General features: G+C 38.1%; 100 protein-coding genes and 1 riboswitch (2 of these 101 only partly in view). Of the genes, 88 read left to right on the top strand and 12 right to left on the bottom strand.

Features of this window, described 5'->3' with window-relative positions; all coding sequences use genetic code 11:
* The 4 genes from ptsP to BTR42_RS12955 all read left to right on the top strand — a co-directional run.
* Nucleotides 1–1,200: the 3' portion of a phosphoenolpyruvate--protein phosphotransferase gene (gene ptsP, locus BTR42_RS04400; protein WP_003064012.1), read on the top strand. It extends 534 nt beyond the left edge of the window; 1,200 of the gene's 1,734 nt are visible here — the last part of the coding sequence; its start codon lies beyond the left edge, outside the window; its stop codon occupies nucleotides 1,198–1,200.
* 403 nt (nucleotides 1,201–1,603) lie between these two features.
* Nucleotides 1,604–3,034, top strand: a complete 1,431-nt coding sequence (locus tag BTR42_RS04405) for an NADP-dependent glyceraldehyde-3-phosphate dehydrogenase (RefSeq protein WP_009853872.1) — start codon at nucleotides 1,604–1,606, stop codon at nucleotides 3,032–3,034.
* Between the two features lie 184 nt (nucleotides 3,035–3,218).
* On the top strand, nucleotides 3,219–4,862 hold the full coding sequence (locus tag BTR42_RS04410) for a phosphoenolpyruvate carboxykinase (ATP) (protein ID WP_077496581.1): 1,644 nt from the start codon (nucleotides 3,219–3,221) through the stop codon (nucleotides 4,860–4,862).
* Between the two features lie 304 nt (nucleotides 4,863–5,166).
* Entirely contained in the window at nucleotides 5,167–9,888 is a 4,722-nt protein-coding gene (locus tag BTR42_RS12955) for a S8 family serine peptidase (RefSeq protein WP_077496583.1), read from the top strand.
* Nucleotides 9,889–9,983: 95 nt separating this feature from the next.
* On the opposite strand, the gene BTR42_RS04420 is transcribed toward BTR42_RS12955, so the two are convergent.
* Entirely contained in the window at nucleotides 9,984–11,069 is a 1,086-nt protein-coding gene (locus BTR42_RS04420; protein WP_077496585.1) for a DEAD/DEAH box helicase, read from the bottom strand.
* A gap of 152 nt (nucleotides 11,070–11,221) precedes the next feature.
* On the opposite strand from BTR42_RS04420, the gene udk reads away from it, so the two are divergent.
* From udk to BTR42_RS04465, 9 genes are all read left to right on the top strand, one after another.
* Complete coding sequence (gene udk, locus BTR42_RS04425; RefSeq protein WP_003064019.1) at nucleotides 11,222–11,842, top strand: uridine kinase; 621 nt, start codon at nucleotides 11,222–11,224, stop codon at nucleotides 11,840–11,842.
* A 384-nt stretch (nucleotides 11,843–12,226) separates the two neighbouring features.
* Nucleotides 12,227–13,789 carry a 2-isopropylmalate synthase gene (locus BTR42_RS04430; protein ID WP_061459958.1) on the top strand — a complete coding sequence of 521 codons (1,563 nt, stop codon included), beginning with the start codon at nucleotides 12,227–12,229 and terminating at the stop codon, nucleotides 13,787–13,789.
* 50 nt (nucleotides 13,790–13,839) lie between these two features.
* Nucleotides 13,840–14,877 carry a 3-isopropylmalate dehydrogenase gene (leuB, locus tag BTR42_RS04435; protein ID WP_074656573.1) on the top strand — a complete coding sequence of 346 codons (1,038 nt, stop codon included), beginning with the start codon at nucleotides 13,840–13,842 and terminating at the stop codon, nucleotides 14,875–14,877.
* A complete protein-coding gene (locus tag BTR42_RS04440) occupies nucleotides 14,874–15,152 on the top strand; it encodes a DUF1294 domain-containing protein (protein ID WP_074656575.1) in 279 nt (92 codons plus the stop codon). The genes leuB and BTR42_RS04440 overlap by 4 nt, the downstream gene beginning before the upstream one ends.
* Before the next feature lie 45 nt (nucleotides 15,153–15,197).
* Nucleotides 15,198–16,586, top strand: a complete 1,389-nt coding sequence (gene leuC / locus BTR42_RS04445) for a 3-isopropylmalate dehydratase large subunit (protein WP_061458505.1) — start codon at nucleotides 15,198–15,200, stop codon at nucleotides 16,584–16,586.
* A 12-nt stretch (nucleotides 16,587–16,598) separates the two neighbouring features.
* Complete coding sequence (gene leuD / locus BTR42_RS04450; protein WP_012961743.1) at nucleotides 16,599–17,189, top strand: 3-isopropylmalate dehydratase small subunit; 591 nt, start codon at nucleotides 16,599–16,601, stop codon at nucleotides 17,187–17,189.
* Between the two features lie 151 nt (nucleotides 17,190–17,340).
* On the top strand, nucleotides 17,341–17,838 hold the full coding sequence (locus BTR42_RS04455) for a GAF domain-containing protein (RefSeq protein ID WP_043878647.1): 498 nt from the start codon (nucleotides 17,341–17,343) through the stop codon (nucleotides 17,836–17,838).
* Nucleotides 17,838–19,517, top strand: coding sequence for a DNA polymerase III subunit gamma/tau (dnaX, locus tag BTR42_RS04460; RefSeq protein WP_077496587.1), 1,680 nt, complete (start codon nucleotides 17,838–17,840; stop codon nucleotides 19,515–19,517). Before BTR42_RS04455 ends, dnaX begins: the two co-directional genes overlap by 1 nt.
* A 353-nt stretch (nucleotides 19,518–19,870) precedes the next feature.
* Nucleotides 19,871–20,065: a DUF3272 family protein gene (locus BTR42_RS04465; RefSeq protein ID WP_014294283.1), complete on the top strand. Its 195-nt coding sequence runs from the start codon at nucleotides 19,871–19,873 to the stop codon at nucleotides 20,063–20,065.
* On the opposite strand, the gene birA is transcribed toward BTR42_RS04465, so the two are convergent.
* On the bottom strand, nucleotides 20,046–20,978 hold the full coding sequence (gene birA / locus BTR42_RS04470; protein ID WP_012961747.1) for a bifunctional biotin--[acetyl-CoA-carboxylase] ligase/biotin operon repressor BirA: 933 nt from the start codon (nucleotides 20,976–20,978) through the stop codon (nucleotides 20,046–20,048). The genes BTR42_RS04465 and birA overlap by 20 nt on opposite strands.
* A 589-nt stretch (nucleotides 20,979–21,567) precedes the next feature.
* On the opposite strand from birA, the gene metK reads away from it, so the two are divergent.
* Entirely contained in the window at nucleotides 21,568–22,758 is a 1,191-nt protein-coding gene (gene metK, locus BTR42_RS04475; RefSeq protein ID WP_009853886.1) for a methionine adenosyltransferase, read from the top strand.
* Nucleotides 22,759–22,798: 40 nt separating this feature from the next.
* Here metK and BTR42_RS04480 read toward each other — a convergent pair whose 3' ends face one another.
* On the bottom strand, nucleotides 22,799–23,365 hold the full coding sequence (locus BTR42_RS04480) for a TetR/AcrR family transcriptional regulator (protein WP_077496589.1): 567 nt from the start codon (nucleotides 23,363–23,365) through the stop codon (nucleotides 22,799–22,801).
* A gap of 169 nt (nucleotides 23,366–23,534) precedes the next feature.
* On the opposite strand from BTR42_RS04480, the gene BTR42_RS04485 reads away from it, so the two are divergent.
* The 6 genes from BTR42_RS04485 to BTR42_RS04510 all read left to right on the top strand — a co-directional run bounded on the left by BTR42_RS04485 (nucleotide 23,535) and on the right by BTR42_RS04510 (nucleotide 29,975).
* A complete protein-coding gene (locus BTR42_RS04485; RefSeq protein WP_077496591.1) occupies nucleotides 23,535–24,659 on the top strand; it encodes an alpha/beta fold hydrolase in 1,125 nt (374 codons plus the stop codon).
* A 229-nt stretch (nucleotides 24,660–24,888) separates the two neighbouring features.
* Nucleotides 24,889–26,148 carry a UDP-N-acetylglucosamine 1-carboxyvinyltransferase gene (locus BTR42_RS04490; RefSeq protein WP_077496593.1) on the top strand — a complete coding sequence of 420 codons (1,260 nt, stop codon included), beginning with the start codon at nucleotides 24,889–24,891 and terminating at the stop codon, nucleotides 26,146–26,148.
* 84 nt (nucleotides 26,149–26,232) lie between these two features.
* Nucleotides 26,233–26,787, top strand: a complete 555-nt coding sequence (locus BTR42_RS04495) for a GNAT family N-acetyltransferase (protein WP_074595178.1) — start codon at nucleotides 26,233–26,235, stop codon at nucleotides 26,785–26,787.
* Entirely contained in the window at nucleotides 26,780–28,063 is a 1,284-nt protein-coding gene (spxR, locus tag BTR42_RS04500; RefSeq protein WP_009853891.1) for a CBS-HotDog domain-containing transcription factor SpxR, read from the top strand. Before BTR42_RS04495 ends, spxR begins: the two co-directional genes overlap by 8 nt.
* A 117-nt stretch (nucleotides 28,064–28,180) precedes the next feature.
* Complete coding sequence (locus tag BTR42_RS04505; RefSeq protein WP_009853892.1) at nucleotides 28,181–29,041, top strand: methionyl aminopeptidase; 861 nt, start codon at nucleotides 28,181–28,183, stop codon at nucleotides 29,039–29,041.
* A 1-nt stretch (nucleotide 29,042) separates the two neighbouring features.
* Nucleotides 29,043–29,975, top strand: coding sequence for a YihY/virulence factor BrkB family protein (locus BTR42_RS04510; RefSeq protein WP_009853893.1), 933 nt, complete (start codon nucleotides 29,043–29,045; stop codon nucleotides 29,973–29,975).
* A gap of 14 nt (nucleotides 29,976–29,989) precedes the next feature.
* Here the strand turns inward: BTR42_RS04510 and BTR42_RS04515 are convergent, their stop codons facing one another.
* On the bottom strand, nucleotides 29,990–30,415 hold the full coding sequence (locus BTR42_RS04515) for a GtrA family protein (RefSeq protein ID WP_009853894.1): 426 nt from the start codon (nucleotides 30,413–30,415) through the stop codon (nucleotides 29,990–29,992).
* A 28-nt stretch (nucleotides 30,416–30,443) separates the two neighbouring features.
* Nucleotides 30,444–30,556, top strand: a riboswitch (PreQ1 riboswitch).
* Nucleotides 30,557–30,558: 2 nt separating this feature from the next.
* On the opposite strand from BTR42_RS04515, the gene BTR42_RS04520 reads away from it, so the two are divergent.
* From BTR42_RS04520 to addA, 29 genes are all read left to right on the top strand, one after another.
* A complete protein-coding gene (locus BTR42_RS04520) occupies nucleotides 30,559–31,068 on the top strand; it encodes a QueT transporter family protein (RefSeq protein ID WP_012961755.1) in 510 nt (169 codons plus the stop codon).
* A 104-nt stretch (nucleotides 31,069–31,172) separates the two neighbouring features.
* Nucleotides 31,173–33,131: an NAD-dependent DNA ligase LigA gene (ligA, locus tag BTR42_RS04525; protein WP_077496595.1), complete on the top strand. Its 1,959-nt coding sequence runs from the start codon at nucleotides 31,173–31,175 to the stop codon at nucleotides 33,129–33,131.
* A gap of 18 nt (nucleotides 33,132–33,149) precedes the next feature.
* Complete coding sequence (locus BTR42_RS04530; protein WP_012961757.1) at nucleotides 33,150–34,169, top strand: diacylglycerol kinase family lipid kinase; 1,020 nt, start codon at nucleotides 33,150–33,152, stop codon at nucleotides 34,167–34,169.
* A 17-nt stretch (nucleotides 34,170–34,186) separates the two neighbouring features.
* A complete protein-coding gene (gene pulA, locus BTR42_RS04535; protein ID WP_077496597.1) occupies nucleotides 34,187–36,499 on the top strand; it encodes a type I pullulanase in 2,313 nt (770 codons plus the stop codon).
* 69 nt (nucleotides 36,500–36,568) lie between these two features.
* Complete coding sequence (gene glgB / locus BTR42_RS04540) at nucleotides 36,569–38,470, top strand: 1,4-alpha-glucan branching protein GlgB (RefSeq protein ID WP_012961759.1); 1,902 nt, start codon at nucleotides 36,569–36,571, stop codon at nucleotides 38,468–38,470.
* 1 nt (nucleotide 38,471) lies between these two features.
* Nucleotides 38,472–39,614 (top strand): glucose-1-phosphate adenylyltransferase, encoded by a 1,143-nt coding sequence (locus BTR42_RS04545; RefSeq protein ID WP_009853900.1) that lies wholly within the window; start codon nucleotides 38,472–38,474, stop codon nucleotides 39,612–39,614.
* Nucleotides 39,604–40,740, top strand: coding sequence for a glucose-1-phosphate adenylyltransferase subunit GlgD (gene glgD / locus BTR42_RS04550; RefSeq protein WP_009853901.1), 1,137 nt, complete (start codon nucleotides 39,604–39,606; stop codon nucleotides 40,738–40,740). Before BTR42_RS04545 ends, glgD begins: the two co-directional genes overlap by 11 nt.
* On the top strand, nucleotides 40,737–42,167 hold the full coding sequence (gene glgA, locus BTR42_RS04555; protein ID WP_077496599.1) for a glycogen synthase GlgA: 1,431 nt from the start codon (nucleotides 40,737–40,739) through the stop codon (nucleotides 42,165–42,167). The genes glgD and glgA overlap by 4 nt, the downstream gene beginning before the upstream one ends.
* A 17-nt stretch (nucleotides 42,168–42,184) precedes the next feature.
* Nucleotides 42,185–44,581, top strand: a complete 2,397-nt coding sequence (locus BTR42_RS04560; RefSeq protein WP_009853903.1) for a glycogen/starch/alpha-glucan phosphorylase — start codon at nucleotides 42,185–42,187, stop codon at nucleotides 44,579–44,581.
* Nucleotides 44,582–44,883: 302 nt separating this feature from the next.
* Nucleotides 44,884–45,087: a F0F1 ATP synthase subunit C gene (locus BTR42_RS04565; protein WP_003064078.1), complete on the top strand. Its 204-nt coding sequence runs from the start codon at nucleotides 44,884–44,886 to the stop codon at nucleotides 45,085–45,087.
* Nucleotides 45,088–45,125: 38 nt separating this feature from the next.
* On the top strand, nucleotides 45,126–45,839 hold the full coding sequence (atpB, locus tag BTR42_RS04570; RefSeq protein ID WP_004231079.1) for a F0F1 ATP synthase subunit A: 714 nt from the start codon (nucleotides 45,126–45,128) through the stop codon (nucleotides 45,837–45,839).
* 21 nt (nucleotides 45,840–45,860) lie between these two features.
* Complete coding sequence (gene atpF / locus BTR42_RS04575; RefSeq protein ID WP_009853905.1) at nucleotides 45,861–46,358, top strand: F0F1 ATP synthase subunit B; 498 nt, start codon at nucleotides 45,861–45,863, stop codon at nucleotides 46,356–46,358.
* The gene (locus tag BTR42_RS04580) at nucleotides 46,358–46,894 is read left to right on the top strand and encodes a F0F1 ATP synthase subunit delta (RefSeq protein ID WP_009853906.1); all 537 of its coding nucleotides are present in this window, start codon (nucleotides 46,358–46,360) and stop codon (nucleotides 46,892–46,894) included. The genes atpF and BTR42_RS04580 overlap by 1 nt, the downstream gene beginning before the upstream one ends.
* A 15-nt stretch (nucleotides 46,895–46,909) precedes the next feature.
* On the top strand, nucleotides 46,910–48,415 hold the full coding sequence (atpA, locus tag BTR42_RS04585) for a F0F1 ATP synthase subunit alpha (protein WP_009853907.1): 1,506 nt from the start codon (nucleotides 46,910–46,912) through the stop codon (nucleotides 48,413–48,415).
* 14 nt (nucleotides 48,416–48,429) lie between these two features.
* Entirely contained in the window at nucleotides 48,430–49,308 is an 879-nt protein-coding gene (locus BTR42_RS04590) for a F0F1 ATP synthase subunit gamma (RefSeq protein ID WP_003064089.1), read from the top strand.
* A 66-nt stretch (nucleotides 49,309–49,374) separates the two neighbouring features.
* The gene (atpD, locus tag BTR42_RS04595) at nucleotides 49,375–50,781 is read left to right on the top strand and encodes a F0F1 ATP synthase subunit beta (RefSeq protein WP_077496601.1); all 1,407 of its coding nucleotides are present in this window, start codon (nucleotides 49,375–49,377) and stop codon (nucleotides 50,779–50,781) included.
* A gap of 12 nt (nucleotides 50,782–50,793) precedes the next feature.
* A complete protein-coding gene (locus BTR42_RS04600) occupies nucleotides 50,794–51,210 on the top strand; it encodes a F0F1 ATP synthase subunit epsilon (protein ID WP_077496603.1) in 417 nt (138 codons plus the stop codon).
* Between the two features lie 64 nt (nucleotides 51,211–51,274).
* A complete protein-coding gene (locus BTR42_RS04605; RefSeq protein ID WP_012961763.1) occupies nucleotides 51,275–51,511 on the top strand; it encodes a DUF1146 family protein in 237 nt (78 codons plus the stop codon).
* 62 nt (nucleotides 51,512–51,573) lie between these two features.
* Nucleotides 51,574–52,848, top strand: a complete 1,275-nt coding sequence (gene murA, locus BTR42_RS04610; RefSeq protein ID WP_061458497.1) for a UDP-N-acetylglucosamine 1-carboxyvinyltransferase — start codon at nucleotides 51,574–51,576, stop codon at nucleotides 52,846–52,848.
* A gap of 2 nt (nucleotides 52,849–52,850) precedes the next feature.
* The gene (locus tag BTR42_RS04615) at nucleotides 52,851–53,039 is read left to right on the top strand and encodes a DNA-directed RNA polymerase subunit beta (RefSeq protein ID WP_009853912.1); all 189 of its coding nucleotides are present in this window, start codon (nucleotides 52,851–52,853) and stop codon (nucleotides 53,037–53,039) included.
* A gap of 114 nt (nucleotides 53,040–53,153) precedes the next feature.
* On the top strand, nucleotides 53,154–54,020 hold the full coding sequence (locus tag BTR42_RS04620; RefSeq protein WP_009853913.1) for a DNA/RNA non-specific endonuclease: 867 nt from the start codon (nucleotides 53,154–53,156) through the stop codon (nucleotides 54,018–54,020).
* 135 nt (nucleotides 54,021–54,155) lie between these two features.
* A complete protein-coding gene (locus tag BTR42_RS04625; RefSeq protein ID WP_077496605.1) occupies nucleotides 54,156–55,178 on the top strand; it encodes an NAD-dependent epimerase/dehydratase family protein in 1,023 nt (340 codons plus the stop codon).
* A gap of 72 nt (nucleotides 55,179–55,250) precedes the next feature.
* On the top strand, nucleotides 55,251–56,000 hold the full coding sequence (locus tag BTR42_RS04630) for an SDR family oxidoreductase (RefSeq protein ID WP_077496607.1): 750 nt from the start codon (nucleotides 55,251–55,253) through the stop codon (nucleotides 55,998–56,000).
* Nucleotides 56,001–56,209: 209 nt separating this feature from the next.
* Complete coding sequence (locus BTR42_RS04635) at nucleotides 56,210–56,620, top strand: MerR family transcriptional regulator (protein WP_074656786.1); 411 nt, start codon at nucleotides 56,210–56,212, stop codon at nucleotides 56,618–56,620.
* Nucleotides 56,621–56,955: 335 nt separating this feature from the next.
* Nucleotides 56,956–57,999 carry a phenylalanine--tRNA ligase subunit alpha gene (gene pheS / locus BTR42_RS04640; RefSeq protein ID WP_013642932.1) on the top strand — a complete coding sequence of 348 codons (1,044 nt, stop codon included), beginning with the start codon at nucleotides 56,956–56,958 and terminating at the stop codon, nucleotides 57,997–57,999.
* A gap of 35 nt (nucleotides 58,000–58,034) precedes the next feature.
* Entirely contained in the window at nucleotides 58,035–58,559 is a 525-nt protein-coding gene (locus tag BTR42_RS04645; protein WP_077496609.1) for a GNAT family N-acetyltransferase, read from the top strand.
* Between the two features lie 70 nt (nucleotides 58,560–58,629).
* The gene (gene pheT / locus BTR42_RS04650; RefSeq protein ID WP_077496611.1) at nucleotides 58,630–61,035 is read left to right on the top strand and encodes a phenylalanine--tRNA ligase subunit beta; all 2,406 of its coding nucleotides are present in this window, start codon (nucleotides 58,630–58,632) and stop codon (nucleotides 61,033–61,035) included.
* Nucleotides 61,036–61,184: 149 nt separating this feature from the next.
* Nucleotides 61,185–64,427 carry an ATP-dependent nuclease subunit B gene (gene rexB, locus BTR42_RS04655; RefSeq protein ID WP_077496613.1) on the top strand — a complete coding sequence of 1,081 codons (3,243 nt, stop codon included), beginning with the start codon at nucleotides 61,185–61,187 and terminating at the stop codon, nucleotides 64,425–64,427.
* Nucleotides 64,417–68,049 carry a helicase-exonuclease AddAB subunit AddA gene (gene addA, locus BTR42_RS04660; protein WP_077496615.1) on the top strand — a complete coding sequence of 1,211 codons (3,633 nt, stop codon included), beginning with the start codon at nucleotides 64,417–64,419 and terminating at the stop codon, nucleotides 68,047–68,049. Before rexB ends, addA begins: the two co-directional genes overlap by 11 nt.
* 104 nt (nucleotides 68,050–68,153) lie before the next feature.
* Here addA and BTR42_RS04665 read toward each other — a convergent pair whose 3' ends face one another.
* Complete coding sequence (locus tag BTR42_RS04665) at nucleotides 68,154–69,299, bottom strand: cobalamin-independent methionine synthase II family protein (RefSeq protein WP_077496617.1); 1,146 nt, start codon at nucleotides 69,297–69,299, stop codon at nucleotides 68,154–68,156.
* A gap of 207 nt (nucleotides 69,300–69,506) precedes the next feature.
* Here BTR42_RS04665 and BTR42_RS04670 point away from each other — a divergent pair, with 207 nt between their 5' ends.
* The gene (locus BTR42_RS04670; protein ID WP_009853921.1) at nucleotides 69,507–70,241 is read left to right on the top strand and encodes a PHP domain-containing protein; all 735 of its coding nucleotides are present in this window, start codon (nucleotides 69,507–69,509) and stop codon (nucleotides 70,239–70,241) included.
* A gap of 62 nt (nucleotides 70,242–70,303) precedes the next feature.
* On the opposite strand, the gene BTR42_RS04675 is transcribed toward BTR42_RS04670, so the two are convergent.
* Entirely contained in the window at nucleotides 70,304–70,480 is a 177-nt protein-coding gene (locus BTR42_RS04675; protein WP_003064151.1) for a DUF3042 family protein, read from the bottom strand.
* A 187-nt stretch (nucleotides 70,481–70,667) separates the two neighbouring features.
* Between BTR42_RS04675 and miaA the strand changes: the two genes are divergently transcribed.
* The 8 genes from miaA to BTR42_RS04715 all read left to right on the top strand — a co-directional run bounded on the left by miaA (nucleotide 70,668) and on the right by BTR42_RS04715 (nucleotide 79,412).
* Nucleotides 70,668–71,555: a tRNA (adenosine(37)-N6)-dimethylallyltransferase MiaA gene (gene miaA / locus BTR42_RS04680; RefSeq protein WP_077496619.1), complete on the top strand. Its 888-nt coding sequence runs from the start codon at nucleotides 70,668–70,670 to the stop codon at nucleotides 71,553–71,555.
* A 138-nt stretch (nucleotides 71,556–71,693) separates the two neighbouring features.
* The gene (hflX, locus tag BTR42_RS04685) at nucleotides 71,694–72,932 is read left to right on the top strand and encodes a GTPase HflX (protein WP_003064155.1); all 1,239 of its coding nucleotides are present in this window, start codon (nucleotides 71,694–71,696) and stop codon (nucleotides 72,930–72,932) included.
* Nucleotides 72,925–73,563 carry a hypothetical protein gene (locus BTR42_RS04690; RefSeq protein ID WP_061458492.1) on the top strand — a complete coding sequence of 213 codons (639 nt, stop codon included), beginning with the start codon at nucleotides 72,925–72,927 and terminating at the stop codon, nucleotides 73,561–73,563. Before hflX ends, BTR42_RS04690 begins: the two co-directional genes overlap by 8 nt.
* 39 nt (nucleotides 73,564–73,602) lie before the next feature.
* On the top strand, nucleotides 73,603–74,532 hold the full coding sequence (gene rnz, locus BTR42_RS04695; RefSeq protein WP_009853926.1) for a ribonuclease Z: 930 nt from the start codon (nucleotides 73,603–73,605) through the stop codon (nucleotides 74,530–74,532).
* A complete protein-coding gene (locus BTR42_RS04700; protein WP_077496621.1) occupies nucleotides 74,529–75,287 on the top strand; it encodes an SDR family NAD(P)-dependent oxidoreductase in 759 nt (252 codons plus the stop codon). The genes rnz and BTR42_RS04700 overlap by 4 nt, the downstream gene beginning before the upstream one ends.
* Before the next feature lie 41 nt (nucleotides 75,288–75,328).
* Nucleotides 75,329–77,536, top strand: a complete 2,208-nt coding sequence (gene recJ, locus BTR42_RS04705; RefSeq protein WP_077496622.1) for a single-stranded-DNA-specific exonuclease RecJ — start codon at nucleotides 75,329–75,331, stop codon at nucleotides 77,534–77,536.
* A 166-nt stretch (nucleotides 77,537–77,702) separates the two neighbouring features.
* A complete protein-coding gene (locus BTR42_RS04710) occupies nucleotides 77,703–78,968 on the top strand; it encodes a DUF4352 domain-containing protein (protein WP_009853929.1) in 1,266 nt (421 codons plus the stop codon).
* A 198-nt stretch (nucleotides 78,969–79,166) separates the two neighbouring features.
* The gene (locus BTR42_RS04715) at nucleotides 79,167–79,412 is read left to right on the top strand and encodes a hypothetical protein (protein ID WP_009853930.1); all 246 of its coding nucleotides are present in this window, start codon (nucleotides 79,167–79,169) and stop codon (nucleotides 79,410–79,412) included.
* Nucleotides 79,413–79,502: 90 nt separating this feature from the next.
* On the opposite strand, the gene BTR42_RS04720 is transcribed toward BTR42_RS04715, so the two are convergent.
* Entirely contained in the window at nucleotides 79,503–80,852 is a 1,350-nt protein-coding gene (locus BTR42_RS04720) for a hypothetical protein (RefSeq protein WP_009853931.1), read from the bottom strand.
* A 94-nt stretch (nucleotides 80,853–80,946) separates the two neighbouring features.
* The gene (locus BTR42_RS04725; RefSeq protein ID WP_077496624.1) at nucleotides 80,947–81,729 is read right to left on the bottom strand and encodes a CPBP family intramembrane glutamic endopeptidase; all 783 of its coding nucleotides are present in this window, start codon (nucleotides 81,727–81,729) and stop codon (nucleotides 80,947–80,949) included.
* A gap of 312 nt (nucleotides 81,730–82,041) precedes the next feature.
* Here BTR42_RS04725 and bsh point away from each other — a divergent pair, with 312 nt between their 5' ends.
* From bsh to BTR42_RS04845, 24 genes are all read left to right on the top strand, one after another.
* The gene (gene bsh, locus BTR42_RS04730) at nucleotides 82,042–83,022 is read left to right on the top strand and encodes a choloylglycine hydrolase (RefSeq protein WP_009853933.1); all 981 of its coding nucleotides are present in this window, start codon (nucleotides 82,042–82,044) and stop codon (nucleotides 83,020–83,022) included.
* A 16-nt stretch (nucleotides 83,023–83,038) separates the two neighbouring features.
* Entirely contained in the window at nucleotides 83,039–83,566 is a 528-nt protein-coding gene (locus tag BTR42_RS04735; RefSeq protein ID WP_077496626.1) for a DinB family protein, read from the top strand.
* Nucleotides 83,567–83,738: 172 nt separating this feature from the next.
* The gene (locus BTR42_RS04740) at nucleotides 83,739–84,464 is read left to right on the top strand and encodes an ABC transporter ATP-binding protein (protein ID WP_012961781.1); all 726 of its coding nucleotides are present in this window, start codon (nucleotides 83,739–83,741) and stop codon (nucleotides 84,462–84,464) included.
* Between the two features lies 1 nt (nucleotide 84,465).
* Nucleotides 84,466–85,572, top strand: a complete 1,107-nt coding sequence (locus BTR42_RS04745) for an ABC transporter permease (protein WP_012961782.1) — start codon at nucleotides 84,466–84,468, stop codon at nucleotides 85,570–85,572.
* A gap of 41 nt (nucleotides 85,573–85,613) precedes the next feature.
* Nucleotides 85,614–86,228 carry a TetR/AcrR family transcriptional regulator gene (locus tag BTR42_RS04750; protein WP_012961783.1) on the top strand — a complete coding sequence of 205 codons (615 nt, stop codon included), beginning with the start codon at nucleotides 85,614–85,616 and terminating at the stop codon, nucleotides 86,226–86,228.
* A gap of 167 nt (nucleotides 86,229–86,395) precedes the next feature.
* Nucleotides 86,396–86,914 carry an adenine phosphoribosyltransferase gene (locus BTR42_RS04755; protein ID WP_009853938.1) on the top strand — a complete coding sequence of 173 codons (519 nt, stop codon included), beginning with the start codon at nucleotides 86,396–86,398 and terminating at the stop codon, nucleotides 86,912–86,914.
* A 106-nt stretch (nucleotides 86,915–87,020) separates the two neighbouring features.
* Entirely contained in the window at nucleotides 87,021–87,965 is a 945-nt protein-coding gene (gene metA / locus BTR42_RS04760; protein ID WP_009853939.1) for a homoserine O-acetyltransferase MetA, read from the top strand.
* A 90-nt stretch (nucleotides 87,966–88,055) separates the two neighbouring features.
* Nucleotides 88,056–88,730 (top strand): DnaD domain-containing protein, encoded by a 675-nt coding sequence (locus BTR42_RS04765; RefSeq protein WP_014294329.1) that lies wholly within the window; start codon nucleotides 88,056–88,058, stop codon nucleotides 88,728–88,730.
* Nucleotides 88,730–89,380: an endonuclease III gene (gene nth, locus BTR42_RS04770; RefSeq protein WP_077496628.1), complete on the top strand. Its 651-nt coding sequence runs from the start codon at nucleotides 88,730–88,732 to the stop codon at nucleotides 89,378–89,380. The genes BTR42_RS04765 and nth overlap by 1 nt, the downstream gene beginning before the upstream one ends.
* A gap of 63 nt (nucleotides 89,381–89,443) precedes the next feature.
* Nucleotides 89,444–90,130 carry a tRNA (adenine(22)-N(1))-methyltransferase gene (locus BTR42_RS04775; protein ID WP_077496630.1) on the top strand — a complete coding sequence of 229 codons (687 nt, stop codon included), beginning with the start codon at nucleotides 89,444–89,446 and terminating at the stop codon, nucleotides 90,128–90,130.
* On the top strand, nucleotides 90,117–90,905 hold the full coding sequence (locus BTR42_RS04780; RefSeq protein WP_077496632.1) for a Nif3-like dinuclear metal center hexameric protein: 789 nt from the start codon (nucleotides 90,117–90,119) through the stop codon (nucleotides 90,903–90,905). The genes BTR42_RS04775 and BTR42_RS04780 overlap by 14 nt, the downstream gene beginning before the upstream one ends.
* A 186-nt stretch (nucleotides 90,906–91,091) precedes the next feature.
* Entirely contained in the window at nucleotides 91,092–91,961 is an 870-nt protein-coding gene (gene rfbA, locus BTR42_RS04785; protein ID WP_009853944.1) for a glucose-1-phosphate thymidylyltransferase RfbA, read from the top strand.
* On the top strand, nucleotides 91,961–92,554 hold the full coding sequence (locus BTR42_RS04790; RefSeq protein ID WP_009853945.1) for a dTDP-4-dehydrorhamnose 3,5-epimerase family protein: 594 nt from the start codon (nucleotides 91,961–91,963) through the stop codon (nucleotides 92,552–92,554). The genes rfbA and BTR42_RS04790 overlap by 1 nt, the downstream gene beginning before the upstream one ends.
* 172 nt (nucleotides 92,555–92,726) lie before the next feature.
* Nucleotides 92,727–93,776 carry a dTDP-glucose 4,6-dehydratase gene (gene rfbB / locus BTR42_RS04795; RefSeq protein WP_074656827.1) on the top strand — a complete coding sequence of 350 codons (1,050 nt, stop codon included), beginning with the start codon at nucleotides 92,727–92,729 and terminating at the stop codon, nucleotides 93,774–93,776.
* A gap of 137 nt (nucleotides 93,777–93,913) precedes the next feature.
* The gene (locus BTR42_RS04800) at nucleotides 93,914–94,336 is read left to right on the top strand and encodes an HD domain-containing protein (RefSeq protein WP_014620008.1); all 423 of its coding nucleotides are present in this window, start codon (nucleotides 93,914–93,916) and stop codon (nucleotides 94,334–94,336) included.
* A gap of 119 nt (nucleotides 94,337–94,455) precedes the next feature.
* Entirely contained in the window at nucleotides 94,456–94,938 is a 483-nt protein-coding gene (locus tag BTR42_RS04805) for an NUDIX hydrolase (RefSeq protein WP_013642957.1), read from the top strand.
* A 92-nt stretch (nucleotides 94,939–95,030) separates the two neighbouring features.
* Nucleotides 95,031–96,218 carry an AI-2E family transporter gene (locus BTR42_RS04810; protein WP_009853948.1) on the top strand — a complete coding sequence of 396 codons (1,188 nt, stop codon included), beginning with the start codon at nucleotides 95,031–95,033 and terminating at the stop codon, nucleotides 96,216–96,218.
* Nucleotides 96,208–97,443 (top strand): tetratricopeptide repeat protein, encoded by a 1,236-nt coding sequence (locus BTR42_RS04815; RefSeq protein ID WP_077496634.1) that lies wholly within the window; start codon nucleotides 96,208–96,210, stop codon nucleotides 97,441–97,443. Before BTR42_RS04810 ends, BTR42_RS04815 begins: the two co-directional genes overlap by 11 nt.
* Entirely contained in the window at nucleotides 97,427–97,603 is a 177-nt protein-coding gene (locus BTR42_RS04820) for a hypothetical protein (RefSeq protein ID WP_009853950.1), read from the top strand. The genes BTR42_RS04815 and BTR42_RS04820 overlap by 17 nt, the downstream gene beginning before the upstream one ends.
* A gap of 121 nt (nucleotides 97,604–97,724) precedes the next feature.
* Nucleotides 97,725–98,027 (top strand): ArsR/SmtB family transcription factor, encoded by a 303-nt coding sequence (locus tag BTR42_RS04825; RefSeq protein WP_077496636.1) that lies wholly within the window; start codon nucleotides 97,725–97,727, stop codon nucleotides 98,025–98,027.
* 99 nt (nucleotides 98,028–98,126) lie between these two features.
* Complete coding sequence (locus BTR42_RS04830) at nucleotides 98,127–99,314, top strand: NADH-dependent flavin oxidoreductase (RefSeq protein ID WP_077496638.1); 1,188 nt, start codon at nucleotides 98,127–98,129, stop codon at nucleotides 99,312–99,314.
* Nucleotides 99,315–99,704: 390 nt separating this feature from the next.
* Nucleotides 99,705–101,381, top strand: coding sequence for an acetolactate synthase AlsS (gene alsS / locus BTR42_RS04835; RefSeq protein ID WP_077496640.1), 1,677 nt, complete (start codon nucleotides 99,705–99,707; stop codon nucleotides 101,379–101,381).
* A gap of 78 nt (nucleotides 101,382–101,459) precedes the next feature.
* Entirely contained in the window at nucleotides 101,460–102,179 is a 720-nt protein-coding gene (gene budA, locus BTR42_RS04840; protein WP_012961793.1) for an acetolactate decarboxylase, read from the top strand.
* A gap of 560 nt (nucleotides 102,180–102,739) precedes the next feature.
* Entirely contained in the window at nucleotides 102,740–104,143 is a 1,404-nt protein-coding gene (locus BTR42_RS04845; RefSeq protein ID WP_013642961.1) for an APC family permease, read from the top strand.
* Between the two features lie 50 nt (nucleotides 104,144–104,193).
* Here BTR42_RS04845 and BTR42_RS04850 read toward each other — a convergent pair whose 3' ends face one another.
* The 3 genes from BTR42_RS04850 to BTR42_RS12875 all read right to left on the bottom strand — a co-directional run bounded on the left by BTR42_RS04850 (nucleotide 104,194) and on the right by BTR42_RS12875 (nucleotide 106,849).
* On the bottom strand, nucleotides 104,194–105,849 hold the full coding sequence (locus BTR42_RS04850; RefSeq protein ID WP_077498005.1) for an Rqc2 family fibronectin-binding protein: 1,656 nt from the start codon (nucleotides 105,847–105,849) through the stop codon (nucleotides 104,194–104,196).
* Between the two features lie 143 nt (nucleotides 105,850–105,992).
* Nucleotides 105,993–106,529: a LysR substrate-binding domain-containing protein gene (locus BTR42_RS12870; RefSeq protein WP_231873071.1), complete on the bottom strand. Its 537-nt coding sequence runs from the start codon at nucleotides 106,527–106,529 to the stop codon at nucleotides 105,993–105,995.
* Nucleotides 106,530–106,669: 140 nt separating this feature from the next.
* Nucleotides 106,670–106,849: a helix-turn-helix domain-containing protein gene (locus BTR42_RS12875; RefSeq protein ID WP_231873072.1), complete on the bottom strand. Its 180-nt coding sequence runs from the start codon at nucleotides 106,847–106,849 to the stop codon at nucleotides 106,670–106,672.
* A gap of 182 nt (nucleotides 106,850–107,031) precedes the next feature.
* Here BTR42_RS12875 and BTR42_RS04860 point away from each other — a divergent pair, with 182 nt between their 5' ends.
* The 4 genes from BTR42_RS04860 (at nucleotide 107,032) to hisC (ending at nucleotide 111,379) form a co-directional block, all read left to right on the top strand.
* On the top strand, nucleotides 107,032–107,805 hold the full coding sequence (locus BTR42_RS04860; RefSeq protein ID WP_013642964.1) for an amino acid ABC transporter ATP-binding protein: 774 nt from the start codon (nucleotides 107,032–107,034) through the stop codon (nucleotides 107,803–107,805).
* 15 nt (nucleotides 107,806–107,820) lie between these two features.
* Entirely contained in the window at nucleotides 107,821–109,374 is a 1,554-nt protein-coding gene (locus BTR42_RS04865; RefSeq protein WP_043878548.1) for an ABC transporter permease subunit, read from the top strand.
* Nucleotides 109,375–109,388: 14 nt separating this feature from the next.
* Nucleotides 109,389–110,225, top strand: coding sequence for a dimethylarginine dimethylaminohydrolase family protein (locus BTR42_RS04870; RefSeq protein WP_077496642.1), 837 nt, complete (start codon nucleotides 109,389–109,391; stop codon nucleotides 110,223–110,225).
* A gap of 71 nt (nucleotides 110,226–110,296) precedes the next feature.
* The gene (gene hisC / locus BTR42_RS04875) at nucleotides 110,297–111,379 is read left to right on the top strand and encodes a histidinol-phosphate transaminase (RefSeq protein WP_077496644.1); all 1,083 of its coding nucleotides are present in this window, start codon (nucleotides 110,297–110,299) and stop codon (nucleotides 111,377–111,379) included.
* A 97-nt stretch (nucleotides 111,380–111,476) separates the two neighbouring features.
* Here the strand turns inward: hisC and BTR42_RS04880 are convergent, their stop codons facing one another.
* A complete protein-coding gene (locus BTR42_RS04880) occupies nucleotides 111,477–112,730 on the bottom strand; it encodes an IS110 family RNA-guided transposase (RefSeq protein WP_077496147.1) in 1,254 nt (417 codons plus the stop codon).
* Nucleotides 112,731–113,090: 360 nt separating this feature from the next.
* Between BTR42_RS04880 and BTR42_RS04890 the strand changes: the two genes are divergently transcribed.
* The gene (locus tag BTR42_RS04890; protein WP_009853962.1) at nucleotides 113,091–114,056 is read left to right on the top strand and encodes an NAD(P)-dependent oxidoreductase; all 966 of its coding nucleotides are present in this window, start codon (nucleotides 113,091–113,093) and stop codon (nucleotides 114,054–114,056) included.
* Nucleotides 114,046–115,343, top strand: the 5' portion of a protein-coding gene (locus BTR42_RS04895; RefSeq protein WP_012961800.1) for a zinc-binding metallopeptidase family protein. Its footprint extends 328 nt past the window's final position; the window shows 1,298 of its 1,626 coding nt (coding positions 1–1,298); its start codon is at nucleotides 114,046–114,048; its stop codon lies beyond the right edge, outside the window. The genes BTR42_RS04890 and BTR42_RS04895 overlap by 11 nt, the downstream gene beginning before the upstream one ends.

Consider the following 115,343-nt stretch of genomic DNA (forward strand, 5'->3'; position numbering starts at 1 on the left):
AAAGCCTTTGTTACTAACATTGGTGGACGTACAAGTCACTCAGCTATCATGGCGCGTACTCTTGAAATCGCGGCTGTTCTTGGAACAAACGATATCACAAGTCGTGTTAAAGATGGCGACATCGTAGCAGTAAATGGTATCACAGGTGACGTGATTATCAACCCAACAGAAGAAGAAATTGCTGAATTTAAAGCAGCTGGTGAAGCATACGCTAAACAAAAAGCTGAATGGGCTCTTCTTAAAGATGCTGAAACAGTAACAGCTGATGGTAAACACTTCGAATTGGCAGCTAACATCGGAACACCTAAAGACGTTGAAGGTGTTAATGCTAATGGTGCAGAAGCAGTTGGTCTTTATCGTACTGAATTCTTGTACATGGATTCACAAGATTTCCCAACTGAAGATGAACAATATGAGGCATACAAGGCTGTTCTTGAAGGCATGAATGGTAAACCAGTTGTGGTTCGTACTATGGATATCGGTGGGGATAAAGAACTTCCATACTTTGACCTTCCAAAAGAAATGAATCCATTCCTTGGATTCCGTGCACTTCGTATTTCTATCTCAGAAACAGGAAATGCAATGTTCCGTACACAAATTCGTGCACTTCTTCGTGCATCTGTTCACGGACAACTTCGCATTATGTTCCCAATGGTTGCGCTTCTTAAAGAATTCCGTGCTGCTAAAGCAATCTTTGATGAAGAAAAAGCTAACCTTAAAGCTGAAGGTGTTGCAGTGGCAGATGATATCCAAGTAGGTATCATGATTGAAATTCCAGCAGCAGCTATGCTTGCTGACCAATTTGCAAAAGAAGTTGACTTCTTCTCAATTGGTACAAACGACCTTATTCAATACACTATGGCCGCTGACCGTATGAACGAACAAGTTTCATACCTTTACCAACCATACAACCCATCTATCCTTCGTTTGATTAACAATGTTATCAAAGCAGCACACGCTGAAGGCAAATGGGCTGGTATGTGTGGTGAAATGGCTGGTGACCAAAAAGCTGTTCCGCTTCTTGTCGGAATGGGACTTGATGAGTTCTCTATGTCAGCTACATCAATTCTTCGTACACGTAGCCTTATGAAGAAACTTGATACAGCTAAAATGCAAGAATATGCAAATCGCGCTCTTACAGAATGCTCAACAATGGAAGAAGTTCTTGAGCTTAGCAAAGAATACGTTGATTTCGATTAATTGTGTTTAATATTATCAGAAAGAGTTTGGACTATTTTGTCCGAACTCTTTTTTTAATTTTACGGATAGATGTGTAGTGGTTTTCCTGTCACTTTAGCTTAGTTAATAGCTGAAAAATCAACTTTTGTCGGAACTACTGATTTTTAAAGGCTTATGAATAGAATCTTCACTGGAGAATTTATTTTTTAAAACAAAATCCTTGACTTGGAGTGTACTCTAAGTTGTACAATACAGATGAAATTCGTATTTTACCATAAAAAACTTTATTCAATAAATTTATTATTATGAAAATTTGATATTGCAAAGTTTTTGTCTTAATTTTCTGAATTTTTTCGTGTTAAAATATTGAAAAAAGCAGAAAAAGTGATAAAATGGAATTATCACATTTAAAAGGAGATATAGCTTGACTAAACAATATAAAAACTATGTCAATGGAGAGTGGAAACTTTCTAAAGAAGAAATTAAAATTTATGCTCCTGCCACAGGTGAAGAACTCGGTTCTGTACCTGCAATGAGCCAAGAAGAAGTTGACTACGTTTACGCTTCTGCAAAAGCCGCTCAAAAAGAATGGCGTGCGCTTTCATACGTAGAACGTGCAGCTTACCTTCATAAAGCAGCGGATATTTTAGTGCGTGATGCTGAAAAAATCGGTGCTGTACTTTCAAAAGAAATTGCTAAAGGTTACAAATCAGCAGTAGGTGAAGTTATCCGTACAGCTGAAATCATTAATTATGCCGCTGAAGAAGGTGTCCGTCTTGAAGGTGAAGTCCTTGAAGGTGGAAGCTTTGAAGCAGCAAGCAAGAAAAAAATCGCTATTGTTCGTCGCGAACCAGTAGGATTGGTACTTGCTATCTCACCATTTAACTATCCAATTAACCTCGCAGGTTCTAAGATTGCTCCTGCCCTTATTTCAGGGAATGTTGTTGCCCTTAAACCACCTACGCAAGGTTCTATTTCAGGTCTTCTTTTGGCTGAAGCATTTGCTGAAGCTGGACTTCCAGCTGGTGTATTCAACACAATTACAGGACGTGGTTCAGTAATCGGTGACTACATTGTTGAACACGAAGCTGTTAACTACATCAACTTCACAGGTTCTACACCAGTAGGTGAACACATCGGTAAATTGGCTGGTATGCGTCCAATTATGCTTGAACTTGGTGGTAAAGACTCAGCTATCGTTCTTGAAGATGCTGACCTTGACTTGGCTGCTAAAAACATCGTTGCAGGTGCTTACGGTTACTCAGGTCAACGTTGTACAGCCGTTAAACGTGTCCTTGTTATGGATAGCGTTGCAGATAAATTGGTTGCCAAAGTTTCAGAACTTGTTAAAGATTTGACTGTTGGTATGCCTGAAGATGATGCTGATATTACTCCGCTTATCGATACAAAAGCAGCTGACTATGTTGAAGGTCTTATCAAAGACGCTCAAGACAAAGGTGCTAAAGAAGTTATTTCATTCAAACGTGAAGGTAACCTTATTAGTCCAGTATTGTTTGACAATGTAACAACTGATATGCGTTTGGCTTGGGAAGAACCATTTGGTCCAGTCCTTCCAGTTATCCGTGTTAATTCAGTAGAAGAAGCTGTCGAAATTTCAAACAAATCTGAATACGGTCTTCAAGCAGCAGTATTTACAAACAACTTCCCATTGGCATTCAAGATTGCTGAACAACTTGAAGTGGGTACTGTTCACATCAACAACAAAACACAACGTGGTACAGATAACTTCCCATTCCTTGGTGCTAAGAAATCTGGTGCTGGAACACAAGGTGTGAAATACTCTATTGAAGCAATGACTACTGTTAAATCTACAGTATTTGATATTGCAAAATAATTTTTGATGAAGGTTAGAACGGTCCTGTTCTGACCTTTTTTAGTTTAGAAATATGGTTACAAATTGTGTTCTTCATGAAAATTTTTATAAATTTTTTCTTTTTTGCAATGGTTTTACACTTTTGGTTATGAAAGCGTATGCAATTGTGATAAAATAAGGGTAACCATACAATAGGAGGTAGAAAATGGTAACACGTAATCAATTTTCAACTTTGGAAATGCGCAAAGCAAGTCCATATTTTTCTGCATTAAAAACTATTGTCGAAACAGCATTTTATGAGAATCAGGTCATTTCAATTAAGACTTTAGAAGAGGCTTATCAATTGGCATCGAATGCTGCTGGTACAGTGATTCTGGACATGCCTGTCATTCATACGAAGGAACTTGGCTTGCCGTCCTATGCTCGAGTTTTATTGACAAATTCGGGAGCTGTGGTTGGTAGAACAGCTAAGGCACGTCGTATTTATGGCTTGGATTCAGATGAAGATGAGCGCTTGTTATCCATTGTGCGAAGTGCGGTTTATCAAGCCCATAGTCGCAAATTCTATAAAGCAGATGCTATTGTTGGTTTGGATGAAGAGTTTATGGTGCGTGCACATTTGATGGTGCCTGAGGAAGAAATCAACAATCTCTATTCATGGTTGCTTAATTTTCAGATTTTAGATGAAGAATTTAAAAATCGTTTAAAAGTTTCTAAACGGTATGATGAAGATGATATTTTTGTCTTTTTTGATCCTAAATGGTCTCATCCAGATTATCCAGATGGTTTAGCTTATTTTGACACGAATCACAATTGTGTGGCTATTTTAGGTTTGAATTATTTTGGAGAATTGAAAAAAGCGACATTAACGTTGGCTTGGGGAACAGCTGCGCGCAATGGCTATGTTTCTTGCCACGGTGGTTTGAAAATTTTCCAAGGAAAAGAGGAAAAAAATGATTATGTTGCCTCTTTCTTTGGCTTATCTGGTTCAGGAAAGTCAACGCTGACTCATGCTAAGCATAATGGAAAATACGATATCAAAGTGTTACATGATGATGCCTTTATTATTTCCGAAAAAGATGGCTCATCCATTGCGCTAGAACCGTCTTATTTTGATAAGACCAACGATTATCCAACTGGACACCCAGAGCAAGATTTTTTCGTGACTGTTCAAAATTGTGGTGTGACGTTAGATGATAATGGTCGTAAAAAATTGATGACCGAGGATATTCGTAATGGGAACGGACGTACCGTAAAATCACGTTTTGCAACGCCAAATCGTGTTGACCATATCGAGGAGCCAATTAATGCGATTTTTTGGATTATGAAAGACGATTCATTGCCACCTTTAATCAAAATTAATGATCCACTCATGGCAGCGACAATGGGTTGTACATTGATGACAAAACGTTCAAGCGCTGAAAATATTGAAGGTAGCAAGCAATCATTAGTTATTGAACCATTTGCAAATCCATTTAGGGTTTATCCTTTGGTCGAAGATTATCAAAAATTCCGTTCATTATTTGCTAGTGGTGTTGACTGTTATATCATTAATACGGGATTTTACATGGGAAATGGTATTCCAAAAGAAGTTTCTTTAGATATCATTGAAAAAATTGTTGACGGCAATGCTGATTTTAAGGCTTTTGGTCCAATTGAAGGCTTTGAATATCTGACATTAGAGGACTATCCTGTCCACCGCTTTGATGCGAAATACAAACAATTGATTCGTTCACGGATGCAAATTCGTTTGAATTTTCTATTGTCTTTCAATCAAAATAACCCTAAACTAGCTCTGCCTGTTGAAGCTATCTCACGTTTGGAACGAGTGATTAACAATCTAAAATAAGGTCATATTCTTACAAAACTATTTATTCGATGAAAAAGTACCCCTAGCGGGTACTTTTTTTGATGCTTTTTAATAAAAATACAATTTTTAACTAATAATTATAAACAAGGTAATTCCTAGTATTTATCACATTATTTGTCAATAAATCTGACTATAAATGTTTTATATATATACCTATAACTATAAAATATGGTAAAAATAAAAGAATTTTCAGAAAATGATTGATTTTTTAATAAACTTGTGTTTTAATGTTTTTTATATTGACGAGCCGTCAATATGAAATAACCATTTTGGGAGGTTTATTATGGATAAGAAAGAGAGATTCTCTTTTAGGAAGTACAAGGTCGGACTAGTTTCAGTCCTTGTGGGAGCTGTCTTTTTGGCAGCAGGTGCAGGTCGTGTTTCGGCTGATGAGTTGTCAAAAGCAGCAGGAGTAAGTCAAACAGACCCTGCTTCTAATATTGAGCAAGTGGTGCAGGCAACAGAAAGTTCAAGCACAGCTGATTTTGCTCAAGTGGCATCAGTAGAAACGACGATTGAAGCAAGTAGGGTTGAAAGCACGGCGACAGCTAGTACAACAGCAGATGAAGTGGCATTAGCTTCTAAAACGCAGGAGACAGTATCAGAAGAACTTTCTAGCCCAGCTGCTACATCAGAAGCGACTGCTGTTGGTAATGTGGCTAATGCGCAAGAGAGTAGTGCTTCGAGTGAAGTTGCTGAAGAAATAGCACAAGATGTTGAAGCATCTGCAGCAAGTGTTTCTAGTGAAGTGGTTACTGAAGTAACAGAAAAAGCTCAACCAGAAGAGCAAACACTTGATTCTGCAACACCTCAAAGTATTGATAGTGACGAGCTTATTACAGTTCCAGAGGCTTGGGAGAGCGGCTATAAAGGACAAGGAACAATCGTTGCTATTATCGATTCAGGTTTGGATGTTGACCATGATGTTTTACACATTTCAGACCTTTCTACCGCTAAATATGGTAGCGAAGAAGAAATTGAAGCAGCTAAAGCCGCAGCTGGTATTACCTATGGGAAATGGTTTAATGATAAAGTTGTCTTTGGATACAACTATGTTGACGGAAATACGATTTTAAAAGAAGGTGAAGAAGCTTCACACGGTATGCACGTTACGGGGATTGCAACAGGAAATCCTACCAAAGCTTTGGGTGATGAATACATTTATGGTGTGGCACCAGAAGCTCAAGTCATTTTCTTACGTGTTTTCTCAGATTTGAAATCATCGACTGGTCCAGCACTTTACGTTCGTGCAATTGAAGACGCTGTGAAATTGGGTGCGGACTCTATCAACCTTAGTCTTGGAAGTACAACAGGCTCTGAAGTTAATATTGAACAAACATTAATTGACGCTGTAAAGGCAGCTCAAAAGGCTGGTGTTAACGTCGTTTTCGCTGCTGGTAATGAAGGTGCTTTTGGGGACAGTATTAATCCGTCAGCAGAAAATCCTGATTATGGTCTTGTTGGCAATCCATCAACAACACAAGATGTTATCTCTGTTGCTTCTTACAACAATAGCATTACACGTAGCAATGTAGTGACATTTGTTGGAATGGAAGATAATGCTGAGCTTAACAATGGTAAGAGTTCATTTACCAATCCAGATAAAAGTGATAAGAAATTTGAAAATGGCAAAGCTTATGATTATGTCTATGTTGGAACAGGGACAGCAGAGGAACTTGAAGGTGTCGATTTAACAGGAAAACTTGCTCTTATCCAACGTGGTGGTTTAACATTTTCTGAAAAAATTGCGAATGCGACAGCACATGGTGCCGAAGGTGTTATCATCTTTAACAACGACCCAGATGGTTCAAATGTTAGCATGGCAATTGATGATACAGCGATTGCGATTCCGTCAGCATTTATCCCATATAAATTTGGTATCGAGCTAGCAAAAGGCGGCTATCAAATTAAATTTAGCGATGTTGCTGAAAAATTTGACAATCCAGGAGCAGGTAAATTTTCTAGCTTTAGTAGCTGGGGATTGACGACGGATGGTGCGCTAAAACCTGACGTTGCTGCACCAGGTGGCAGTATTTATTCATCTTACAATAATGATAAATACGGTTCGATGAGTGGTACAAGTATGGCATCACCTCATGTTGCAGGTGTAGTTGCTTTGGTGAAACAATACCTTAAAGAAAATTTCCACGAAAAATCAGATGAAGAAGTTGGTTACCTTGTCAAAGCCTTGATTATGAGTACAGCTAAGGCACATTATGATAAAGAAGCACAAGCTTACACATCACCACGTCAACAAGGTGCAGGGCTTGTTGATACGGCATCAGCAGTTAGCACAGGACTTTATGTGACTGGTGATGATGGTTATGGTAGTGTTACGCTCGGAAATGTTGGCGATACCTTTACATTTGATGTAACTATTCATAATATTGGTGACCAAGATAAAACCTTAACTTACGAAACTAATCTAGGTACGGATACGGTTGAAAATGGGGAAATTACGCTAGCACCACGTCAATTGTCAACGACAACAGGTCATACGATTACTGTTAAAGCTAATAGCTCAGAGACAATCACGATTACTGTGGATGCTAGTCAATTTGCGGAATTATTGAGCAAAGAAATGCCAAATGGTTATTACCTTGAAGGCTTTGTTCGCTTCTTAGACCCAACTGATCTAGCAGAAGTTGTCAGCATTCCATATGTTGGTTTCAGAGGTGATTTCCAAAATCTAGCTGTTGTTGAAACACCTGTCTATCAACTGGTATCTGATGGTAAAGACGGTTTCTACTTTGAAGTTAGTGATGACCATGTCGTTGAAAGTGGTGATGCAACGACTTCGCTTCTGACAAATAATGCTGGAAGTGGTTATTATAAAGTGCTTGGTACTTATTCTAATGATGATGGTGATTTTGTCCTACAATTAGATGAAAATGGTCAACCGTACTTAGCAATTTCACCAGACGGCGATGGTAATCAAGATTATGTCTTGTTTAAAGGTGTTTTCTTGAGAAATTATACAAATGCGACAGCAGCTGTTTATGCGGCAGATGATGTTAATTTTGAAAATCCATTGTGGGAAAGTGGCGATTCGTCAGGCATTAAAAATTATTATAAAAAAGCTAGTGTATTATATGCAACACGGTGGGATGGTAAAGACCAAGACGGTCACGACCTAGCTGACGGTAAGTATAAATATGTTTTGACTTATTATCCAGAAGTTATCGGCGCAGATGCACAGCATTTAGCCTTTGATGTGATTGTTGACCGCAAAGAACCGATTATCACAACGGCGACTTATGATGAAAATACATTGACCTTTACGCCACGTAAGGCTCTTGACCCAGATGGTTCGGGCGTCTTTAAAGATAGCATTTTTTACTACGCAGAAAATGAAAAAGGTGAAGTTGAACAAGTCTATCTCACACCGAATGCTGACGGCTCATTTACGTTGCCACTTGACTTGGCTGACATTGAAGATTTCTACTATGCTGTTGAGGATTACGCAGGAAATGTCGCTTATGCAAAAGTAGAAGATTTGATTAACGTTGGTAATGATAGCGGTCGTGTGACTGTTAACCTGTTGAATGATGAAACAAAAGGCAATAGTTATGTCGATTATACTTTCATTATCAAAGACGCTAAAGGCGATATTGTTACTGATTTGCATTTCTTTGGTGAAGATTTGACAACGGTTGATTTACCTTTTGGCGATTATACTGTTGAACTTGCGCTTTATGATGAAGAGTGGGCAGAGCTTGCTGGTCCAACTAGTCAAAAAGTAAGTATTTCAGAGACTGATAGTTATAAGACCGTTGATTTCTTTGTTCACACTTTCAGCAAAGCAGCATTGGTGCTTGATTTCGATAAAGATTTGCCTAAGGGAACTGACGTTACAATTGTTAATAAAGACGGAAAAGTAACTAGTGTTCCAGCAGCCCGTTATGTAAAAACGGATTATGGTAAAGATGTTTACGTTGGCGATTACACATTGGCATTGAATTTACCAGAGGGCTATGAAATTTATGAGGACCCTGACTTTACAGTCCTTTATGGCAAACAAAACCGTGTGAAATTCAGTGTGATTGATAAGACAGGTTTGATTTCAGAAACAAATGCAACAGCTGATTTAGAGAAAGAAGCACGTTATTATAACGCATCATTAGCTAAATTGTTGACTTATCGTGATGCGCTAACAAGTGCTCAAACAATCTTGTCGGAAAAACATACACAAGCAGAAATAGATGCCGCCTTGGCTAACTTGCAAGTGGCGACAGCAGCTCTTGACGGTGAAGAAACACAATACCAAGCCTTGACTGATGAAAGCGACCGTTATGTTGGTGTTCAAGCAGACCCTGCTTATTATAATGCTAGTGCGTCATCACGCATTACTTATGATACACTTTATCGTTCTGCTAAATTTATCTTGGCAAAAGCTCAAACAACTCAAGAAGAAGTCGATACAGCCTTGGCTGATTTGGTTGCTGCGCGTGAAGCCTTGGACGGACAAGCAACAGACTTTACAGCTTTGCGTGATTTGTCAGCTAAATCTGCAGTCCTTAAAGTGACAGCCGCTAAATACCAAAATGCCAGCGAAACTGTCAAAGACGCTTACGACCAAGCCCTTGAAGAAGCACTTGCTGTTTTAGCAAATGAAGGTGCAACTCAAGGAGAAGTAGATGCAGCCTTGGCTAATTTGAAAGCAGCTGAAAAAGCTCTAGACGGTCAAGAAATTATCGAGGACACTGATGTTCCGAAAGAAGAATCTCTCATTCCTGAAGAGGTCATCAAACCAGAAACACCACCGAAAGTGGAACCGCAGGTCAGTGAAAACGAGATAGGAGGAGAGGTAGCTGCCCTAGGGGTCGTAACCGTTCATAAAGAAGTTAAAGCTTCAACTCCTGCTAAACCTTTGGCAAGTTCAAAAGCAACCGACGAGCTCCCTCAAACATCAAGCGTTACACAAAATTATCTTCTTGCTCTCGGCTTTACTTTAGTGACACTAACAGCAGGCATCTGGAAACGAAGAAAAGTCTCTAAAGACTAATAAATTTAAGTTTAGTCATCCCTTCCTCTAACAAAAAAAGCACATCTGAAAGAGAAAATTCTCAATCGGGTGTGCTTTTTGAGTGTATTGAACGCTTATTTTTTCAAATGAAGTCCTTGATTTTTAAGATAAACTTCTGAGACTTGAGCGTATTTTTTTAGTTTTTTCAATTCTTCTTTGTGCGTAATGAAAGTAATGACAACGCCAGCTTTTCCCATACGTCCAGTTCTTCCTGCACGATGAGTATAGACTTCTTTATCACGAGCGAGGTCAAAATTGATAACGTATTCGAGATTTTCAATATCAATCCCACGGGCAACTAAATCAGTTGCCAACAGTAGTGAAATGTCATGATTTTTGAATTTTTCAAGAATGACTTTACGGAATTTGACATTAATATCAGAAGCCAAAGAAACAGCAGAAACACGATTAAATTGGAGACGTTCTTCAGTAGCTCCTAAATCTGAAAGACTGTTGAAAAAGACCAAGCCACGGAATTCTGGAATATTTGAAAATTTGCGGAGTAATTCAAGGCGGTCACGTTTATCAACGGTAATGTAATAATGAGCGATTTGTTCCAGCTTTTGGTCAGACAAATCAATCGTCAACGTATTTTCAGCGAGTGCGTCAGCGTCAACTTTATTGGTTGCACTCATGTAAACCATTTGGTGGTCACGTGGAACACGGTTGATGATATTTTCAACAAAATGATATTGAGAGTCACCTAGCAATTCATCAAATTCATCCAAAACGATTGTGTCAACGTTCATCATTTTGATTTTTTTGAGCTTGACTAACTCGAAAACACGCCCAGGTGTTCCGATAAGAATTTCTGGACCTTTTTTCAAACGTTCGATTTGACGTTTTTGACTAGAACCAGAAATGAATAGCTGTGCTGTAAGATTTAGAGGCTCAGCCCATGTTTTAGTTACCTCAAAAATTTGCCCTGCTAGTTCGGTATTTGGTGCTAAAATCAATAATTGTTGTGATTTTTTGGGTGTCACATTTAAAAGTGTTGGGAAAAGATAAGCTAGTGTCTTACCTGTACCAGTTGGGCTGACACCAAGGACATTATCACCTTGTGAAATAGGCTCGAAAATTTGTTTTTGAATAGCTGTTAGCTCGCTAAATTTCAGATTAGCTAACTGCTCTTGCCAGACTTGTGGAAATTGTGAAATCATAAGTTTCCTTTTCTATGTTTGTAATCTTCACCTATTATAACATAGAAAGGGAAACTTTTTTTATTTCGTGAATAAGTAAGAGTTTTCAGCATTTAAAAAATGGTAAAAATGTAGTAGAATAGATAGGAAATATTTTTGATTTGGAGTAATAAATGCGTAAAAAACCTATTATTATTGGTGTGACTGGTGGCTCTGGTGGTGGAAAAACCAGTGTTTCAAAGGCTATTTTGGCGAATTTTAAAGACCAAAAGATTGCGATGATTCAACATGATTCTTACTATAAAGACCAAAGTCATCTGACATTTGAAGAACGCGTGTCAACCAATTATGACCACCCACTTGCTTTTGATACGGATTTGATGATTGAGCACATCAATGAACTCATTGCAGGGCGTCCTGTTGATATTCCAATTTATGATTACACACAACATACGCGTAGCGAAAAAACATATCGCCAAGAACCACAAGATGTTTTTATTGTCGAAGGAATCTTGGTTCTTGAAGATAAACGTCTTCGTGATTTAATGGATATTAAATTATTTGTTGATACCGATGACGATATCCGTATTATTCGCCGTATCAAACGTGATATGGAAGAACGTGGACGTAGCCTTGACAGCGTTATTGACCAATACACATCAGTTGTTAAGCCAATGTACCACCAATTCATCGAACCAACAAAACGTTATGCAGACATTATCATCCCAGAAGGAGCATCAAACGTTGTCGCTATCGACCTTATCAACACTAAAATCGCAACTATTTTAGAATGATTTGTAGTGAATAGAGAATCTAGACACCGAGCTAAGTTTGGTGTCTTTTTATAACCAATCAACAGAAAAAAGTCTCTTTTTCAGCTAAGTTATCAACTATTTTGTAAAAATCTCAGAAAGTATTCAGAAAATTTATTTTATTTGGATTATTCTGTTGACTTTTATTCTAGAAAAGAGTATTATGTAAAAAAACGAAAAACATCGAAGGGAATTAAGTCAATGACATTCGCAAATATGACAGTCTTGCTATTGCGTAATGAGGGCTAGTGCATGAAAGCATTAGTCCTGTTTGGCTTACCAAGCGGGATAAAAAACATCTCGCTTGTCCGTGAGATGTTTTTATTTTTATCTTAATGCTTTTGTTAATATTAGAAAGAGGTTACTATGCGTAAAGTTGAATTCCTTGATACCACTCTTCGTGATGGTGAACAAACGCCAGGCGTTAATTTTTCAATCAAAGAAAAAGTAGCAATTGCCAAACAGCTTGAAAAATGGGGTATTGCTTCAATTGAAGCTGGTTTTCCAGCAGCTAGTCCTGATTCATTTGAAGCGGTTCGTCAAATTTCAGCAGCAATGACAACAACTGCGGTGTCAGGTTTAGCACGTTCTGTGAAATCAGATATTGATGCTTGTTATGAAGCATTGAAAGATGCTAAATACCCACAATGTCACGTGTTCATTGCAACAAGTCCTATTCATCGTGAATATAAATTGAAAAAAACAAAAGAAGAAATTCTTGATATTATCAAAGAACATGTGACTTATGCACGCAGTAAATTTGATGTGGTCGAATTTTCTCCAGAAGATGCAACCCGAACAGAACTTGATTATCTTCTCCAAGTTGTTCAGACAGCGGTTGATGCTGGCGCAACTTACATCAATATTCCTGATACGGTTGGTTTCACAACGCCAGAGGAATATGGTAACATCTTCAAATATTTGATTGAAAATACAAAATCAGACCGCGAGATTATCTTCAGTCCACATTGTCATGATGACCTTGGAATGGCGACAGCCAACACTTTAGCAGCTATCAAAAATGGTGCTGGACGCGTTGAAGGGACAGTTAATGGTATTGGTGAACGTGCTGGAAATGTGGCACTTGAAGAGATTGCAGTAGCTCTTAATATCCGTGAAGATTATTATCAAGCGACATCTGATATTGTCCTTAACGAAACGGTCAATACGTCTGAATTGATTTCACGCTTCTCAGGAATTTCAATTCCTAAGAATAAAGCTGTGGTTGGTGGAAATGCCTTCTCACACGAATCTGGTATTCACCAAGATGGTGTGCTTAAAAATCCACTCACTTATGAAATTATCACGCCAGAGCTTGTCGGTGTCAAACACAACTCGCTTCCGCTTGGTAAACTTTCAGGTCGTCATGCTTTCATTGAAAAATTGAAAGAACTCGAACTTGCTTTCGAAGAATCAGAAATTGCAACGCTATTTGGCAAATTTAAAAAATTGGCTGATAAGAAACATGAAATTACAGACGCTGATATCAGAGCTTTGGTTGCTGGAACAGAAATTGAAAATCCAGAAGGCTTCCACTTTGGCGATTTGAAATTAACATCAAATGCTGATGATACGGTGACAGCTGAAGTGCTTATGGTAAACGCTGACGGTGAAGAAGTTGAAGTTATCGCAAATGGAAAAGGTTCTGTTGAAGCTATCTATAACGCTGTCGATAAATTCTTCAATCAAACTGTCCGCCTTCTCAGCTACACAATGGATGCTGTAACAGACGGTATTGATTCACAAGCGCGTGTGTCTGTTTCAATTGAAAATGTTGATACAGGAACAATTTTCAACGCATCTGGTATTGATTTTGACGTGCTTAAAGCAGGTGCTATTGCTTATGTCAATGCGAATGCTTTTGTTCAAAAAGAAAATGCTGGTGAAATTGGCAAAGCCGTTTCATTCCGTGATGTGCCAACTAATTAATAAGAAAGGAATTTATAGAGAAGCAACGATGTTGCTTGCGGTATCTCATTATGACGAAAAAAATTGTTACACTTGCTGGTGATGGTATTGGTCCAGAAATTATGGCAGCAGGCTTAGAAGTCCTTGAAGCTGTGGCTTCAAAAATTAATTTTGATTATGACATTGATGCAAAACCTTTTGGTGGTGCAGGAATTGATGCCAGTGGTCATCCACTACCAAAAGAAACTTTGGATGCGGCAAAATCAGCTGATGCGATTTTATTAGCTGCCATTGGTGGTCCGAAATACGATAATGCTCCTGTTCGTCCAGAACAAGGCTTGCTTGCCATTCGTAAGGAATTAAATTTGTTTGCAAATATCAGACCTGTTCGTATCTTTGATGCGTTGAAACACTTGTCGCCTTTGAAACCTGAACGTATTGAAGGAGTTGACTTTGTTGTTGTCCGTGAGTTAACAGGTGGTATCTATTTTGGTGAACATCAATTACAAGATGAATCAGCACGTGATATCAATGACTATTCAGCGCAGGAAATCCGCCGTATTATTCGCAAGGCATTTGAATTGGCACGACTTCGCGGCAAAAAAGTGACAAGCATTGATAAACAAAATGTCTTGGCAACTTCAAAATTATGGCGTAAAGTTGCTGAAGAAGTAGCCTTAGATTTTCCAGATGTCACGTTGGAACATCAATTGGTGGATAGCGCAGCCATGATTATGATTACAAATCCATCACGCTTTGACGTTGTGGTTACGGAAAATCTTTTTGGTGATATTTTGTCTGATGAATCAAGCGTGCTTCCAGGCACACTTGGTGTTATGCCATCAGCTAGCCATTCAGAAAATGGACCAAGCCTTTATGAGCCGATTCACGGTTCAGCTCCAGATATTGCTGGACAAGGCATTGCTAATCCTGTCAGCATGATTTTATCTGTTGCCATGATGTTGCGTGAAAGTTTTGGTGAAGTAGCTGGTGCAGAACTCATTGAAAATGCGGTTGATAAGACATTCAATCAAGGCATTTTAACACGTGATTTAGGCGGTAAAGCTTCAACAGCTGAAATGACCGCAGCTATTATTGCAAATCTATGACTTTAAAAGAATTAGCGCTTCTCATTTTCGTTTTGTGGAATGTTTTGACCTTTCTGACTTATGGTATTGATAAAAAGAAAGCAGAGCATGGACGTTGGCGAATTTCAGAGAAAACATTGCTTTTAGAAAGTATCTTATTTGGTGGAATCGGTGCTTTTCTTGGTGGAAAAATCTTTCATCATAAAACTTTGAAATGGTACTTTAAAGCTTGTTGGTATTTGGGAATGGTGATTGATATTGCGGTTTTATACTGGTATATCGTCATTTGGAAATAGTAGCTAACTAGAAAATGAAATAGTGAGAAGAATTTGGAGGATGAAATGAGCGGAAAATCGATTTTTGATAAGCTTTGGGAACGCCATGTGGTTACTGGTGAAGAAGGCGAACCACAGCTTATGTATGTTGACCAGCACTATATTCATGAAGTAACAAGTCCGCAGGCATTCCAAGGACTTAGAGATGCAGGTCGTAAAGTACGTCGCCCAGATTTAACATTTGGAACGACTGACCACAATGTTCCAACGGTAGATATTTTCAATATTCGCGACTTGGTGTCAAAAAATCAAATTGATACCCTTGCTCGAAATGTTAAAGACTTTGGTATTGATGCGGCAACGCATGGAACAGAACGCCAAGGGATTGTTCATATGGTAGGTCCAGAAACAGGACGTAGTCAACCTGGTAAATTTGTTGTCTGCGGGGACAGCCATACAGCAACTCACGGTGCTTTTGGGGCAATTGCCTTTGGTATCGGAACATCTGAAGTGGAGCACGTTTTTGCAACACAGTGCATTTGGCAAGTAAAACCGAAGAAAATGAAAGTTGAATTTGTCGGTAAACCACAAAAAGGTGTTTATTCAAAAGACTTTATCCTTGCTTTGATTGCTCAATATGGTGTTGATGCTGGTGTAGGCTATGCGGTTGAGTATTGTGGTGAAGCCATTGATGCTCTTTCAATGGATGAACGCATGACCATTGCAAACATGTCGATTGAATTTGGAGCAAAAATGGGCTTGATGAATCCAGACCAAAAGACCTTTGATTACGTTAAAGGTCGTGAAGCGGCGCCTAAAGGTGATAAATTCGAGCAAGCGGTCGAAGATTGGAAAACATTGGTTTCTGACCCTGATGCCGAATATGATAAAGTTATTACCATTGATGTTTCAGGATTGGCACCAATGGTGACTTGGGGAACAAACCCTGAAATGGGTGTTGAATTTGGCAAACCGTTCCCAGAAATCAAAGACATGAATGATGAACGTGCTTATCATTATATGGACATTAAGCCTGGTGATAAAGCTGAAGATATTGATTTGGGTTATGTTTTCATTGGTTCTTGTACCAATGCGCGTCTATCAGACCTTGAATTAGCAGCTAAGATTGTTAAGGGCAAACATATTTCACCGAATCTGACAGCTATTGTTGTTCCTGGTTCTCGTCCTGTTAAGAAAGAAGCAGAGCGACTAGGGCTTGATAAAATTTTCATGGATGCTGGTTTTGAATGGCGTGAGCCTGGTTGTTCAATGTGTCTTGGAATGAACCCAGACCATGTGCCAGAAGGTGTTCATTGTGCCTCAACAAGTAATCGTAACTTTGAAGGGCGTCAAGGTTTTGGAGCGCGTACACATCTTTGTAGCCCAGCTATGGCGGCAGCGGCAGCAATTGCTGGTAAATTCATTGATGTTCGCCAACTGTCAGAAGTTCAGTAAAGGAGAGAGATAATGGAAAAATTTACTGTTTACACAGGGAAATCTGTCCCTTTGATGAATGATAATATTGATACTGACCAGCTTATTCCAAAACAGTTCTTGAAAGCTGTTGATAAAAAAGGTTTTGGTAAAAATTTGCTGTTTGAGTGGCGCTATCTCAATGATAATTACGATGAAAATCCAGATTTTATCTTTAACAAACCTGAATATCGCGATGCAACGATTCTGATTTCAGGGGATAACTTTGGTTCAGGGTCATCACGTGAACACGCTGCTTGGGCTTTGGAAGATTATGGTTTTCGTTGTGTAATTGCAGGCTCATTTTCTGATATTCACTACAATAATGAATTGAAAAATGGGATGCTTCCAATTGTTCAACCTTTGGAAGTCCGTCAGAAATTAGCTGCGCTACCAGCTGGTGAAGAAATTACGATTGATTTACCAAACCAAGTCATCAAGTCATCTGCGGGAGAATTTCCGTTTGAAATTGATGGCGAATGGAAGCGTAAACTTGTCCTTGGACTTGATGATATTGGCATCACGCTTCAATATGAAAATTTGATAGCAGCCTACGAAAAAAATCGTCCAAGTTATTGGCAATAATTTAAAAAAAGTAGTAGGCAAAATAACAGTTGTAGTCATTCAATAAAATATAGAAAAAGTCTGAAATATGATTATTTCAGACTTTTTTGTGGTGTTTGTTTACTCTAAGCAAAATATGACGGCAGGCTTATTTTTTGATATAATAAACCTTATGGAAAACACAAAGAAAATAGAGAATTATCAAATCATGTTAGCACAGGCGAAAGCGCTATTTGCTAACGAAAAAAATCTGCTATCAAATCTTTCAAATGCTAGCGCTCTCTTAAAGATGACTTTACCAAATTCTGTTTTTACAGGCTTTTATTTATTTGATGGTCAGGAATTGCTTTTGGGTCCTTTTCAAGGCGGGGTGTCGTGCGTTCATATTGCACTTGGAAAAGGTGTTTGTGGCGAAGCAGCAGCTAATCAAGAAACGATAATTGTGGCGGATGTGACAAAACATGCTAATTATATTTCTTGTGATTCAGCAGCCATGAGTGAAATCGTTGTCCCTATGGTCAAAAATAACCAATTAGTGGGGGTTCTGGATTTGGACTCACGTTTAACGGATGATTATGATGCGATTGACCAAGAGTATCTTGAAAAATTTGTTGCCGTACTTTTGGAAAAATCATATTGGAATTTGGATATGTTTGGAGTTGAAAAATAATGTATCAAGCACTTTATCGAAAATATCGTAGCCAAACTTTTGATGAAATGGTTGGGCAAACGGTCATTTCAACAACTTTAAAACAAGCAGTTTCTTCAGGAAAAATTAGCCATGCTTATCTATTTTCTGGTCCTCGTGGAACAGGGAAAACAAGTGCTGCTAAAATTTTTGCTAAGGCGATGAACTGCCCTAATCAAGTCAATGGCGAGCCATGTAATCATTGCGATATTTGTCGTGATATTACAAATGGCAGCCTTGAAGATGTCATTGAAATCGATGCTGCATCAAATAATGGTGTTGATGAAATTCGTGAAATTCGTGATAAATCAACCTATGCACCAAGCCGTGCAACTTATAAAGTTTACATCATTGATGAAGTGCATATGCTATCGACAGGTGCCTTTAATGCTCTTTTGAAAACGTTGGAAGAACCAACAGAAAATGTTGTTTTCATTTTAGCAACAACAGAATTGCATAAAATTCCAGCAACGATTTTATCACGTGTGCAACGATTTGAATTTAAAGCGATTAAATTAGCGGCTATTCGTGAACATTTGGCTAATATTCTTGATAAAGAAGAAATTAGCTATGAAGAAGATGCCTTGACCTTGATTGCGCGTTGTGCTGAGGGTGGAATGCGTGATGCGCTTTCGATTCTTGACCAAGCGCTTAGTTTAACGCCTGATAATCATGTGTCGCTTGCTATCGCAGAAGAAATCACAGGTAGCATTTCAATGACAGCCTTAGATGATTTTGTGGCAAATGTTTTGGCAAATCAAACCAGTCAAGCTTTGGCAAATTTGGAAACGATTTTTGATAGCGGAAAGAGCATGAGTCGCTTTGCGACGGATTTGTTAAATTACTTACGTGATTTATTGGTCGTTCAAACTGGTGGTGAAAATACACATACAAGCCAAACATTCCAAGAGAATTTAGCAACTGCTGAACAAAATCGTATTTTTACAATGATTGATTTGGTGACGAAAGCTTTGCCTGAAATCAAAAATGGTGTTCAGCCAAAAATTTATGCTGAAATGTTAACGATTCAATTATCAGAAGCAGGAAAAGAAATTTCGGCAGCACAAGTTCCAGACGGATTGTCAGATGAATTAGCAAAGCTCAAAAGTGAAATCAAAGACTTGAAAGAAGAACTTTCTAAGATTGATAGCTCAGCTATTTCTCAAAAAACGGTAAGCCGCAAAAAATCAACTACTGGCTTTAAGTTTAAAGTGGACCGCGTGAAGATTTTGACCATCATGGAAGAAACGATTGTTGATAGTCAAAAATCAAGGGAATACCTAGAAGCTCTTAAAGGAGCGTGGAATGAGATTTTGGACAGTATTTCTGCTCAAGACCGCGCGCTTTTGCTAGGTTCGGAGCCAGTTCTTGCCAATAGTGAAAATGCTATTTTAGCTTTTGATGCAGCTTTTAATGCGGAACAAGCCATGAAACGAACTGACCTTAACGATATGTTTGGCAACATCATGAGCAAGGCAGCAGGTTTTTCACCAAATATTTTGGCTGTTCCACGTAAAGACTTCAACAGTATCCGAACAGAATTTGCTCAAAATTTGAAAAAACAACGCAAAGAGCTAGCACAGGAAGAAGTGCAAGAAGAAAATTTCATTCCAGAAGGCTTTGATTTCCTAGCAGATAAAATTAATAAGATTGAGGATTAAAAAAGAACTTCAAAGAAGTTCTTTTTTATGTAGATAAACTTACTTTTAACTCAAACTAAGTTGCAAACAATTGTTGTTTCTCTGTTCGATTTTAGGATTATTCGCGAATGAAGTGAGCAACAAGACGATACTTTGTGCTGCTTAAGCAATCTGGGAGATTGTTTAAGGTTGCAGATAAGAGAAACGAAGTTTCTCCTACATCTCGGAAGTTTTGAGCATCCAGTAGATGCTTTGAGGTCTGAGCCTAGAAATAAAAAAGCAAGGAAACTAAGGGAAGTATCAAAAAAGACTTTTTCTAAACAACAGATTCTGTGAAATCTGTCAAAATAATGAAGGTATGTTATAATAGAAATATGACTAAAAGCCGTTTTATATTTGTGGCGCTGATGTGCGCTTTTGAAACATACTTTTTTAATGAATGTTTATTTGAAGGTGATTATTTATTTGCTTTCTTTTGGGGAATTTTGCTTTTTCGCGACCTCAAGCGTACCTATAAGGTTGACAAATTCATTCACACGTTGACATCAACTACCAAGAAGAAAGACTGATTTCACCACTACGTAATAATTTTTCTTGACCATTGTCAAGTTTAACAAGAAGATGTCCATGGTCTGTAATTTCTTCAGCTACACCTGAAAAGAGAATATCATTTTCGATAAAGGTCACTTGTTTGTTTAAAACAAGTGATTTTTCTTTATAAACTTTTACTAAATCTTTTTGAGGAATTGTGAAGAAAAGATTCCAAATTTCAGTGATTAATTGATTGCGTGTGATAGTTGGTTGCTCGCTAAAAAGAGTTCCAGCTTTTTGTGCAATATCGTCTGGAAAATCTGTGATATGAAAGTTAAGTCCGACACCAATAATTACATCGGTAATCAAGCCGGTTTCAACAGATGAAATCGCTTCGGTTAAAATGCCTGCGATTTTTTTGCCATTTAGGTAGATATCGTTGACCCATTTTATTTCGGTTTCAATACCTGTCAAACGAGAAATAGCCTTGACAATGCTAGATGCAACCATGAGCGTATAGGGTTTAACTTGTTCGAAAGGAACGTTTGGTTTTAGGTGAAGAGACATATAGATGCCACCTTGTTTTGAGGCAAAAAAACGTCTGCCAAATCTTCCTTTAGCCATTTCTTGACTTGGAGCTAGGTAAAGGTGCGGTTGCTTATCAGTATCGATATTATTTTTAGCATCTAACTGAGTTGATTCACTTTTTTCATTCAAAGTGACCGCAATATTAAGATTTGTCGCAATTTGCTGAGGGAGTAGTAGGTCGCCTGAGATAATTTTATAACCGCGTTTTTTAACCGAATGAATTTGAACACCCTTGTCTTCCAAGGTTTTTATCGCTTTCCAAATAGCTGTGCGAGATAGCTCAAATTCTTGCGCCAATTTTTCCCCGCTAACATAATCGTCTTGTGTCTTGAGATAATCATAAAGTTTTTCGTAGGTTTTCATATCTTTAGTATAATATATTTTTGCCAAATATTCCTAACAAAGCTTCAATATTGTTAAATTTATAAAGGAATTCTAGATGAAGTGACAAAGATGTCATCACGGTAAAACTAATATCACCTTTGTAAAGATAGGTAAAAGTTATCACCTGATAATAAATTTGTTATAGGCATTTACGGTAAAACGTGGTACAATAAGTGAGTTAATGAGTCCCGATAAGACAATCTGGCGGTTTAATAACGTGTTATTCTTCGTTAGCTCATCTTGATATACTTCAGTATTATCTGCGATTTCGCTGCCTTGACTAACCCGCCATTAACCGCGCCATCTCTTTTTAGAAGATGTAGATTGGTACTTTGTAACTCTCTTTGTTTTATGGTGAGTAAACTCACTCATAAAACAACGGAAAATCCTATGGGATTTTTCCTAAGAGACTTACTAGGCAAAAAGCATCATTATTATCGAATGCTGCTTTTTACCGTCGTAACTCGAACGGTAAGTTGATTTTGGAAGAAACCATGGAATTTTTAACAAGTGCTTTTTATGATAACGTATTAAGCAATTTTTAAAATTTTTAAGGGGGGACATTTTTATGTCAGAACGTAAACTTTTCACGTCTGAATCAGTTTCTGAGGGGCATCCAGATAAGATTGCAGACCAAATTTCAGATGCTATTTTAGATGCTGTGTTGGAACAAGATCCTGATGCGCACGTTGCGGCAGAAACAGCCGTATATACTGGCTCAGTTCATGTTTTTGGTGAAATTTCAACGACAGCTTATGTTGATATTAATCGTATTGTTCGTGATACCATTGCCGAAATTGGTTATACTAATGCTGAATATGGCTTCGCTGCTGAATCGGTTGGGGTTCACCCGTCATTGGTTGAACAATCACCTGATATTGCACAAGGGGTTAACGAAGCGCTTGAGGTTCGTGGAAATGCAGACCAAGACCCGCTTGATTTGATTGGTGCAGGTGACCAAGGGCTAATGTTTGGTTTTGCCATTGATGAAACACCTGAATTAATGCCATTGCCAATTTCACTTTCACATAAATTGGTGAAGAAATTGGCTGATTTGCGTAAATCTGGTGAGATTTCATACCTTCGTCCAGATGCTAAATCACAAGTAACTGTTGAATATGATGAAAATGACAAGCCAGTTCGTGTGGACACTGTTGTTATCTCTACACAGCATGACCCAGAAGCGACAAATGACCAAATTCGTCAAGATGTAATTGAAAAAGTTATCAAAGCGGTTATTCCAGAAAAATACCTTGATGATAAGACGAAATTCTTCATTAATCCAACTGGACGCTTTGTTATCGGAGGACCTCAAGGTGATTCTGGTTTGACTGGTCGTAAGATTATTGTTGATACTTATGGTGGCTATGCGCGTCATGGTGGCGGTGCTTTCTCTGGTAAAGATGCGACAAAAGTGGACCGTTCAGCCTCATATGCTGCGCGTTATATTGCTAAAAATATTGTTGCTGCTGGTTTTGCCACTAAAGCAGAAGTGCAATTGGCATATGCTATTGGTGTAGCGCAACCTGTCTCAGTTCGTGTGGATACATTTGGCACTAATACCGTTGCTGAAAGCAAATTGGAAGCTGCTGTTCGTGAAGTTTTTGACCTTCGCCCAGCAGGAATCATTCAAATGCTTGATTTGAAACGTCCAATTTACCGTCAAACGGCTGCATATGGACATATGGGACGTACAGATATTGACCTCCCATGGGAAAAACTTGATAAAGTAGAAGCTTTGAAAGAAGCGGTGAAATAAAAAATAATCGTTGTACCATTGGTGCAGCGATTTTTGATTGTTATAATTCTAGATTCCGTGAAACATTGATAAATATATTGTTAATGTGTTCTGCAATTTCTTGTGGATTACGCGGATTTTCTTCGGTTAACCAAGAAGAAATAATATTAGAATAACCACCGACAATAAAAAGTAAGCTGTCTGTGAGTTCTAATGGTGTTTTCGCTTTAATATGCCAAGGAGCATCAATAGATTGATAAATACGGACAGCTGCACGGTTGAATTTCTCAAGGAGCAAATAAAATTTTTGATTTTTGATAAGTAGGCGCAGGTAATGGCGATTTTGATAGAAATAATCAAGAGTGACGCCTAATATTCCGTTTAAACTTGATTGGTGTAAAATCTCACTTTCTAATGAGCGATAATTTGTAATAAAATCATCATAATAGTAATTTAAGATATCTTGTTTATTTGAAAAATAACGATAAAAGGTACGTTTTGAAATATTTGCTTCATCTAAAATTTCATTAAGCGTCAATTCATCAAAGGTATACAGTTTTAACAAACGGAAAGTGCCTTCGATAATTTTAGATTTAGAGACTAAGATTTGTTCTTTTTTACCGTTCATTTAAGCTCTCCTATTTGTCACAGTTCGTGACTTGTGTTCAATTATGTGCTACTTTATAACAAATTTATGGCACTTCTAGTTTCAAAGTTGTTTTTCATTAAAAAATTGTTATGCTAAAAATGTGCCTTCATTGTAGCATATTTTTGGTAAAAAGGGAGGAATAATTACAATGATTGAAACAATTACAGGGATTAAACAGTTTGATTTTCAAATCTTACGTTTTACAGGTGAATTGAGAAAAAGATACCCAGAAGTAAGCCAAGATTTAAAAGTAATGGGAGAAGCGATTAGTGATTTTGAAACATGGTATGCTTGGTGGTACAGTAGGGCAACATTTTATGAAGATAATCACTTAATTGAAGTGGCAATGACCTATTATAGAGCTTCTTTATTCTACCTTAGCTTCTTTGATTACAGGAAATACGAAGCTTATAAGTCATTTAGACGATGTTTTGAAATGCACTATCGGCCATATCATTTAAATTATTTTGCTATTCCTTATGGTAAGGGAAAGTTGCCTGCTATTTTTATGCCTAAAAAAGGAGCGGATAGAACTTTAATTGTTATAGGAGGTTTTGACTCTTTTGCAGAAGAATTGGTTGCGTGGTTTTTACCGTTACAAAATGAGATCAATGCTAATATTATTTTATTTGATGGTCCTGGGCAAGGCTCGGTACCATTTCAAAAGATATATTTTGAAGCAAACTATGAAAAAGTTGTTACGATAGTTCTTGATTATTTTAAATTAGAGACAGCTGATGCTATTGGTATCTCGTGGGGTGGCTATTTTGTTCTTAGAGCAGCAGCGTTTGAAAAACGTTTAGAGCGTTGTGTTTGCTTTGATATTTTTTATTCGGCTTTGGATACGCTGAAGTTACAAACCACGACATTAGAATATTTTTTCTTGAAACAAGCATTGTTTTTTAGACAGAAATATCTTATTAATTCAATTCTGAAATGGCGTGCTAATAACGATTTCTCATTAAAATGGATGCTTCAACACGGTACTGATATTACAGGCGAGAAAACTTATTTTGACTTTATTGAAAATATTTCCCAACATTCCTTGCAAGGATATGCCAATAAGGTGACACAAGATTGCTTATTATTGGCAGGGAGCGAGGATATGTATGTTCCTAAAGAACGTTTAGGAGAGTTAACAAAAGAATTGGTCAATGCTAAAAGCGTTACAAGTAAATTATTTGATAAAGAAACTGGTGGGGTATTACATTGTCAAATTGACAATATTTTGCCTGCCATCAAAGAAATTATTTCTTTTTTGCAACAAGATTGACAATTTTATAGCATTATCATTAGGAATAAATAGATATCAAAATTGTTTTGGGATTTAAAAACTTAACTTGACACATATAGGTGTGATGATACTGCTAAAATCTTGCGATTTTACTTAAATATTCGAATCTAAAAAATTTTACCACATACAATCTGCTCATTCAGTTTGTCAATTTGAATAATATGTGTTAAAATGAAAAGGTTGAATTCTAGCAGAAAGTTTTGAATGTATGCGTAAAATTGTAATTAATGGTGGCAAGCCTTTAAAAGGTGAGGTTGCTATTTCAGGTGCAAAGAATAGTGTAGTTGCTTTGATTCCTGCAGCTATTCTTGCAGATGATATTGTCATATTAGATGGCGTTCCTGCCATTTCCGATGTTGATAGTTTAATTGAAATCATGGAAATCATGGGCGCCAAAGTGAAAAGAGAAGAAGATACCCTTGAAATTGATCCACGTGGCATAAAAAATCAACCAATACCTTATGGTAAGATTAATAGTTTACGTGCCTCTTATTATTTCTATGGTAGTTTGTTAAGTCGTTTTGGTGAGGCTACAGTAGGTCTCCCAGGTGGTTGTGACCTTGGACCTCGTCCTATTGATTTGCACCTTAAAGCTTTTGAAGCCATGGGAGCTGCGATTTCGTATGAAGGCGAAGCGATGCGTTTGGCGACAAATGGTGAGTCTATTCATGGTGCACATATCTATATGGATACGGTTAGTGTTGGAGCAACGATTAATACGATGCTTGCAGCAACTAAGGCAAATGGTCGTACGATTATTGAAAATGCTGCACGTGAGCCAGAAATCATTGACGTAGCTACTTTGTTAAACAATATGGGAGCTCACATTCGTGGTGCTGGTACAGATGTGATTACAATTGAAGGTGTTGATTACCTTCATGGCACACGTCACCAAGTCATTCCTGACCGTATTGAAGCTGGTACTTATATTGCCATGGCAGCAGCAATGGGTGAGGGGGTTCGTATTACCAATGTCCTTTATGAACACTTAGAGAGTTACATTGCAAAACTCGAAGAAATGGGCGTTCGTATGACGGTTGAAGAGGATTCTATCTTTGTTGAAAAACAATCAGTATTGAAAGCCGTATCAGTGAAAACGTCACCATATCCAGGTTTTGCGACTGATTTGCAACAACCAATCACACCGTTGTTGTTAACAGCTGAGGGACGTGGTACTATTCTAGATACCATTTATGAAAAACGTACTAATCACGTTGCCGAATTGGTACGAATGGGTGCTGATATTTCTATTGTTGGTGGTCGTATTGCTTATCAGGGACCTAATAAATTAACAGGAGCTCCTGTTAAAGCGTCTGATTTGCGTGCAGGTGCAGCGCTTGTTATTGCAGGTCTAATGGCAGAAGGTCAAACAGAAATTACCAACGTTGAATTTATTTTGCGCGGTTATTCAAATATCATTGAAAAATTAACAGCCCTAGGCGCTGATATTAAATTAATTGAAGATTAAGAAGAAGCCTAAGGGCTTCTTTTTTGTCGCGCGTGGTCAGATAGCTAGAGACAAAATTAGAACCTCTTGTGATATAATAGAGCTATGGATATTTGGACACGTTTGGGACGTTATGCGTTTTTTGAGACAGAGCGCATGTATTTACGCCCTTTTGCCTATAAGGATAGTCAGGACTTTTTTGAGATTTGTAGCAATCCTGATAATCTTCGGTTTATTTTTCCAAGTCGAGCTAGTCACCATGAAAGTGATTATCTAATGGTTCATTATTTCATGAAAGAGCCACTTGGGGTTTGGGCAATTGAAGATAAAAAATCTCATAAAATGATTGGCTGTATTCGATTTGAGAAGATAGATTTGAATCGTTCATCTGCAGAAATTGGCTATTTTTTGAATCAACAGTTTTGGGGACAAGGCTTGATGACAGAATGCTTGAAAACCTTATGTTTTTTAAGTTTTCAGGAATTTGGCTTTAAAGAATTACATGTTATTGCCCATGAAGAAAATTTGGCTAGTCAACGTGTTGCGCAAAAATCAGGTTTCAAATTGAAACAACGCTTCAAAGGAAGTGACCGTTATACACGCAAAATGCGAGATTACGTTGATTATCAAATCAGTAAAGGTGATTATCGTTATGAGTAAACATCAGAAAATTTTAGAGTATTTGGAGAATCTTCCAGTTGGAAAGCGCGTGAGTGTGCGAAGCATTTCAAATCACTTAAAAGTGAGTGACGGTACGGCTTATCGTGCGATTAAGGAAGCCGAAAACCGTGGCATTGTTGAAACAAGACCGCGTAGTGGTACGGTTCGTATCGAGAAAAAGCCAGCTGTTCGAATTGAGCGTTTAACCTATTCAGAAATTGCTCGCATTAGTGACTCTGAGGTTCTGGCAGGTAAGGCTGGGCTTAGTCGTGAATTTAGCAAGTTTTCAATTGGTGCGATGACTCAAGAAAATATTTTACGTTACCTTGTCAAAGGCGGACTTTTGATTGTCGGCGACCGTGAAAATATTCAACTGTTGGCGCTTGAAAAACACAATGCCATTCTGGTAACGGGTGGATTTCCTGTTTCTGATGAGGTGATTCGTGTCGCTGACGAGCTTGGAATCCCTGTCATGGTCACGCACTATGACACCTTTACCGTGGCGACGATGATTAACCATGCCCTTTCAAATATTCGAATTAAAACGGATTTGACGACTGTTGAGCAAGTCTATCAGACTAAGGAAGACTATGGCTTTTTGCAGGAAGGCGATACGATTCGTGAATTTAATGCGATGATTAAACAAACGGCAAATGTGCGTTTCCCTGTTGTAAATAGTAAAAATGTGGTTATCGGCGTTGTTAGTATGCTAGACGTTGTTGGCAAGGAAAATCATCTTGATATCAAGAGTATCATGTCACGTAATCTGATTGTGGCAAAACCGCAAGCCAGTCTTGCTAATATCAGCCAGAAAATGATTTTTGAAGATTTGAATATGCTTCCTGTTGTAGCAGAGGATTTGACCTTGCTAGGGGTTATTACACGCCGCCAGGCGGTTGAAAATCTGCCAAATCTACAACATTCTAACCTTTATACATACAGCGACCAGATTTTATCAAATTTGCAATACGAAGATGGTGTTTACAAATTTGTGGTTGAACCTGCGATGATTGACAATGCTGGAAATTTTGCCCAAGGTGTCTTAACAGAATTTATCAAAGATATCAGTGTTCGTGTTTTGACCAAAAAACATCAAAAAAATATCATCATTGAACAACTGATGCTTTATTTTGTACAAGCAGTTCAGATTGATGATTGTTTGGTGATTCGCCCACGTGTCATTACTGAAAAACGTCGCAGTTCGGTGATTGACTTTGAAATTCTTTTAGAGGAACAAATCGTCGCCAAAGCCTTGGTAACAACGAAAATTAATTAATTAATGGTTACCTTAAGTGACAAAATCATTCCATTTTTGACAGTTTGGTGACTATCAGTGTATAATTAGTGTTATTGATGCATTTTTAGAGATTACTAATAGGAGTATATTATTGATATGATTACATTAAAATCAGCTCGTGAAATTGAAGCAATGGACCGCGCTGGAGATTTTCTAGCTTCAGTTCACATCGGTTTACGTGAATTGATTAAACCAGGTCTTGATATGTGGGAAGTCGAAGAATACGTTCGTCGTCGCTGTAAAGAAGCAAACGTTCTTCCACTCCAAATCGGGGTTGATGGTTCTATCATGGACTATCCTTATGCCACATGTTGCGGACTTAATGACGAAGTGGCACACGCTTTTCCTCGCCATTACATTTTAAAAGAAGGGGATTTGCTTAAAGTTGATATGGTTTTGAGCGAACCACTTGATAAATCAGTTGTTGACGTTTCAAAATTAAACTTTGACAATGTCGCACAAGTTAAAAAATACACTGAATCATACTCTGGTGGATTGGCAGACTCATGTTGGGCATATGCTGTTGGTGAGGTGTCTGACGAAGTCAAAAATCTGATGGATGTTACCAAAGAATGCCTTTATATCGGAATTGAAAAAGCTGTTGTTGGTAACCGTATCGGTGATATTGGCGCAGCTATTCAAGAATATGCTGAAAGCCGTGGATATGGTGTTGTTCGTGATTTAGTAGGACACGGTGTTGGTCCAACAATGCACGAAGAACCAATGGTACCACACTATGGTAAAGCAGGTCGTGGTCTCCGTTTGCGTGAAGGTATGGTGTTGACTATCGAGCCAATGATTAATACAGGAACTTGGGAAATTGATACGGACATGAAAACTGGGTGGGCTCATAAGACGCTTGACGGCGGTTTGTCATGCCAATACGAACATCAATTTGTTATCACCAAAGACGGACCTGTTATTTTAACAAGTCAAGGAGAAGAAAGAACTTACTAGGATGAATCGTAAGCAGCTTATAGACAAATTAGTGTCTAGATTAGAGTGGCAACCGCTACAGGTTTATTTAAAACATTACCGAAGTGCAGAGATTGATCTATCAGCGATTGCTGTCGCTTATTATTTATTGCTGACAGCATTCCCATTGATTGTGATTGCGGCAAATATCTTTCCTTATCTTAACATTGATATTTCAGTGTTATTGTCTTTCATGGAAAAAAATTTACCGACCAATCTTTACCCCTCTGTTTCGGCAATTACGACAGATATTTTTTCAAAACCTTCTGGTAGTATTTTGGGAGTTGCGACTTTAACGGCTTTCTGGACAATGTCTAAATCGCTGACCTCTCTACAAAAAGCCATTAACAAAGCTTATGGTGTTTCACAACACAGAGATTTTGTGATTGGGCGTTTGATTGGGGTTTTGGCAAGCTTGCTCATTCTTTTCCTATTGACGTTCGTGTTAATCTTTTCTACTTTTTCAAAGGCTGCTTTGCAAATCATCAGCGCTCACTATGATTTGAGTGATACGGTTGCAACAGTCGTTCTGAATTTGTCCCAACCGGTAACTGTTTTGACGATTGTATTTGGGTTGATGTTATTGTATTTCATTCTGCCAAATGTCAAAATCAGACGTTTTCGTTACATTTTACCAGGGACAATTTTCACCTCTTTCGTCATTGTGTTCTTGAATAATTTGTTTAGCAATTATATTTTGAGAACCTTTGAACGCATGGTTGACATTAAAACATTTGGTTCGGTTGTGATTTTTGTTTTAATGTTATGGTTTATTTTCCTCGCGCACATTTTGATTTTGGGGGCTATCTTTAATGCAACCTATCAAGAATTACGTCAAGGAAAAATGGAAAGCAGACGTGGTGACATTCTTTCCATTCTAACACACCGCAAACAAGATAAAGATACAAAAAAATAACACCTGTGGGGGTGTTATTTTTTATCTTTAAAAATTAATAATTTACTAAACACATAGTTTAAAACGATGATAAGGACTTGTGAGAAAACAGTCTCAATCATGTTGACTAATGAAATATTATCATTGACAAATTGTCCGATAATGTGAGGGAATTTTGTGACTAAAAGGTAAGCTAAAATCAAGTCTAGGGCAAGCGTTGATAGACGTGCGACAAAAAATTTGACAAAACGGTTAAACCAGCCTGTTCGAACTTGATTAAAGACGAAGTAGTCGTTTGTAAAGAAGGCAAACACGATAGCAATGACGTTAGCGATAACTGCGGAAGTCGTTGCCGATTGCGTTAGGGCAAAGATGACTAAGCGTGTTCCCATGTAAACGAGTGTGGCAAGAACACCGAAAAATAAGTATTTAAAAACTTCACTAGATAATAACTTTTTCATAGAACTACTATACCAAATTTTAACAATTTGTGCTATACTTTTAAGCGTTGTGCAAACAACCCTTGACGCTTAGTTCCCTTTCGTCAAGCATATTATAGACGTGAAGAGTTGTCGCTCTTTAACGTTAAAGGAGAAAAATTTTTATGAAACATTTTACTATTCGTGATTTTGCGCAAGTAGCGCTTGTTGCTGCACTTTATATTGTGTTGACAGTCACACCGCCTTTAAATGCCATTTCGTATGGTGCTTATCAGTTCCGTGTTTCGGAAATGTTAGCATTTATGGCATTTTACAATCGTAAGTATATTGTTGGGCTGACGCTTGGTTGTATGATTGCCAATTTGTACAGCTTTGGTTTAATTGATGTCTTTGTTGGTGGTAGCCAAACGTTTGTTTTTCTAACATTAGGTGTTATTTTATTTGACCGTTATAAGGAGCAATATTTATTTAACGGCTTATTTAACAAAGCATTCTTTTACTTTTCATTATTGTTTTCGGCTTCAATGTTTACTATTGCGCTAGAATTATATTATGTTGGTGGTTCACCATTTTTGATGACTTGGTTTACATCAGCAGTAGGCGAACTTGCTTCGCTATTGATTGGTGCTATTATCATGGACAGACTTGGAAAACGTATTGATTTAACCGTATGATAGATTAAAAACTTCCTTTTTAGGGAGTTTTTTATTTAGTAAAATTCTTAAAAAATAGTTAGCTTTTGGAGAGCATTTTTTACCAGATATGTTAAAATAGTAATATGAAAAAACGTATTCAAGAATTGGTTGATGAGCTCAACCAGTACCGAAAAGAGTATTACACAGAGGACCAACCAACGATCTCAGATAGCGAATATGACAAGCTTTATCGCGAGTTAGTCGAGCTTGAAAAAGCTCATCCAGAGTTGATTTTGCCAAATAGTCCAACGCAAGAAGTGGGTGGGCTTGTTTTAGATGGTTTTGAAAAATATCAGCATGAAACACCGCTTTATAGCTTGCAAGATGCTTTTTCACGTGAGGAATTAGAGGAGTTTGACCGTCGTGTGAAAGCTGAATTTCCCAATGCCTCTTACATGGCAGAGCTGAAAATTGATGGTTTGTCAATTTCACTAGTTTATGTTGATGGCGTGTTGCAAGTCGGTGCCACTCGTGGTGACGGCTCAGTTGGTGAAAATATCACTGAAAATGTCAAACGTATCAAGGACATTCCTCATAAATTGGCACAGCCACTTAACATTACAGTTCGTGGTGAAGCTTATTTGCCAAAGGCGTCATTTGATAAAATCAATGAGGAACGTCGTGATAGTGGTCAGACAGAATTTGCGAATCCGAGAAATGCGGCTGCAGGGACATTACGTCAGTTAAATACAGTAGTTGTTGCTAAGCGAAATTTGGCAACATTTCTTTATCAAGAAGTGGCATCAACTAGTATGACAACGCAAAATGATGTTTTAGAAGAATTGTCTCGCTATGGTTTTTCGGTTAATCCGCGACGTATCACGACATCTTCAATGGCAGACATCTGGAAATTTATCCAAGAAGTAGCCGCTGAGCGTGATAATTTACCATACGATATTGACGGTATTGTTATTAAGGTCAATAGTCTTGCTATGCAAGAAGAACTTGGCTTTACGGTCAAGGCGCCTCGTTGGGCAATTGCTTATAAATTCCCGGCTGAGGAAAAAGAAGCAGAAATTCTTTCGGTTGATTGGACTGTTGGACGTACTGGGGTGGTGACACCAACCGCTAATCTTAGCCCTGTTCAGTTAGCAGGAACAACGGTTAGCCGTGCGACTTTGCATAATGTGGATTACATTGCTGAAAAAGATATTCGCATTGGCGATACGGTTATCGTCTATAAGGCGGGAGATATTATTCCAGCGGTGCTGCATGTTGTTGATAGCAAACGTGATAAGCAAGTACCAATGCCGATCCCTGAAAGCTGTCCGTCTTGTGGTAGTGAGTTGATTCACTATGAAGATGAGGTGGCTTTACGTTGTATCAATCCGCTTTGTCCAAGTCAAATTCAAGAACGTTTAACGCATTTTGCCAGCCGTGATGCCATGAATATCACAGGTTTAGGACCTTCTATCGTTAAGAAACTTTTCAAAGCAGAATTGGTTCATGATGTCGCAGACATTTACCAATTAACGGTGGAAGATTTGCTAAGCTTGGATGGATTTAAGGAAAAATCTGCTGAAAAACTTTACAATGCCATTCAGGTTTCTAAGGAAAATTCAGCTGATAAATTGCTTTTTGGACTGGGAATTCGTCATGTCGGTGCCAAGGCTAGTCGTCAATTGTTGGAAGTTTTTGAAACGATTGATCAGTTGGTTGCTGCGGATGCTGACAGCATTGCTAGTATCGACGGTTTGGGAACAGTTATTGCTAACTCATTGCGCAGCTATTTTGCCAAAAAAGAAGCGACAGAGCTCTTGCATGAATTGAAAAATGCAGGTGTCAACTTTGCTTATCTTGGTAAAAAAGTTTCAAAAGATGCTCAATTAGCAGGTTTAACAGTTGTTTTGACTGGAAAATTGGAACGTTTAACACGAAACGAAGCAAAAGAAAAACTGCAAGATTTAGGAGCAAAAGTGACCAACAGCGTGTCCAAAAAGACGGACATTGTTGTCGCAGGTACAGATGCAGGTTCAAAATTGACCAAAGCCCAAGCTTTAGGAATTGATGTTCGCGATGAAGCTTGGTTAGAAAGTTTATAAACAAGTTGAGGTATTTTTATGGCTAAGAAACAAAAACGTGCACGTTTAATCTACAATCCGACTTCAGGTCAGGAAATCATGAAGAAAAACGTGGCAGAAGTGCTAGATGTTTTAGAAGGTTTTGGTTATGAAACATCAGCTTTTCAGACAACACCAGAGCCAAATTCTGCTCGTGATGAGGCTAAACGTGCCGCAGAAGCTGGATTTGATTTGGTGATTGCTGCTGGCGGTGACGGTACAATCAACGAAGTCGTCAACGGGATTGCTCCGCTTTCTAAACGCCCTCAAATGGCTATTATTCCGACGGGAACGACCAATGATTTCGCGCGCGCTCTAAAAATTCCACGTGGTAATCCAGTTGAAGCTGCTAAGATTATTGGTAAAAATCAAACCATTCAAATGGATATTGGACAAGCGCGTGAAGATACGTATTTCATCAATATTGCTGCCGCAGGCTCATTCACAGAATTAACATATAGTGTGCCAAGCCAATTAAAGACAATGTTTGGGTATTTGGCTTATTTGGCAAAAGGTGTTGAATTGCTACCAGGAATTCGTACGGTTCCCGTTCGTATTAAACACGAAAAAGGTACTTTTGAAGGCGACGTTTCAATGATTTTCGCTGCCATTACCAATTCAGTCGGTGGTTTTGAACAAATTGCGCCAGATGCTAAGCTAGACGACGGAAAATTCACCTTGATTTTGGTTAAGACAGCTAACTTGATTGAAATTTTACGTTTGATTCGTTTGGTATTAGACGGCGGAAAACACATTGGTGACAAACGTATCGAGTATATTAAGACTGATTTCTTGGAAATCGAACCGTTATCTGATAAGAAGATGATGATTAATTTGGACGGTGAGTACGGTGGTGACGCTCCAATTAAGCTCCGTAATCTCAAAAATCACATCACATTCTTTGCTAATACAGATGAAATTTCAGATGATGCGCTCGTTTGGAATCAAGAAGATTTAGCTTTGGAAGCTATTGCCCAAAAATTCACACAGGAAGTTGATGAGCTCAATTCAGAAGAATAGAAATTGAGGGCGAACCTATGAAAAATACAGTTATCGTTCATTATCATAGCCAGCATGGCAATTATTTTGACTATAGTTTGTGGAAATGGATTGACTTTCATGAAGGAACAGACAGTCAATTCTCAGGATTTGATAGTTTTGGCTTAGTAGGAAATCTAACGATAGATAGTCCATTCTTTTTGGAGCACATTTATGTGATTGTCAAAAATCATAATTGGTCCATCAAGACAAGAGATTTTAGAATTCAACGCAATAGTGGTGTCCCTAAGACAGAAGTATGGATTGTAGAGGGGGATGATACGCTTTATTATTCACATCAAGCGGCAATCACTAGTCATTATTATAGTCATCGTGATAGTCATGCCTTTGATATGGCAATGAATTATCAGTATTTTGATTATCAATGGGGATTTCAAGGGTGGCTTGGTTATCAGTACCAAAAAGAAAAAACCGAGTTTCGTCTCTGGGCGCCAACGGCAGCTAAGGTTGATTTGGTTTTCTATCAAACAACCGACGATAAATCAAGTATTGATTATATCGTCCCAATGGAACGCGGTGACATTATCAATCTGGATAATCACCTCTATAATACGCACGGTGTTTGGTTTGCGACCATTGAGCATGATTTGAATTACCAAGCTTATGCTTACCGTGTTTATTATCGTGATAAGACATTTCAAGATACACGTGACCCGTATTCTATTGCCACTACGGCAAACGGTAGACGTTCCGTTATTTTGGCCCCAGAACACCTAAATCCCAAAGGATTTTCTGTCAAACAGGGTAAGGAAGCTTACTGGCGACTAGATAATCCTAACCAAGCAGTGATTACTGAATTACATATTCGTGATTTTTCAAAATCATCAACTTCAGGAGTTGCTGAATCATATCGTGGTAAATTTTTAGGTGCGTGTCAATCTGGCACGCATAATTCATATGGTGATGAGACAGGTTTTGATTATTTGAAAAAATTAGGCATTAGCCATGTTCAATTACAGCCGATTTTTGACCATCATCAGATCTTCGATGCCGACGGAAATTATGCCTATAACTGGGGATATGACCCTGAAAATTTCAACGTTCCTGAAGCTAGCTTTTCAACGGCACCGCATAAACCAGAAAATAGGATTTTGGAATTAAAACAATTAATTCAAGCTTACCATGATGCGGGCATTGCAGTCATTATGGATGTGGTATATAATCACACCTATTCGTCCTATAATTCTGCTTTCCAATTAACGGTTCCAGATTATTTTTATCGAATGAATGCTGACGGTTCATTCCAAGACGGCTCGGGTTGTGGGAATGAAACAGCCAGCGAAAAAGAAATGTTTCGCAAGTACATGATTGATTCTGTCTTGTACTGGGTGAATGAGTACAATATTGACGGCTTTCGTTTTGATTTAATGGGCTTGCATGACATTGAAACAATGAATGCCATTCGTCAAGTGCTAGATGATATTGACCCACGTTTGATGATGTATGGCGAGGGCTGGGACATGGGAACAGGACTTTTGCCAGAACAAAAAGCCAAAAAAGACAATGCTTATCGAATGCCAAATATTGGATTTTTCAACGATAATGTTCGAGACGGCATAAAAGGAGCAGAAGTCTATGGGCAATTCAAGCATGGTTTTGTTTCAGGTGCCGCAACTGAAGGCATTATTGCCAAAGGTGTTTTAGGAAGTGATGAATTGTCATCATATTTGACACCGAATCAAGTCATTAATTATGTCGAAGCTCACGATAATTACAATTTAAATGACCTGATGTGGGAATTGCACCCTGATGATAGCCAAGAAACGCACACTAGACGAATTGAAATGGCTTCAGCGATGAATGTTTTGATGCAAGGTGTTGCTTTTATGCAAATCGGTCAAGAATTTCTACGCACAAAATTGTACCCAACAGGAAATAATGGACAATTAACCTCTTCAGACAAACAATTGGCGATGAATAGCTACAATGCCCCTGATCGTGTCAATCAGATTGATTGGGATAATGTGACAGAACACCATGCAACGATTGCTTTTATGAGAGGAATTATTCATTTAAAACGCACCAATCCCGCATTTTCTTATCAAAGTTATAAAGAAATAAGAGACCATGTTTATGTTCATGTAGCCAATGATTACGATGGTATCGTTGTTTTTGACATTTTAGGTGAAAAAAACTATCGTATTATTTTTAATGAAAATGAAAAAAATCTTGAAAACTACATGACAGACGTTTCTAAATATGCTATAATAATTACAAATATAAAGCGCTTACATTATAAAAATGATAAGCTTGAAGCTTTGTCTGTTTCGATCTTTGAAATCGAGAAATAGCCCTATTCTAGGGCTATTTTTGCTTTTCTGGAGCTTTATATTTAATAAATAAAAGGGAGGGGTGATATGATGGACACGAAAGAGGCACTGAGAACTTTTGGAACGGGTGAAAATTTTCATGCGCAACATTACTTTGGCTTTCATAAAGAAACTCGTAATGGTACCGAAGGTTACAGTTTTAGAGTCTGGGCACCCAACGCTCAATCTGTTCATCTGATTGGTGATTTCACTCAATGGAGAGAAAATCCGCTTGCTATGGAACGCAACGAAGCAGGTGTATGGGAAATTTTTACGGATTTACCTAAAGAAAATCAACTTTACAAGTATCTTGTAAAACGTTCGACTGGTCAAGAAGTTGAAAAATTAGACCCATTTGCTATTTATTTCGAAAAGCGACCAGGGACAGCAGCAGTTCTTACAGATTTTCCAGAAAAGAAGTGGAAAGATGCACTTTGGTTAGGGCGACGCAAACGTTTCGGTTTCCGTAATCGTCCTGTTAATATCTATGAAGTGCATGCAGGTTCATGGAAACAACATGATGATGGTCGTCCTTATCAATTTAAGGAATTAACAGAAGAATTGATTCCTTATTTGGTTAAGATGAATTACACGCACGTTGAATTCATGCCGTTAATGGCACATCCGCTTGGGATGAGTTGGGGTTACCAACTAATGGGGTACTTTGCTTTCGAGCATAGTTATGGAACGCCAGAGGATTTCCAAAATTTCGTTGAAACTTGTCATTTGAATAATATCGGTGTCATTGTGGATTGGGTTCCAGGACATTTTACGATTAATGATGATGCTTTGGCTTATTTTGATGGAACGCCAACGTTTGAGTACGAGGATGAAGACCGAGCTCATAACCGTGGTTGGGGCGCTCTAAATTTTGACCTTGGAAAAAATCAAGTTCAGTCTTTCTTAATTTCTAGTGCCAAGTTTTGGATAGATTATTATCACTTAGATGGTATTCGAGTGGATGCCGTAAGTAACATGCTGTATCGTGACTATGATATTGGACCTTGGACACCAAATAAAGATGGTGGTAACCGTAATTATGAGGGGTATTATTTCTTACAAAAACTAAATGCCGTTTTGAAAAGCTTTTATCCTGATATCATGATGATTGCTGAAGAAAGTACCAGTGACACTAAAATTACAGGTCCTATTGAATACGATGCACTCGGCTTTGATTATAAATGGAATATGGGATGGATGAATGATATTTTGAAATTCTATGAAGAAGATCCCATTTATCGTAAGTATGATTTTAATCTCGTCACATTTAGTTTTATGTATGCTTTTTCTGAAAACTTTATCCTACCATTCTCACACGATGAAGTGGTTCACGGTAAGAAAAGTTTAATGCATAAAATGTGGGGTGACCGTTACAATCAATTTGCTGGGCTTCGTAATCTTTATACCTATCAAATCTGTCATCCAGGCAAAAAATTGCTCTTTATGGGAAGCGAATTTGGTCAATTCCTTGAATGGAAATATGACTATCAGCTAGAATGGGTTAATTTGGAAGATGACTTAAACAAGAAAATGCAAGATTTCACAAGTCAACTGAATGCATTCTACAAAGAGCACAATGTTTTGTGGCAAATAGATGATAGCTATGACGGTATCGAAATCATTGATGCAGACAATACTGACCAGACCGTTCTATCCTTCATTCGTAAAAACAAAGATGGCGATATGTTAATTTGTGTGTTTAACATGGTGCCCGTTGAACGTAAAGACTTTACAATTGGAGTTCCAGTTGCAGGCATTTACGAAGAAGTTTGGAATACAGAAATGGAAGAATTTGGTGGTGTCTGGAAAGAACATAATCTCCAAGCTCGCACACAAGATAGACTTTGGAAGAATTACCATCATACGTTAAGTTTCACCTTACCTGCACTCGGTGCCAGTATATGGAAAATAAAACGACGTTTGGCAAAACAGATTCCTAAGAAAGGAAAATAGAATGAAAAATGAAATGTTAGCACTCATCCTCGCAGGGGGACAAGGAACACGTCTTGGAAAATTGACACAAAACATTGCAAAGCCAGCTGTTCAATTTGGTGGACGTTATCGTATTATTGACTTTGCACTTTCAAATTGTGCTAACTCAGGAGTCGATAATGTTGGTATCATTACACAATATCAACCGTTAGTATTAAATAGCCACGTTGGAAATGGTTCGAACTGGGGTATTGATGGGATTAACTCAGGAGCAACTATTCTTCAACCATACTCAGCAACTGAAGGTAATCGTTGGTTTGAAGGAACAAGTCATGCTATTTATCAAAACATTGATTATATTGATTCCATTGACCCAGAATATGTCCTTATTCTATCTGGTGACCATATTTACAAGATGGATTATGATGACATGCTTCGGACACATAAAGATAATTTAGCCAGTTTGACTGTTGCGGTTATTGATGTACCGCTTAAAGAAGCAAGTCGTTTTGGTATTATGAACACAGACTCAAACGATCGCATTGTTGAATTTGAAGAAAAACCAGAACATCCAAAATCTACTAAAGCATCTATGGGGATTTATATTTTCAATTGGCAACGTTTGCGTGAAGTGCTTGTAAATGCTGAAAAGAACAATGTTGACATGTCTGACTTTGGTAAAAATGTCATTCCTGCTTATCTCGAAGCTGGTGACCGTGTTTACACTTATAATTTTGATGGTTACTGGAAAGATGTTGGAACCATTGAATCACTTTGGGAAGCTAATATGGAATATATTGGCGAAGACAACGAATTGCACAGTCGTGACCGTTCTTGGAAAATTTACTCTAAAAACCTTATCGCACCACCAAACTTTATCACTGAAGAAGCCAGCGTGAAAAATTCTCTCGTTGTTGACGGCTGCTTTGTTTCAGGAAAAGTTAACCATTCTATTCTTTCAACGAATGTTCAGGTTAAGAAAGATGCTGAAATCACTGATTCTTTCATCATGAGTGGCGCAATTATTGGTGAAGGGGCTAAAATTAAACGTGCAATCGTTGGCGAAAATGCTGTCATTGGTGATGGTGTTGAAATTGACGGAACAGGCAAAGAAGTACAAGTTGTTGGTTATAATGAAGTAGTGGGGGTGCCAAATGAAGATTGATAAATATACTGCGATTTTGGGAAATGCAGTGGGCTATCACGATATGTCAACGTTAACTGAAAAGCGTCCTTTGGCAAATTTGCCATTTGACGGAAAATATCGCTTGATTGACTTCCAATTGTCAAATCTTGCTAATGCGGGCATCCGTAGCATTTATGCGATTTTCCGTGGTCAAAATATTCGTTCAGTTTTTGACCATGTCAGAAGCGGTCGTGAATGGGGACTTAATACCTTGTTAAGCCACTATTTCCTAGGATTTTACAATAATAGTAACGATAGTGAATTTGCAGACAAAGATTACTATGAACAAGTTTTGACTTACCTGAAACGCTCTGGTAGTGACCAAACGGTTTACATGAACTGTGATATTTTGTGTAATATCGACTTGGAACAAGTCATTCATCTGCACGACGTTAACAACGACGGACCAATCACTGTTGTTTATAAGAAAATGCCAAAAGAAAGCATTTCAGAAGCAAATGAAATTTTAGAAATTGACGAAACAGACCATGTTGTCGGAAGAGCAGATGTTAATGACAGTCTTGACTTGCAAAAAATGTCAGCTGACATTTATGTTATTGACACACCATGGCTCATCGCCAAAATGGAAGAAGAAGCTCAAAAAGACCAACCACGCAAGCTTCGTTATCTCTTACGTGAATTAATCGTTTCAAATAATGCTTTAGCATTTGAATATACTGGTTATCTTTCTAATATTTGCTCAGTCAAATCTTATTACGATGCCAATATGGATATGCTCAATACTCAAAAATTCTATTCACTTCTCTATTCTAACCAAAAGGTTTATACTAAAGTTAAAAATGAAGAGGCAACCTATTTTGCCGAAGAATCAAACATTAAGAATTCTCAATTTGCATCTGGTAGTATTATAAAAGGAGACGTCGAATACTCAATCGTTTCCAGAAATTGCCATGTTGCATCAGGTTCACGTGTTATCGGCAGTATCCTCTTTCCAAAAGTAACAATTGGCGAAGGGGCAGTCATTGAAAATGCTATTGTCGATAAAAATGTTGTCATTGCTCCAGGAGTTGTTATTCGTGGTAGCAAAGAAAATCCAATTGTTATTAAAAAAGGTTTAGAAGTAACTGAGGATGTAATTCAATGAAAATTTTGTTTGTAGCAGCGGAGGGAGCTCCATTTGCTAAAACAGGAGGATTAGGTGATGTCATTGGGGCATTGCCTAAATCTCTTGTTAAAAATGGCAATGAAGTTGCTGTTGTTCTCCCTTATTATGATATGATTGACGCCAAATTCGGCGATCAAATCGAAGATGTTTTGTATTATTACACAGAAGTAGGATGGCGTCATCAGTATGTTGGTGTTAAACGCATTGTTAAAGAAAATGTCACTTTCTACTTTTTAGATAACCAATATTATTTTTATCGTGGTCATATTTATGGTGATTGGGATGACGGAGAACGCTTTGCTTTCTTCCAATTAGCAGCTATTGAGTTAATGGAAAAAGTTGACTTTATCCCTGATGTTGTCCATGTTCATGATTACCATACTGCCATGATTCCGTTTTTACTAAAAGAAAAATATCACTGGATTAATGCCTATAAAGATATTAAAACCGTTTTGACCATTCATAATTTGGAATTCCAAGGTCAATACGACTCTGGCATGCTTGGCGATTTATTTGGTGTCGGTTATGAACGTTATGCTGACGGTACACTACGTTGGAATGACTGTCTTAATTGGCTAAAAGGGGGAATTTTATATTCAGACCGTGTGACGACTGTTTCACCGTCATATGCCCAAGAAATCATGACACCTGCTTTTGGTAAAGGTTTGGACCAAATTCTGCGCATGGAAAGTGGCAAATTGATTGGTATCACAAATGGTATTGATACCGATTTGTACAACCCAGAAACAGACCCACACATTCCTGAACATTTTTCTGTCAAGGATTTGTCTGGAAAAGCTAAAGATAAGAGAGCTCTTCAAGAACGTGTTGGTTTACCTGTTCGTGATGACGTTCCTTTGATTGGAATTGTATCTCGTCTAACAGACCAAAAAGGCTTTGATTTGGTGGTCAATGAGCTTAATAATATTTTGCATTTTGATCTACAAGTCGTGCTTTTAGGAACAGGTTATACTGAATTTGAAAATAGCTTTGCTTGGTTTGGCAGTGCTTTCCCAGATAAAATGTCAGCCAATATCACCTTTGATATTGAACTCGCCCAACAAATCTATGCAGCTAGCGATATTTTCCTTATGCCAAGTGCTTTTGAACCTTGCGGATTGTCACAAATGATGGCAATGCGTTATGGAACATTGCCGTTGGTACATGAAGTTGGTGGCTTACGTGACACCGTTAGCCCTTATAACCAATATGAAAAAACTGGAACAGGTTTCGGTTTCCAAGACTTTTCAGGTTACTGGTTAACGAGAACGGTAGAAAAAGCTGTTGACCTCTATTATAGCAATAAAGAAGATTGGTCAATGTTGCAAAAAAATGCGATGACAACTGATTTTTCGTGGGATACCGCAAGTAAAGCTTATGAAGATTTGTATGAACAATTAGATTAATCAAGAAAAGGATTAACATGAAGTTAACAAAAGAAGAATTTATTCGCGATTTTAAAGACACACTCCACGAAGAACAATTGATTAAAGTCCCCGATGCGACGCCTGCGGAACTTTTTACCTCACTCGCTCAAACGGTACGCAAATATTACACACCTCTCTGGCTAGAACGCAACCGAAAAATTTCTGAAAATCATGAAAAAGTTGCTTACTATTTTTCAATTGAATTTCTACCAGGACGCATGCTTGAAACTAATTTACTGAATCTTGGTATTTTAGATATTGTCAAAGAAGCTTTTGCTGAATTGAATGTTGATTTTGACGCTGTGAAAAATGCAGAGCATGATATGGCATTAGGAAATGGTGGCTTAGGACGTTTAGCGGCAGCATTCATGGATTCACTAGCAACGACAGGTTATCCAGGTTTTGGTAATGGCTTGCGTTACAAATACGGTTTATTTAAGCAACGCATTGTTGATGGTTACCAAGTTGAATTGCCAGATTCATGGTTTGGTTCTATCGGAAATGTTTGGGAAACCCGAAAAGACCATGATACCGTTGAAGTCAAGTTGTTTGGTGATGTGTATTTGCAGGCTGATAAGGACGGCAAACTTAGCCCAGTTTACAACAATGCTCAAATTTTGCGTGCGGTGCCATATGATGTTCCGCAACTCGGCTATCAAAATGATATTGTCAATAATCTACGCCTTTGGGATGTCGAAATTCCAGAAGAATACGAGCTCGATTACCCAACAATTGCTGACCGTCGAAGTGTTCAAGACATTACCTCTATCCTTTATCCAGACGATTCAAGCTACGAAGGGAAACAATTACGCTTGGTGCAAGAATACTTTATGACAAGCGCTGGATTGCAAACAATCATTAAATCATACCTCAAACAAGGGTTGCCATTGGAAAAAATTCATGAAAAAGTTTCTGTTCATATCAATGACACTCACCCTGCTGTCGCACCTGCCGAGTTCATGCGTCTGCTTGTTGATGAGTATCGCCTTGAATGGGATGTCGCTTGGGATGTTACAACAAAGACAATGAGTTACACCAACCATACCATTCTCGCAGAAGCTCTCGAAAAATGGGATGCCGAACTTTTCAAAAAAGTCTTACCACGTGTCTATCAAATTATTCTTGAAATCGATAACCGTTTTGTTTCAGACATGGCAAGCGATGGCGTTGCTCCTCAGATTATTGAAAATACACGTATTGTAAAAGACGGCTTGATTCACATGGCTAATCTAGCTATTATCGGTGGTTATTCTGTCAACGGTGTTGCTAAACTTCACACAGAACTCCTGAAGGAAGATACTTTACGTGATTTCTATAATCTCTATCCTGAAAAATTCAATAATAAAACCAATGGTATCGTTCAACGTCGTTGGACACAAATCGCAGATCAACCACTTTCTAAAACCATTGACAAATGGATTGGCAGTGGCTGGAGAAGTGATATCCATGAATTGCGTAAGCTTAATGACCTTGTTGACAATCCAGAAGTTTTAAATGATTTTTATCACGTTAAACAAGAAGCTAAAGCACGTTTGGCTGCTTATATTAAAGAAACAACAGGTATAGAAGTTTCAACAGACGCTATCTTTGATGTTCAAGTAAAACGCCTGCATGCCTATAAACGCCAACTGTTAAATGTTCTCAATATTATCAAACAATATTGGGATTTAAAAGACAATCCTGATAAAGATATCGTACCGCATGTTTACATTTTCGGTGCAAAAGCAGCACCAGGCTACCATTTTGCAAAATCAGTCATCAAAGTGATTAATGAATTAGCTAATTTAATCAATAACGATAGTAGCTTAAATGGCAAACTTAAAGTTGTTTTCCTTGAAAATTATAATGTCAGCCTTGCGGAATTAATTATACCAGCAGCAAATGTATCTGAACAAATTTCACTAGCTTCCAAAGAAGCATCTGGAACCTCTAACATGAAGTTTATGATGACAGGTGCCATTACCTTGGCAACACTGGACGGAGCTAATATTGAAATTAAAGATGAAGTTGGCAGCGATAATATTGTCATCTTTGGTATGGATAAAGATGATGTCTATCGTCATTATGAACGCCATGATTACTATTCACGTAGTATTTATGAAAATAATCCGATTATTCGACGTGTTGTTGACAGCTTTATCAATGGTACCATTCCAAATATTCAAGGTGAAGGAACAGAAATTTATGAATCTCTGATTACGCACAATGATGAGTATTTCTTGCTTGAAGATTTCACAGCCTATGTGGAAGCCCAAGAAAAGATTGACCAGCTCTACCGCAATCAAGAGCAATGGATGCGCATGAGCCTTATCAATATTGCAAATTCTGACAAGTTCACCTCAGATGATACCATTACTCAATACGCTAAAGAAATATGGCAATTGAAAAACTAAAAATGAGGTTCTTACCTACTTGATCTAGTAAAAATATGAAAACATTTCCATAGAGTTTTCACAAAGAAGTCCTTTTTAGGACATTGTTTGTATAGAAAAACTCCCATAAAATGTTATTTATAATAGGAAGAAAACCCTAATGAAGAAGCGATTTCGGTCGTTTCTTTATTTTTATTTGAAAAAACTAAACAAAGGTTAAGAATGAAATAGAAAAACGTTTCCAAAAATCGCGATTTCATTGACAATTTCCTAAAATAGGACTAAAATAACGAGGTAAAAAATTTTAAAAGGAGATTCATATCATGTTGAATTTAAAAATCTTAGCACTTGGTATCGCCGTACTAGGGGTTAGTCTTGGTGAAGGTATCCTCGTTGCCAACATCGCTAAATCTGCTGCACGTCAACCAGAAATGTACAGCAAATTGCAAACCCTTATGATCATGGGGGTAGCCTTTATTGAAGGTACTTTCTTCGTTCTTCTTGCATCAACATTCTTCGTTGGTTAAATCTAACAAAGAATCTATAAAAAGAAGGAGGGGTAGAGTTGGAAACATCTGTAAATCCAACAGCGCAATTCTTTGGTATTGAGTTCGACTTGACCATTCTCGCGATGTCTCTCTTGACGGTGCTAGTAGCCTTTGTTCTTATTTTTTGGTTCAGCCGCAATATGCAACTAAAACCAAAAGGAAAACAAAATGTTTTAGAGTGGGTATATGAGTTCGTTCAAGGAATCATTAGGCCTAATCTTGGACGTTATACTAGCAATTACAGTCTCCTCTTCTTTGGATTGTTCTTTTTCTTATTGATTGCCAATAACATAGGTTTACTTACAAAACTTGAAGTCGGTGATTATAACCTTTGGTCATCTCCAACTTCAAACGCTGCCTACAACTTTGGATTAGCATTGCTGATTGCTGTTGTTGTCCATGTTGAAGGTATTCGTAAGAATGGTATCAAAGAATACCTAAAAGAATATTTATCTCCAACACCAGTAATGTTGCCGATGAACATTCTCGAAGAATTTACCAATGTTATCTCATTAACATTACGTTTGTATGGTAATATTTTTGCGGGTGAAATTGTGTTGAGCTTGCTTGTGCAATTTGCACACTACAATATCGTAGCTGTACCATTTGCATTTATTTTAAATATGCTTTGGACAGGGTTCTCAATTTTCATCTCAGCAATCCAAGCTTACGTATTTGTAATGTTGTCATCAACTTATGTTGGTAAAAAAGTAAATCACGAAGAAGAATAATAAGAAAGGAGAAAGTATATTATGTCAACTCTTATCAATAGTACAAGTCTTGGTAACATTATTATCGTAACTGGCTCTTTTCTTCTCTTGCTTGTTCTCATTAAAATTTTTGCTTGGGAACAATTAACAGGAGTTTTCAAAGCTCGTGAAGAAAAAATCTCTAACGATATTGATGGCGCAGAAGCTGCTCGTGAAAAAGCAGAAGCATTAGCTGCTAAACGCCAAGAAGAGTTAGCTGGCGCTCGTACAGAGGCAACACAAATTATTGATGATGCCAAAGAAACAGGTAAAAATCAAGAGGCTAAAATCGTTGCAGAAGCACGCGAAGAAGCAAGCCGCTTGAAAGCTAAAGCTAATCAAGATATTGAACAAAGTAAAGCAGAAGCTCTTTCAAGTGTTAAGAGTGATGTTGCTGATTTGACTGTTCTTTTAGCAGAAAAAATCATGACAACTAACCTTGACAAAGAAGCTCAAAGCAATCTCATTGATAGCTATCTTGACAAGCTAGGAGATGCCTAATGGATAAAAAGACACAAGCTCTTGTTGAGCAATATGCGAAAAGTCTCGTAGAAATTGCTATTGAAAAAGACAGTTTAGCTGAACTCCAATCAGAAACAGAAGCTTTGTTGTCTGTTTTTGAAGAGACAAACTTAGCTAACTTTTTGTCAAGTTTAGTCGTTTCACGTGATGAAAAAGTAAAACTTGTTAGGTTACTTCAAGAGTCTAGTTCAGTATATATGAACAATTTTCTTGAGGTAATTTTACAAAACGAACGAGAAGCGTTCCTAAAAGACATTTTAGAAGGTGTTCAAAAAGATTTTGTTATTGCAACTAATCAACACGACATTGTTGTGACAACGGCAGTAGCTTTAACAGATGAACAAAAAGAACGTATTCTAGCTTTGGTTGCTGAAAAATTCGGTGTTAAAGCTGGAAAACTCGTTGAAAACATTGACGAATCAATCCTCGGTGGATTTATCATTAATGTTAACAATAAAGTAATCGACACAAGCATTCGTCGTCAATTACAAACATTTAAAATGAATTTGAAATAGAAAGTGGTGTGACTTTTGGCAATTAATGCACAAGAAATTAGCGCTTTAATTAAAAAGCAAATTGAAAACTTCCAGCCAAATTTTGACGTCACAGAAACTGGTGTAGTCACTTATATCGGTGATGGTATTGCCCGTGCTCGTGGACTTGATAATGCCATGAGTGGAGAACTTCTCGAATTTTCAAATGGTGCCTTCGGTATGGCTCAAAACCTTGAGTCTAATGACGTTGGTATCATTATTCTTGGAGATTTTTCTACAATTCGTGAAGGTGATGAAGTTAAACGTACTGGTAAAATCATGGAAGTGCCAGTAGGTGAAGCTCTTATTGGTCGTGTCGTAAACCCACTTGGTCAACCAGTGGATGGTCTTGGAGATATCAAGACAACTGCAACTCGTCCAGTTGAAACACCTGCACCAGGCGTTATGCAACGTAAATCAGTTTCTGAACCACTCCAAACTGGTCTTAAAGCGATTGATGCTTTGGTTCCAATTGGACGTGGTCAACGTGAGTTAATCATCGGTGACCGTCAAACAGGTAAAACATCTGTTGCGATTGATGCAATTTTGAACCAAAAAGGACAAGATATGATTTGTATCTATGTTGCTATTGGTCAAAAAGAATCAACTGTTCGTACACAAGTTGAAACACTTCGTAAGTACGGTGCTCTTGATTATACAATCGTTGTGACAGCCTCAGCTTCACAACCTTCTCCATTACTTTACATCGCTCCTTATGCTGGTGTAGCAATGGCAGAAGAATTTATGTATAACGGAAAACACGTTTTGATTGTTTATGATGATTTATCAAAACAAGCGGTAGCTTATCGTGAACTCTCACTTCTTCTTCGTCGTCCACCAGGACGTGAAGCTTACCCAGGTGATGTTTTCTATCTTCACAGCCGCTTACTTGAACGTTCAGCTAAAGTTTCTGATGCACTTGGCGGTGGTTCTATCACAGCCCTTCCATTTATTGAAACACAAGCTGGTGATATTTCAGCTTACATCGCAACAAACGTGATTTCTATCACTGACGGACAAATCTTCTTGCAAGAAAATCTTTTCAACTCAGGTATTCGTCCTGCGATTGATGCTGGTTCTTCAGTATCACGTGTTGGTGGTTCAGCACAAATCAAAGCAATGAAGAAAGTTGCTGGTACCCTTCGTCTTGACTTGGCTTCTTACCGTGAACTTGAAGCCTTTACACAATTCGGTTCTGATTTGGATGCAGCAACACAAGCTAAACTTAATCGTGGACGTCGTACAGTTGAAGTGCTTAAACAACCTGTTCACAAACCACTTCCTGTTGAAAAACAAGTTGTGATTCTTTATGCACTTACTCATGGTTTCTTGGATGATGTGCCAGTTAATGACATTTTAGCATTTGAAGAAGCTTTGTATGATTACTTTGATGCACATTACGAATCAATCTTTGAAACTATCCGTACAACCAAAGATTTACCAGAAGAATCTGTCTTAGATGCAGCTATTAAAGCCTTTAAAGATCAGTCAGAATTCAAATAAGAGGGAGGTAGCATATGGCAGGCTCTCTTAGTGAAATCAAAGGGAAAATTATTTCAACTCAGAAAACAAGTCATATCACTGGTGCCATGCAAATGGTATCAGCTGCAAAATTGACTAAATCTGAGCAAGCAGCACAAGATTTCCAAATCTATGCTTCAAAAATTCGCCAAATTACTACGGATTTATTGAAATCAGAACTTATTAATGGTTCAAAAAATCCAATGTTAGCCGCACGTCCAGTTAAAAAGACAGGTTACATTGTGATTACATCTGATAAAGGACTTGTTGGTGGGTATAATTCTAAAATCTTGAAAGCTATGATGGATCTTATTCAAGAATATCATGCTGAAGATGATAATTATGCTATTATTGCCATCGGTGGTATCGGAGCAGATTTCTTTAAAGCACGTGGTATGAATGTTGTATTTGAATTGCGTGGTTTGGAAGATCAGCCATCATTTGAACAAGTCGGCAATATCATTTCAAAATCTGTTGAAATGTATAAAAACGAATTGTTTGATGAATTATATGTATGTTACAATCACCATGTGAACAGCTTGACAAGTCAAGTTCGTGTCCAACAAATGCTTCCAATTGCAGAATTAGATGCTGATGAAGCGGCAGAAGAAGGGACAACTGGTTTTGAGTTAGAACCAAGTCGTGAATTGATTTTGGAACAACTCTTACCACAATATACTGAAAGTCTCATTTATGGTGCCATTGTTGATGCGAAAACCGCTGAACATGCAGCTGGTATGACAGCTATGCAGACAGCGACTGATAATGCTAAAAACATTATCGCTGACTTAACGACACAATATAACCGTGCTCGTCAAGCAACCATCACAAATGAAATTATTGAAATTGTAGCAGGTGCTAACGCACTAGAATAAAAGTGAGTATTTAATTCGCTCACGAAAACGGGATTGAATTCCTAAAAAATCTAAAAGGAGAAAAACATGAGCTCAGGCAAAATTGCTCAGGTTGTTGGTCCAGTTGTTGACGTTGCGTTTGCAGCTGGGGAAAAATTACCTGAGATTAATAATGCATTGATTGTTTATAAAGATGGCGATAAATTTCAAAAAATCGTTCTCGAAGTTGCTCTTGAACTTGGTGACGGTCTTGTACGTACTATCGCTATGGAATCAACTGATGGGCTTACACGTGGATTAGAAGTTTTTGATACTGGTCGTGCGATTAGTGTGCCAGTTGGTAAAGAAACTTTGGGTCGTGTGTTCAATGTTCTTGGGGATACTATTGACCTTGATGAACCATTTGCTGAAGACGCACCACGTGAACCAATCCACAAAAAAGCACCAGCTTTTGATGAATTATCAACATCATCAGAAATCCTTGAAACAGGTATCAAAGTTATTGACCTTCTTGCCCCTTACCTAAAAGGTGGTAAAGTTGGACTTTTCGGTGGTGCCGGTGTTGGTAAAACCGTTCTTATCCAAGAATTGATTCACAACATTGCCCAAGAACACGGTGGTATTTCAGTATTTACTGGTGTTGGGGAACGTACACGTGAAGGTAATGACCTTTACTGGGAAATGAAAGAATCTGGCGTTATCGAAAAAACAGCCATGGTCTTTGGTCAAATGAATGAACCACCTGGAGCACGTATGCGTGTTGCCCTTACTGGTTTGACTATCGCTGAATATTTCCGTGATGTTGAAGGACAAGACGTGCTTCTCTTCATCGATAACATCTTCCGTTTCACTCAAGCAGGTTCTGAAGTATCAGCCCTTCTTGGTCGTATGCCATCAGCCGTTGGTTACCAACCTACATTGGCAACTGAAATGGGTCAATTGCAAGAACGTATCACATCAACTAAAAAAGGTTCTGTTACATCAATCCAAGCCATCTATGTGCCAGCCGATGACTACACTGACCCAGCGCCAGCAACAGCATTCGCTCACTTGGATTCAACAACTAACCTTGAACGTAAGTTGACTCAAATGGGTATCTACCCAGCCGTTGACCCTCTTGCTTCAAGCTCACGTGCCCTTGCACCAGAAATTGTTGGTCAAGAACACTATGAAGTGGCAACAGAAGTACAACGTGTCCTTCAACGTTACCGTGAATTGCAAGATATCATTGCAATCCTTGGTATGGATGAATTGTCTGACGAAGAAAAAACATTGGTTGGACGTGCACGTCGTATCCAATTCTTCTTGTCACAAAACTTCAACGTTGCTGAACAATTTACAGGTATGCCTGGTTCATATGTACCAGTTGCTGAAACTGTTCGTGGCTTCAAAGAAATTTTGGAAGGTAAATACGATGATCTTCCAGAAGATGCTTTCCGTAACGTAGGTCCAATCGAGGATGTAGTTGAAAAAGCTAAGAAAATGAATTACTAATGAGGTGATACCATGATATATATGACTGTTCAGGTAGTAACACCAGATGGTATCCGCTATGATCACCATGCTAATTTTATTTCAGTAAAAACACCAGATGGTGAAATGGGGATTTTGCCAGAACACATTAACCTCATTGCTCCGCTTACTGTCCACGAAATGAAAATTCGTCGTATTGATGATGATAATCACGTGGATTGGGTGGCTATCAACGGTGGTATTATTGAAGTGAAAGACAATCTTGTGACAATTGTTGCAGACTCTGCAGAACGTGAACGCGATATTGATGTTAGCCGTGCAGAACGTGCTAAGATTCGCGCAGAACGCAAATTGGAACAAGCTCAAAGTACTCACGATATTGACGAAGTACGCCGTGCACAAGTTGCGCTTCGTCGTGCTTTGAACCGTATCAGTGTTGGTAATAAATAATCCTAAAAAGTCAGCTTTGCTGGCTTTTTTTGTTGTGAGAAGCAAATTTTGCTATAATAAGGTTATGGAAATTTTAAATAGTACTGTGACCATTTTGTGTCATTTGATGTTCATTGCGATGACACATCAATTGCTTCGTCAGTTGTTTGATTGGTCTAAAATCATTAAAAATTCAGCGGAAAACGTTGGACGACTAAAAGTATTTATCTTGTTTTTAAGCATTGCTATTGGTTATCTCGTCAGTCATTTTTTCCTAGAAATCATTACAATGAGTCAAACTCTTTTCTTGAGTTTTCAATAAAAGCAATAATTTGTAAACTATGATATAATTTTAGGTATTATAATATAAGAATGGAGTTCATTTTGGATAAAATTATTATTGAAGGTGGTAATACACGTTTGCAAGGAGAAGTAGTGATTGAAGGAGCTAAAAATGCTGTTCTTCCACTCTTGGCTGCAACAATTTTACCTGAGGAAGGAAAGACAATTTTAACCAATGTTCCAATCCTTTCAGATGTTTTTACGATGAATAATGTTGTCCGTGGGTTGAATATTCAAGTTGATTTTGATGAAGCTAACAATAAAATCGAAGTGGATGCTTCTGGTGATATTTTGGATATTGCTCCTTACGAGTATGTTAGTAAGATGCGTGCTTCAATCGTTGTTTTAGGACCAATTTTAGCACGTAATGGACACGCTAAGGTTTCAATGCCTGGTGGTTGCACGATTGGTAGCCGCCCAATTGACCTTCATCTTAAAGGTTTGGAGGCAATGGGAGCTAAGATTACGCAATCTGGTGGTGATATTACGGCAACTGTTGATGGTAAGCTCAAAGGGACAACTATTTACATGGATTTCCCATCTGTTGGGGCAACGCAAAACTTGATGATGGCGGCGACTTTAGCAGATGGTGTTACGATTATTGAAAATGTGGCACGTGAGCCAGAAATCGTTGATTTGGCAATGCTACTCAATAAAATGGGAGCTAATGTTAGAGGTGCTGGTACAGAAACTTTGACTATCACTGGTGTTGATAGCCTTCATGGGGCAGAACATGATGTGGTTCAAGACCGTATTGAGGCTGGTACTTTTATGGTGGCAGCAGCCATGACATCAGGAAATGTTCTTATCAAAGATGCTATCTGGGAACATAACCGTCCACTGATTTCAAAATTGATTGAAATGGGGGTTACTGTTGTTGATGAGGAAGATGGTATTCGTGTGATTGCTGATACGTCAACATTGCGACCTGTAACGGTTAAAACACTTCCACACCCTGGTTTTCCAACGGATATGCAAGCACAGTTTACAGCCTTGATGGCAGTCGTAGATGGCGAATCAACGATGATTGAAACTGTTTTTGAGAATCGTTTCCAACATTTGGAAGAAATGCGCCGTATGGGCTTGCAATCGGAAATTTTGCGAGATACGGCTATGATTCACGGTGGTAAAGAACTCCAAGGAGCACCTGTGATGTCAACGGACCTTCGTGCGAGTGCAGCTCTGATTTTGACAGGAATGGTTGCTAAAGGAACAACGACTGTCGGAAAATTGGTTCACCTTGACCGTGGGTATTATAAATTCCATGAAAAATTGGCTAAACTCGGTGCAAATATTAAACGCGTAAGTGAGGCTTAAAAATGACAAGTGGCTGGAAATATGTAACCAAACAACTCGTTTTAATTTTGGTAATTGCTCTTTTGTGTTGTTTATTTTTGGCAATTGGTTTGATGATTGGCTATGGCATCATTGGTGAAGGCAAAAATCCATTTGCAATTTTATCTTTGGATAAATGGCAATCGATTATTGGAAAATTTACTGGAAATTAATAAGGTTTATTTTAGTGATTGTCTTAGGAACAATTATTATTTAGAAGTGGGATAATCGGCTTTATGATTTGAAATAAAGTAACGGTTTTTCCGCTTTTTTGATGAAAGGAAATTATGGCAAAGAAATCAAAATTGTCTAAACAGACAAAATCCCTGCTGTCTTTGGTGATTTTGTTAGTTGGTATTGGTACTGGTTGGGTGACGATATCAGATTCGAACGATCCGCTCAATCAAGTCGTTTCGTTAATTACTGGTGACTCCTCTTCTGAAATAACGTCAAATCAATCGAGTTCTGATTCAGCAACGCCAACACAAGCTTTAGCAGAGACGGTATTAACAGATAGTGTCAAAGAGCAGTTGGGAGCAAATATAGAATGGAATGGTGCGGGAGCCTATATTATCAATGATAATCAAACATCCCTAAATGCAAAAGTTTCAAGTCAACCTTACGCCAACAACAAAACGAAAACGGTGCAAGGTCAGACTGTTCCAACGGTTGCTAATGCTTTGCTAAGTAAGTCAACTCGTCAATACAAAAGTCGTGAGGAGACTGGAAATGGCTCAACGTCTTGGACGCCAGCTGGTTGGCATCAAGTTCAAGACCTTTCAGGGACTTATAGCCATGCGGTAGATCGTGGTCATTTGCTTGGTTATGCTTTGGTCGGTGGTCTGAAAGGCTTTGATGCGTCAACGAGCAACCCTGACAATGTGGCAACACAGACTGCCTGGGCAAACGAGGCAAATTCGGAAAGTTCAACTGGTCAAAATTACTATGAATCCCTTGTCCGCAAAGCTCTTGACCAGAATAAACGAGTTCGTTACCGTGTTACCTTGATTTACGACGGTGATAATCTCTTAGCAAGCGGAACGCATTTGGAAGCCAAATCATCTGACGGTAGTTTAGAATTTAACGTCTTTGTTCCAAATGTGCAAAGCGGACTGACATTTGATTATTATTCAGGTCAAGTTAGTGTGAATTGAGCATTATTATGTCATAAACAAATGAAGCTGAGCATTTTTGTGCCAGCTTTTTTAATTTTTTTGAGGTAAAATCCTTGACTTAGAGTTGGTCTAAGGTTTTATAATGAAAGTAGCTTCAAAGAAAGGAATAAATTTATGAAAAAAGAGGATAAAATTGCTATTCTTGGGATAACGGGGTACATGGGAGCTTGGGTGGCTAAAAAACTAAGCGACCAAGGTTTTACTAATATTGTTGGGACGTATTATAATCAAGAGAAAATGGATGATTTACAGCAACGTCTCCCGCATATACGTGGGATTCGTGCTGATATTTTGAAAACTAGTGACCAAGAAAAATTGAACGAATTTTTAGCTGATGTTAAATGGATTTTTAATAACACGGCGCCTTTCACAGGAAAAGAGCAAAGTTTGGAAGACTTTGCGACTACGAAGATCTTAGCGATTAATCATCTTTTCAAAATCGTAAATCATATTCAATCTGTCGAAAAAATTGTTCACCTTGGTTCAGGTGGTTCGGTTGGCTTTGGCATTGTTGATGATGCAAAATTAATCTTAACCGAAGATGATTGGACGGATTTAAATTTACCCGATTATCCTTATGATAAATTCATGATGGCAAAGGTTGCTGAAGAAAAAAGAATTCTTGATTTAGCAGAAATTTGCAATGTTCCTGTTAGCATTGTTGACCCGATGAATGTTGTTGGACCAAGTTTTACGCCATGGCAACATGATATGGTATACGCCAATTTGGCTAACAGAGAAACGATTAACAATGGGCAAATGGATTGTGTGGATGTTCGAGATGTGGCGGACTTAGAAATTGCTTTAATGACGAATCCAGCAGCAAATGGTAAAAGGGTATTAGGACTTGGCTATACACTATCTTTTGCAGAATTATTGAAGGTAACGAAGCAAACATTGACTGACGAAGAAATTAAAGAGCTGTTTGGTGGTTTACCTCGCTTGATTTCACTTGAAGATATTTTGGCAAGTTGGCAACCTTTCCGTCAGACAAGTTATTACAAAGACCAAGTCAAACGCATGACAGGTGAGAGAATTTATAAAACGAAGTATCCAGAATTCTACCGTTATCAGTATGTGACTCCAGAAGAAAGTATCGTTGCAGGTTTAAAGAAAATGAGCGCAGATAAAAAATGACAATTTAAGCTTGACTTAGAGTTACTCTAGTTTGTTATACTGACAGTGTAAAGCAGAAAGGAGCTAATAAAAATGGAAAAAACAACCGAAAAAGTTATTGTGATTACTGGAGCTTCATCTGGAATTGGTGCAGCTGCGGCTAAAGTTTTGGCTAAGAGTGGACACAAGTTAATTCTTGTAGCGCGTCGTGAAAATAAACTTCAAGAATTGGTGACAAGTATTGAAGCCGAAGGTGGCGAAGCAAAATACATTTTGGCAGATGTTTCCCAATTGGACAAAAATCAAGAAATAGCGAAATTCGCTTTAGATTCTTATGGACGTATTGACGTTTGGATTAATAATGCAGGATTGATGCCATTGTCGGAATTCTCAAAAGGTTTGGTAGAAGAGTGGAATCAAATGATTGACGTCAACCTCAAAGGAACACTTTATGGCATTGACGCTGCTTTACCGATTATGCGTCAACAAAAATCAGGGCATTTTATCAATGTTGCCTCGCTTTCGGCACATCAATCAGGAGCAACAACTGGTGTTTACGCAGCGACTAAATTTGGGGTTTGGGCGGCAAGTGAGGCGCTTCGCCAAGAAGAAGCTGCTGCTAAATCAAATGTTAGAGTTACTGTTATTTCACCTGGGGCTGTGGACACAGAATTACCTCAACATGCTAGTGACCAAGCCGTCAAAGAAAATCTTGCTGGTTTCTACTCAGCACTTGCTATCCCAGCAGAAGAAGTTGCACGTTGTATTCAATTTGCGATAGACACACCTGCTAATACGTCAATTAATGAAATTGTCATCAGACCAACTGCACAAGTTTTGTAAGTTATCGTCTAAGGTTGGCAACTAATCTCGCGTAGAAAAGGAGATTGTCATGGAATATACTAATTTAGTAAATACTGGATTACGTATCAGTCGATTGTATTTAGGAACAATGAGTTTTGAAACACGGACAAACAAAGATGGTATTTTCCCACAGTTGGTGTAGGATCTGATTGTTATTCTTGGTAAACAGTTTAAGGGTGAGGTGATGCATGAAAAGCATAAAAGAAATTTCAGAAGAACTTGGCATGTCAGCTTATACCATTCGTTTTTATGAAAAGGAAGGCTTGGTTAGTATTCCACGTAATAAAAATGGTATTCGCGATTTTGATGAGGCTAGTATTGATACCCTAAAGGCAATTAATCATTATCGTAGAGTTGGAATGTCTCTTGATGATATTCGTACGGTTATGGCTAGTTTTAATGACCATGTGTTATCAACGAAGCTATTAGAAAAAACGAAGAAAGAATTAGATTTACAAATTTTAGAGCTTCAAGAAACACAGCACTATTTGAATGAAAAAATTGAAATTCATGGAAAATTAGCTGAATTGCAAAAGCAAGGTTATAATGAACAAGAAAGACTGGAAGCTTATTACAAGATGCGCCGAGGTCAACAATAACCAAGACTGTTATCGGTAATTGTGATTAATGCCAAGCTCAGCATAAATCAAGTGATTGTCTTGTCAAATGGCTAAAAATTTGCTAGAATGGGTTATAAATTGAATAGTGTCTTATGAGACTAGTAACCTTATGGCAGTTTAACAGGGACTGGAAGCCGTGACTGGAAGCTTCCTAGATGAAAGTTTGGCGAATTCACTCATGTTAAAGACGATAAATTAAGGTCTGCTAGTCAGATAAAAAACGGATGGTACCGCGTGTCAACGCTCCGCTATTGGAGTGTGGCACGCTTTTTTCGTTTAAAAACATTAGGGTCTTACCCAAGGAAGGAATTTTAATGGATTTACAAGCGCAGTTAGAGGAATTAAAATCATCTACGCAAGCTAAATTGGCTGAAATGCGTGGAAACAATGCAAAAGAACTTCAAGAATTACGTGTGCAAGTTCTTGGTAAAAAAGGATCATTGACAGAACTATTGAAAGGTTTGAAAGATCTTTCTAAAGAAATGCGTCCAGTTGTCGGAAAACAAGTCAATGAAGTCCGTGATGTTTTGACAAAAGCTTTCGAAGAACAAGCTAAAATTGTTGAAGCTGCTAAAATCCAAGCACAACTAGAATCAGAAAGTTTGGATGTGACACTTCCAGGACGTCAAGTTAACCTTGGTAACCGTCATGTCTTGACACAAACAAGTGAAGAAATCGAAGATATTTTCCTTGGTATGGGATTCCAAGTTGTTGATGGTTATGAAGTGGAATCTGACTATTATAACTTTGAACGTATGAATTTGCCAAAAGACCACCCAGCGCGTGATATGCAAGATACGTTCTACATTACTGAAGAAATCTTGCTTCGTACGCACACAAGTCCTGTGCAAGCACGTACACTTGATAAACACGACTTTTCTAAAGGTCCTTTGAAAATGATTTCACCAGGGCGTGTTTTCCGTCGTGACACAGATGATGCGACTCACAGCCACCAATTCCACCAAATCGAAGGTCTTGTTGTTGGGGAAAACATTTCTATGGGTGACCTAAAAGGAACGCTTGAAATGATTATCAAGAAAATGTTTGGTGAAGACCGTAAAATTCGTCTTCGTCCATCATACTTCCCATTTACTGAACCATCAGTAGAAGTTGACGTCTCATGCTTCAAATGTGGTGGTAAAGGATGTAACGTATGTAAGAAAACTGGTTGGATTGAAATCCTTGGTGCTGGTATGGTACACCCTCGCGTTTTGGAAATGTCTGGTGTTGATTCTGAAAAATATTCTGGCTTTGCTTTTGGTCTTGGTCAAGAACGTATCGCAATGCTTCGCTATGGTATCAATGATATCCGTGGTTTCTACCAAGGCGATGTCCGTTTCTCAGAACAATTTAAATAAAACGAGATAACAGAAAAACGATTGGAGGAAAAGATATGTCAGAAATAAAAGTTGAGAAAGTGACATTGGATAAATTAAGTATCTTGCAAGACCTTAGTATTCAGACTTTTCGTGAAACCTTTGCTTTTGATAATACCGAAGAAGAACTTCAACAGTTTTTCGATGATAGTTACACTTTAGAACAACTCGAAAAAGAGGTGACTGACCCAGAATCTGATGTTCGTTTTGTCTTGGTTGATGGGCGTGAGGTTGGCTTTATGAAAGTCAATTGGGGTGCTGCACAGACCGAACACGAACTAGAAAATGCCTTTGAAATTCAACGCATTTACATTCTTAACGAGTGTCAAGGATTAGGCTTAGGTAAGAAATTATTTGAGTTAGCGCTTGATATGGCAAAAGAAGGTGGCTTTGATTGGGCTTGGTTAGGTGTCTGGGAACATAATGTTAAGGCACAAGGGTTCTATCGAAAATATGGTTTTGAAAAATTTTCAGAACACTCTTTTAAAGTTGGCGATAAAGTAGATACAGATTGGCTTTTGAGAAAAGCCTTGAAAGAATAACAGTAGAAAGGGATAAAGAAGCTTGCCTGTCAAACGTATTTTGACTGCGAAAAGCTTTTAACACATTATTATGTTAGTAAGTTATAAATGGTTAAAAGAGCTTGTTGATGTTGATGTAACAACACATGAGCTTTCTGAAAAAATGTCAACAACAGGGATTGAAGTCGAAGGTGTTTCAACACCATCTGAAGGCTTGACAAAACTAGTTGTTGGTCACGTTGTATCTTGTGAAGATGTTCCAGAAACACATTTGCACCTTTGCCAAGTGGATACTGGTGATGAAGAGTTGCGTCAAATTGTCTGCGGTGCTCCAAATGTGACTGCTGGTATCAACGTCATCGTGGCTGTTCCAGGTGCACGTATTGCTGATAACTACAAAATCAAAAAAGGTAAAATCCGTGGCATGGAATCACTTGGGATGATTTGCTCACTCCAAGAACTTGGTTTGCCAGATTCTATCATTCCAAAAGAATTCTCAGACGGTATTCAAATTTTGCCAGAAGATGCTAAACCAGGTGATAGCATTTTCCCATATCTTGATTTAGACGATGAAATCGTTGAATTGTCAATCACGCCAAACCGTGCAGATGCTCTTTCTATGCGTGGTGTTGCTCACGAAGTGGCTGCCATTTATGGTAAAGAAGTTCATTTCCCAGAAAAAGAACTTAAAGAAGTTTCTAAAGCAGCAAAAGATGTTATCAACGTTGCTATTGAATCTGATAAAGTCTTGACTTACAAAGCGCGCGTGGTTGAAAATGTGACTGTTAAACCAAGTCCACAATGGTTGCAAAACCTTTTGATGAACGCTGGTATCCGTCCAATCAATAACGTTGTTGATGTGACAAACTATGTCTTGTTGTACTTTGGTCAACCAATGCATGCCTTTGATTTGAACAAATTTGAAGATAACAAAATCGTTGCCCGCAATGCGCGTGCTGGTGAGAAATTGGTTACTCTTGACGGCGAAGAACGTGAATTGATTGCTGAAGACCTTGTTATTACAGTTGCTGATAAACCAGTTGCACTTGCAGGTGTTATGGGTGGTCAGGCTACTGAAATTGATGACAATTCTAAAAACGTTGTGCTTGAAGCAGCAGTCTTTGACGGAACATCAATTCGTAAAACAAGCGGTCGTTTGAACCTCCGTTCTGAAAGTTCATCACGTTTTGAAAAAGGTATCAACTATGCAACTGTTGCCGAAGCTCTTGATTTTGCAGCTGCAATGCTTACAGAATTAGCTGACGGTGATGTTCTTGCTGGTCGTGTTGAAGCTGGTTCAGTTCCAACTGAAGATGTTGAAGTATCAACAACACTTGATTATGTTAACGTTCGTTTGGGAACAGAATTGACTTACGCTGACATTGAAGATGTCTTTGCCAAACTTGGCTTTGGTTTGTCAGGAAATGCAGATAAATTTACAGTTTCTGTGCCACGTCGTCGTTGGGATATTGCTATCCAAGCTGATTTGGTTGAAGAAATCGCACGTATTTATGGTTATGATAACCTCCCAACTACACTTCCAGAAGCTGCAGGTACAGCAGGTGAATTGACAGCGACACAAAAATTACGTCGTAAAATGCGTTCAATTGCTGAGGGTGCTGGTTTGACTGAAATCGTCTCATACGCTTTGACAACACCTGAAAAAGCAACTGAATTTACATTGCAACCAAGCAACTTGACAGAATTGATGTGGCCAATGTCAGTAGAACGCTCAGTTCTTCGCCAAAATGTTGTTTCTGGTATGCTTGATACTGTGGCTTACAACGTTGCTCGTAAAAATAGCAACTTGGCAATCTACGAAATCGGTAAAGTCTTTGAACAAAAAGGTAATCCAAAAGAAGAATTGCCAAACGAAGTCAGCACATTTGCCTTTGCGATTTCTGGATTGGTTGCTGAAAAAGATTTCCAAACAAAAGCAACGCCAGTTGATTTCTTCTATGCGAAAGGTATCGTTGAAGCTATCTTTGCCAAACTTGATTTGACAGTTGATTATGTAGCTGAAAAAGGTCTTGCTAGCATGCACCCAGGTCGTACAGCAAGCATTTACTTGGACGGTCAATTAGTTGGTTTTGTTGGACAAGTTCACCCACAAACTGCTAAAAACTATAACGTTCCAGAAACTTACGTGGCTGAATTGAATTTGGATATCATTGAAGCAGCGCTTCACGCTGACAAAGCGTTTGTTGAAATCACTAAATTCCCTGCTGTTTCTCGTGACATTGCTTTGCTATTACCAGCAGCAACAACCCATAAAAAAATCCTAGCAGCGATTGAATCAGCTAAAGTGAAACGTTTGACTGACATCAAACTCTTTGACGTTTATGCTGGAGCAAATATCGCTGAAGGCATGAAATCAATGGCTTACAGCCTCACATTCCAAAATCCAAATGACAACTTAACTGACGAAGAAGTTGCTAAATACATGGATAAAATCACTAAAGTCCTTGTTGACCAACTCGGCGCAGAAGTTCGTTAATTTCCAAACTCATTAGGCTATTTTGGGTAATATAGATGATTCCCACCATTACGAAAGTAGTGGTGGGATTTTTGATGATTGTTGAGAGCTTATAAACACTTTGAAATCTGGTATAATAGGAGTAACGATTTGCTTAATGAAGGTATGTTATGAAATTACTATACACAGATATTCAGTATGATATGACTGAGATTTTAGTTGGAGAGGCAGTAGCGCAGGCAGATGCTGGCAAGCGTGTTTTTTACATTGCTCCCAACTCTTTATCTTTTGAAAAAGAAAGAGCAGTTTTGGAGTTGTTACCAGACGAAGCTTCTTTTGCGATTACGGTAACACGTTTTGCTCAAATGGCTCGTTATTTTGTGTTAAATGAAGCGCAGGTCAAGGAAAGCATTGATGACAATGGCTTGGCTATGATTTTTTACCGTGCTTTGTCACATTTTTCAGATACGGATTTGAAAGTTTTTGGGCGTTTGAAGCAGGATACGAATTTTGTCAAGCAGTTGGTTGATTTGTACAAAGAATTAAAAACGGCTAACATGACTGTGCTTGATTTGACAGAATTGCATTCAGCGGAGAAGCAGGAAGATTTGGTGAAAATCTTTTTAGCGGTTAATGATATTTTGCTTGCCAATCAGTATGATAATCAGAGCAAGATTGCTTATTTTGCAAAGCAGGTTGAGGCAGGACATTTGGATGCTACGCTTGAAAATGTGAGCCTTGTCATTGACGGTTTTACACGCTTTTCAGCAGAAGAAGAGTATCTAGTAAGCTTGCTTGAAGAAAAATGTGCGCAAGTGATTATCGGAACTTACAGTAGTCAAAAGGCGTATAGAGCGGCATTTTCGACGGGAAATGTTTACCAAGCGAGTTTAGATTTCTTGCGTGGTTTAGCGGCTAAATTCCATGCGCAACCGCAGTGTGTTGAAAGTTCTCAGAAATCTCACGAGGCTTTTTCAAAATTATCAAAATTATTCGAAGCAAAGCACGACTTTACGAGTTCAGATGTGACGCTGACGGCTGATGATAAAAAACATTACGCTATTTGGGATGTCATTAATCAGAAAGAAGAGGTCGAGCATGTGGCGAAAGCTATTCGTCATAAGCTTTATCAAGGGTATCGTTACAAGGATATTTTAGTGCTCTTAGGTGATGTGGACAGCTATCGTTTGCAAATTGGCAAGATTTTTGACAAATATGACATTCCTTATTATTTCGGAAAAGCGGAGTCAATGAGTGACCACCCTTTGGTGCATTTTATTGATTCGTTGGAGCGTGTGAAGCGTTATCGTTTTCGTACCGAAGATGTCGTTAATCTGTTAAAAACAGGGCTTTATGGAAATTTCAAGCAAGAAGATTTAGACCTTTTTGAGCAATATTTGATTTATGCTGATATTAAGGGACAAAGCAAATTTGCTAAGGAATTCACGATTGTTTATAAAGGAAAAAAACATTTAGCCTTTGTTAATCGCATGCGCGAGCAAATCATGACGCCTTTACTTGCTTTATTTAAGGCGCAAAAGCAACGTGGCTCTAGTTTGCTTGAGAAATTAATGACATTTTTACACGCCATTCATTTGCCTGATAATCTAGAAGGCATGGTAGCGACTTTTTCAGAAAATGAACAAGAAAAGCATGAGCAAGTTTGGCGGACATTTACAGGGATTTTAACGCAATTTCAAACGATTTTTGGGCAAGAAAAGTTATCGTTGGATGACTGTTTGTCCTTGATTCGCAGCGGAATGTTAGCTGCGCAGTACCGTGTGGTGCCTGCAACGGTTGATGTTGTTTCGGTCAAATCTTATGATTTGGTGGAACCGCACACCAATAAATTTGTCTTTGCTTTGGGCATGACGCAGGCACATTTTCCAAAAATTGCGCAAAATAGTAGTCTGATTTCAGATGAAGAACGTGCCCAAATCAACGAATCAACTGATGATAATCAACGTTTTGATATTGTTAGTCGCGAAAATATCAAGAAAAATCATTTTGCTGCCCTATCATTATTTAACTCGGCGACAGAAGAATTGGTGCTTAGTCTGCCACAAATTGCCAACGAAGCCGAAGATACGGAATCTTCTTACTTAACCGAATTAGCTAGCTTTGGTGTGCCAGTTCTTGCTAAAGGTCGTAATCGTTTGTCAACGGGTGCTGAGGACATTGGCAATTATAAGGCTTTATTGTCGCGCGTGATTGAAGTCAATCGTTTGGCGATTGAAGAAGAGCGTGAACTTAGCAAGGAAGAGCAAACTTTCTGGTCAGTTGCTGTTCGTTATCTTCGAAAAAAATTGGCAGCAGAAGGTATTGAATTGCCACTGATTAAGGATAATATGCAAACTAAGACGGTCTCTGCCGACGTGATTGAGGCACGTTTTCCAAGTGATGAGCCGATTTCGTTATCATCATCTGCAGTCACTACCTTCTACAATAATCAGTATAAATATTTCTTGCAATATGTTCTTGGCTTGCAAGAGGTTGAGACGATTCACCCAGATGCCAGAAATCATGGTACCTACCTGCACCGTGTTTTTGAATTGGTCATGAAAGATGATTCAAACCATTCTTTTGATAGCAAACTTGATAAAGCTATTCAAACAACGAATTTGGAAGACGATTTCAAATTTGTTTACGAAGAAGATGAAGAAAGTCGTTATTCTTTGACTGTCTTGGAAGATATTGCTAGAAGTACAGCAACGATTTTACGTGATGATGCTCAGATTCAAGTTGAAAGTGAAGAAGAAACGTTTGAATTAATGATTGCAAATAGTGTTCGTATCAGAGGAATTATTGACCGTGTTGACCGCTTATCAGACGGCAGTCTTGGCATTGTGGATTATAAATCAAGTCGCAATACTTTTGATATTCAGAAGTTCTACAATGGTTTAAGTCCGCAATTGGTGACTTATGTGCAAGCTTTGCGTGATAAAAAAGGCTTGAGCGAGTCGGAGCATATTTTTGGTGCTATGTATTTGCATATGCAAGAGCCAAAAGTTGATTTGTCATCGGTGGCTACGACAGAGAAAATTTTAGAAAATTTGGCTAAAGAGTTGACTTATCGTGGTCTATTCTTGGAAGATGAAAAAGCGTATTTAGCCAATGGTCGCTATCATCTGAATGATTCGCTTTACAGTCAAGAAGAACTTGATATTTTGCTAGCTTATAATCAAAACTTATATCTGAAAGCAGCAGAGCAGATTAAGAAGGGGCATTTCTTGATTAATCCTTATAGTGAGGATGGCAAGTCAGTTCAAGGAGACCAATTGAAGGCAATCACACGATTTGAGGCTGACCGCCATATGCCTTATGCTCGCAAATGGTATAAATTACCAAGAAAAGATAGACGTCAAGGCTTTTTGAGCCTAATGCAAGAAGAGGAGGAAACAGATGATCTTTAAACCATTTCTAACGTCAGAAGACATTTCTTCTCTACAAATCCAAGAAGCGCAGTCATCCAAAAAACAAAAACGTACGCCAGAACAAATCGAAGCTATTTATAGTTATGGTAATAATATTTTGGTGTCTGCATCGGCTGGTTCTGGGAAAACCTTTGTCATGGTTGAACGCATTATTGATAAAATTTTGCGTGGTGTGACGATTGACCAGCTATTCATTTCAACCTTCACGGTCAAGGCTGCTGGGGAATTAAAAGAGCGTATTGAGAAGAAAATTAGCCAAGCTCTGCAAGAAACGACTGACAATGATTTGAAAAATTATCTCAATGAGCAGTTGCTGGGCTTACAGACAGCTGATATTGGAACCATGGATGCTTTTACGCAGAAATTGGTCAATCAATACGGCTACACGCTGGGAATTTCACCAACTTTTCGTATTATGACGGATAAGAGTGAGCAAGATATTTTGAAAAATGAAGTCTTTTTCGACCTTTTTTCTGATTATATGACAGGAAATGATGCTGAGCTTTTTCGTCAATTAGTGCGGAATTTTTCTGGCAATCGTAAGGATAGCACCGCTTTTAGGGGCATTGTCTATAAAATTTATGACTTTAGTCAAGCAACTGATAATCCACAGAAGTGGTTGGCAGAAGTATTTTTAAAAGGTGCTCAAACTTATACCGATTTTTCAGCAATTCCTGACCAAGAAGTCACGGATTTTCTGACTTGCTTGCATGATACGGCTGACCAGTTGCAAGATGTGACTGATTTAGAAGACTACAAGCAAAAAACAGCCAAAGGAACACCCACAGCCAATTATAAAAAGCATTTGAATATCATTGAGCAATTGCGTGAATGGGCACAGCATTTTGAAACTCTTTATGGTCGTGACGGTCTTGGACGTTTGGCGATAGATGTGGCGAAATTGCTTCCAGCTGGTCCTGCTGTGACAGTTGCAGGAACGAAATATCCCGTCTTTAAACCCTTACAGGGGCGTTTGACTGGTTTGAAACATTTGGAAACCATTTTTAAATACCAGCCAGAAAGCCTTCTGTTGCTAGAGCTATTGCAGGCATTTATGCAAGATTTTTCAGAGCAATATTTGCAAGCGAAAATCCAAGAAAATGCTTTTGAATTTTCGGATATTGCCCATTTTGCCATTCAGATTTTGGAAGAAAACGCTGATATTCGTGAGCTTTATCAGAATAAGTATCACGAAGTCATGGTCGATGAGTACCAAGATAATAACCACACGCAAGAACGCATGTTGGAGTTGTTGTCGAATGGTCATAATCGATTTATGGTGGGGGATATCAAGCAATCCATTTATCGCTTCCGTCAAGCCGACCCACAGATTTTTAACCAAAAATTTAAAGATTTTCAAGAACATCCTGAGCGTGGGAAATTAATTTTGTTAAAAGAGAATTTCCGTAGTCAGTCAGAAGTTTTAGATGCGACAAACAGTATTTTTACGCATTTAATGGACGAGGCTGTTGGTGAGATTTTGTACGATGACACACATCAATTGGTCGCTGGAAGCCCTGCTCAAAAGGAAAGTCACCCAGAAAATAAAACGCAAGTGCTTATCTACGACATTGATAACAATAGTGACTTGCCAAGTGATGCCGAAGAAGGACAAATCAACCCTAACGAAGTCAAGTTAGTGGCTAAAGAAATCATTCATTTGCACAATGAGGAACACGTTGCTTTCGAGGATATTACCTTGTTGGTCTCATCACGCACGCGTAATGACGGTATTTTACAAACCTTTGAACACTATGGTATTCCTTTGGTGACTGACGGTGGTGAGCAAAATTACCTTAAATCAGTCGAAGTCATGGTTATGCTTGACACGCTTCGCGCCCTTGATAATCCGCTCAATGACTATGCCTTAGTGGCACTCATGCGTTCACCGATGTTTTCATTCAATGAAGATGAGCTGGCACGCCTTGCGCTACAAACAACAGAAGATGACCATAGAGCTAATTTGTATCAAAAATTAGAGCATGCTTTAGCTGGCAAAGGAAGTCATAATGAATTGATAACAATTGCTTTACATGATAAATTGGCTGATTTTATGGCTTGTTTTGCTGCTTGGCGTGAATTTGCCAAATGGCATGCGCTTTATGACTTGATTTGGAAAATTTACAACGACAGATTTTACTATGATTACGTGGGCAATTTACCACGTGCTGAGCAACGTCAAGCGAATTTATATGCTTTAGCTCTTCGTGCCAATAATTTTGAACGAACTGGTTTTAAAGGACTCTCACGATTTATTCGCATGATTGATAAGGTGTTAGAAAGTGAGAATGACCTTGCGGACGTTGAGGTGGCTCTGCCTAAAAATGCGGTGAACTTGATGACTATTCATAAAAGTAAAGGTCTCGAGTTCGAGTATGTTTTCATTTTGAATATTGACAAGAAATTTAGTATTCAGGATTTGATGTCACCCTTGATTTTATCACGTCAAAATGGTGCAGGTATCAAGTACCTAGCTGATATGAAAGAAGAGTTGGAAACGGACGTTTTCCCAACAGTCAGGGTTAGCATGGATACCTTGCCTTACCAGCTCAATAAGCGTGAATTGCGCTTAGCTACGCTTTCAGAACAAATGCGATTGTTTTACGTTGCCATGACCCGCGCAGAAAAGAAATTGTATTTGGTCGGAAAAGCAAGCTCCGAAAAGTTAGTGGATAAATATAGCGGTAAATCAGAAAACAATCATTTGCCAGTGGCAGAACGTGAGAATTTCATGACCTTTCAAGATTGGGTGTTAGCCATTTATGAGGCTTATAGCAAGGAGAACTTGCCTTTTGCCGTTGATTTTGTCACGGATGAAGATTTGACAGATGATAAGATTGGTAAAATTGAAGTCACTTCTGTGATAACGCCAGATGATTTGACAGATAACCGCCAGTCTGAAAATATCACGGAAGCTTTGGATAGATTGGAAGCTGTCGAAAAGTTAAATGCGAAGTACCATGCAGCCATCAATTTGCCAAGTTTGAGAACGCCAAGTCAGGTCAAAAAACTCTATGAGCCAGTCATGGATACTGACGGTGTTGACGTGATGACAAAAGCCTATCAAGCACAACCAACATTTGAATTGCCAGATTTTTCGAAGAAAGCCAAAATTGAAGCGACAGCCATTGGTTCGGCAATGCATGAACTCATGCAACGTATTCCTCTATCAAAACAGGTGACGATAGCCGATATTACCGCGGCTTTAGCCCAAGTTTCGGCAGAAGATGAGGTGAAAGCACGTATTCGTTTAGAAAATGTCCTAGCCTTTTTTGAAAATTCAGAGCTCGGTCAGTTGATTCAGCAACATACGGACAAGGTTTATCGCGAAGCACCTTTTGCCATGTTAAAAGAGGACCCTGACAGTAAGGAAAAATTCGTTGTCCGTGGGATTGTCGATGGTTACCTTGTCTTAGATGACCGCATCGTACTCTTTGATTACAAGACTGATAAATACAAAAATAGCGAGGAAATCAAGGAACGCTATCAAGGACAAATGGCTTTATATGCAGAAGCTCTCAGCAAGTCTTATGATAGAAAAGACGTTGATAAATACCTCGTTTTGCTTGGTGGCGAACAGCTAGAAGTTGTTAAACTATAAAACATCATATTGTTTTATCACTTGAATAAAAATAACCCTCTGAGATGTCCTTGTCTCAGAGGGTTATTAGTTGTAAACAAAATTATTTTTGAATTCAGAGAATATTATTTCCAGAATTTAGCAGCAATTTCTTGCCCTTGTTTGATTTTAGCCCATTGTTGTGGAATAGCGAGTTCATTTCCAGAGTCACATGAGGCAAAACCACATTGGTGAGAAAGGAAAAGACGTTCTTTAGGGATGATGTTGCTTGCTTCTTCTAAAAGTTTTAGAGCGCGTTCTTCATCATCAAGGTCAGTTGTTTTACTTGAAAGTAGCCCAAGAACTACTTCAGCATCTTTATCTTTCAAACTTTCAAGAGCTTTCAGGTCACCAGAGACTTCGCTGTCCCATTCAAGGAAGAAGCGGTCGTAGTGTTGGTCTTTCAAGAATTTTGTGGCGATAGCTTCATAAGTGCCACCAGCAGCAGAACGACTTTCGTAATTTCCACGGCAGTTATGTGTCCAAACTTTTAGCCCAAGTTCATGTCCATAGTCAGCAACTTCGTTGTTAATAGCGATGAATTCATCTGCCAAGTCTGCTAAACCACCATTTCCTTCCGCAAAAAAACTAGCGGGATTAGATTCGTCAAAAAGTTCCCAGAGACAATCGTCAAATTGGATGATTTCTCCACCAGCTTCTTTGTATTCTGTTAAAAATTCCTTGTAAGCGTTGATAAGACCAGCTTTTAGTTCTTCATTTGTCTTGTAAACTTGATTTTCCCCAGCCAATCCGTCAAAAATCGCCAATTCAGTGTAAGCATGCGCAGGTCCCCAAATGGTTAATTTGGTAGCTGTATCGCCAGCTTCTTGTTTAACGAGTTTAAAAATATCAAGAAAATGATGATTTTTACCAGAAAGTGGTTCAGTGATACGAATGCCAATGTCTTTGCGTGTTTCAAATTGACCACCGTCATGGTCTTGGAAAGTGTAACCATGGTCAGCAATATAGCGTTCGATACCTTTTAGTCCCCAGACAAAATCAAGGTGCCACATTGATTTTGAATATTCACCGTCAGTGACAATATCAATACCGTTTGCCTTTTCTTCAGCAATTATTTTTTTAATGTCAGCTGTTTCGGTTTCTTGATAGCCGTCAAAAGCATCATAGAAAGGGTAAACAATATCATCACGATGTTCAATCGCTGTTTTATATTCACGTAAGTCTGCTGGTCGCAAAAGCGAACCAACGAGTTGAAATTTTGAATTAGCCATTTCAAATACCTCTTTATCTTTCTGTGTTCATTGTATAAAAGCTTTGCCATTTTGAAAAATAGTTATTTTTATGGGGTTATATATAGTTACAAACTATAACGAAAAAAGTATGTATTTGTCTGAAAATTTGGTAAAATAGGAAAAACTGACAAAAATTTTTGGTGGGGATTAAAGAACATCTAACATAAATACAGCGAGGTAAAACCAATGCGTGACAATCACTTACACACACATTTTTCTTATGATTCGGATGCTCGATTCGAGGATTACTTAGAGCATTATGACGGCGATATTGTGACAACAGAGCACTACGATTTATCAAATCCTTATACGAAACAGGATGACATTCCTGATTATGACGCTTATTCTAAGGAAATAGCTGAGCTGAATGCCAAATATGGTAATCGCATCAAGCGTGGCATTGAAATTGGTTATTATGAGCCACGCGAGGCAGATATTACAGCTTTCTTGGCAAATAAAGATTATGATTTGAAACTATTGTCAGTTCACCACAATGGTATTAATGATTATCTAGATGATGAAGTGGCTGACATGGATAAAAATGCCATTATTCAAGAATATCTCGACAAATTGGAACATGCTATTGGTCGTGTAGAGGCAGACGTTTTAGCTCATTTTGATTATGGTTTTCGACTTTTTGAGGTTTCTGTGGCAGAATTACAAGCCTATGAAGAACAGCTCCGCCGCATTTTCCAAAAAATGATTGATTTTGATTTGGCATTTGAGTTAAATAGTAAATCAATGTACCTCTATCATCACGAGGACCTTTATCGCTATGCCTTAGGCTTGGTAAGAGAATTAGGCGGACATAAGTATTCCATTGGTTCAGACGGGCACAAGTTGGAGCATTTCCGCTTAGCTTTTGACAAAATCCAAGCATTGCTAGACGAATGTGATATCAAAGAATGGGAGATTTTGTAAAGAATACAAAAAAACGCTATGAGCAATCTAACTCATAGCTTTTTTTATACTTTTTTCAGCAATTAGTGAGAAACACGTTTGCGGGCTGCTTTTTTACGGTTTTCTTGAATGAAAGCAGCTTTTTCTTCTTCAGGATCAATAATATTTTTCTTAATCGCAAAAACAGCGCCAGCAACAGTAGCGGCAGTAGCTACAACTCCAGTAGCAAGTCCTTTAGCAAATGCAAATTTTTTAGCCATAATAATTCTCCTCCTTACTGATAAGAACAGCGGGCAAAATCAATAATACCCATTATTAGCAACGGAACGCAAGCTTCTTGTCCAGTCGCCTTTATGTTATAATAATGGTAACGAAAAATGACTTAAAATTCAAGTGAAAACGTTATTTTTATTAAAAAATAGGGCTTAGGACGGATATAAAGACGAGATGTCAGAAAAAATAAAATTAATTGCAGTAGTTGGTCCGACGGCGGTTGGAAAAACAGCTTTGGGAATTGAGTTGGCACAACAATTTAACGGTGAAATCATCAGCGGCGATAGCCAACAAGTTTACCGCCATTTGGACATTGGAACGGCTAAGGCAACTCCTGAAGAACAGGCGGCAGCTCCGCATCATTTAATCGATGTGCGTGATGTTGATGCCAATTATTCTGTTTACGATTTTGTGGTGGAAGCCAGTCAAGCGATTACGGAGATTGCCAGTCGTGGCAAAGTGCCCATTATCGTTGGTGGCACAGGCTTGTATTTGCAGAGCTTGCTTGAAGGGTATCACCTAGGAGGCGAGGTTGACCAAGAAAAAGTCTTGGCTTATCGCAAAACCTTGGAACAATTGTCAGATGAGGTTTTATTTGGAAAAATAGCAGAGCTGGGAAAAGAGATTCCAGAGATAAACCGTCGCCGTGCCATTCGTGCCTTGGAACTAGCCAAATTTGGGCAAAATCTTGAAAACAAAGAAACGAATTACGAGGCGCTTCTCATTGGGTTAAATGATGACCGTCAGGTGCTTTATGACCGTATCAATCACCGTGTTGACCTGATGCTTGAAAAAGGCATTTTGGATGAAGCTAAATGGCTTTATGATAATCACCGTAATGCTCAAGCAGCGCGAGCAATTGGTTATAAAGAGCTTTTTCCATATTTTACAGGCGACGCTTCTTTGGAAGACTGTGTCGAAAAACTCAAGCAGAACACGCGCCGTTTCGCCAAGCGCCAATTGACGTGGTTCAGAAATCGCATGGCTGTCAATTTTTACACTGTTTCAGAAGTTGATTTTAAAGAAACTGTTATTCAAGACGTTAACGAATTTTTAAAGTAGTGTAACTCTATGTAAAGAGTTTCATTTGTCATAGAAATTATAATGAAATGTCAGAAGAGAGTAACAGGGTTTCTGCCACTTTTTGGAACTTTTTATGTTATAATGATAGTTACGGATTAAAGAGAAAGGGGTGAGCAGATGATTGAAACAAGCAAGCGTCAGGAGCGTGTTATTTTACTAGGTGTTGAGTTGCCAGAGACGGAAAATTTTGAGATGTCAATGGAAGAATTAGCTTCTCTAGCTAAGACGGCAGGGGCAGAAGTTGTCTCTTCTTATCGTCAAAAGCGTGAAAAATACGACAGTAAGTCTTTGATTGGTTCGGGCAAATTAGCCGAGATTAAAGCGATTGTGGAAGCTGATGAGATTGACACCGTTATTGTCAATGACCGCCTGACTCCTCGGCAAAATGTCAACTTGGAAGTTGAACTTGGTGTCAAAGTGATTGACCGTATGCAGTTAATTCTGGATATTTTTGCCATGCGGGCACGTAGTCATGAGGGGAAATTGCAAGTTCATCTCGCTCAGCTCAAATACATGTTGCCACGTCTTGTTGGACAAGGGGTTATGTTGAGCCGACAAGCTGGTGGTATCGGTAGCCGTGGTCCTGGTGAAAGTCAATTGGAACTTAATCGCCGCTCAATTCGTCATCAAATTTCAGATATTGAACGTCAACTAAAGGTTGTCGAAAAAAATCGTGAAACAGGTCGTGAAAAACGCACCGAATCACAAGTGTTTAAAATCGGTTTAATTGGTTACACCAATGCTGGTAAATCAACGATTATGAACGTTTTAACCAATGATAAACAGTATGAAGCCGATGAATTGTTTGCAACCTTGGATGCAACAACCAAACAAATTTATTTACAAAATCAATTTCAGGTGACGCTGACGGATACTGTTGGATTTATTCAAAATTTACCGACAGAGCTGGTTGCTGCGTTTAAGTCAACTTTGGAAGAAAGTCGTAACGTTGACCTTTTGTTGCACGTTATTGATGCCAGCGACCCAAATCATGCGGAGCATGAAAAAGTGGTTTTGAATTTGTTAAAAGAGCTGGACATGCTAGATATTCCGCGCTTAGCTGTTTATAACAAAATGGACGTTGCGGAGCATTTGGTGGCAACAGCTTTTCCAAATGTGCGTATTTCTGCGCGTGATAAGGACGCTCGCACACTCTTACGCCGTTTGATTATCAATGAAATTCGTGAGATTTTTGAGCCATTTAGCATTCGTGTTCACCAAAGTCAGGCTTACAAATTGTATGAGTTAAATAAAATTGCTTTGCTAGACCATTATGACTTTGCCCAAGAATACGAAACCATTACTGGCTACATCAATCCTAAAAATAAATGGAGACTAGAAGAATTTTATGACTGATTATATAAGCTTGGCTTTAAAATACGGTGGTTTTACATCACTCGATAAAGTTTATTTACAAAATACCTTGGAGCAGTTGACGGATGAGCAAAAACTCAGTTTTATCACACCGCCACCAAGTGTTATCAATGCTTATTTTGCGGAAATGTATCAAAAACAATCTCCAGAAGCCGCAACAGATTATTATTTTGAATTATCTAAAGAATTGCATTTGTTAAACGCTAACCCATCTTTTGATGAATACAAGCCCTTTATTCGCTTGAATTTATCAGGAAAATCATATGGTTTTACCTATGAAAATGACAAAGAAGTAGCGCGTGTTTTTTCTGAAAAGAATGAGGCGCTAGCTGCAGATGTTTTGTTTGAATTGGCGCAGGTTTTCCCACAATATAAGATTTACGTGGAAGAAGGACACATAAAAATGTCAAAAATGGATTTTGATGAAGAAGTCCTTGAGGACCTAACGCCACAAGAAAGTCTGCTCAGCCATGTTTCAAAATTAAAAGGAAATGTGGTTAAGCTACAAAGTTTTAATCGTGATGAATTAGTAGAATTACTAGCTCACTACAAAGGACAAGTTTATTATACCTTTGACCAACGTGAATTCATCGCTTATGTAAAAGTACAGTAGAGGAAAGGAGATAAAAACTTCGGTTTTTATCATTATAGAATGGAATTACAATTTTTGGGAACAGGAGCGGGTCAGCCATCAAAGTCACGTAATGTGTCAAGTTTGGTTTTGAAGCTACTTGATGAAATCAATGAGGTCTGGATGTTTGACTGTGGCGAAGGCACACAGCGTCAGATTTTAGAAACAACAATCAAACCGCGTAAAGTTAAGCGCATTTTTATCACGCATTTGCATGGAGACCATATTTTTGGTTTGCCTGGATTTTTGGCTAGCCGAGCTTTTCAAGCTAACGAGGAACAAACAGACCTTGATGTTTACGGTCCTATTGGTATTCGTTCGTATATTTTAAATAGCTTGCGCTTGTCAGGAGCACGCTTGCCATATCGCATTCATTTCCATGAATTTGACGAGAATAGCCTTGGTAAAGTTATGGAAACTGATAAATTTGTGGTTTACGCGGAAAAACTTGATCATACGATTTTCTGTATTGGTTATCGTGTGATGCAAAAAGATTTAGAAGGAACGCTTGATGCTGAGGCTTTGAAGGCTGCTGGTGTGCCTTTCGGACCGCTTTTTGGCAAAATCAAGAGTGGGCAAGATGTTATCTTAGAAGACGGAACAAAAATCATTGCCAAAGATTACATTTCAGCACCGAAAAAAGGAAAAATTATTACTATTTTAGGTGACACACGTAAGACAGATGCTAGTGTTCGTCTTGGTTTGGGAGCTGATATTTTAGTTCACGAATCAACTTACGGCAAAGGTGATGAAAAAATTGCGCGTAAACATGGTCATTCAACGAACATGCAAGCTGCGCAAATTGCCAAAGAGGCGTCAGCTAAAATGCTTTTGCTTAACCACATTAGTGCTCGTTTTCTCGGACGTGAGTGCAAACAAGTCGAAAATGACGCCAAAACAGTCTTTGAAAACACGCACCTTGTTAAAGATTTGGAAGAAATTAGCTTATGAGAATTATAGCCATTACAGGAGCAACAGGTGGTATTGCTCAAGAAATCATCAAACGTATCCCCAAAGACGATTATGTGATTGCCTTGGGACGTGATTTAAAGAAATTAAAACCACATTATGGCAATCGTCCAAACACAGCTTGCTTTGCCCTTGATATGTCAAGCGATGTAGCGATTGCTGAAACGGTTGAAAAAATCTATGCTATCCATGGACGCATTGATATTTTTATTAATAATGCTGGGTATGGAGGTTTTAGTGATTTCGACACTTATACCACGGCGCAAATTCGTGACATGTTTGATGTTAATACCTTTGCAACAATGACGTTTTCACGTTTAGTAGGACAAAAGATGAAAGAGGCAGGGAAAGGTCATATTATCAATATTGCTAGCATTGCAGGCTTGATTGCTTCTGCCAAATCTTCTGTTTATTCTGCAACAAAATTTGCTGTGATTGGTTTTTCAAATGCTTTGCGACTAGAATTAGCTGATAGCAATGTTTACGTGACGACTGTCAACCCTGGACCGATTGCAACGAAATTTTTTGATAAAGCAGACCCGTCAGGAGACTATCTTAAAAGTGTTGGGCGGTTTGTTTTACAGCCAGAATACGTTGCGAAACGCACCGTTGCCATTTTTGGCAAGAATAAGCGTGAGCTAAATATGCCTTGGTCGCTTGCGGCAGCTCACAAAGCTTACACACTTTTCCCAAGAATCGCAGATTTTCTAGCTCGAAAAGTATTTAATTACAAATAAAACAAGCGTCGTTTCAACTCTACATAAGAAGTGAGAAGTGAATGATAACAAGTAAATACAATTGGAAAAATATTGAAAAAGAGCCAGATAATGGCTTTTTTGAGCTGACAAAAAAAGAAAAACTAACAGAATTAGCTAGTCAGATTCTTTATAGCCGAGGTGTTGATACGGCAGAAAAATTGACTCAATTTTTATCAACGGATTTGTCACAATTGCATGCCCCTTACCTTTTACATGACATGGATAAAGCGGTTGAGCGTATTCGCCAAGCCATTGAGAACTACGAGCAAATTTTGGTTTATGGTGACTATGATGCTGACGGAATGACTAGTGCCAGTATTATGAAAGAAGCCCTTGAAATGTTAGGCGCTGAAGCTCAAGTTTATCTGCCAAATCGTTTCACAGACGGCTATGGTCCCAATGAATCGGTCTATAAATATTTCATTGAGCAGCAAAACGTTTCTTTGATTATCACGGTGGACAATGGCGTAGCAGGGCACGAAGCGATTGCCTACGCACAAAGTCAGGGGGTAGATGTCATTGTGACAGACCACCACGGCTTGCCAGCAGAGCTACCAGAAGCATTTGCGATTGTGCACCCAGAACACCCAGAAGCTGATTATCCGTTCAAATATCTGGCTGGCTGTGGCGTTGCTTTCAAAGTCGCTTGTGCTTTGCTAGAATCTATTCCGACAGAAATGCTTGATCTGGTGGCAATTGGAACAATTGCTGATATGGTGAGTTTGACTGATGAAAACCGTATTATGGTTAAAGTCGGACTTGAAATTCTGAAACAAACCGAACGCATTGGTCTGATTGAATTGATGAAAGTCTCAGACGTGGATATGGGAGATGTCAATGAAGAAACGGTTGGTTTCAAAATTGCTCCGCAGCTAAATGCACTTGGTCGCCTAGATGACCCAAATCCTGCTGTCGAATTATTGACTGGCTTTGATGACGAAGAAGCGCATAACATTGCCAAGATGATTAATGCTAAAAACGAAGAACGCAAGGAAATTGTTCAAAAAATCTTCGAAGAAGCCATGAGCATGGTTGATTTGGAAAAGCCAGTGCAAGTATTGGCTAAAGAAGGTTGGCACCCAGGCGTTTTAGGAATTGTCGCAGGGCGTATTTTAGAACAAATCGCGCAGCCAGTGATTGTTTTAAATATCGAAGATGGGCTTGCTAAAGGTTCAGCCAGAAGTATTGAGGCCATTAATATTTTCCATGCCCTTGATGAGCACCGTGGCTTATTTGAAGCCTTTGGTGGACACGCTGGCGCTGCTGGAATGACTTTGGTGACTGAAAATCTTGATAAATTATCACAAGTTTTGTGTGATTATATTGCTGAAAATGATATTGACCTATCACAGAAAAAAGAGCTTGTTATTGATGAGGTTCTGGAGCTATCAGAGATTGACCTTGATACCGTGCACAGTCTTGAAAAATTGGCACCATTTGGCATGGACAATCCAAAACCAGTCTTTGAAATTAAAGATTTTGTGGTGAAACAAGCACGCACCATGGGACAAAATGGTGCGCATTTAAAATTAAAAATTGCCCAAGGCACAACGGCAATTGACCTTGTTGCCTTTAATCAAGGACATCTAGCGCAGGAATTTCAACAAGCGCAAAATCTTTGCCTTGCAACGACCTTATCGATTAATAAGTGGAATGGGCAAACGACTGTTCAATTAATGTTGGAAGATGCGCGTGTTGAGGGTGTTCAGTTGATTGATATTCGCTCCAAAACAGCTAGCCTTCCAGAACGTGTTCCAGTATTGGCTGAAGATAGCACGGCAAATGAAGTTGTGGTGTTAGACATTCCTGATAAGGCTGAAGAATTGAAATCACTCTTTGTCGGTCGTCATTTTGAAGCCGTTTATTTTAAAAATCATATTAAACGTGCTTATTATCTGACAGGCTATGGCACACGTGACCAATTTGCTAAGCTTTATAAAACTATCTATCAATTCCCAGAATTTGATGTCCGCTACAAGTTGAAAGATTTGAGTCAATACCTTAATATCCCTGATATTTTACTCGTTAAAATGATTCAGATTTTTGATGAATTAGATTTTGTAACCATCACAGATGGTGTTATGGTCGTCAACAAAGATGCCCAGAAACGCAGTATTTCAGAAAGCCAAATCTACCAAGACCTCAAACAACAAGTTAAATTCCAAGAGCTAATGGCGCTCGGAACCCCACAAGAAATTTACGATTGGCTGACTGATGAAGATGACTAAAAATAACCTCCTTGGAATATTATAGTTCCAAGGAGATTTTTAATTTGTTGTTTCAAACTAAATTGAATATTAAGTTTTTTTAATAAAAATGTTAGTTTGGTATTTATTTTAAGCTTTGTTTAAGGTATAATAGAAGGCGTAACTATTTGGGAAAAGGAGATAAAAAATGGATTCAAAGAATACGAATCAAAATGAAAAGGGAACAAATAAGTTTTCTGAGGTTGTTGGGAAAGCAAAATCACAATGGAGTGGTTTAAGCAAAACGAAGAAAATCATCGCTGGAGTTGCTGGTGTTATTGTAATTGGTGGTGTAGGATTTGCTATTTATCAAGCTTCAACAGGGACTTCTGTTGCTAGTGCGATATCTGGAAGTCCACTAAAAATTACGGTTAATTCAGCCGATGTCATCATACCAGAAGATTCAGAAAAGGGCACTACCTACGTTGCTTATAATGTTACTTTTGAAAATAAAGGTAGCGACAAAATTCAGATTAACTCATCGGATGTGCAACTAGTAGATGAAGATGGTGAAACACTATCAAGTGAATATGTCTATGCATCAACAAACGATTTTAAGGTTATGGATCTTGCTGGAGCAAGTCTAGGTAAAGGGAAGAAACGAACTGGTTATCTTGTTTATAAAGTTGATCCAAAGAAAAGTAAAGATTATTCAATTGAAGCAGAGTGTGTAGTAACTGGAGACGATAGTTACGATAGAAAAGAAGCAGAACAATCACTTGCAAAAGTTACAGTTACCGATAACCGAGATGAAATTGAACAATTAGCGTCTGATTATATTAACCAAGTATTTTTGGCTTCTCAATCAACATCAATTGGGCAATCAACTTCGGTAGGAGTTAAGGCATCGGATACAGCTCAAGTAACAAACTTGGCAAGTAAATCCGATAAGAAAAAAGATAACGATTTCCAACTTGGAAATAGTATCGAGGCAGATAAAGAATTATTTGTGAAACGTTTCAAAGAAGAATTGGGTTCAGAATTTGATTACTTCACACCAAGTGATAGCGAAATGGAAACTTTTGTTAATCAATATATGGAAGCCAATGCCAAACGTGCACAAGTTAGTGTGTCTGTTGAAGAGCTGTATCCAACTTCTGCAAAAATAAAAGTTGAATCTAAATCAATTGATATTGCTAAAATTGATATGAATGATTTGGTTGACGGTTACCTTGAACAAGCAACTGGTAAAGATTTTTCTTCTGATGAAGCAGTGATGCAGGATGCAGAAAAATATGTCTTTGCTAGTGTTCCAAGTCATTTTGATTCAACAGAATTAGCCACAGAAACAGACGAAAACAGTATTTCGTTATCACTTAAAGATAAAAAATGGTCAGTGGATTCATCTGATAAAATTACTAACTATGGTTATTCTGGTTTGCAAAAATCAATGTCAGGACACTTCTTCTATTAAAAAATAGTGATTCATTAAAAACAGTTACGATAGGCGCAAGCTTATGGTGGCTGTTTTTTTAGTTCCCTCGGTCTCAAGGCTGATTTTTAATGTGTTAGCCATTTTATTTAGTTTTGTTTAAGCAAAACGCCGTATGCTACTTGCTATAATCTTTGAAAGCAATGAAAGGAAAGAGCGAAGCTCTCTTGGTAAAGTAATATGCCTAATCATTTTGATCGAGGTCCTGGTGGACCTCATGGTCCAGAATTTGGTGGTCCTCGTCCACCCCATCGCCCGCCTTATGGATATCGAAGAGGCGGATTTGGTCTTGGTAGTATTTTGTTAGCAGGTGCGGCAGCGGCTGCAGCAGGGGCTTTGATTGGTAAAGCTTCACAAAATCAAACGCAAAATACCACCAGAAAGACAAAAGACGTTACTAATGATGATGACGGTTTTGTTTGGTAAATGACTAAAAAAGTAAGAATATCATATCGTTAATTATGTCATCATACAAAAAAGATTCACCTAGACTCATAAAAGAGCTAGGTGAATTTTTTAGTTTCGATTTCTCAAACCGTCTTTTGGTGTGGTAAATGGGATACTGTCAGAAACTTGGGCGTTTGTGATACCCAATTCTGCCAAGGTTTCAAGAAATGGTTTGACATAAGTATCTTCTGGAAAGTTCTGTTTGACATCAATGGTGAATTTACCGCTGGCACAAATCATATTAATTGAAAGTCCGATTGTTCCTGCGCTGTAAAGGTGAATACTATCAATATATTGCTCGTTTTCGTTGAGAATGAATTGCCCAATGTAGCTAATGGTGTAAGTGTTGAGGTGAATATTTTCCATGAAAGCTAATAGTTTTTGTTTCTCTTCAAATGACGGTGCTTCATCTAATTTATTATAAAGTCCGATGATACCATTAGCCTCTTTTTTACAGAAATCAATGTCTTTTTGTTGATTGAGATAAGTCCGATAGTTGGTAGCAATTTCCTTAAACGTTTTGCTTGTATCGTCTTTAGTATATGGTAGAATCATTGATTTGACAGTATTTTTAAAGGTATTTTCATAACCAAGCGCCGCACGCATATCGGTGGCAATGTTAGCATTGATTGGTTTGTCAAAATCTGGGAAAAGTTTGGCAATGGTTTGACTGATCGCATAGCTTAGTAAAATGACAGGTGTTGCGTTGTTAGCTTTTGCAACTGCCATGTAATCGCTTTGTGGAATGGTAATCTCAAAACGATAGTCGTTGATGTCATCATTTGGCTTGCTTTCAGGAATTTCATAGGCATCACGAGAGAAAGTCGGAAAGTCTTTGCTGTCATCATAATCGTAAAATTCCCAGAAAGCATCAGCGGTTTCATTTGGCAAAAGTGGCGTATCTTTGAGACGAATGCCTTCAGCTTGAGCATTAGAATGATAAAAACGTTGGCAGTAGTAGTAAATGACTGTTTCAATGAACGGCTTGACACCGCGACCGTCGCAAAGGGCATGGTGAAAAGCAAAATAAGCAGAATTTTTATGATAAGTGACTTCTACCAAATGTTCATTGATACGAATGCTGCCAAGTTTTCCAAGTTTTTTAGTGGGATGCGCAACCATGGCGACAGGATTTTGCACGATGTAAAAGTCACCGTCTAATTCAATCAAACGTGTATTAATGTATGGAAAACGCATTAAGGCATAACGAATGGCTTCGGTCAAATCGCTACCAGAGACACGTTCTTTAAAACGAACCTCAAAAACTTCGCTATCCATGCCTTGGCTCATATAAAGATAAGATTGTCCTGAACGTACCTTATCCAAGCTATCATCAGCGGTTGAGCCTGATTGGTTGATAAGATGCTCTTTACGCATACGTCCTAATTGATTGGCAGTTTGTTTTAATTGTTCAAACATATTGACACCTCCTATTTGGCATTATTATAAAACATTATGATAATGAAAAAAACGACAAGTTCTTGCTGAACTGTCGGTTTTTGAGAGTATAAATTTATAAATTAGTTTCTTGCTGATTAAGATTTTTATCTAAACTAAACAGTGTAATGATAGAAAAGAGTGCTAGTGGCGAATAAATAATAATGAGTGTTAACCACGGATTTACATCAACTGTTCCGGATGTAATTGTTGGCTGAAAATCGATTAAAGCGTGGATTAGGACGGGTAGCCAAAGTGAATTAGCAGTTATGCGGATAATAGCAAAAACTAAACCTATCACCGTTGCATAGAACACTTGTTGTAAAACAGCTTGGACTGGGCTATGTATGATATTGACCAAATGCAATAGCCCAAATATTGCTGAGGAGATTAGTGATGTTAATATTAATTTAAAACGATTATTTTGGAAAAGATTTAAAATGCCGGAGAAAAATAATCCTCGCACTAAAAATTCTTCAAATATTCCCGCCGATAATGCAACCAGCAGAGAAGGTAGAAAGAGTCCAAACCCGCCCGATAAGACCCCTTGAATATTATCTCCAATATTTAAAGCTACTACTAAAAAGGCAATAAAAAGTAAAATTAAGATTGTTAGCCAAATTTTAGACATTCTTGATAGTTTAATAGACTTGTTAAATAATTTTTCAGATTTGATAAAGTAATAACAAACACCAGCTAAAATAACGCTAAGCAAAAATCTTAGAGAAGCACCAACAACTGTAGCTTCTTTACTCATATCCTTTAGAAAATTAGAGCTTATGACAAACGCCATAAATACGACTGTTCCGGTTACTAATTGTAACAAGCCGTTACTTTTTTTTATTGAATCTATAATCAAATTTAGAATCCTCCATTTTTAGTATTATATTATTAATACAATAACTATAGCATATTGTTTTTAGGTAGTCAAATAATATGAATCTGGGATAAAATGATTGTTTTTTGATACAGATTCTAGTGACATGATATAATAATTTTATTTTCAATAAACTGTTGCAATCCATGATGATAACGTCAATTGTAATCACTAAATAATTGAATTTAGTACAGATTAGCACTATAATGAAGGTGTAAAAATATCGAATATCAAGACCTTGTTCGTGTTGTAATGGCTTGGTCTTGTAGGAGTTCTTGTTAGTGGAGGTAGCGTATGTGTACAGCTATAACTTATCAAACTAAAGACAATTATTTTGGTCGAAATCTTGATTTGGATTTTTCTTATCATGAAGAAGTTACGATTTGTCCCAGAAATTATCCTCTTTCATTCAAGTACGAGACAAAACAAGACACTCATTTAGCAATTATTGGCATGGCAACAGTTGTAGATGACTATCCATTGTTTTATGATGCTACAAATGAAAAAGGTTTAAGTATGGCAGGATTAAATTTCCCAGAAAATGCTGATTTTAAACCTGCTAAAGATGGCAAAACAAATGTTGCCTCTTTTGAATTCATCCTTTGGATCTTGTCGCAGTGTGAAAGTGTGTCAGAAGTGCGTCAACAATGTGAAAATTTAAATTTAACTGATGATGCTTTTAGTTCAGACTATCCTGTATCGCCATTGCATTGGATGATTTCAGATAGCAAGGAATCTATTGTTGTAGAACCTGTAAAGGATAAAGTGGCTATATATGATAATCCTATAGGTGTTTTAACTAATAATCCAACATTTGATAAACAGTTATTTAATCTTAATAATTATCGTCACCTATCGCCAAAAGTATCTGACAATTTATTTTCAAAAGTTCTCGATTTAGATGTTTACAGTCGTGGTATGGGTGGAATAGGACTTCCGGGTGATTTGTCGTCAATGTCGCGTTTCGTTAAGGTAGCATTTACAAAATTAAATGCTGTAGCTGATAGTTCTGAAGCTAGTAGCGTTAATCAATTCTTCCATATTTTGAAATCTGTTGAACAACAAAAAGGCTTGTGTTATGTTGATGAAAGCAATGGATATGAATATACTATTTATAGTTCTTGTGTGAATGTTGATAAAGGGATTTATTATTACACTACTTATGAAAATTCACAAATCACAGCAATTGATATGCATCAAGAAAATCTTGATAGCAGTCGATTAATTCGTTACCCACTTCAAAAAGAATGGAATGTACTTTATCAAAATAAATAGCAATCGAGGTGATAAGATGACTACATACAAAGATTTGTTAATAGATAATCTTAATCGTGCTTATGAGCGATTTGAGCGTGCTTTTAATGGTGTGACCATAGAGGAAGCTAATCGCTTCCCTGTGGCCAATCAAGCGCCGCAGATAAAATCCATGACTTGGCTAGCTTGGCATACCGCACGAGAGCTCGATTTTCAAATTGCCGATTTGGCAGATGAAAAGCCAATCTGGCATACCCAAAATTGGAAAGCAGAATTTCCCTTTACTATAGCTGACGATGCCCAAGATTGGGCGCATAGTTTATCAGAAGCACGCTTGATTCAAAGTGATAATAAGGAAGCTTTATTCGGGTATTTAAAGGCTGCTACAATAGCAGCGATAAATTATGTTGAAACTCTAACAGAATCCAGTTTAGATGATATCGTTGATGACAATTGGACGCCAGCAGTCACACGCGGTGTGCGTCTGGTCTCCATTATCGATGATGCTAGCATGCATTCTGGTCAAGTCTTTTACAGCCGACGATTGCTTGGCTTAGTGGACTAAAAAAAACTATCTATAAAAGACAAGAAGTCTCATGTTGAGGCTTCTTGTCTTTTGCTTAATAATGTAAGAAAAAAGAGACTTATTTCTTGACAAGTGAGTGAATACTCACTATAATGTCTTTTGTAAGTAACTAATCACTCACTTTTATCAAACATAGAAAGAAGGTTTATCAATGGAGAAAGTCATTGATTTGAAAGATTTAAAAAAAGCTTTCTCTGCGCAAACGGTTTTGAATGGTGTGACCCTTGAAGTTAATAAAGGTGAAATCATCGGACTGATTGGTCCATCTGGTGCAGGAAAGTCAACAATGATAAAAACTATGCTGGGAATGGAAAAGGCAGATAGTGGAACAGCTTTGGTGCTCAATACTCAAATGCCTAATCGGCATATCTTGGGAAAAATTGGTTATATGGCTCAATCGGATGCTCTTTATGATGCCTTGACTGGTCTTGAAAATTTGGAATTTTATGGACAGATGAAAGGAATTGCCAAGAAAGACTTAACTTTGCAAATTCACCATGTAGCACGAGTTGTTGACTTGCAAGATCATCTTGATAAATTTGTCTCAGGCTATTCTGGAGGAATGAAACGTCGTTTATCACTTGCCATTGCCTTACTTGGAAATCCTGAATTACTGATTTTGGATGAACCAACGGTAGGAATTGACCCTTCTCTTCGTCGAAAAATATGGGCAGAGTTAGATAATATTCGCCAAGAAGGACGTTCTGTGTTCATTACGACACACGTTATGGACGAAGCAGAACTTACAGATAAGGTTGCTTTGCTCTTACATGGTGACGTCATTGCTTTTGATACACCGCAGGGGCTCAAAGAGCGTTATGGTGTCAATACTGTGGAAGAAGCATTTTTGGCTGCTGAAGATAGGGAGGAACTTTAAGATGCGTATTCTAGCAATTGCAAAAAAAGTATTAAAAGAATTACTGCGTGATAAGCGTACCCTAGCTATGATGTTTTTGGCACCAATTCTTATTATGTGGTTGATGAATATTATGTTTTCGGCTAATAGTACAACTTCAGTAACTATTGCTGCTGTTGATGTTCCAAGTAGTTTGATTGAAAATCTTGATGATGTGGAACATGTTTCTGTTGAAAAATATACTAGTGTTAAAGCGGCACAAAAGGATTTTGATAATCAGGAAGTTGATGCGATTCTTACAGTTGATGATGGTACTTATGACGTAACCTATGCCAATACAGACTCATCTAAAACTACTCTAACCCGTCAAGCTATTAAATCGGTGCTTAGTTTGTCTAGTATCAACCAGTTTATGAGCCAAGTTAAGGAAGCTGTAGCTGAAACGCCGAGTCTCGCTTCCCTTCTCCCTACCAGCAACGCTAGTTCGACTGACTTAACCGAACACTATGATTATGGTGACGAAAATACGGGATTCTTTGCCAAGATGATTCCAATCCTTATGGGCTTCATGGTTTTCTTCTTTGTCTTTTTGATTTCAGGAATGGCGTTACTCAAAGAACGTACGAGTGGTACTCTTGATCGTTTGTTAGCCACACCCGTTAAACGTAGCGACATTGTGTTTGGATATATGATTTCCTATGGTATCATAGCGGTTATTCAAACTGTTGTTATTGTCCTTTCAACTATCTGGCTGCTTGATATTGAGGTAGTTGGTAATATTATCAATGTCATCATTGTGAATTTTGTTTTAGCTTTGGTAGCCCTAGCTTTTGGAATTTTATTATCTACTCTAGCAAAATCAGAATTTCAGATGATGCAGTTTTTACCGCTGGTAATCATGCCTCAGCTCTTTTTCTCAGGAATCATTCCTCTGGATAGTATGGCAGATTGGGTACAGTATATTGGTAAAATTCTTCCTCTCTCATACTCAGGAGATGCCTTGACTAAGATTATCATGTATGGTGACGGATTTAATAGCATTGCCTTTGATATTTTAATCTTATTAATCTTTCTCGTTGGTTTAACCACTGCTAATATTATCGGGCTCAAACGCTATCGTAAAGTGTGATATAATGAAAGAAGTGGTGATAAAAAGGAGTTTAGTTTTACATGACTGAAAAAAATATCGTTTTATCTTTTGAAGAACGTTTATCGAAAGTTAAAATGCCTTCGGGAAAACGCAATACCTTATTGGCAGCTATGAAGTTATTTGCAGCGCAAGGATTTCACGGAACATCAACTGCACAAATAGCAGAAGTGGCTGGAGTGAGTCAAGCAACTATTTTTAAATATTTTAAGACAAAAGAGGAATTGTTAATAGGTGTCTTGGAGCCAATGGCAGAACTTTTGAGCGCTCCTTTTATCCAAAATATTATGAAGTTTAGCAAGAAAGAAGATATTGTTCATTATTTTATTTATGATCGTTACGCTTTTATCAAAGCCAATCACTCATTGGTGAAGATTATCATGCAAGAACTATTGACGAATTCAGAAATGAAGCACTTTATTGGGAAACAGATGGAGCAATTAGCGCCCTCTATTGATAAAATTGCTGAGCGTCTGTGTGAAGGAAATCATCTTCGAAAAACAGAGGTCATCCGTATTGCGATTTCACCTTTTTTTAGCTATATAATGCAAATGGTTATTTTTGATGTAGAAAGTCAAGATGAAGAATACGATCTCGCTCTTTTAGAGCAGCAAACGTTAAAACTCTTGTCAGAATAAGGTGGAGAAAGCCAATATTTCATTTCAAAATGATGATGAGACTTTTTCAGAAACTGTCAGATGAACCTTTTATTACAAGTTTTTTTGTAAGTATTACATTTTTCATAAAAGTGTGCTATAATGAAATGTAAAACATTTTTTGGCAAAAAGCCCATAGAAAGAAGAAAATGGATTTAAAAAATTATATCGCTACAATTGAAAACTATCCTAAAGAAGGAATCACTTTCCGTGATATTTCTCCTTTGATGGCAGATGGAAATGCTTATAGCTATGCTGTTCGCGAAATTGTACAGTACGCTACTGACAAGAAAATTGACATGATCGTCGGTCCAGAGGCACGCGGATTTATCGTCGGTTGCCCTGTTGCCTTTGAACTCGGAATTGGCTTCGCACCAGTTCGTAAACCTGGTAAATTGCCACGTGAAGTAATCTCAGCTGACTACCAAAAAGAATACGGCATTGATACATTATGTATGCACGCTGACGCTATTAAACCTGGACAACGTGTTCTTATCGTTGACGACCTTTTGGCAACAGGTGGTACTGTTAAAGCAACTATCGAAATGGTAGAACGCCTTGGCGGTGTTGTAGCTGGATGTGCTTTCCTTGTTGAATTGGACGGCTTGAACGGACGTAAAGCACTTGAAGGTTACGATACAAAAGTTTTAATGAATTTCCCAGGGTAATTATAGCTAAAAACTATAACTACTTAGAGAAATTATATAATTGAAAACTATATCTCCATATTTTATAATATTACGTAAGACAATATTATAGAATGGAGATATTTTCATGCCAATAAAACTTGATAAAGAATTGCCGGCGTTAGACATTTTACGCGAAGAGAATGTCTTCATTATGGATAATAAACGTGCTAAACATCAAGATATTAGACCAATGGATTTTCTCATTGTCAACTTGATGCCAACAAAAGAAGTGACAGAGACACAGCTTTTACGCCTGTTAGCCAATACGCCTTTGCAGATTAATGTTGAGTTTCTTTATATGACGAGCCATGAGTCTAAAAATACAACTGCTGAACATTTAGAAACTTTTTACAAAACATTTGACGATGTGCGACATAAGTATTATGATGGATTAATCATAACAGGTGCTCCTGTTGAAACTTTGGATTATGAAGAAGTTGATTACTGGAGCGAACTTTGTCAAATCTTTGATTGGTCTAAAACACACGTTTATTCAACCCTTCATCTTTGTTGGGGAGCGCAAGCGGGTTTATACTATAAATACGGCATCAAAAAAGTTTTGTTAGACCGTAAGTTATCAGGTATTTTTTCACAAGACGTTGTTAGCCCTGAAAATCCTATCGTACGTGGATTCGATGATAGTTTTATGGCGCCACATTCACGTTATACCGAGGTGCGTCGTGAAGACGTTGAAAAAATTGATGACTTGGAAGTTATTGCGGCTAGTGAAGCTGTTGGCTTGTCTATTGTGGCTAGTAAAGATTTGCGTGAAGTTTATAGCTTTGGACATTTAGAATATGATCGAGAAACCCTTGATAGGGAATATAAACGTGATGTTAAGGTTGGAAAAAATCCTAACATTCCAGAACACTATTATTTGAATGACGACCCCGCCCAAAATGTGCCAATGCACTGGAATTTGGCAGCAACAACATTCTTTAGTAACTGGATTAATTATGCTGTTTATCAGGAAACTCCATATTCATTGGAAGAACTGGAAAAAGATTTTTCATTTTATGGTTACCTATAATCAGACAGGGCTGATTTTCTGACAATAAAACGTGCTAAATCTCTATCTCGGATGACTTGATGGATACGATTATCTTTTAGGAATATTATTATGAGTTTTTTAGAAAATTTTAAATCGGGTAATTTGGTGTTACCGAGTGCTCTTCTTTTTCATTATAAAGATATCTTCAAAAGTTCAGATGACTTTTTGATTTGGCAGTTTATTTATTTGCAAAACACGACCAAAATGGATGACTTGGCGCCTAGTCAAATTGCGACTGCTTTAGACAAGACAGTTGCCGAAGTGAATCGTTCGATTTCTGATTTGACAGCGCAAGGTCTTTTGGATATGAAAACCATTGAGCTTGGTAGTGAAATTGAGGTTATTTTTGATGCAAGTCCAGTCTTGGCACTTTTGGATGACTTGTTAGCTAAACCTGCAGAGACCCAAGAAAACCAAGCTTCAAATCCTATCAAAGAATTGGTTGAAGATTTTGAGCGTGAGTTAGGACGTATGCTTAGTCCATTTGAACTGGAAGATTTGCAAAAAACAATTCGTGAGGACAAGACAGACCCTGATTTGGTTCGGGCAGCCCTTCGTGAAGCTGTTTTTAATGGTAAAACAAATTGGAATTATATCAATGCGATTTTACGTAACTGGCGTCGTGAGGGGATTACAACCATGCGTCAAGTTGAGGAACGTCGTAAAGAGCACGAGGACTCGAAAGCAGGCAAAGTATCCGTATCAGATGATTTTCTAGCTGCTATGGATTTATGGAGTGACTAATGAGAGTAGGACGCGAACGTTTAAAGAAAATCTTAGCTATTATCGGTGAGATGTATCCAGAGGCACGTGGTGAATTGGAGTGGGAGACACCATTTCAATTGCTAATCGCGGTCATTTTATCTGCGCAAACGACAGATAAGGCGGTTAATAAAATCACGCCAAACCTTTGGAAAAAGTACCCTGAAATTGCTGATTTAGCTAGTGCAAATCTAGCGGATGTTGAAGATTGCCTGAGAACGATTGGTCTTTATAAAAACAAAGCCAAAAATATCGTCAAGACAGCGCGAGCTATTTTACGAGATTTTGATGGCAAGGTTCCAAAGACTCATAAGGAGCTTGAAAGCTTGCCTGGAGTTGGACGTAAGACGGCTAATGTTGTTTTGGCAGAAGTGTATGGTATCCCATCCATCGCTGTGGATACTCATGTGTCACGTATCGCTAAACGTCTCAATATCTCAGCACCAGATGCTGATGTTACCGAAATTGAGCAAGACTTGATGAAGAAAATTCCAAAGAAAGATTGGATTTTAACACATCATCGCTTGATTTTCTTTGGACGTTATCATTGCTTGGCTAAAAAGCCAAAATGTGACATCTGCCCCGTTCAATCCTACTGCAAGTATTACAAAGATAATGTGAAAAATAATTAAGCAGTTCTTTTTGAACTGCTTTTTGATATAATTGAAATGAATGATATTTTAGAAGGAAAATTTATGCAGACAGTATTATCACAACGTTTGGCTGCCGTGGCGGAATTTGTGCCACAGGGGGCACGTTTACTTGATGTTGGAAGTGACCATGCTTACTTACCAATTGTTTTGACAGAAGAGGAAAAAATTTCATTTGCTATTGCAGGTGAAGTGGTTAAAGGACCTTATGAATCAGCGCTTCATAATGTTGCAGGAGCTGGTTTAGCTGATAAAATCGCTGTTCGTTTAGCAGACGGTTTAGCGGCTTTTGACGAATCTGATAATGTGACAGCTATCACCATTTGTGGCATGGGTGGTGGTTTGATTGCTGATATTCTCGCAGCTGGCGTTGATAAATTAGCAAGTGTTGAGCGTCTGATTTTACAAGCTAATAACCGTGAGGATGAGCTTCGTGCTTGGCTTATGGCAAATCATTTCAAAATTATTGCGGAAAAAATCATGACTGAAAATGATAAATTCTACGAAATCATGGTGGTAGAACATGGGGAAATGACTTTGTCGGATACAGAATTGCGTTTTGGACCATTTTTAAACCAAGAAAAATCAGCAATCTTCAAATTACGTTGGAAACGTGAATTGAAAAAATTAGAGATTGCTTTGCCACATGTTCCTAAAAATCGTATCGATGACCGAGCAGCCATTTCACAAAAAATAGCAGCAATTAAGGAGGCTATCAATGAAAGCAAGTGAGATTATTGCTCGTTATGAGGCGTATTGCCCACGTGAATTATCTATGGAAGGAGATATTTCAGGGCTTCAAATTGGCACCCTTGATAAGGATGTTAATCGTGTGATGATTGCGCTTGATGTCCGTGAGACGACGGTTGCAGAAGCAATTGAAAAAGGTGTTGATTTGATTATTGTTAAACACGCTCCGATTTTTAAACCGCTTAAGGACTTGGTCGCAACGGCACAAAATCAGATTTACCTTGACTTGGTGAAGCACGATATTGCCGTTTATGTTAGTCATACTAACATTGATATTGTGCCAGATGGTTTAAATGATTGGTTTTGTGAGCTCTTGGAGATTACGGACACTGACATTTTGACACCAACTGCAGATAGCTATGGGATTGGTCGTATCGGAAAGATTGAGAAGCAGACTTTTTCCGATTTTGCATTAAAAGTAAAAGAAAAATTCCATTTGGATAGTGTACGCCTAGTTGCTTATGGAAATCAAGAAACTCTCGTTAACCGTGTTGCGATTTGTGGCGGAAGTGGTCAAGGATTTTATCGTGACGCAATGGAAAAAGGGGCACAAGTGTATATCACAGGAGATATTTATTATCACACAGCCCAAGAAATGATTACCAACGGCATGCTTGCGATTGACCCTGGGCATCACATCGAGGTGCTTTTTATCGATAAATTGGTTGAAAAATTCAATGCTTGGAAAGCCGATAATCAATGGAATGTTGATTTTATAGCCAGCCAAGCCGAAACTAATCCATTTTATCATTTGTAATAAGTTGTGGGATTGAGAAGAAGTCTCAATCCTATTTTTGTTTAAAAATGTCATGTTAATGCAGAATTTGTGCTATTTTAGTGCAGGAAATTCCTGAAAACCTTGCAAAAATAGGAAACTTAGTGACAGCATTTCCAAAAAATGGTAAAATAGGACTGATAATTAATAAAGAGGGAGACCTTAACTATGAAAGGTATTATTCTAGCAGGAGGATCTGGTACACGTTTGTACCCATTGACTCGTGCGGCTTCAAAACAACTTATGCCAGTGTATGATAAACCAATGATTTACTATCCACTGTCTACACTAATGTTGGCAGGAATTCGAGATATTTTAATCATCTCAACACCGACTGACATCCATCGTTTTGAAGAATTACTTGGTGATGGGTCAGAATTTGGAATTTCACTTTCTTATGCCGTCCAACCAAGCCCAGATGGATTGGCACAAGCTTTTATCATCGGTGAAGAATTCATCGGTGATGACAACGTTGCTCTTATCTTAGGAGACAACATTTATCATGGACCAGGACTTAGCAAAATGCTTCAAAAAGCAGCTAGCAAAGAAAAAGGGGCTACTGTCTTTGGTTACCAAGTCAAAGACCCAGAACGTTTTGGTGTTGTTGAATTTGACGACAATCGCAACGCGATTTCAATCGAAGAAAAACCAGAACATCCAAAATCTCACTATGCTGTAACAGGTCTTTATTTCTATGACAATGATGTTGTTGAAATTGCTAAAAGCATTAAACCAAGTGCGCGTGGTGAACTTGAAATTACAGATGTCAACAAAGTTTACCTTGAACGTGGCGACCTTTCTGTAGAAGTTATGGAACGTGGTTTTGCATGGCTTGATACAGGAACGCACGAAAGTCTTTTGGAAGCAGCTCAATACATTGAAACTGTACAACGTATGCAAAATCTTCAAGTGGCAAATTTGGAAGAAATTGCTTACCGCATGGGTTACATCACAAAAGAAGATGTTCATAATCTTGCACAACCATTGAAGAAAAACGAATACGGAAAATACTTGCTTCGTTTGATTGGAGAAGAGTAATGACAGAACAGTTTTTTGGTAAAGAATTAGCAGCGCGCAAAATTGAAGCTATCCCTGGAATGATTGAATTTGATATTCCAGTTCACGGTGACAACCGCGGATGGTTCAAAGAAAACTTCCAAAAAGAAAAAATGGTTCCTCTTGGTTTCCCAGAATCTTTCTTTGCAGAAGGTAAATTACAAAATAACGTCAGCTTCTCGCATAAAAATGTTTTGCGTGGACTTCATGCAGAACCTTGGGATAAATACATTTCTGTGGCTGACGAAGGTAAAGTTCTAGGGTCATGGGTTGACCTACGTGAAGGTGACAGTTTCGGTCATGTTTATCAAACTGTTATTGATGCCTCAAAAGGTATCTTTGTTCCTCGCGGTGTTGCCAATGGTTTCCAAGTATTGTCTGATAAAGTTGCTTATAGCTACTTGGTTAACGATTACTGGGCACTTGAACTCAAACCAAAATATGCCTTTGTTAACTATGCAGACCCAACATTAGGCATTAAATGGGAAAACTTGGAAGCAGCAGAAGTCTCTGAAGCTGACAAAAATCACCCATTGCTTAAAGACGTTAAACCATTAAGCAAAGAGGATTTGTAATACCTAATAAAAAATAAATCAGAAAGGAATGTTCAGTTTATTAAAAAACTGAACACGGGACTAAATCTCTGAGAAAAAAGATAAATCTTCCTAGACGCTAGTCGTCTGCGTCGGATTTTCTATTTTTCCACGAGATTTTTCGCAAGCGAAACGTCCCTTTGTATCTTAAATTATGTCTGAATACAAAAATATCATTGTAACTGGTGGCGCTGGTTTCATCGGTTCAAACTTCGTACACTATGTTTATAATAACCACCCAGACGTACACGTTACTGTTCTTGATAAATTAACATACGCTGGTAACCGTGCTAACTTGGAAGAAATCCTTGGTGACCGTGTTGAATTGGTTGTTGGTGACATTGCAGATGCTGAATTGGTTGATAAATTAGCTGCTAAAGCTGATGCTATCGTTCACTACGCTGCTGAAAGCCACAACGATAACTCATTGAAAGATCCAAGCCCATTCATCCAAACAAACTTTGTTGGAACGTACACACTTTTGGAAGCAGCTCGTAAATACGATATTCGTTTCCACCACGTATCAACTGACGAAGTTTACGGAGACCTTCCACTTCGTGAAGACCTTCCAGGACATGGTGAAGGACCAGGTGAAAAATTCACTGCTGAAACAAAATACAATCCAAGTTCACCTTATTCATCAACAAAAGCTGCATCAGATTTGATTGTTAAAGCTTGGGTACGTTCATTTGGCGTTAAAGCAACTATTTCTAACTGCTCTAACAACTATGGACCATACCAACACATCGAAAAATTCATTCCTCGTCAAATCACAAACATTTTGTCAGGAATTAAACCAAAACTTTACGGTGACGGTAAAAACGTTCGTGACTGGATTCACACAAACGACCACTCAACTGGTGTTTGGGCTATCTTGACTAAAGGACGCATCGGTGAAACTTACCTTATCGGTGCAGATGGTGAAAAGAACAACAAAGAAGTTCTTGAACTTATCCTTGAAAAAATGGGTCAACCAAAAGACGCTTATGACCACGTAACAGACCGTGCTGGTCACGACCTTCGTTACGCTATTGATTCAACTAAACTTCGTGAAGAACTTGGTTGGAAACCTCAATTCACAAACTTTGAAGAAGGACTTGAAGCAACAATCGAATGGTACACAGATAACCAAGATTGGTGGAAAGCTGAAAAAGAAGCTGTTGAAGCTAACTACGCTAAAACACAAAAAGTTCTTGACAAATAATCATAAAAGCCTATCGTATCAAGGGTTACAGCTTGTGCGATAGGCTTTTTTTGTGTATAAGGGGCATTTTCGGGGGTAACGTAGGGGTAGAAAAGTGGTATAATAAATTTAATTTTTTCGGTAAAGGAGGAACAGTGATGAAAGATGATGTAAAATTAGCTCACGAAATTGCTAAAAGAGCACATCACGGTCAAGTTGACAAAGCTGGTGCGCCGTATATTTTACACCCTGAGACGGTGGCATCGTTTGTCACGAAAGATGATGAAAAAATTGTTGCCTATTTACACGATGTGATAGAAGACACTCCTTATCAGCTGAGTGATTTAGAAGAAGCAGGTTTCTCGTCTGAAATCATAAAAGCAGTTGATTTATTGACTAGAAAAGATGGGCAATCGTACAAGCAATATCTTAAACTTGTTAAAACAAATGAATTAGCACGTGTTGTCAAATTGGCGGATTTAAAGCACAATTCAGATTTATCAAGGCTAGCTCAGGTCACTCGAAACGACATCAAACGTCTGAAAAAATACCAAGATGCCATTATATTTTTAAGCACTTAGATAGCTCTATGTGCTTTTTATCCCCTTAAAAATAGGAAATACCGTCTAAGTTAACCTTTGATTCAAGAATTGTCCTTAGTTTTCTGGTACAATAGAATAAAACAAGAAAGAAGAGAGAAATGACAAAATTAGCAACGATTTGTTATATTGATAATGGTGAAGCGCTTTTGCTTTTACATCGCAATAAGAAACCAAATGATGTTCACGAAGGAAAATGGATTTCTGTTGGTGGTAAGCTAGAAGCAGGCGAGACACCAGATGAATGTGCGAAACGTGAGATTTTCGAGGAAACGCATTTTACTGTTAAAGAAATGGATTTCAAGGGAGTGATTACGTTCCCAGAATTCACACCAGGGCATGATTGGTACACTTATGTTTTCAAGGTAACCGATTTTGAGGGAGAATTGATTTCTGATGAAGAGTCACGTGAAGGAACTTTAGAGTGGGTGCCTTACGACCAAGTTCTATCAAAACCGACTTGGGAGGGTGACTACGAAATTTTTAAATGGATTTTGGATGATGTGCCATTCTTTTCAGCCAAATTTACTTATGACGACGAACAGCGCTTGATTGATAAAAGCGTGACATTTTATGATAAATGAGTGAATCGTTCTAAAAAATGGTGATTTTAATAGAAAATGCTATAATGGAAATTAGTTTAATCATTGATTGCAAACAGTAGTGAGGAGTTTTCATGAAATATCATCAAGAGAAGAAATTTACAGATTCTTGGTTTTTTAAATGGTTTTTAAATAATCAAGCAGTTGTCGCTGTTTTGATTACTTTTCTTGTGTTTTTAACCCTTTATCTCTTTACCAAGATTTCATTTTTATTTACGCCGATTATATCTTTTATAGCTATTATTATGTTGCCTTTGGTGATTTCGGCAATTCTCTATTATTTAATCAAACCCTTGGTTGATTTTATTGAGAAACGTGGCGTTAGTCGGACAACTTCTATTTTTATTGTGTTTGCGATTATCATTGCTTTGCTAATCTGGGCTGTGGCAAGCTTTATCCCAACGATTCAAGAACAGTTAACGTCTTTCGTTGAGAATTTACCAAGTTATGTTAGAAGCATTAATGTTGAAGCCAATAAATTTTTAGAGAGCCCTTGGCTAGCCAATTATCAAGAAGAATTGGAAGAAATGCTGTCAAATGTGAGCACGAAAGCGATTGATTATGCGGAAAGCTTTTCAAAAAATGCGATTGACTGGGCATCAAATTTTGCCAGTGCGATTGCTCGTGTAACTGTGGCAATCATTATGTCGCCTTTTATCTTATTTTATTTCTTGCGTGATAGCGGTAAGATGAAAGAAGGCTTATTAAAAACACTTCCGACACGAATGCGCCGCCCAATTTCGCGTGTTCTCGGTGATATTAATAAACAATTGGCTGGTTATGTTCAAGGACAAGTAACGGTTGCTATTGTTGTTGGTATTATGTTTACGATTTTCTTTAATATTATTGGTTTGCGTTATGCGGCTACTTTTGGGATTATCGCTGGTTTTCTTAATATGATTCCTTATCTTGGAAGCTTTCTTGCCATGGTTCCAGTCGTTATCATGGGAGTTGTCCAAGGTCCGATTATGCTCATTAAAGTTTTGATAACATTTGTTGTTGAGCAGACAATCGAGGGACGTTTTGTTTCACCTTTGGTTCTGGGAAGCAAATTGAGCATTCACCCGATTACCATCATGTTTATTTTGCTAACGTCTGGGTCAATGTTTGGTGTTTGGGGCGTTTTCCTAGGGATTCCAATTTACGCTTCAATCAAAGTTGTTGTTAAAGAAATTTTTGAATGGTACAAACGTATCAGTGGTTTGTATGAGGAAGAAGTACTTGTTATAGAAGGGGAAGAAAAAGCTAAAGATGTTGAATAGTGAAAAAATGGTGGCTTCGATTCAAAAACAAGATTTGGAGCATGCTGATAAATATTTTAAACGCGCCTTAAAAGAAGATGATGCTGAGACGCTCTTGGAATTGGCAGAATATCTTGAAAGCATTGGTTTTTTGCCACAAGCAAGGGAAATTTATTTGCAGGAGCGTGAGCGTTATCCTGAAGTAAATATTAACCTAGCGCAGATTGCAACTGAAGATGGTGATATTGAGGGAGCTTTCTTGTATTTGGATGCCATTTCACCAGAAAGCGAAGCATATTTGTCAGCTTTGCTTGTCATGGCTGATATTTACGATATGGAAGGCTTGACAGATGTTGCGCGTGAGAAATTATTGCTAGCTAGTGAAATCAGCGATGAACCATTGGTTATTTTTGGTTTGGCTGAAATTGAGTTAGAATTAGGTAATTTTAATCAAGCAATCAAAGAATACGCTAAGTTGGATAACCGTGAAATCCTTGAATTAACGGGGATTTCTACTTATCAACGTATCGGTCATGCTTATGCTAGTCTTGGGAAATTTGAGGCAGCGATTGAATTTCTTGAAAAAGCGATTGAAATTGAATACGACGACGGAACAATTTTTGAATTAGCCACTATTTTGTATGACCAAGGGGAGTATCAAAAGGCAAATGTTTACTTTAAGCAGTTGGATACGATGAATCCTGATTTTGAGGGCTATGAATATGTCTATGCCCAATCTCTCCATGAGGAAAATAAAACAGAAGAAGCGCTTCGCCTAGTTCAAAAAGGTTTGAGCAAAAACGAATTTGATACCAATTTGTTGCTTGCTGCGTCACAATTGTCATATGAATTGCATGATTCTAAGCAAGCTGAAAGCTATCTTTTGAAAGCAAAAGATGTTGCGGTTGATGATGAAGATGTCTTGATGCGTTTGACCAACTTGTATTTGGAAGAAGAGCGTTATGAAGATGTTGTTGCTTTGTCACGTGATAATATCGATAGCGTCCTAACAAAATGGAATATCGCTAAAGCTTACCAAGCCTTGGAAGCTGATAAAAAAGCGCTTAAGCTTTATGATGAATTGGCGACAGATTTAGCAGATAATCCAGAATTCTTGCAAGACTATGCTTATATTTTACGTGAATTTGGGCAAAAGGAACGTGCTCATCAAGTTGCAGAACGTTATTTGCAATTGGTTCCAGATGATGTGAATATGGTGGAATTTTTAAATGAAAATGAATTTTAGAAATCTCTTGGTCAGTAATCTCATTACGGTCATCATTATCTTTGTTTTGTTAAGTATTTTTGACCATAGTGGCGACCCATTGCGCAATATCATTATTGTATTTGTCGGATTTATCGTGATGACCATTTATGATTTTGTTAGAACAAGACGAAAAAAGTAATCAGTTCAGTAGAAGTTGAGACAAAGGTGCTCAACTTCTTTATTTTGTGTAGTTATCATTTACAAGATAAATTTTTTGATTTTTCTATTGACATATCGAGAAAAATAGATATAATAGAATCATGGAAAATGTAGAAATCTTTAAAGCCTTAGCCAATGACTATCGATTACAAATCCTTTTTTGGTTGAAAAATCCGGAAAAATATTTTGTCCATGAGGAAAATGTGGATATGAGAGAAGTAGGCGTTTGTGTTGGTGAAATTCAAAAACAATTAGGGCTAACACAGTCAACAACGTCCCACTATCTTTCAATGCTTCAAAAAGCTAATCTGTTGATTGCTACCAGAATCGGAAAATGGACTTATTATCGTCGTAACGAAGTAACGCTTAAATACCTTCGTGACTTCATCGATAAAGAGTTGTAAAAAAAGAAAAATTTTTTTGAAACAACATATCGAAAAATCTAAATATATCGTTTTAAAGTTTTCTATGATTTTCTACAATACAGAAAAAGGGGTCATTTTATGTCAAATCAATTAACCGACAAAGTCGTTTTGCGTCATGGCGCAGTTTTAAATAATCGCATGGCGATGTCACCGATGCAAACTCATTCAGGAAAACGTGGTGGCTTTGTTTCAGATGATACGCTTCGCTATTACAATGCACGTTCAAAAGCAGCAGGGCTTTTGATTACAGAGTTTCATTATGTTAGTCCAAATGGTGGTCCAGCTTATGTGCCTGGCTATCCTGAACAATTAGGGGCTTATTCTGATGAGCATTTAGACGGTTTGCGTCAAGTAGCTCAAGCTTTGAAAAAGGATGGCAATAAGGCAATTCTCCAAATTCATCACGGCGGTCGCGCAGCTATTGGGCAAGCGGTTAGCGGGCAAGATGTCGTTGCCCCAAGTCAGGTTGATTTTAGTTTCCTAGATTATCCTATTCGTGAATTAACAGCAGACGAAATTGATGATATTATCAAAGATTTTGGCAAAGCCACTCGACGTGCGATTAAAGCTGGATTTGACGGCGTTGAAATTCATGGAGCCAATCATTACCTTATCCAACAATTCTTCTCAAAATTATCAAATTTCCGTACCGATAAATGGGGTGGTAGTCTTGAAAAGAGAATGGCGTTTCCACTAGCTGTTGTTGCTGAGGTTATGGACGTTGTTGCCAAAGAAGCACCGCAAGATTTTATCGTTGGTTATCGTATTAGTCCAGAAGAAATTCATGGTGATGCGATTGGTTATACTTACAAAGAATCTGTTCAACTTATCGCAGAAGTGGTGAAATATCAATTGGATTACATTCACCTATCGCTTTGGGATGGTTATTCTTCAAGACCGCAAGGCGTTGATAAGACATATGCAGAATTGTTCAGAGAAGTTCTTGACGATGAGACAAAATTAATGTTGGTTGGTGGTGTTTTTGAAGAAGAAGCTGCGCGTGATGCGGTTGAAAACTATGGTGATTTAATTGCTGTTGGACGTGGTACTTTGGTTGACCCATTATTTGCTGAAAAAGTCATGTTGGGTCAAGGAGATACGATTTTAAGTGAAGTGAGTCCTGAAACACTTGATTATATCAAATGGACACCAGGTTTATTTGAAGCATTTTCGCGTCAAGATTCTCTTGGTTTGCCAAAAATTCCTGGGGCACAAAGTATCTATCATCTTCATACAGGACGTTTTGATATGTACTCTAAAAAATAATCAAAGAAGAATGAAGTAATGCAGTCAACTATCATTCTTTCTGAAATGGTTTAGACAATATAAGCAGTGATAAGCGAATCGGTTATGTTATCAGAAGCGATTCGCTTTTGTGATATGATGACAGATTGTCTAAAATTGGCTTGATATTTTTATTTTAGAGCAGAACCATTTTCAGATTATTTAAAATTATTTCAAAGAAAGATAAAGAAAAAATTCACAAACAATTTTTCACAAACTTTCTGTAAAACTATGGTATAATTGAATCATATTTGTGAAAAAACAAAAATTTGTGATTTAGATTTGACTGATTCTTACACCAAATCCAGCTATGATTTTGATGCTTTTCGGCAGTAAAATGAATGAGTCATCTAAAGACATATAGGAGATAAAATGACAGACAATAATAAACAATATGGGGCTGATTTAGTAGTAGATAGCCTCATTAATCATGACATTGATTATGTCTTTGGTATTCCTGGTGCTAAAATTGACCGTGTGTTTGACACGCTCGAGGACAAGGGACCAAAATTGATTGTCGCTCGTCATGAGCAAAATGCCGCTTTTATGGCGCAAGGAATTGGACGTATTACAGGTACGCCCGGTGTTGTGATTACAACAAGTGGTCCTGGGGTTTCAAACTTGGCGACAGGTTTGGTAACCGCAACGGATGAAGGTGACCCTGTTTTGGCGATTTCAGGACAAGTTAAACGTTCTGATTTGTTGAAACGTTCTCACCAATCTATGAAAAATGTGGCAATGATGGAGCCAGTCACAAAATATGCAGTAGAAGTTCATGACCCAAACACACTTTCTGAAACAATCGCTAATGCTTATCGTGTGGCAAAATCAGGAAAACGCGGTGCTAGTTTTGTGTCTATTCCACAAGATGTGACTGATAGTTTGGTTTCGGTCAAAGCGATTAAGCCACTAACCGACCCAAAACTTGGTTCTGCATCAGTTGATGATGTCAATTATCTAGCACAAGCGATTCGTAACGCTGACTTGCCAGTGCTTCTTTTGGGAAATGGTGCTTCAACACGTGCTGTTACCAATGCTATTCGCAAGTTGCTAGAAGCGGTTAAATTGCCAGTTGTTGAAACATTCCAAGGTGCAGGCATTGTCTCACGTGAATTGGAAGAAGATACTTTCTTTGGACGTGTTGGGCTTTTCCGCAATCAGCCAGGTGACATGTTGCTTAAAAAAGCTGACCTTGTTATTGCTATCGGTTATGACCCAATCGAGTATGAAGCCCGAAATTGGAATGCTGAAATTTCAGCTCGTATTATTGTTATCGACGTTGCGCAAGCTGAAATCGATACTTATTTCCAACCAGAACGTGAATTGATTGGTAACATTGCGGATACGATTGACTTGCTCTTGCCTGCCGTTAATGGTTATGTTTTGCCAAAAGCCTCAGTAGACTATTTACAAAATCTGAAGAAAAATGTTGTTGAAGATGTCAAATTTGACCGTAATTCCAAGGAAGGTTTGGTTCACCCGCTTGATGTTATTGATGTCTTACAAGAAAATACAACAGATGATATGACTGTTACTGTTGACGTTGGTAGTCACTACATTTGGATGGCGCGTTATTTCAAATCATACGAAGCTCGTCACTTGCTTTTCTCAAATGGAATGCAAACCCTCGGTGTTGCACTTCCTTGGGCAATCTCAGCAGCGCTTGTACGTCCAAATACGAAAGTTATTTCAGTTTCTGGTGACGGTGGCTTCCTCTTTTCAGCGCAAGAATTGGAAACTGCCGTACGCCTTAATTTACCAATCGTTCACATCATTTGGAATGATGGCAAATACAACATGGTTGAATTCCAAGAAGAAATGAAATACGGTCGTTCATCAGGCGTTGATTTTGGTCCAGTTGATTTTGTTAAATATGCAGAAAGTTTTGGTGCAAAAGGTTATCGTGTTGACAGCAAAGTTTCATTTGAAGAAACACTCAAGAAAGCTTTGGAAGAAGCAAGCAATGCTCCAATTTTGATTGATATTCCAATCGACTACAAAGATAATATCAAACTTGGCGAAACAATCCTGCCAGACGAATTCTATTAACTTGATTTTTTAACCATATGGCAATAAAATAATACTAGAAGATACTATTTAATTTTGATGACGAAAGTGAAGGAGAATATGTCAGAAGCAATTAAACTTTTTCAATATAATACATTAAGTGCCCTTATGTCTGGACTTTACGGTGGGACATTAACTATTGGTGAGCTTTTAGAGCACGGTGATTTGGGAATTGGGACACTTGATTCTATTGATGGAGAGTTGATTATTCTTGATGGTAAAGCTTATCAAGCCAAAGGTTCTGAAGGGAAAGCAGAAGTAGTGGAAGTTTCTGATGATGTCAAAGTGCCTTATGCAGCGGTAGTGCCTCACCAAGCTGAAGTGATTTTCAAGCAACGCTTTGCAATGACTGACAAGGAATTGGAAAAACGTATTGAATCTTATTATGACGGTGTTAATCTATTCCGTTCGATTAAGATTAAAGGAACATTTGCAAAAATGCATGTGCGTATGATTCCAAAATCAGCGCCTGATATCAAGTTTGCGGATGTCGCAACGCACCAACCAGAATACACACGTGAAAACATTTCAGGTACGATTGTTGGGATTTGGACACCACAAATGTTCCATGGCGTTAGCTCGGCAGGTTATCATTTGCATTTCATTTCTGATGATTTCACATTTGGTGGTCATATTATGGACTTTGTCATTTCAGAAGGTGTGGTTGAAGTTGGACCAGTTGACCAACTTGACCAACGTTTCCCAGTCCAAGACCGCAAATACCTTTTTGCGAAATTCAATATGGATGAATTGAAAGAAGACATCACAAAAAGCGAATAAAAACCGTTTATTTGGCATAAGTTATAAAAATTATTGCCCTTGTTTGATTTCAGGATTATTGGCGAGCTTTGCTCCCAACAAAACGATACTTACTGTTGCGAACTTGAGGAATTCCTTGGCTTCCTTCAACTGTCCGCTGGACTATTGAACCTACCGATGGCTCAAAACATCTAGTGGACGGTTTGAGGTTTGAGACTAGAAATCAAAAAGCGAGGCATCTAAGAAAGTATCAAAAAATTTTTTCAATCTAGAGAGTCTGGGACAAAAGTACCCAGCTTCTTTGTTTATATAGTTATTATTTACAAGACGCAGTAGTTGAGTGGATTCTAATGCGCTGATAAATCAGCTTTTACAACCCTACTCAACCTTGCGGGGGTGGGACGACGAAATCGAATTTCTTCGAAATTACCGATTTCTGTCCCACTCCCTTTTTATAATCTAAGGAGTTGATTTTTAGTCATATTTGTCCTAAAATAGAAAACGTTGTGCATGTGAATTTTGTATCAAAGTTGATAGAATTTTAAGAATTGTATGACTATTTTTTAAAAACAGGAGAATGTATGGATATTTTTCGAAAGACCCCTATGACGCAAAAGAGGAGCTTTTTGCAACGACGTTTGGGGCTAGCTGAGCTTATCTTTTTAGGGGTGGGCTCGATTGTTGGAACTGGTATTTTCACGATAACAGGAGTGGGTGCTGCCCAATATGCAGGTCCTGCTATTACGATATCAATCCTTATCGCTGCTCTTTGTGTGACGATATCGGCTTTGTTTTTTGCTGAATTTTCATCACGATTACCTCACTCAGGTGGCGTTTATCGCTATTTATATACTGTTTTTGGGGAATATCCTGCTTGGATTGCTGGCTGGTTTATGATTATCGAATTTGCAGGTGCGATTTCAACAGCGGCTTCTGGTTGGGGAGAGTATCTGAAAGCTTTCTTGAAAACGTTTGGCATTAGTTTGCCGACAGCGTTAAGTGGTCCATTCAATCCTAAAAACGGAACTTATATTGATATTGTTCCAGTTATTTTATTATTCTTTGTGACTGCCCTTGTTTTGTTGGGAGTTCAAACGGTATTAAGGTTTAATTCGATTTTGGTTATTTTCAAATTAGCCGTTTTACTCATTTTCATTGCTTTGGGGTTGACAGCGATTAATACTGCTAATTGGAGTGATTTTGCCCCATACGGTTTTGGTCAAATTTATGGCGGAAAAGTTGGGATTATGGCAGGAGCTTCTTTGATGTTCTTTGCATTTCTGGGATTTGAATCCATTTCAATGGCAGCAGATGAAACAAAGGAGCCGCAAAAGAAAATCCCACAAGGCATCTTTATCTCAATCGGCTTGGTGACTTTGTTGTATGTTGCGGTAACCTTGATTTTAACAGGAACTGTTCACTATTCAAAATTAAATATTACGGATGTTGTTCCGTATGTGTTGCGTAGCATTGGTTTTCCATTTATCGGAAATTTTGTATCAATTGTTGTTATCATGACACTTGTTACCGTCTGCATTTCCATGATGTACGCTTTAACACGTATGATTTATAATATTAGTTGTGACGGTCTTTTGCCTGAACAATTTCAAGAATTAACACCGAAGAGTAAAGTTCCGAAGAAAGCAACGATTTTTGTTGGTTTGGTAACCATGTTCTTTTCAGGTGTGTTGCAATTAGAAATTTTAGCCTTGTTGGTTAATATTGTAACCTTGGCTTATCTGATTTTGTTAGCTCTGGGAGTGATTAAACTTCGCAAAGATTTTGGCGAACCAAAAGAGGAAGAATTTAGAACACCTTGGGTGCCATTTTTACCGCTGTTATCGATTGTTATTTGCCTATCATTGATGACACAATGCAAAGCGATTACTTGGTATGGTTTCATTGCATCCTTTATTCTTGGAAGTCTCATCTATTTTGGATATGGATACAGACATTCTAAGTTAAGGGAAGATAGTAAAAAATAAGAAAACTCACTTTAAATCAACCGAAAGGGAGATTTAGAGTGAGTTTTTGTTTATTTTGTCATGCGCATACTGTTGATTTTTTCTCCGGTCGGAGTGACACGAAGCGTTTTTTGACCAGTATAAGTTACAAAACCAGGTTTGCCACCAGTTGGTTTGTTAAGCTTTTTAGCTTCAATCATATCAACCTGGACAAGGTTGGACAGACGTGCTTTTGAGTAGTAGGCAGCTAATTCAGCAGCGTCAGTTTTGACTTCGTCGCTTGGATTGAGATTATCCTTGATAAGAACGTGGCTACCAGGAATATCCTTAGCATGGAACCAAAGTTCTCCTTTTTTTGCCATTTTGAAAGTCAATTCATCATTTTGCAGGTTGTTGCGTCCAACCATGATAATCGTTTTACCATCTGAAGCCAAGTATTGTTCTGGTTTTTTGCGTTTGTGGCGTTTATCGCGCGTGCGACGTTTGACAAAGCCAGTTTCGACTAATTCCTCGCGAATGTCCTCGATATCAGAAATTGACGCGTGATTCAATGCTGTTTCAACGCTTTCGAGGTAAGTAATCGTATCCTTGGTTTCTTGAATAAGCCCTGTCAAGTGCTTCACAGCTTCTTTTAATTTTTGGTATTTTTTGAAATAACGCTGCGCATTTTGACTAGGTGTCAGGCTTTTATCGAGCGCAATGACGATTTTTTCGTTGGTGTAGTAGTTGTCTAATTTGACTTGGTCTTGATTGTTTGGCACTAGCGTGAGATAGGTCGTTAAAAGTTCTCCTTTTTGGCGGAATTCTTCCGCATTTTCCGTCGCTAATAATTCTTTTTCTTGCTTGCCAAGTTTTTTGATATTTTTATCCAACTCTGTTTGAACACGGTGAATCAAATCGCTTGATTGCTGATTGACACGGTCGCGTTCAGCCTTATCTTGATAAAAAACATCCAAGAGTTCAGAAAGACTGTCAAATTGCTTATCGCTCTTGTCAAATAGCACAGCAGCAAATGATTTATCGGTCATATTTGGTTGACATGGTCTAGCAAAGAAAGCACGGAATTGTTTCAGTTTGTCATTGCTGAGCTGAGCAGCCAAATTTTCCGCGGTATCACGTCCCAAGCCTTGGAAAAGTTTTTGCAGATTGCGCGGTGCCAAATCTTCTGTCTGCAAAAGTTCAAATAATTTTTCATCTGAAACAGTGAAAGGATTTTTAGCCTCTGTTTTTGGCGGTGCAAGATAAGTTGAGCCAGGCAAGATAGTGCGGTAGCTATTTTGTGAGAAACCAATATGCTTGATTGACTCGATAATCTTGCTTTCAGCTTTATCAATCAAAATAATATTGCTGTGTTTGCCCATGATTTCAATTACCAAGGTGACTTTGATGTTATCACCGATTTCATTTTTATTAGAAAATGCGATTTCTAAAATACGGTCATTTTCAATCTGTGTAATGCTTTCAATGACTGCCCCTTGAAGGTATTTTCGCATAATCATGGTAAAGGTATTTGGGGTTTGTGGATTTTGAAAATCAGCTGTCGTGATTTGCACACGTCCGAAAACAGGGTGAGCAGAAAGCAAGAGCTTATAATTCTTACGATTGTTGCGAATGGTTAAAACCAACTCACGTTCAAAAGGTTGATTGACCTTTTGAATACGTCCGTAAAGTAGCTCTTCTTGTAATTCTTTTGTTAAATGGTGTAGAAAAAAACCATCAAATGACATGATTAAAGTTGCCGCAAGATTAGTCAATCAAAAATGTTAAGAAATCTTACGACGTCTCCTTTCTAATCTCATGTGTTCAATCCCTTTATTATACCATATCCTTGGCGAAAACTGGGATTTTAGTCATGGGAAAGTTGCTGATGTTATTTTTTTAGTTTTTGGATAATGGGAATGAGGTCTTGGTAGTAGGTGTTGTCCATTTTTATAATGGCGTAAGTTTTGATAAAGACGTCTCTGAATTTTTGAGAGCTGATGACAATATTGTCATTAGTTAGCATACGGTCGGCAATGTCTTGGCTAACGATAGTAATCCCAGTACCTGATAAGACCTCATGTTCAATGAGCGATAAATTGTCAATGGAAAGGTGGTGCTGTGTAGGAAGTTGATTGATTTTGATAAATTCCTTCAAAAAATTATGATAACTACTAGTCATATGATAGAGCAAAAACAGGGTTTCTTGCCCGTTATCAAAGGCTTCAATCAATTCTTTTTGACCGACAATGGTCAATTTATCAGCACGAAGTTGGATTTTAAGCACACCTTTTTGGGTATAGCTGCCAGACATTATTCCGAGGTCTATTTGGTCGTTTAAAAGAGCTTCAAAAATACTTCGTGAATTGCTGTAAGTCTGAACGCTTAATTTATGGTGTTCAGGAAGATTTTTTTGAATGGTTGACAAAAAGGTCTTGAGATAGGAAATATCAGAACCAAGCACAATGGTTTGCTCAAAATCGGACGTTAATTTATCAAGAAGGTCATTATAAGCAAGTAGGGTTTGATTAGCAAAGTGATAAATTTCTTTTCCTTTGTTTGTTAACGCTATTTTTTATTTTTACGTAAGAAAATCTCACATAAATTGTTGCTGATTTCTTTGACACGTTTGGAAACAGCTGGCTGACTGATATTATTAAGCTTAGCTGCTTCTGAAAAACTTTGTGTTTCATAAATGTCTTTGATTAATTTGAAGTCAAAAATGGATAATTTATAACTAGATTTCATATTTTAAATCATATCATAAAGAAAAGTTATATTCAATCACTTGTTGAAATGACTTTTTTGCGAAAAAATGTTAGAAAAAAGACAAAAAACAGCTTATATGTTAGAAAATCTAACATATAACATTGAAAAAACATTCTGAAAATTATAAAATATTGACATCAATTGAGAAAGAGGTCATTGGCATGGTTGTTTTAGAGGAAGAACTAGCAAATTTCGATTTAAATGCAAAATACATGATTGAAATGAAGGCAATCAAAAAAAGTTATGGCAAGCAGGAGGTTTTAAAAAATATCAATCTTTCTGTTAAAAAAGGTGAGGTCGTTGTGTTGATTGGCCCATCAGGAAGTGGCAAATCAACGCTTATTCGTACTATTAATAAATTGGAACATATTAATGGTGGAAAAATGGCTGTCATGGGAAAAAATATTTATGACATGAATATGAATGATAATCTCTTGCGAGAACGTGTTAATATGGTTTTCCAACATTTTAATCTCTTTAATAATATGACCATTGCACGAAATATCAGTATTGGTCCTGAAAAACTACATCGGAAAAGCGGTGAAAAACTGCAAGAAAAGGTGAGTGGCTTGCTAGATTTAGTGGGGTTATCAGATAAATGGGATGCTTATCCTGAAAATCTCTCAGGTGGACAAAAGCAACGTGTGGCGATTGCCAGAGCGTTAGCCATGGAGCCTGATATTATTTTATTTGATGAACCGACATCAGCTCTTGACCCTGAAATGGTTGGTGAGGTTTTACAAGTCATGAAAGCTATTGCTAAGAGCGGAACAACAATGATTATTGTGACACATGAAATTGGTTTTGCAAAGGAAGTGGCTGACCGAATTGTCTTTCTTGAAAATGGGGAATTAATTGCTGATATGTTGCCTGAAGAGGTTAATAGTTCTTACCCAAATCAGCGTGTCGCAAATTTCTTAAAGCAAATTTTGTAAGTGTTAGGAGAGGTTATGGTTATTGATTTTCTACAAAATTATGGCAGTTTTATTTTAGATGGTGCTCTGATGACGGTGTTTTTATCAGTTGTTTCAATGATTTTAGCACTTGTCTTGGGAGGTTTTGTTACTGCGGCACGAATGAGTGATAATCTGTTGATTAGTGGGCTAACGAAGCTATACATTGAAGTGGTTCGTGGTCTTCCAATGCTGGTTATTTTGTCACTGTTCTTTTACGGCTTACCTGAACTTGGTTTCAATGTTCCAGACGGTTCGCTCTTTGGCGTTGATTTAGACCGTTTGATTTCAGCTCTGATTGGTTTAACCGTTGGAGAATCGGTTTTTGTTGCTGAAATTTATCGATCAGGGATTCAAGCTGTTGATTCAGGGCAGTTTGAAGGTGCTCGAAGTATTGGTTTTAATAAATTTCAGACTTATCGTTATGTGATTATTCCACAGGCATTTAAAAATATTCTCCCAACCTTGGGAAATGAATTTGCCAATAATATCAAATCAAGTTCGCAAGCGTCGGTTATCGGGGTGGCAGATTTGATGTTCACAGCAAGTACGATTCAAGGGATTTCTTACAAACCTTTCCAAGCTGTTATCGCGGTTGGTATTGTTTATCTGCTCTTTACCTTTTCAACAACGCGCATTGTTGCCCATTACGAAAAGAAAATGAGCCGCAGCACCGAAGAACCACTAACCATAGTGGAAAAAATTCGTCAGATGATGCAAACTATCAAGGCAAGCTGGAAAAAATTGACCTTAACCACCGCAATCATTGCTGCTATTGTCGGTATTTTCGCTTTGAATCATGGTGGAGCTTCAAAAACGGTTTCTAGTGTTGAGAAAATCAAAGAATCTGGACAACTTGTTGTTGCGACGAATATCGGCTACGCTCCATATGAATTTTACGATTTGACATCAGGACATAAAAAGGCGGTTGGGGTTGACATTGCCTTTGCCCAACAATTAGCGGATAAATTGCAGGTTAAATTAGTCGTTAAAAATATGAATTTTGATTCTATTTTGGGAACCATTACCTCTGGAAATGCGGATATTGCCATTGCGGGAATGACAAAAACAAAAGAACGTGAAAAATCCGTTGATTTTACTGAAAATTATGTGAAGCAAACCAACAAAGTGGTTGTTCGAAAAGAGGTCGCCAGTCAATACACGTCAATTAAAAGTTTGGCGTCAACAACAATTGCTGTGCAAAAATCAACAACACAAGCTGATGTGGTTGAGGATGATATTAAACCTCAACAAATTGTTGCCTTATCAAGCTTACCAGATGTTTTCTTAAATTTACTCCAAGGGAAAGTCGATGCAGTTGTTGCTGATGACACGGTTGCTGACCAATACATCGCAAGCAATGACAATCTAACATATGCCGATATTGAATTGCCGGGGACAACCGAAACAGCCATGGCATTAACCAAAGGAAATAGTTCTTTGAAAGAATATGTTGACCAATTAATTGAGCAAGACAAAAAAGACGGCACCTTTGATAAATGGATGGCAGAATATAGTGAATTAGCACAGAAAAATACAACAGAAGAATAGAAAGAGGAATGTTTATGTCAGTTGTAGATGGGACAAGTCGCTTGCGCAAGGTGCTACTATGTAAACCTGAATTTTTAGTGAGTGCAGCACCAATTAATGTGATTTCAGAACAATATACGAAACCTTTGAATCGCGACAAGATGATGCAGGAATTTGAAAGTGTTGTGAAGGCTTACGAAGAAAATGGGGTAGAAGTGGTTCAAGTAACTTCAACAGAGAATATGCCGAATGCGGTTTTTGCCAGAGATTTTGGTGGCAATGTCAAAGAGGGGTATATTCTTGGACATTTTAAGAAATCTATTCGTTTTTTAGAACGTTCTCATTATCGCAAAATCATGGAAGAGTTAGGAATTCCTAAAATTGCTGAAGTGAGTGAAGGCTATTTTGAAGGAGGTGATTTTGCTTTTATTGATGAAAAAACACTTGCAATTGGTGTGATTGACCGCACGAATCTTACAGGTGTTGATGAAATCCGCAAGCAATTAGAACCTTATGGTTATAGGGTTTATGCTATTAAAGCCAATCCTGATTATCTTCATTTGGATATGTGTTTTAACTTAGTAGCTCCAAAGCTTGCCGTTGCCTATGAAGCTGGTTTGCCAGATGATTTTTTAGCCTTGCTAAAAGAAAAAGGCATCAAAGTGATTGCTGGCACAGAAGAAATGATATTTAAGCATGGTTACAACGTTGAAGCGCTTGGTGATAATCGTGTGATGAGTTTGAAGCAGAATACTTTTATCAATGATGCGCTGCGCAAAGAGGGAATGGAAGTTATCGAAGTCGATATTACCGAGCTATTAAAAGCTGGTGGTGGCGTGCATTGTATGACCTTTCCGCTAGAGCGTTATTAATCAAATACCTGCTGTTAATCTTAATTTGTAGAAGTGGATTGCCACGTTAAAAACAATTTAGAAAGTTTGTTATGTCAACATTTTTAGCTAAATCATTTGAAACTATTGTCGCTTATAATCCTGGTGAACAACTTGGAGATGATTATTTAAAATTAAATGCCAATGAAAGTTCGCAAGAGCCTAGCCCTCGTGTTTTAGAGGTGTTAAAAAATGCTCAAAAATTAAATTATTACAACGACCCTTTCCAAAGTAAATTACGTCAGAAGTTAGCCGATTTACACTCTCTTGAAATGTCAAATATTCTCGTTGGGACAGGGGCAGATGATGTTTTAGATTTGATTTTCAGAACCTTTTTTGAGCGCGGAGACAAAATTGCCTTTCCAAAAATCACCTATCCATTTTACAAAGGATATGCTGATACGTTTGGGTATGAAGCGTTAAAAGTGCCATTAACAAAGGATTTACACGTTGATTTATCAGATTATGAAGAACTTCCTCATGCAGTTTTGGTGGTGAATCCAGATGCTCCAACAGGTTTTCTCAAACCTTTATCTGCTATCAAAAAATTGGTAGCTTCGCACCCAGAGCGACTGGTTATTGTTGATGAGGCTTATATTGATTTTGGTGGTGAATCAGAGAACGCCATTAGCCTTGTCAATGATTTTTCAAACGTGATTGTCGTTCGGACTTTTTCAAAATCTCGTCAATTGGCTGGCGCTCGTATTGGCTATGCCGTGGCTTGTAAAGAGCTCATCAAAGATATGGAAGCTTTAAAAATGGCTGTTAATCCATTTAATATTAGCCTTTTGCAAGAAGAAGTTGCTTTGGCTAGTCTTGAGGATGAATTTCATTTTGAAAAACACGTCAAAGAAATCATAGAAAATCGTGATTTTTTAACATCTGCCTTACGCATTCTAGGCTTCACGGTGTTAAACAGTAAAACCAATTTTGTCTATGCGTCTTCGAAAGTGATTTCTGGTGCGGAATTGTATGAGAAATTGCGAGCTCGTCATATTTTGATTCGTCATTATGCGACAGAAGAAGTTAAGGATTTTGTACGAATTTCAATTGGGACAAAACAAGAAATGCACCGTTTAGTGAGTGAAATTGATGCCATTTTAAAGTCTAGTGGTAAAAAGTCAATAGAAAGTTGATTAATTTTTAGTTGATTTTCTAGAAAAAAGGGTGCACTAAAAATACCTAGCAAAAAACGCTTTTTTCACTAGCTTAACCAAGGACTTGTGCCGATAATCACTTATCTTCCATAGGCCTCCTTGGTGGCGTATAGAGTTGGCGGTTACGTAGTAGCGCATCCACCAGACGCACAAATTTTCTAGCGGTTAAGACGATGGCTCGTTTGTGTTGATGTTTAGGAACTTCTTGATACTTCTTCTTGTAAAAGGCTTGATACTCGCTATCATGTCGTCTGACAGAGTTGGCGGCTTCAACTAAGTAATAACGGAGATAGCGATTGCCACGTTTGACAAGGTCAGTATTTTGAGAATTAGCGTTCCCAGATTGATTCTGTTTCCAATTCAATCCCGCATATTTAGCGACTTGAGGATGGTCTTTAAAGCGTTCAATCTGCCCAATCTCAGCGATAATCCCTGCAGCGTAAACTTTACCAACACCAGGAACAGAAGTTAAGCACTGGTATTCAGGGATGACTTCTACCATGTCTTCAATAGCTTTATCAATATCTTTAATCATTTGTTCCAGATTTCTGATTTCTCGAGCTAATAGCCCGAGAACAACATTGACGGAATCTTGTTGGAGTTTAGAGAGACGATAAGAGCCATTGATAGCTGCTTGAATAGCTTTAGCTAGCTTTTCAGGAGCTTTGAATCGTCCTCTCCCTAATTTTTGGATAAAGTCCGCTAGGTCTTTGAGAGGAACAGTCGCTAATTCGTCTAGAGTATAGTCTTCGGTCATTAGGGAAATGATAGCGCTAGACCAAAGAGAGGTCGTTAGATTCTCATTCTTGATTTCAGTTGATAAGGTATTGCACTTATAATAAATATTTTCGATAAAGTGTTGTTTTGTTCTTGTCAACTGTTCAATGAGTTGAAGCCTTGTTCTCGTTAGGTGTTGGAGAGCCATATACTTTTCTTCTTTGAGAAAAGCAGGTGAAAATCGCTCAATACGGAAATAATCGGCTATGTAGAAGGCATCAATGGTATCATTTTTACTTTCTTCAAAGGCATCTCGATATTTCTTAATCTTATTGGGTTGTTCCACCATGACTTCAACGTTTAAAGCTTTTAAGTTACTATCTTCATGAAAGAACATAGCAGGATGAAAACTATAGAGGCTAGTGGCTTCCATGCCAATGACGATACGTTCAAATGAATAGGTGTCATTGAGTTCAAGAATTTGGTTCTTGATTGCTTGAGCACCGATTAAGTTATTAGGAAGAGAAGATACAAAGGGAGTTGTTGTATCACTAAGCATGATACAGACATCTAATTTGGTAGAGCTAACGTCTAAACCGACAAAACATTTCATTTGGAAGGTCTCCTTTCATTTGTATTTGGAAAGTTTCTTGACTACTGTAAGGTTCCCCAGAAACACGTTGAACCAACAGCCTCGCCTAAGAGAATTCTAATCACTAGCTCACCTGCCGCCTGTACGCTACTACGCACAGAAGTGAGCGTAGTGGAAACAGCTAGTGTGTTGGAAGTAGGAACAACGCTTGGGTAACAGACTTAAAAATGAAGTCTAAGCAACAAGGAGAAAAAGAAACAACCATGAGTCCATTCCATGACTCTATTGTTCTGGAAAACCTTGCAATAGTCAAGTTATAAAAAATTGTTAACACTTGGGATTGAAAAATCCCCATAAACTTATTTTACGAGGAGAAAGACCATGTTAAAAGTGTTAATTTCTGATTATCCAAATGTTTTGGCAGAGCGTGATTTGAGCATTGAAGTTAATCTTTTGAAAGAACTTTTGCCTGCTGATAGCGAGATTTCGGTTTATCCTTATGTTAATGAGGATGAATTTATCGAGAGAATGTCAGGTGTTGATGTCCTTTTGACAGCTTTCTTGCCACTTGGAGAGACTGTGTTGGAGCATTTTCCAGATTTGAAAGGCATTGCCGTGAATGCTACTGGCACCAATACGATTGACCTTGATTATGCTGAGAAGTTGGGAATCGCTGTGCAGCATTTAGGTGCTTATTCAACTGAAGATGTGGCTAATCATACGATTTCTCTTTTGCTAGCGCTCAATCAAAAACTGTTTTTACATCGTAAGTACATTGAAGCAGGCTTTTGGAATTACCAGAAAGTTGGCAATGTGAAGCGCTTGTCCTCGCAAACTTTAGCTATTTTTGGCTTGGGGCGTATTGGACAAGCTGTTGCCAAACGTGCTCAAAGTTTTGGGATGACAGTTATTGCTTACGACCCATTTTTACCAGAAAAAGTGGCTGATGAATTGGGCGTGAAATTGGTTTCGATTGAAACGATACAAGCGCAAGCAGATGTCATTAGTCTGCATTTATTTGCGAACTCTGCCAACAAACATTTCTTTAACCGAGCGTTTTTCAAGGGGCTGAAAAAGCCGATTATTTTTATTAATGTAGCGCGTGGCAGTCTAGTGGATGAATTGGCATTAGCAGAAGCCCTTGATGAGGGAAAAGTTATCGGAGCAGGATTAGACGTCCTTGAAAGTGAGAATCCAGACCTTTCTGAAAATCCTTTTATTGGACGTGATAATGTGCTCATCACACCGCATGCTGCTTTTTACAGTCAAGAGAGTCTTGATACCTTGCAAACACAAACCGTCAAAAATGCTGTCGCGATTTTAAAGGAGTATCATCATGAAATTTGAAACCATAGAAGCCTATAATCTGCCAGAACGTATCGAAGCCATTTCAAAATACTTAGTCTCTATTCTTTCAGTTAATGGAACAAGTGGGGAAGTTGCCGTTGCAGATGCCATTTATAAGCTCGTCAAATCAGCACCTTATTTTAAAGAACACCCAAGGTGTGTCTGGCAGCAAGCTTTGGAACAAGATAGTTTGAAGCGTAAAAATAACTTTGCTCTTTTGAAAAAAGAAGGAACAAAGCAGACTGTCATTCTTCATTCTCACATGGATACGGTTGGCGTTGAAGATTATGGTCCTTTAAAAGAAATCGCCCATGACTCTGATGCACTGCAAGCATTTTTCAAGACTTATGACGAAGATACCCTCATTCAAAAACACGCTCAATCTGGTGATTGGCTTTTTGGACGTGGAATTCTTGACATGAAATCAGGTGATGCAGTCAATATCGCAACGATTTTCTATTATATGGAACACATGGATGAGTTGCCCTGCAATCTGCTTTTGATGACAAATGCCGTAGAAGAAAATGACCATACAGGTGCCATTCAGGCTTCTAGTGAGTTGTTGCGTTTGCGTCAAGAGGGATACGATTTCAAAGCTGCCATAAACACTGATTTTATTTCACCGTCGTATGAAGGAGATGAGAAAAAGTATATTTACACAGGTGCAGCTGGAAAAATGCTAACGTGTTTTTACATCAAGGGGCGTGAAACTCATGTTGGAAGCTGTTTAATGGGAATTGATGCGACGCTTATCTCAAGTGCTATCAATCTGAAAATCAATACCAATCTTGATTTGGTTGAAACTATTTCCAATGAGGAAATTTTGCCAAGTTCTGCCTTACTGCAACGTGACTGCAAAGATTTCTACAATGTGCAAACGAATAAACGAGCCAATCTGTATTTCAATACATTTTTGTATGAAAAGAGTGCTGATGCGGTTTTGCAGACTTTGTTAGCTGCTAGTAAAGAAGCTGTTCAAGAAGTGACAACAAACTATGAGGAACGTTTCAAACTCTACACAGAAAGAAGCCATATTCACAGTAATATCAGCCACGACATTGTAGTAATGACATTTGATGAATACCTTGCTAGATTAGCGAAAAAAGGCTATGACACGAAGATGCTCATTTCAAGCTTTTTGGGTCAAATTAAAGACTATGATAAACGAGAAGTCGGCTTTCAATTAATTGATTATCTAGAAGCTAAAACACAATCAGACGAAGCAAAAGTAGTTGTCTTTTTAGCACCGCCATTTTGCCCACACAATTATACGGATTCTGATAGCGA

Source organism: Streptococcus gallolyticus subsp. gallolyticus DSM 16831, from assembly GCF_002000985.1.
In the GTDB taxonomy this organism is placed as follows: domain Bacteria; phylum Bacillota; class Bacilli; order Lactobacillales; family Streptococcaceae; genus Streptococcus; species Streptococcus gallolyticus.

What these genes read in the sequence shown, in the direction of transcription:
- BTR42_RS04410 (WP_077496581.1), top strand. Translation starts at nt 3,219, where the DNA reads ATGGTAACACGTAATCAATTTTCAACTTTGGAAATGCGCAAAGCAAGT.
- BTR42_RS12955 (WP_077496583.1), top strand. Translation starts at nt 5,167, where the DNA reads ATGGATAAGAAAGAGAGATTCTCTTTTAGGAAGTACAAGGTCGGACTA.
- BTR42_RS04420 (WP_077496585.1), bottom strand. Translation starts at nt 11,069, where the DNA reads ATGATTTCACAATTTCCACAAGTCTGGCAAGAGCAGTTAGCTAATCTG.
- udk (WP_003064019.1), top strand. Translation starts at nt 11,222, where the DNA reads ATGCGTAAAAAACCTATTATTATTGGTGTGACTGGTGGCTCTGGTGGT.
- BTR42_RS04430 (WP_061459958.1), top strand. Translation starts at nt 12,227, where the DNA reads ATGCGTAAAGTTGAATTCCTTGATACCACTCTTCGTGATGGTGAACAA.
- leuB (WP_074656573.1), top strand. Translation starts at nt 13,840, where the DNA reads ATGACGAAAAAAATTGTTACACTTGCTGGTGATGGTATTGGTCCAGAA.
- BTR42_RS04440 (WP_074656575.1), top strand. Translation starts at nt 14,874, where the DNA reads ATGACTTTAAAAGAATTAGCGCTTCTCATTTTCGTTTTGTGGAATGTT.
- leuC (WP_061458505.1), top strand. Translation starts at nt 15,198, where the DNA reads ATGAGCGGAAAATCGATTTTTGATAAGCTTTGGGAACGCCATGTGGTT.
- leuD (WP_012961743.1), top strand. Translation starts at nt 16,599, where the DNA reads ATGGAAAAATTTACTGTTTACACAGGGAAATCTGTCCCTTTGATGAAT.
- BTR42_RS04455 (WP_043878647.1), top strand. Translation starts at nt 17,341, where the DNA reads ATGGAAAACACAAAGAAAATAGAGAATTATCAAATCATGTTAGCACAG.
- dnaX (WP_077496587.1), top strand. Translation starts at nt 17,838, where the DNA reads ATGTATCAAGCACTTTATCGAAAATATCGTAGCCAAACTTTTGATGAA.
- BTR42_RS04465 (WP_014294283.1), top strand. Translation starts at nt 19,871, where the DNA reads ATGACTAAAAGCCGTTTTATATTTGTGGCGCTGATGTGCGCTTTTGAA.
- birA (WP_012961747.1), bottom strand. Translation starts at nt 20,978, where the DNA reads ATGAAAACCTACGAAAAACTTTATGATTATCTCAAGACACAAGACGAT.
- metK (WP_009853886.1), top strand. Translation starts at nt 21,568, where the DNA reads ATGTCAGAACGTAAACTTTTCACGTCTGAATCAGTTTCTGAGGGGCAT.
- BTR42_RS04480 (WP_077496589.1), bottom strand. Translation starts at nt 23,365, where the DNA reads ATGAACGGTAAAAAAGAACAAATCTTAGTCTCTAAATCTAAAATTATC.
- BTR42_RS04485 (WP_077496591.1), top strand. Translation starts at nt 23,535, where the DNA reads ATGATTGAAACAATTACAGGGATTAAACAGTTTGATTTTCAAATCTTA.
- BTR42_RS04490 (WP_077496593.1), top strand. Translation starts at nt 24,889, where the DNA reads ATGCGTAAAATTGTAATTAATGGTGGCAAGCCTTTAAAAGGTGAGGTT.
- BTR42_RS04495 (WP_074595178.1), top strand. Translation starts at nt 26,233, where the DNA reads ATGGATATTTGGACACGTTTGGGACGTTATGCGTTTTTTGAGACAGAG.
- spxR (WP_009853891.1), top strand. Translation starts at nt 26,780, where the DNA reads ATGAGTAAACATCAGAAAATTTTAGAGTATTTGGAGAATCTTCCAGTT.
- BTR42_RS04505 (WP_009853892.1), top strand. Translation starts at nt 28,181, where the DNA reads ATGATTACATTAAAATCAGCTCGTGAAATTGAAGCAATGGACCGCGCT.
- BTR42_RS04510 (WP_009853893.1), top strand. Translation starts at nt 29,043, where the DNA reads ATGAATCGTAAGCAGCTTATAGACAAATTAGTGTCTAGATTAGAGTGG.
- BTR42_RS04515 (WP_009853894.1), bottom strand. Translation starts at nt 30,415, where the DNA reads ATGAAAAAGTTATTATCTAGTGAAGTTTTTAAATACTTATTTTTCGGT.
- BTR42_RS04520 (WP_012961755.1), top strand. Translation starts at nt 30,559, where the DNA reads ATGAAACATTTTACTATTCGTGATTTTGCGCAAGTAGCGCTTGTTGCT.
- ligA (WP_077496595.1), top strand. Translation starts at nt 31,173, where the DNA reads ATGAAAAAACGTATTCAAGAATTGGTTGATGAGCTCAACCAGTACCGA.
- BTR42_RS04530 (WP_012961757.1), top strand. Translation starts at nt 33,150, where the DNA reads ATGGCTAAGAAACAAAAACGTGCACGTTTAATCTACAATCCGACTTCA.
- pulA (WP_077496597.1), top strand. Translation starts at nt 34,187, where the DNA reads ATGAAAAATACAGTTATCGTTCATTATCATAGCCAGCATGGCAATTAT.
- glgB (WP_012961759.1), top strand. Translation starts at nt 36,569, where the DNA reads ATGGACACGAAAGAGGCACTGAGAACTTTTGGAACGGGTGAAAATTTT.
- BTR42_RS04545 (WP_009853900.1), top strand. Translation starts at nt 38,472, where the DNA reads ATGAAAAATGAAATGTTAGCACTCATCCTCGCAGGGGGACAAGGAACA.
- glgD (WP_009853901.1), top strand. Translation starts at nt 39,604, where the DNA reads ATGAAGATTGATAAATATACTGCGATTTTGGGAAATGCAGTGGGCTAT.
- glgA (WP_077496599.1), top strand. Translation starts at nt 40,737, where the DNA reads ATGAAAATTTTGTTTGTAGCAGCGGAGGGAGCTCCATTTGCTAAAACA.
- BTR42_RS04560 (WP_009853903.1), top strand. Translation starts at nt 42,185, where the DNA reads ATGAAGTTAACAAAAGAAGAATTTATTCGCGATTTTAAAGACACACTC.
- BTR42_RS04565 (WP_003064078.1), top strand. Translation starts at nt 44,884, where the DNA reads ATGTTGAATTTAAAAATCTTAGCACTTGGTATCGCCGTACTAGGGGTT.
- atpF (WP_009853905.1), top strand. Translation starts at nt 45,861, where the DNA reads ATGTCAACTCTTATCAATAGTACAAGTCTTGGTAACATTATTATCGTA.
- BTR42_RS04580 (WP_009853906.1), top strand. Translation starts at nt 46,358, where the DNA reads ATGGATAAAAAGACACAAGCTCTTGTTGAGCAATATGCGAAAAGTCTC.
- BTR42_RS04590 (WP_003064089.1), top strand. Translation starts at nt 48,430, where the DNA reads ATGGCAGGCTCTCTTAGTGAAATCAAAGGGAAAATTATTTCAACTCAG.
- atpD (WP_077496601.1), top strand. Translation starts at nt 49,375, where the DNA reads ATGAGCTCAGGCAAAATTGCTCAGGTTGTTGGTCCAGTTGTTGACGTT.
- BTR42_RS04600 (WP_077496603.1), top strand. Translation starts at nt 50,794, where the DNA reads ATGATATATATGACTGTTCAGGTAGTAACACCAGATGGTATCCGCTAT.
- BTR42_RS04605 (WP_012961763.1), top strand. Translation starts at nt 51,275, where the DNA reads ATGGAAATTTTAAATAGTACTGTGACCATTTTGTGTCATTTGATGTTC.
- BTR42_RS04615 (WP_009853912.1), top strand. Translation starts at nt 52,851, where the DNA reads ATGACAAGTGGCTGGAAATATGTAACCAAACAACTCGTTTTAATTTTG.
- BTR42_RS04620 (WP_009853913.1), top strand. Translation starts at nt 53,154, where the DNA reads ATGGCAAAGAAATCAAAATTGTCTAAACAGACAAAATCCCTGCTGTCT.
- BTR42_RS04625 (WP_077496605.1), top strand. Translation starts at nt 54,156, where the DNA reads ATGAAAAAAGAGGATAAAATTGCTATTCTTGGGATAACGGGGTACATG.
- BTR42_RS04630 (WP_077496607.1), top strand. Translation starts at nt 55,251, where the DNA reads ATGGAAAAAACAACCGAAAAAGTTATTGTGATTACTGGAGCTTCATCT.
- BTR42_RS04635 (WP_074656786.1), top strand. Translation starts at nt 56,210, where the DNA reads ATGAAAAGCATAAAAGAAATTTCAGAAGAACTTGGCATGTCAGCTTAT.
- pheS (WP_013642932.1), top strand. Translation starts at nt 56,956, where the DNA reads ATGGATTTACAAGCGCAGTTAGAGGAATTAAAATCATCTACGCAAGCT.
- BTR42_RS04645 (WP_077496609.1), top strand. Translation starts at nt 58,035, where the DNA reads ATGTCAGAAATAAAAGTTGAGAAAGTGACATTGGATAAATTAAGTATC.
- pheT (WP_077496611.1), top strand. Translation starts at nt 58,630, where the DNA reads ATGTTAGTAAGTTATAAATGGTTAAAAGAGCTTGTTGATGTTGATGTA.
- rexB (WP_077496613.1), top strand. Translation starts at nt 61,185, where the DNA reads ATGAAATTACTATACACAGATATTCAGTATGATATGACTGAGATTTTA.
- addA (WP_077496615.1), top strand. Translation starts at nt 64,417, where the DNA reads ATGATCTTTAAACCATTTCTAACGTCAGAAGACATTTCTTCTCTACAA.
- BTR42_RS04665 (WP_077496617.1), bottom strand. Translation starts at nt 69,299, where the DNA reads ATGGCTAATTCAAAATTTCAACTCGTTGGTTCGCTTTTGCGACCAGCA.
- BTR42_RS04670 (WP_009853921.1), top strand. Translation starts at nt 69,507, where the DNA reads ATGCGTGACAATCACTTACACACACATTTTTCTTATGATTCGGATGCT.
- BTR42_RS04675 (WP_003064151.1), bottom strand. Translation starts at nt 70,480, where the DNA reads ATGGCTAAAAAATTTGCATTTGCTAAAGGACTTGCTACTGGAGTTGTA.
- miaA (WP_077496619.1), top strand. Translation starts at nt 70,668, where the DNA reads ATGTCAGAAAAAATAAAATTAATTGCAGTAGTTGGTCCGACGGCGGTT.
- hflX (WP_003064155.1), top strand. Translation starts at nt 71,694, where the DNA reads ATGATTGAAACAAGCAAGCGTCAGGAGCGTGTTATTTTACTAGGTGTT.
- BTR42_RS04690 (WP_061458492.1), top strand. Translation starts at nt 72,925, where the DNA reads ATGACTGATTATATAAGCTTGGCTTTAAAATACGGTGGTTTTACATCA.
- rnz (WP_009853926.1), top strand. Translation starts at nt 73,603, where the DNA reads ATGGAATTACAATTTTTGGGAACAGGAGCGGGTCAGCCATCAAAGTCA.
- BTR42_RS04700 (WP_077496621.1), top strand. Translation starts at nt 74,529, where the DNA reads ATGAGAATTATAGCCATTACAGGAGCAACAGGTGGTATTGCTCAAGAA.
- recJ (WP_077496622.1), top strand. Translation starts at nt 75,329, where the DNA reads ATGATAACAAGTAAATACAATTGGAAAAATATTGAAAAAGAGCCAGAT.
- BTR42_RS04710 (WP_009853929.1), top strand. Translation starts at nt 77,703, where the DNA reads ATGGATTCAAAGAATACGAATCAAAATGAAAAGGGAACAAATAAGTTT.
- BTR42_RS04715 (WP_009853930.1), top strand. Translation starts at nt 79,167, where the DNA reads ATGCCTAATCATTTTGATCGAGGTCCTGGTGGACCTCATGGTCCAGAA.
- BTR42_RS04720 (WP_009853931.1), bottom strand. Translation starts at nt 80,852, where the DNA reads ATGTTTGAACAATTAAAACAAACTGCCAATCAATTAGGACGTATGCGT.
- bsh (WP_009853933.1), top strand. Translation starts at nt 82,042, where the DNA reads ATGTGTACAGCTATAACTTATCAAACTAAAGACAATTATTTTGGTCGA.
- BTR42_RS04735 (WP_077496626.1), top strand. Translation starts at nt 83,039, where the DNA reads ATGACTACATACAAAGATTTGTTAATAGATAATCTTAATCGTGCTTAT.
- BTR42_RS04740 (WP_012961781.1), top strand. Translation starts at nt 83,739, where the DNA reads ATGGAGAAAGTCATTGATTTGAAAGATTTAAAAAAAGCTTTCTCTGCG.
- BTR42_RS04745 (WP_012961782.1), top strand. Translation starts at nt 84,466, where the DNA reads ATGCGTATTCTAGCAATTGCAAAAAAAGTATTAAAAGAATTACTGCGT.
- BTR42_RS04750 (WP_012961783.1), top strand. Translation starts at nt 85,614, where the DNA reads ATGACTGAAAAAAATATCGTTTTATCTTTTGAAGAACGTTTATCGAAA.
- BTR42_RS04755 (WP_009853938.1), top strand. Translation starts at nt 86,396, where the DNA reads ATGGATTTAAAAAATTATATCGCTACAATTGAAAACTATCCTAAAGAA.
- metA (WP_009853939.1), top strand. Translation starts at nt 87,021, where the DNA reads ATGCCAATAAAACTTGATAAAGAATTGCCGGCGTTAGACATTTTACGC.
- BTR42_RS04765 (WP_014294329.1), top strand. Translation starts at nt 88,056, where the DNA reads ATGAGTTTTTTAGAAAATTTTAAATCGGGTAATTTGGTGTTACCGAGT.
- nth (WP_077496628.1), top strand. Translation starts at nt 88,730, where the DNA reads ATGAGAGTAGGACGCGAACGTTTAAAGAAAATCTTAGCTATTATCGGT.
- BTR42_RS04775 (WP_077496630.1), top strand. Translation starts at nt 89,444, where the DNA reads ATGCAGACAGTATTATCACAACGTTTGGCTGCCGTGGCGGAATTTGTG.
- BTR42_RS04780 (WP_077496632.1), top strand. Translation starts at nt 90,117, where the DNA reads ATGAAAGCAAGTGAGATTATTGCTCGTTATGAGGCGTATTGCCCACGT.
- rfbA (WP_009853944.1), top strand. Translation starts at nt 91,092, where the DNA reads ATGAAAGGTATTATTCTAGCAGGAGGATCTGGTACACGTTTGTACCCA.
- BTR42_RS04790 (WP_009853945.1), top strand. Translation starts at nt 91,961, where the DNA reads ATGACAGAACAGTTTTTTGGTAAAGAATTAGCAGCGCGCAAAATTGAA.
- rfbB (WP_074656827.1), top strand. Translation starts at nt 92,727, where the DNA reads ATGTCTGAATACAAAAATATCATTGTAACTGGTGGCGCTGGTTTCATC.
- BTR42_RS04800 (WP_014620008.1), top strand. Translation starts at nt 93,914, where the DNA reads ATGAAAGATGATGTAAAATTAGCTCACGAAATTGCTAAAAGAGCACAT.
- BTR42_RS04805 (WP_013642957.1), top strand. Translation starts at nt 94,456, where the DNA reads ATGACAAAATTAGCAACGATTTGTTATATTGATAATGGTGAAGCGCTT.
- BTR42_RS04810 (WP_009853948.1), top strand. Translation starts at nt 95,031, where the DNA reads ATGAAATATCATCAAGAGAAGAAATTTACAGATTCTTGGTTTTTTAAA.
- BTR42_RS04815 (WP_077496634.1), top strand. Translation starts at nt 96,208, where the DNA reads ATGTTGAATAGTGAAAAAATGGTGGCTTCGATTCAAAAACAAGATTTG.
- BTR42_RS04820 (WP_009853950.1), top strand. Translation starts at nt 97,427, where the DNA reads ATGAAAATGAATTTTAGAAATCTCTTGGTCAGTAATCTCATTACGGTC.
- BTR42_RS04825 (WP_077496636.1), top strand. Translation starts at nt 97,725, where the DNA reads ATGGAAAATGTAGAAATCTTTAAAGCCTTAGCCAATGACTATCGATTA.
- BTR42_RS04830 (WP_077496638.1), top strand. Translation starts at nt 98,127, where the DNA reads ATGTCAAATCAATTAACCGACAAAGTCGTTTTGCGTCATGGCGCAGTT.
- alsS (WP_077496640.1), top strand. Translation starts at nt 99,705, where the DNA reads ATGACAGACAATAATAAACAATATGGGGCTGATTTAGTAGTAGATAGC.
- budA (WP_012961793.1), top strand. Translation starts at nt 101,460, where the DNA reads ATGTCAGAAGCAATTAAACTTTTTCAATATAATACATTAAGTGCCCTT.
- BTR42_RS04845 (WP_013642961.1), top strand. Translation starts at nt 102,740, where the DNA reads ATGGATATTTTTCGAAAGACCCCTATGACGCAAAAGAGGAGCTTTTTG.
- BTR42_RS04850 (WP_077498005.1), bottom strand. Translation starts at nt 105,849, where the DNA reads ATGTCATTTGATGGTTTTTTTCTACACCATTTAACAAAAGAATTACAA.
- BTR42_RS12875 (WP_231873072.1), bottom strand. Translation starts at nt 106,849, where the DNA reads ATGAAATCTAGTTATAAATTATCCATTTTTGACTTCAAATTAATCAAA.
- BTR42_RS04860 (WP_013642964.1), top strand. Translation starts at nt 107,032, where the DNA reads ATGGTTGTTTTAGAGGAAGAACTAGCAAATTTCGATTTAAATGCAAAA.
- BTR42_RS04865 (WP_043878548.1), top strand. Translation starts at nt 107,821, where the DNA reads ATGGTTATTGATTTTCTACAAAATTATGGCAGTTTTATTTTAGATGGT.
- BTR42_RS04870 (WP_077496642.1), top strand. Translation starts at nt 109,389, where the DNA reads ATGTCAGTTGTAGATGGGACAAGTCGCTTGCGCAAGGTGCTACTATGT.
- hisC (WP_077496644.1), top strand. Translation starts at nt 110,297, where the DNA reads ATGTCAACATTTTTAGCTAAATCATTTGAAACTATTGTCGCTTATAAT.
- BTR42_RS04880 (WP_077496147.1), bottom strand. Translation starts at nt 112,730, where the DNA reads ATGAAATGTTTTGTCGGTTTAGACGTTAGCTCTACCAAATTAGATGTC.
- BTR42_RS04890 (WP_009853962.1), top strand. Translation starts at nt 113,091, where the DNA reads ATGTTAAAAGTGTTAATTTCTGATTATCCAAATGTTTTGGCAGAGCGT.